At 58.4% G+C, this 115,343-nt stretch carries 102 protein-coding genes and 1 pseudogene (1 of these 103 running past the window's edge); 52 read left to right on the top strand and 51 right to left on the bottom strand.

All coding sequences use genetic code 11. From position 1 onward, the window contains the following. Positions 1-277 precede the first annotated feature (277 nt). Complete coding sequence (gmhB, locus tag ABLU50_RS04180; RefSeq protein ID WP_004204479.1) at positions 278-844, bottom strand: D-glycero-beta-D-manno-heptose 1,7-bisphosphate 7-phosphatase; 567 nt, start codon at positions 842-844, stop codon at positions 278-280. 188 nt (positions 845-1,032) lie between these two features. On the opposite strand from gmhB, the gene metN reads away from it, so the two are divergent. The 7 genes and pseudogenes from metN to ABLU50_RS04215 form a co-directional block, all read left to right on the top strand. Further along, positions 1,033-2,064, top strand: a complete 1,032-nt coding sequence (metN, locus tag ABLU50_RS04185; RefSeq protein ID WP_002889450.1) for a methionine ABC transporter ATP-binding protein MetN — start codon at positions 1,033-1,035, stop codon at positions 2,062-2,064. After that, on the top strand, positions 2,057-2,710 hold the full coding sequence (locus ABLU50_RS04190) for a methionine ABC transporter permease MetI (protein WP_004204478.1): 654 nt from the start codon (positions 2,057-2,059) through the stop codon (positions 2,708-2,710). Before metN ends, ABLU50_RS04190 begins: the two co-directional genes overlap by 8 nt. A gap of 43 nt (positions 2,711-2,753) precedes the next feature. Then, positions 2,754-3,569, top strand: a complete 816-nt coding sequence (gene metQ, locus ABLU50_RS04195; RefSeq protein WP_002889445.1) for a methionine ABC transporter substrate-binding lipoprotein MetQ — start codon at positions 2,754-2,756, stop codon at positions 3,567-3,569. Between the two features lie 107 nt (positions 3,570-3,676). Next, positions 3,677-4,084 carry an Rcs stress response system protein RcsF gene (gene rcsF, locus ABLU50_RS04200; RefSeq protein WP_004204477.1) on the top strand — a complete coding sequence of 136 codons (408 nt, stop codon included), beginning with the start codon at positions 3,677-3,679 and terminating at the stop codon, positions 4,082-4,084. Beyond that, positions 4,081-4,788, top strand: a complete 708-nt coding sequence (gene tsaA / locus ABLU50_RS04205; protein WP_017900660.1) for a tRNA (N6-threonylcarbamoyladenosine(37)-N6)-methyltransferase TrmO — start codon at positions 4,081-4,083, stop codon at positions 4,786-4,788. Before rcsF ends, tsaA begins: the two co-directional genes overlap by 4 nt. A gap of 112 nt (positions 4,789-4,900) precedes the next feature. Continuing rightward, complete coding sequence (gene proS / locus ABLU50_RS04210; protein ID WP_004204474.1) at positions 4,901-6,619, top strand: proline--tRNA ligase; 1,719 nt, start codon at positions 4,901-4,903, stop codon at positions 6,617-6,619. Positions 6,620-6,677: 58 nt separating this feature from the next. Continuing rightward, a pseudogene (locus tag ABLU50_RS04215) lies at positions 6,678-6,971 on the top strand (hypothetical protein); the annotation flags it as partial. Positions 6,972-7,161: 190 nt separating this feature from the next. Here the strand turns inward: ABLU50_RS04215 and nlpE are convergent. Genes nlpE through ABLU50_RS04230 form a run of 3 tightly spaced genes read right to left on the bottom strand, consistent with a single transcriptional unit; the run spans position 7,162 to position 8,858 of the window. Next, positions 7,162-7,860: an envelope stress response activation lipoprotein NlpE gene (gene nlpE, locus ABLU50_RS04220; RefSeq protein WP_004204471.1), complete on the bottom strand. Its 699-nt coding sequence runs from the start codon at positions 7,858-7,860 to the stop codon at positions 7,162-7,164. 42 nt (positions 7,861-7,902) lie between these two features. After that, positions 7,903-8,316: an alternative ribosome rescue aminoacyl-tRNA hydrolase ArfB gene (gene arfB / locus ABLU50_RS04225; protein ID WP_004204468.1), complete on the bottom strand. Its 414-nt coding sequence runs from the start codon at positions 8,314-8,316 to the stop codon at positions 7,903-7,905. Continuing rightward, the gene (locus ABLU50_RS04230) at positions 8,313-8,858 is read right to left on the bottom strand and encodes a YaeQ family protein (RefSeq protein ID WP_004204466.1); all 546 of its coding nucleotides are present in this window, start codon (positions 8,856-8,858) and stop codon (positions 8,313-8,315) included. Before ABLU50_RS04230 ends, arfB begins: the two co-directional genes overlap by 4 nt. 196 nt (positions 8,859-9,054) lie before the next feature. Here ABLU50_RS04230 and ABLU50_RS04235 point away from each other — a divergent pair, with 196 nt between their 5' ends. Together ABLU50_RS04235 and rof are read left to right on the top strand one after the other, a co-directional pair. Continuing rightward, complete coding sequence (locus ABLU50_RS04235; protein WP_002889429.1) at positions 9,055-9,255, top strand: YaeP family protein; 201 nt, start codon at positions 9,055-9,057, stop codon at positions 9,253-9,255. Further along, the gene (gene rof, locus ABLU50_RS04240; RefSeq protein ID WP_002889424.1) at positions 9,242-9,502 is read left to right on the top strand and encodes a Rho-binding antiterminator; all 261 of its coding nucleotides are present in this window, start codon (positions 9,242-9,244) and stop codon (positions 9,500-9,502) included. Before ABLU50_RS04235 ends, rof begins: the two co-directional genes overlap by 14 nt. Before the next feature lie 12 nt (positions 9,503-9,514). Here the strand turns inward: rof and tilS are convergent, their stop codons facing one another. From tilS to rpsB, 20 genes are all read right to left on the bottom strand, one after another. Beyond that, positions 9,515-10,828, bottom strand: a complete 1,314-nt coding sequence (gene tilS, locus ABLU50_RS04245; RefSeq protein WP_087833087.1) for a tRNA lysidine(34) synthetase TilS — start codon at positions 10,826-10,828, stop codon at positions 9,515-9,517. A 53-nt stretch (positions 10,829-10,881) separates the two neighbouring features. Further along, positions 10,882-11,271: a VOC family protein gene (locus ABLU50_RS04250; RefSeq protein WP_004204463.1), complete on the bottom strand. Its 390-nt coding sequence runs from the start codon at positions 11,269-11,271 to the stop codon at positions 10,882-10,884. Between the two features lie 46 nt (positions 11,272-11,317). Beyond that, the gene (locus ABLU50_RS04255) at positions 11,318-13,471 is read right to left on the bottom strand and encodes a lysine decarboxylase LdcC (RefSeq protein ID WP_004204462.1); all 2,154 of its coding nucleotides are present in this window, start codon (positions 13,469-13,471) and stop codon (positions 11,318-11,320) included. A 113-nt stretch (positions 13,472-13,584) separates the two neighbouring features. Continuing rightward, positions 13,585-14,544 (bottom strand): acetyl-CoA carboxylase carboxyl transferase subunit alpha, encoded by a 960-nt coding sequence (gene accA / locus ABLU50_RS04260; protein WP_004204460.1) that lies wholly within the window; start codon positions 14,542-14,544, stop codon positions 13,585-13,587. Positions 14,545-14,556: 12 nt separating this feature from the next. Next, positions 14,557-18,039, bottom strand: a complete 3,483-nt coding sequence (dnaE, locus tag ABLU50_RS04265; RefSeq protein ID WP_017900653.1) for a DNA polymerase III subunit alpha — start codon at positions 18,037-18,039, stop codon at positions 14,557-14,559. Between the two features lie 17 nt (positions 18,040-18,056). Then, positions 18,057-18,656 carry a ribonuclease HII gene (rnhB, locus tag ABLU50_RS04270; RefSeq protein ID WP_087833088.1) on the bottom strand — a complete coding sequence of 200 codons (600 nt, stop codon included), beginning with the start codon at positions 18,654-18,656 and terminating at the stop codon, positions 18,057-18,059. After that, positions 18,653-19,804 carry a lipid-A-disaccharide synthase gene (gene lpxB, locus ABLU50_RS04275; protein ID WP_060656803.1) on the bottom strand — a complete coding sequence of 384 codons (1,152 nt, stop codon included), beginning with the start codon at positions 19,802-19,804 and terminating at the stop codon, positions 18,653-18,655. Before lpxB ends, rnhB begins: the two co-directional genes overlap by 4 nt. Then, on the bottom strand, positions 19,804-20,592 hold the full coding sequence (gene lpxA, locus ABLU50_RS04280; protein WP_004204455.1) for an acyl-ACP--UDP-N-acetylglucosamine O-acyltransferase: 789 nt from the start codon (positions 20,590-20,592) through the stop codon (positions 19,804-19,806). The genes lpxB and lpxA overlap by 1 nt, the downstream gene beginning before the upstream one ends. Before the next feature lie 3 nt (positions 20,593-20,595). Continuing rightward, complete coding sequence (gene fabZ / locus ABLU50_RS04285) at positions 20,596-21,051, bottom strand: 3-hydroxyacyl-ACP dehydratase FabZ (RefSeq protein WP_004145858.1); 456 nt, start codon at positions 21,049-21,051, stop codon at positions 20,596-20,598. A 105-nt stretch (positions 21,052-21,156) separates the two neighbouring features. After that, on the bottom strand, positions 21,157-22,182 hold the full coding sequence (gene lpxD / locus ABLU50_RS04290) for a UDP-3-O-(3-hydroxymyristoyl)glucosamine N-acyltransferase (RefSeq protein ID WP_004204453.1): 1,026 nt from the start codon (positions 22,180-22,182) through the stop codon (positions 21,157-21,159). 3 nt (positions 22,183-22,185) lie between these two features. Next, entirely contained in the window at positions 22,186-22,671 is a 486-nt protein-coding gene (gene skp, locus ABLU50_RS04295) for a molecular chaperone Skp (protein WP_002889325.1), read from the bottom strand. 121 nt (positions 22,672-22,792) lie between these two features. Continuing rightward, a complete protein-coding gene (gene bamA, locus ABLU50_RS04300) occupies positions 22,793-25,222 on the bottom strand; it encodes an outer membrane protein assembly factor BamA (RefSeq protein WP_004204452.1) in 2,430 nt (809 codons plus the stop codon). A 31-nt stretch (positions 25,223-25,253) separates the two neighbouring features. Beyond that, positions 25,254-26,606 carry a sigma E protease regulator RseP gene (rseP, locus tag ABLU50_RS04305; protein WP_004204451.1) on the bottom strand — a complete coding sequence of 451 codons (1,353 nt, stop codon included), beginning with the start codon at positions 26,604-26,606 and terminating at the stop codon, positions 25,254-25,256. Between the two features lie 11 nt (positions 26,607-26,617). After that, entirely contained in the window at positions 26,618-27,475 is an 858-nt protein-coding gene (cdsA, locus tag ABLU50_RS04310) for a phosphatidate cytidylyltransferase (RefSeq protein WP_004204449.1), read from the bottom strand. A gap of 12 nt (positions 27,476-27,487) precedes the next feature. After that, positions 27,488-28,246: a (2E,6E)-farnesyl-diphosphate-specific ditrans,polycis-undecaprenyl-diphosphate synthase gene (gene ispU, locus ABLU50_RS04315; protein WP_002889316.1), complete on the bottom strand. Its 759-nt coding sequence runs from the start codon at positions 28,244-28,246 to the stop codon at positions 27,488-27,490. 237 nt (positions 28,247-28,483) lie between these two features. Continuing rightward, on the bottom strand, positions 28,484-29,686 hold the full coding sequence (ispC, locus tag ABLU50_RS04320) for a 1-deoxy-D-xylulose-5-phosphate reductoisomerase (RefSeq protein ID WP_023319771.1): 1,203 nt from the start codon (positions 29,684-29,686) through the stop codon (positions 28,484-28,486). Between the two features lie 228 nt (positions 29,687-29,914). Beyond that, positions 29,915-30,472 (bottom strand): ribosome recycling factor, encoded by a 558-nt coding sequence (gene frr / locus ABLU50_RS04325; RefSeq protein WP_002889308.1) that lies wholly within the window; start codon positions 30,470-30,472, stop codon positions 29,915-29,917. Positions 30,473-30,622: 150 nt separating this feature from the next. After that, positions 30,623-31,348, bottom strand: a complete 726-nt coding sequence (gene pyrH / locus ABLU50_RS04330; RefSeq protein ID WP_002889306.1) for a UMP kinase — start codon at positions 31,346-31,348, stop codon at positions 30,623-30,625. A gap of 147 nt (positions 31,349-31,495) precedes the next feature. Continuing rightward, the gene (gene tsf, locus ABLU50_RS04335) at positions 31,496-32,347 is read right to left on the bottom strand and encodes a translation elongation factor Ts (protein ID WP_004151930.1); all 852 of its coding nucleotides are present in this window, start codon (positions 32,345-32,347) and stop codon (positions 31,496-31,498) included. A 119-nt stretch (positions 32,348-32,466) separates the two neighbouring features. Further along, positions 32,467-33,192, bottom strand: a complete 726-nt coding sequence (rpsB, locus tag ABLU50_RS04340) for a 30S ribosomal protein S2 (RefSeq protein WP_004204447.1) — start codon at positions 33,190-33,192, stop codon at positions 32,467-32,469. A 321-nt stretch (positions 33,193-33,513) separates the two neighbouring features. Between rpsB and map the strand changes: the two genes are divergently transcribed. The 4 genes from map (at position 33,514) to ABLU50_RS04360 (ending at position 38,378) form a co-directional block, all read left to right on the top strand. Then, positions 33,514-34,308, top strand: a complete 795-nt coding sequence (map, locus tag ABLU50_RS04345; RefSeq protein WP_004204446.1) for a type I methionyl aminopeptidase — start codon at positions 33,514-33,516, stop codon at positions 34,306-34,308. Between the two features lie 57 nt (positions 34,309-34,365). Then, complete coding sequence (glnD, locus tag ABLU50_RS04350) at positions 34,366-37,029, top strand: bifunctional uridylyltransferase/uridylyl-removing protein GlnD (protein WP_017900651.1); 2,664 nt, start codon at positions 34,366-34,368, stop codon at positions 37,027-37,029. A gap of 30 nt (positions 37,030-37,059) precedes the next feature. Continuing rightward, entirely contained in the window at positions 37,060-37,884 is an 825-nt protein-coding gene (dapD, locus tag ABLU50_RS04355; RefSeq protein ID WP_002889295.1) for a 2,3,4,5-tetrahydropyridine-2,6-dicarboxylate N-succinyltransferase, read from the top strand. Between the two features lie 107 nt (positions 37,885-37,991). Beyond that, entirely contained in the window at positions 37,992-38,378 is a 387-nt protein-coding gene (locus tag ABLU50_RS04360) for a DUF3461 family protein (RefSeq protein ID WP_002889292.1), read from the top strand. Positions 38,379-38,498: 120 nt separating this feature from the next. Here ABLU50_RS04360 and cdaR read toward each other — a convergent pair whose 3' ends face one another. The 3 genes from cdaR to dgt all read right to left on the bottom strand — a co-directional run bounded on the left by cdaR (position 38,499) and on the right by dgt (position 42,891). Further along, positions 38,499-39,656: a DNA-binding transcriptional regulator CdaR gene (cdaR, locus tag ABLU50_RS04365; RefSeq protein ID WP_004204443.1), complete on the bottom strand. Its 1,158-nt coding sequence runs from the start codon at positions 39,654-39,656 to the stop codon at positions 38,499-38,501. Positions 39,657-39,823: 167 nt separating this feature from the next. Further along, a complete protein-coding gene (gene degP / locus ABLU50_RS04370) occupies positions 39,824-41,257 on the bottom strand; it encodes a serine endoprotease DegP (RefSeq protein ID WP_004145870.1) in 1,434 nt (477 codons plus the stop codon). A 134-nt stretch (positions 41,258-41,391) separates the two neighbouring features. Then, a complete protein-coding gene (dgt, locus tag ABLU50_RS04375) occupies positions 41,392-42,891 on the bottom strand; it encodes a dGTPase (protein ID WP_323084014.1) in 1,500 nt (499 codons plus the stop codon). Between the two features lie 83 nt (positions 42,892-42,974). Here dgt and mtnN point away from each other — a divergent pair, with 83 nt between their 5' ends. Genes mtnN through ABLU50_RS04390 form a run of 3 tightly spaced genes read left to right on the top strand, consistent with a single transcriptional unit; the run spans position 42,975 to position 45,129 of the window. Continuing rightward, complete coding sequence (mtnN, locus tag ABLU50_RS04380; RefSeq protein ID WP_004204440.1) at positions 42,975-43,673, top strand: 5'-methylthioadenosine/S-adenosylhomocysteine nucleosidase; 699 nt, start codon at positions 42,975-42,977, stop codon at positions 43,671-43,673. Next, positions 43,666-44,466 (top strand): vitamin B12 ABC transporter substrate-binding protein BtuF, encoded by an 801-nt coding sequence (btuF, locus tag ABLU50_RS04385; RefSeq protein WP_004204438.1) that lies wholly within the window; start codon positions 43,666-43,668, stop codon positions 44,464-44,466. Before mtnN ends, btuF begins: the two co-directional genes overlap by 8 nt. A 36-nt stretch (positions 44,467-44,502) precedes the next feature. Continuing rightward, positions 44,503-45,129 (top strand): TRIC cation channel family protein, encoded by a 627-nt coding sequence (locus ABLU50_RS04390; RefSeq protein ID WP_004204437.1) that lies wholly within the window; start codon positions 44,503-44,505, stop codon positions 45,127-45,129. An 81-nt stretch (positions 45,130-45,210) separates the two neighbouring features. On the opposite strand, the gene erpA is transcribed toward ABLU50_RS04390, so the two are convergent. After that, a complete protein-coding gene (gene erpA / locus ABLU50_RS04395; protein ID WP_002889275.1) occupies positions 45,211-45,555 on the bottom strand; it encodes an iron-sulfur cluster insertion protein ErpA in 345 nt (114 codons plus the stop codon). A gap of 81 nt (positions 45,556-45,636) precedes the next feature. Then, entirely contained in the window at positions 45,637-47,055 is a 1,419-nt protein-coding gene (gene clcA / locus ABLU50_RS04400) for a H(+)/Cl(-) exchange transporter ClcA (protein ID WP_004204436.1), read from the bottom strand. A 180-nt stretch (positions 47,056-47,235) separates the two neighbouring features. Between clcA and hemL the strand changes: the two genes are divergently transcribed. Then, entirely contained in the window at positions 47,236-48,516 is a 1,281-nt protein-coding gene (gene hemL / locus ABLU50_RS04405; protein ID WP_004204435.1) for a glutamate-1-semialdehyde 2,1-aminomutase, read from the top strand. Positions 48,517-48,690: 174 nt separating this feature from the next. Here hemL and fhuB read toward each other — a convergent pair whose 3' ends face one another. The 5 genes from fhuB to mrcB all read right to left on the bottom strand — a co-directional run bounded on the left by fhuB (position 48,691) and on the right by mrcB (position 57,400). After that, positions 48,691-50,673 (bottom strand): Fe(3+)-hydroxamate ABC transporter permease FhuB, encoded by a 1,983-nt coding sequence (gene fhuB, locus ABLU50_RS04410; protein ID WP_004204433.1) that lies wholly within the window; start codon positions 50,671-50,673, stop codon positions 48,691-48,693. Beyond that, entirely contained in the window at positions 50,670-51,560 is an 891-nt protein-coding gene (gene fhuD, locus ABLU50_RS04415) for a Fe(3+)-hydroxamate ABC transporter substrate-binding protein FhuD (protein ID WP_087833089.1), read from the bottom strand. The genes fhuB and fhuD overlap by 4 nt, the downstream gene beginning before the upstream one ends. After that, complete coding sequence (gene fhuC, locus ABLU50_RS04420) at positions 51,560-52,357, bottom strand: Fe3+-hydroxamate ABC transporter ATP-binding protein FhuC (RefSeq protein ID WP_057213484.1); 798 nt, start codon at positions 52,355-52,357, stop codon at positions 51,560-51,562. Before fhuC ends, fhuD begins: the two co-directional genes overlap by 1 nt. A gap of 45 nt (positions 52,358-52,402) precedes the next feature. Further along, a complete protein-coding gene (fhuA, locus tag ABLU50_RS04425) occupies positions 52,403-54,610 on the bottom strand; it encodes a ferrichrome porin FhuA (RefSeq protein ID WP_004204430.1) in 2,208 nt (735 codons plus the stop codon). A 234-nt stretch (positions 54,611-54,844) separates the two neighbouring features. Then, positions 54,845-57,400 carry a bifunctional glycosyl transferase/transpeptidase gene (gene mrcB, locus ABLU50_RS04430; protein ID WP_087833090.1) on the bottom strand — a complete coding sequence of 852 codons (2,556 nt, stop codon included), beginning with the start codon at positions 57,398-57,400 and terminating at the stop codon, positions 54,845-54,847. A gap of 587 nt (positions 57,401-57,987) precedes the next feature. Here mrcB and gspS point away from each other — a divergent pair. Continuing rightward, positions 57,988-58,362 carry a type II secretion system pilot lipoprotein GspS gene (gene gspS / locus ABLU50_RS04435; protein WP_023319765.1) on the top strand — a complete coding sequence of 125 codons (375 nt, stop codon included), beginning with the start codon at positions 57,988-57,990 and terminating at the stop codon, positions 58,360-58,362. Positions 58,363-58,401: 39 nt separating this feature from the next. On the opposite strand, the gene gspB is transcribed toward gspS, so the two are convergent. Beyond that, positions 58,402-58,959, bottom strand: a complete 558-nt coding sequence (gspB, locus tag ABLU50_RS04440; RefSeq protein WP_048323025.1) for a type II secretion system assembly factor GspB — start codon at positions 58,957-58,959, stop codon at positions 58,402-58,404. 60 nt (positions 58,960-59,019) lie between these two features. Continuing rightward, a complete protein-coding gene (gene pulA, locus ABLU50_RS04445) occupies positions 59,020-62,310 on the bottom strand; it encodes a pullulanase-type alpha-1,6-glucosidase (RefSeq protein WP_049093663.1) in 3,291 nt (1,096 codons plus the stop codon). Positions 62,311-62,494: 184 nt separating this feature from the next. On the opposite strand from pulA, the gene ABLU50_RS04450 reads away from it, so the two are divergent. From ABLU50_RS04450 to ABLU50_RS04515, 14 genes are read left to right on the top strand one after another with little or no spacing between them, the layout of a single operon-like run. Next, a complete protein-coding gene (locus ABLU50_RS04450; protein WP_032426032.1) occupies positions 62,495-62,632 on the top strand; it encodes a hypothetical protein in 138 nt (45 codons plus the stop codon). After that, positions 62,617-63,459 (top strand): type II secretion system protein GspC, encoded by an 843-nt coding sequence (gspC, locus tag ABLU50_RS04455; RefSeq protein WP_023319762.1) that lies wholly within the window; start codon positions 62,617-62,619, stop codon positions 63,457-63,459. Before ABLU50_RS04450 ends, gspC begins: the two co-directional genes overlap by 16 nt. A gap of 9 nt (positions 63,460-63,468) precedes the next feature. After that, positions 63,469-65,442 carry a GspD family T2SS secretin variant PulD gene (pulD, locus tag ABLU50_RS04460; RefSeq protein WP_004204420.1) on the top strand — a complete coding sequence of 658 codons (1,974 nt, stop codon included), beginning with the start codon at positions 63,469-63,471 and terminating at the stop codon, positions 65,440-65,442. Beyond that, positions 65,439-66,932: a type II secretion system ATPase GspE gene (gspE, locus tag ABLU50_RS04465; RefSeq protein ID WP_017901153.1), complete on the top strand. Its 1,494-nt coding sequence runs from the start codon at positions 65,439-65,441 to the stop codon at positions 66,930-66,932. Before pulD ends, gspE begins: the two co-directional genes overlap by 4 nt. 1 nt (position 66,933) lies before the next feature. Then, positions 66,934-68,148, top strand: a complete 1,215-nt coding sequence (gene gspF / locus ABLU50_RS04470) for a type II secretion system inner membrane protein GspF (protein ID WP_004204418.1) — start codon at positions 66,934-66,936, stop codon at positions 68,146-68,148. Between the two features lie 20 nt (positions 68,149-68,168). Next, the gene (gene gspG / locus ABLU50_RS04475; RefSeq protein ID WP_004204417.1) at positions 68,169-68,591 is read left to right on the top strand and encodes a type II secretion system major pseudopilin GspG; all 423 of its coding nucleotides are present in this window, start codon (positions 68,169-68,171) and stop codon (positions 68,589-68,591) included. Then, complete coding sequence (gene gspH, locus ABLU50_RS04480; protein ID WP_004204416.1) at positions 68,591-69,106, top strand: type II secretion system minor pseudopilin GspH; 516 nt, start codon at positions 68,591-68,593, stop codon at positions 69,104-69,106. The genes gspG and gspH overlap by 1 nt, the downstream gene beginning before the upstream one ends. Further along, positions 69,103-69,468 (top strand): type II secretion system minor pseudopilin GspI, encoded by a 366-nt coding sequence (gene gspI, locus ABLU50_RS04485; RefSeq protein ID WP_087833092.1) that lies wholly within the window; start codon positions 69,103-69,105, stop codon positions 69,466-69,468. The genes gspH and gspI overlap by 4 nt, the downstream gene beginning before the upstream one ends. Then, on the top strand, positions 69,465-70,061 hold the full coding sequence (gene gspJ, locus ABLU50_RS04490; protein ID WP_032426022.1) for a type II secretion system minor pseudopilin GspJ: 597 nt from the start codon (positions 69,465-69,467) through the stop codon (positions 70,059-70,061). The genes gspI and gspJ overlap by 4 nt, the downstream gene beginning before the upstream one ends. Continuing rightward, the gene (gene gspK, locus ABLU50_RS04495; protein WP_004204412.1) at positions 70,058-71,038 is read left to right on the top strand and encodes a type II secretion system minor pseudopilin GspK; all 981 of its coding nucleotides are present in this window, start codon (positions 70,058-70,060) and stop codon (positions 71,036-71,038) included. The genes gspJ and gspK overlap by 4 nt, the downstream gene beginning before the upstream one ends. Next, on the top strand, positions 71,031-72,227 hold the full coding sequence (gene gspL / locus ABLU50_RS04500) for a type II secretion system protein GspL (RefSeq protein WP_087833093.1): 1,197 nt from the start codon (positions 71,031-71,033) through the stop codon (positions 72,225-72,227). The genes gspK and gspL overlap by 8 nt, the downstream gene beginning before the upstream one ends. Beyond that, positions 72,220-72,705, top strand: coding sequence for a type II secretion system protein M (locus tag ABLU50_RS04505; protein WP_004204409.1), 486 nt, complete (start codon positions 72,220-72,222; stop codon positions 72,703-72,705). The genes gspL and ABLU50_RS04505 overlap by 8 nt, the downstream gene beginning before the upstream one ends. Beyond that, entirely contained in the window at positions 72,695-73,423 is a 729-nt protein-coding gene (locus ABLU50_RS04510; protein ID WP_087833094.1) for a type II secretion system protein N, read from the top strand. The genes ABLU50_RS04505 and ABLU50_RS04510 overlap by 11 nt, the downstream gene beginning before the upstream one ends. A gap of 14 nt (positions 73,424-73,437) precedes the next feature. Continuing rightward, positions 73,438-74,238, top strand: coding sequence for an A24 family peptidase (locus ABLU50_RS04515; RefSeq protein ID WP_049093658.1), 801 nt, complete (start codon positions 73,438-73,440; stop codon positions 74,236-74,238). A gap of 47 nt (positions 74,239-74,285) precedes the next feature. On the opposite strand, the gene hrpB is transcribed toward ABLU50_RS04515, so the two are convergent. Next, the gene (gene hrpB, locus ABLU50_RS04520; protein WP_087833095.1) at positions 74,286-76,715 is read right to left on the bottom strand and encodes an ATP-dependent helicase HrpB; all 2,430 of its coding nucleotides are present in this window, start codon (positions 76,713-76,715) and stop codon (positions 74,286-74,288) included. A 72-nt stretch (positions 76,716-76,787) separates the two neighbouring features. Here hrpB and thpR point away from each other — a divergent pair, with 72 nt between their 5' ends. From thpR to panD, 9 genes are all read left to right on the top strand, one after another. After that, positions 76,788-77,324 (top strand): RNA 2',3'-cyclic phosphodiesterase, encoded by a 537-nt coding sequence (thpR, locus tag ABLU50_RS04525; protein ID WP_004204405.1) that lies wholly within the window; start codon positions 76,788-76,790, stop codon positions 77,322-77,324. Then, positions 77,324-78,040 (top strand): DNA/RNA nuclease SfsA, encoded by a 717-nt coding sequence (gene sfsA, locus ABLU50_RS04530; protein WP_087833096.1) that lies wholly within the window; start codon positions 77,324-77,326, stop codon positions 78,038-78,040. The genes thpR and sfsA overlap by 1 nt, the downstream gene beginning before the upstream one ends. Positions 78,041-78,202: 162 nt before the next feature. Next, positions 78,203-78,658, top strand: coding sequence for an RNA polymerase-binding protein DksA (dksA, locus tag ABLU50_RS04535; protein ID WP_002888845.1), 456 nt, complete (start codon positions 78,203-78,205; stop codon positions 78,656-78,658). 59 nt (positions 78,659-78,717) lie between these two features. After that, positions 78,718-79,599, top strand: a complete 882-nt coding sequence (gluQRS, locus tag ABLU50_RS04540; RefSeq protein WP_004204403.1) for a tRNA glutamyl-Q(34) synthetase GluQRS — start codon at positions 78,718-78,720, stop codon at positions 79,597-79,599. 62 nt (positions 79,600-79,661) lie between these two features. Further along, complete coding sequence (gene pcnB / locus ABLU50_RS04545) at positions 79,662-81,056, top strand: polynucleotide adenylyltransferase PcnB (RefSeq protein ID WP_071592560.1); 1,395 nt, start codon at positions 79,662-79,664, stop codon at positions 81,054-81,056. Continuing rightward, complete coding sequence (gene folK, locus ABLU50_RS04550; protein ID WP_023319748.1) at positions 81,053-81,532, top strand: 2-amino-4-hydroxy-6-hydroxymethyldihydropteridine diphosphokinase; 480 nt, start codon at positions 81,053-81,055, stop codon at positions 81,530-81,532. Before pcnB ends, folK begins: the two co-directional genes overlap by 4 nt. Positions 81,533-81,651: 119 nt before the next feature. Continuing rightward, positions 81,652-82,443 (top strand): 3-methyl-2-oxobutanoate hydroxymethyltransferase, encoded by a 792-nt coding sequence (gene panB / locus ABLU50_RS04555; protein ID WP_004204400.1) that lies wholly within the window; start codon positions 81,652-81,654, stop codon positions 82,441-82,443. A gap of 11 nt (positions 82,444-82,454) precedes the next feature. Beyond that, the gene (gene panC, locus ABLU50_RS04560; RefSeq protein ID WP_004204399.1) at positions 82,455-83,309 is read left to right on the top strand and encodes a pantoate--beta-alanine ligase; all 855 of its coding nucleotides are present in this window, start codon (positions 82,455-82,457) and stop codon (positions 83,307-83,309) included. Positions 83,310-83,402: 93 nt separating this feature from the next. Beyond that, positions 83,403-83,783 (top strand): aspartate 1-decarboxylase, encoded by a 381-nt coding sequence (gene panD, locus ABLU50_RS04565; protein ID WP_004204397.1) that lies wholly within the window; start codon positions 83,403-83,405, stop codon positions 83,781-83,783. 36 nt (positions 83,784-83,819) lie between these two features. On the opposite strand, the gene ABLU50_RS04570 is transcribed toward panD, so the two are convergent. The 4 genes from ABLU50_RS04570 to ABLU50_RS04585 form a co-directional block, all read right to left on the bottom strand. Further along, the gene (locus ABLU50_RS04570; RefSeq protein ID WP_064178513.1) at positions 83,820-85,073 is read right to left on the bottom strand and encodes a polysaccharide deacetylase family protein; all 1,254 of its coding nucleotides are present in this window, start codon (positions 85,071-85,073) and stop codon (positions 83,820-83,822) included. A gap of 58 nt (positions 85,074-85,131) precedes the next feature. Then, positions 85,132-85,572 (bottom strand): PTS sugar transporter subunit IIA, encoded by a 441-nt coding sequence (locus ABLU50_RS04575; RefSeq protein ID WP_004204391.1) that lies wholly within the window; start codon positions 85,570-85,572, stop codon positions 85,132-85,134. Positions 85,573-85,694: 122 nt separating this feature from the next. Continuing rightward, positions 85,695-86,465 (bottom strand): ABC transporter permease, encoded by a 771-nt coding sequence (locus ABLU50_RS04580; RefSeq protein WP_004204389.1) that lies wholly within the window; start codon positions 86,463-86,465, stop codon positions 85,695-85,697. Next, positions 86,462-87,388, bottom strand: coding sequence for an ABC transporter ATP-binding protein (locus tag ABLU50_RS04585; protein ID WP_004204387.1), 927 nt, complete (start codon positions 87,386-87,388; stop codon positions 86,462-86,464). The genes ABLU50_RS04580 and ABLU50_RS04585 overlap by 4 nt, the downstream gene beginning before the upstream one ends. A 178-nt stretch (positions 87,389-87,566) precedes the next feature. Here ABLU50_RS04585 and can point away from each other — a divergent pair, with 178 nt between their 5' ends. Beyond that, positions 87,567-88,229 (top strand): carbonate dehydratase, encoded by a 663-nt coding sequence (gene can, locus ABLU50_RS04590; RefSeq protein ID WP_004204385.1) that lies wholly within the window; start codon positions 87,567-87,569, stop codon positions 88,227-88,229. A gap of 55 nt (positions 88,230-88,284) precedes the next feature. Here the strand turns inward: can and hpt are convergent, their stop codons facing one another. Both hpt and ABLU50_RS04600 read right to left on the bottom strand, forming a co-directional pair. Continuing rightward, positions 88,285-88,821 carry a hypoxanthine phosphoribosyltransferase gene (hpt, locus tag ABLU50_RS04595; RefSeq protein ID WP_004204384.1) on the bottom strand — a complete coding sequence of 179 codons (537 nt, stop codon included), beginning with the start codon at positions 88,819-88,821 and terminating at the stop codon, positions 88,285-88,287. A gap of 4 nt (positions 88,822-88,825) precedes the next feature. Next, complete coding sequence (locus ABLU50_RS04600) at positions 88,826-88,945, bottom strand: hypothetical protein (RefSeq protein ID WP_032426021.1); 120 nt, start codon at positions 88,943-88,945, stop codon at positions 88,826-88,828. Between the two features lie 79 nt (positions 88,946-89,024). On the opposite strand from ABLU50_RS04600, the gene ABLU50_RS04605 reads away from it, so the two are divergent. Continuing rightward, positions 89,025-91,415 carry a glucose/quinate/shikimate family membrane-bound PQQ-dependent dehydrogenase gene (locus ABLU50_RS04605; RefSeq protein ID WP_023319745.1) on the top strand — a complete coding sequence of 797 codons (2,391 nt, stop codon included), beginning with the start codon at positions 89,025-89,027 and terminating at the stop codon, positions 91,413-91,415. Between the two features lie 75 nt (positions 91,416-91,490). On the opposite strand, the gene cueO is transcribed toward ABLU50_RS04605, so the two are convergent. Then, positions 91,491-93,092 carry a multicopper oxidase CueO gene (cueO, locus tag ABLU50_RS04610; RefSeq protein ID WP_087833097.1) on the bottom strand — a complete coding sequence of 534 codons (1,602 nt, stop codon included), beginning with the start codon at positions 93,090-93,092 and terminating at the stop codon, positions 91,491-91,493. A gap of 145 nt (positions 93,093-93,237) precedes the next feature. Between cueO and ABLU50_RS04615 the strand changes: the two genes are divergently transcribed. The 5 genes from ABLU50_RS04615 (at position 93,238) to speD (ending at position 97,996) form a co-directional block, all read left to right on the top strand. Then, entirely contained in the window at positions 93,238-93,585 is a 348-nt protein-coding gene (locus ABLU50_RS04615) for a YacC family pilotin-like protein (RefSeq protein WP_004204381.1), read from the top strand. A 245-nt stretch (positions 93,586-93,830) separates the two neighbouring features. Then, a complete protein-coding gene (locus ABLU50_RS04620; protein ID WP_087833098.1) occupies positions 93,831-94,241 on the top strand; it encodes a hypothetical protein in 411 nt (136 codons plus the stop codon). Between the two features lie 674 nt (positions 94,242-94,915). Beyond that, complete coding sequence (locus ABLU50_RS04625; RefSeq protein ID WP_348864593.1) at positions 94,916-96,169, top strand: FKBP-type peptidyl-prolyl cis-trans isomerase N-terminal domain-containing protein; 1,254 nt, start codon at positions 94,916-94,918, stop codon at positions 96,167-96,169. A gap of 147 nt (positions 96,170-96,316) precedes the next feature. Then, positions 96,317-97,177, top strand: a complete 861-nt coding sequence (gene speE / locus ABLU50_RS04630) for a polyamine aminopropyltransferase (RefSeq protein ID WP_032455562.1) — start codon at positions 96,317-96,319, stop codon at positions 97,175-97,177. A 24-nt stretch (positions 97,178-97,201) separates the two neighbouring features. After that, positions 97,202-97,996 carry an adenosylmethionine decarboxylase gene (gene speD / locus ABLU50_RS04635; protein ID WP_023319740.1) on the top strand — a complete coding sequence of 265 codons (795 nt, stop codon included), beginning with the start codon at positions 97,202-97,204 and terminating at the stop codon, positions 97,994-97,996. Between the two features lie 156 nt (positions 97,997-98,152). Here speD and yacL read toward each other — a convergent pair whose 3' ends face one another. Together yacL and acnB are read right to left on the bottom strand one after the other, a co-directional pair. Next, complete coding sequence (gene yacL, locus ABLU50_RS04640; protein ID WP_023319739.1) at positions 98,153-98,515, bottom strand: protein YacL; 363 nt, start codon at positions 98,513-98,515, stop codon at positions 98,153-98,155. 187 nt (positions 98,516-98,702) lie between these two features. Then, positions 98,703-101,300, bottom strand: coding sequence for a bifunctional aconitate hydratase 2/2-methylisocitrate dehydratase (gene acnB / locus ABLU50_RS04645; RefSeq protein WP_017901168.1), 2,598 nt, complete (start codon positions 101,298-101,300; stop codon positions 98,703-98,705). Positions 101,301-101,731: 431 nt separating this feature from the next. Here acnB and ABLU50_RS04650 point away from each other — a divergent pair, with 431 nt between their 5' ends. Beyond that, the gene (locus ABLU50_RS04650; RefSeq protein WP_087833100.1) at positions 101,732-103,369 is read left to right on the top strand and encodes a DUF3300 domain-containing protein; all 1,638 of its coding nucleotides are present in this window, start codon (positions 101,732-101,734) and stop codon (positions 103,367-103,369) included. An 11-nt stretch (positions 103,370-103,380) separates the two neighbouring features. Continuing rightward, positions 103,381-104,187 (top strand): DUF2950 family protein, encoded by an 807-nt coding sequence (locus ABLU50_RS04655; RefSeq protein WP_017901170.1) that lies wholly within the window; start codon positions 103,381-103,383, stop codon positions 104,185-104,187. Positions 104,188-104,230: 43 nt separating this feature from the next. Here the strand turns inward: ABLU50_RS04655 and ABLU50_RS04660 are convergent, their stop codons facing one another. The 5 genes from ABLU50_RS04660 to pdhR all read right to left on the bottom strand — a co-directional run bounded on the left by ABLU50_RS04660 (position 104,231) and on the right by pdhR (position 111,804). Beyond that, the gene (locus ABLU50_RS04660) at positions 104,231-104,515 is read right to left on the bottom strand and encodes a hypothetical protein (protein ID WP_004204367.1); all 285 of its coding nucleotides are present in this window, start codon (positions 104,513-104,515) and stop codon (positions 104,231-104,233) included. A gap of 164 nt (positions 104,516-104,679) precedes the next feature. Further along, positions 104,680-106,104, bottom strand: a complete 1,425-nt coding sequence (gene lpdA / locus ABLU50_RS04665) for a dihydrolipoyl dehydrogenase (protein WP_002888731.1) — start codon at positions 106,102-106,104, stop codon at positions 104,680-104,682. A 206-nt stretch (positions 106,105-106,310) separates the two neighbouring features. Continuing rightward, the gene (gene aceF, locus ABLU50_RS04670) at positions 106,311-108,209 is read right to left on the bottom strand and encodes a pyruvate dehydrogenase complex dihydrolipoyllysine-residue acetyltransferase (protein WP_053810760.1); all 1,899 of its coding nucleotides are present in this window, start codon (positions 108,207-108,209) and stop codon (positions 106,311-106,313) included. A 14-nt stretch (positions 108,210-108,223) separates the two neighbouring features. Next, entirely contained in the window at positions 108,224-110,887 is a 2,664-nt protein-coding gene (gene aceE, locus ABLU50_RS04675) for a pyruvate dehydrogenase (acetyl-transferring), homodimeric type (protein ID WP_004204365.1), read from the bottom strand. Between the two features lie 137 nt (positions 110,888-111,024). Then, on the bottom strand, positions 111,025-111,804 hold the full coding sequence (gene pdhR, locus ABLU50_RS04680; RefSeq protein ID WP_002888699.1) for a pyruvate dehydrogenase complex transcriptional repressor PdhR: 780 nt from the start codon (positions 111,802-111,804) through the stop codon (positions 111,025-111,027). Between the two features lie 644 nt (positions 111,805-112,448). Between pdhR and aroP the strand changes: the two genes are divergently transcribed. Both aroP and ABLU50_RS04690 read left to right on the top strand, forming a co-directional pair. Further along, complete coding sequence (gene aroP, locus ABLU50_RS04685; RefSeq protein ID WP_017901172.1) at positions 112,449-113,819, top strand: aromatic amino acid transporter AroP; 1,371 nt, start codon at positions 112,449-112,451, stop codon at positions 113,817-113,819. A 185-nt stretch (positions 113,820-114,004) separates the two neighbouring features. Further along, positions 114,005-115,343, top strand: partial view of an MFS transporter gene (locus tag ABLU50_RS04690; RefSeq protein WP_017901173.1) — the 5' portion only. Its footprint extends 68 nt past the window's final position; only the first 1,339 of its 1,407 coding nucleotides appear in the window; it begins with the start codon at positions 114,005-114,007; the stop codon falls past the right edge of the window.

The following is a 115,343-nucleotide window of genomic DNA, read 5'->3' on the forward strand; positions in this document are numbered from 1 at the left end:
TCCATGTCACTTTGAGTGCCCACACAGATTGTCTGATAAATTGTTAAAGAGCAGTTGCGACGCGCTTTAGCGCTCTGTCGCGAGGTGGCGTATATTACGCTTTCCTCTTTCAGAGTCAACCCGTTTTTCAGGATTTTTCTCTTCAACCGAACCGGCTGTTTGTGTGAAGTGATTCACATCCGCCGTGTCGATGGAGGCGCATTATAGGGAGCCCGCCGGGAATGACAAGCGGAAAAATACAATTTTATTTCAACCGCTCATCTTTTATACGTAACGCTTATTTTTGCTGCTTTTTAATCGCCGCCGGCAGCTCTGTCAGGCTATTTAGCACCCAGTCCGCGGCTTTTTCCGCTTCTTCAGTAACAGGCTTACCGGTACGCACCAGCACTTTAGTACCGACATCAGCGGCCGCTGCAGCCTGCATATCTTCCAGTTTGTCCCCAACCATATAGGAAGCGGCCATATCGATATGCAGATAATCGCGGGCGGAGATCAGCATCCCCGGATGCGGTTTACGGCAATCACAGGTCTGACGGTACTCCTCAACCGCACCCTGCGGGTGATGCGGGCAATAATAGATACCGTCCAGATCGACGCCACGGTCTGCCAGGGACCAGTCCATCCATTCGGTCAGCGTTTCAAACTGGGCTTCGGTAAATTTACCGCGAGCAATACCGGACTGGTTAGTGACCAGCACCAGCGCGTAGCCCATCTCTTTTAGTTCGCGCATTGCGTCAATGACGCCATCGATAAATTCAAAATTGTCGATTTCGTGGACGTAGCCATGATCGACATTAATAGTGCCGTCACGGTCGAGAAAAATTGCGGGTACTGACTTTGCCACCGGTTTGCTCCTGAAAAAGGCTAGTGCCGTTAGTATCGCATGTTTCCGCATGCAAGAAAGTGCTCATTATAAAGAGTCAGATTGATTTAGACGTCTGGATGCCTTAACATCCATTTCATTGCCAGGCATCGCCTGGATACGGCAGAAGAAAATGCCACGGCAAACGGCTAAACGATAATAAATAACTGATGATTAAACTTTCCAATATCACCAAAGTGTTCCAGCAGGGGAATCGCAGCATTCAGGCGCTGAATAACGTCAGCCTGCATGTCCCTGCCGGACAGATTTACGGCGTCATCGGTGCCTCCGGCGCCGGTAAAAGTACGCTGATTCGCTGTGTTAACCTGCTGGAGCGCCCGACCGAGGGCAGCGTACAGGTTGACGGTCAGGAGCTGACTGCGCTGTCGGAAAAAGAGCTAACCCGCGCTCGCCGTCAGATTGGCATGATTTTCCAGCATTTTAACCTGCTGGCATCCCGCACCGTTTTCGGCAACGTGGCGTTACCTCTGGAGCTGGATAACACGCCACAGGCAGAAATCAAACGCCGCGTGACGGAGCTGCTGGATCTTGTCGGCCTGGGTGATAAGCACGACAGCTATCCGGCTAATCTCTCCGGCGGTCAGAAACAGCGTGTCGCCATTGCCCGCGCGCTGGCCAGTAACCCCAAGGTACTGCTGTGCGATGAAGCCACCAGCGCCCTGGATCCGGCCACCACCCGTTCCATTCTCGAACTGCTGAAAGACATTAACCGTCGTCTGGGACTGACCATCCTGCTGATCACCCACGAAATGGATGTGGTGAAACGCATTTGCGACTGCGTGGCAGTGATTAGCAACGGCCAGTTGATTGAGCAGGACACGGTGAGCGAAGTCTTCTCCCATCCGAAGACGCCGCTGGCCCAGCAGTTTATTCAGTCGACCCTGCACCTGGATATTCCGGATGACTACCAGGCGCGCCTGAAACCTACCGCTACAGCGGATAGCGTACCAATGCTGCGCATGGAATTTACCGGCCACTCCGTCGATGCGCCGCTGCTTTCTGAAACCGCGCGTCGCTTCAACGTGAATAACAACATTATTAGCGCGCAGATGGATTATGCCGGCGGGGTGAAGTTCGGCATCATGCTGACTGAAATGCACGGTACACAGGAAGACACTCAGGCGGCTATCGCCTGGCTGCAGGAACATCATGTAAAAGTAGAGGTATTGGGTTATGTCTGAGGCAATGATGTGGCTGCTGTTGCGCGGCGTATGGGAAACGCTGGCAATGACCTTTGTCTCCGGCTTCTTCGGTTTTGTCCTTGGTCTGCCGGTGGGCGTGCTGCTGTACGTGACCCGTCCGGGGCAAATCGTCGCCAATGCTAAACTGTACCGGACGCTGTCGGCGCTGGTGAACATTTTCCGCTCCATCCCGTTCATTATCCTGTTGGTCTGGATGATCCCGTTTACCCGCGTGATCGTCGGCACCTCAATCGGCCTGCAGGCGGCGATCGTGCCGTTGACAGTGGGCGCCGCGCCGTTTATCGCTCGCATGGTGGAGAACGCGCTGCTGGAGATCCCGACAGGCCTTATTGAAGCCTCCCGGGCAATGGGCGCTACGCCGCTGCAGATCGTGCGTAAGGTTCTGCTGCCTGAAGCGCTGCCGGGTCTGGTCAACGCCGCCACTATCACTCTTATCACCCTGGTGGGCTATTCCGCCATGGGCGGCGCGGTGGGCGCCGGCGGTTTGGGGCAGATTGGTTATCAGTATGGCTATATCGGCTACAACGCCACCGTGATGAATACCGTACTGGTATTGCTGGTTATTCTGGTTTATTTAATTCAATTCTCTGGCGATCGCATCGTCCGGGCTGTGACTCATAAATAACGTTATTGGCAGACAACACTCATTCTTACAGGAAGGAAATAACATGGCCTTTAATTTCAAAACCTTTGCGGCAGTTGGTGCGTTAATCGGTTCTCTGGCGCTGGTGGGTTGCGGTCAGGATGAAAAAGATCCGAATCATATTAAAGTCGGCGTTATCGTCGGGGCGGAGCAGCAGGTCGCTGAAGTCGCGCAGAAAGTGGCAAAAGAGAAGTATGGCCTTGACGTTGAGCTGGTGACCTTCAACGATTACGTTCTGCCGAACGAAGCGCTGAGCAAAGGTGATATCGACGTCAACGCCTTCCAGCATAAACCGTACCTCGACCAGCAGATTAAAGACCGCGGCTACAAGCTGGTGGCTGTCGGCAACACCTTCGTCTACCCGATCGCGGGTTACTCGAAGAAAATCAAATCGCTGGACGAACTGCAGCCGGGCTCGCAGATCGCCGTCCCTAACGATCCGACCAACCTCGGTCGTTCTCTGCTGCTGCTGCAGCAGGTGGGCCTGATCAAACTGAAAGACGGCGTTGGCCTACTGCCGACCTCACTGGATATCGTCGAGAACCCGAAAAACCTGAAGATTGTTGAACTGGAAGCGCCGCAGCTGCCGCGTTCTCTCGACGACGCGCAGATTGCGCTGGCCGTTATCAACACCACTTACGCCAGCCAGATTGGCCTGACCCCGGCGAAAGACGGCATCTTTGTTGAAGGGAAAGAGTCGCCGTACGTGAACCTGATCGTGGCGCGTGAAGACAATAAAGATGCTGAGAATGTGAAAAAATTCGTTCAGGCTTACCAGAGCGATGAAGTTTACGAAGCAGCAAACAAGATCTTTAACGGCGGCGCAGTGAAAGGCTGGTAATCTTTTCTCACCGTAATATCATTCAGGACGGGCTTCACGCCCGTCTTGTCATTTATGCAAGCACCTGATTCAATAACGCCCTGTTTTTTATTCATTGAGGAAATATTATGCGTGCTTTACCGGTCTGTTTGATAGCACTCATGTTAAGCGGTTGTTCCATGCTAAGCAGATCTCCCGTCGAGCCTGTTCAAAGCACTGCAACTCCTCCGGTTAAATCGGAGCCGACCAAACCACGCGCAACCCGTCCGGCGCCGGTACGTATTTATACCGATGCGTCAGAGCTGGTAGGTAAACCGTTCCGCGATCTGGGTGAAGTGTCTGGCGAGTCCTGCCAGGCTTCGAATCAGGATTCTCCGCCGAATATCCCTACCGCCCGCAAGCGCCTGCAGATTAATGCCGCACGAATGAAAGCCAATGCTGTCCTGCTGCACCGCTGCGAAGTGACCAGCGGTACCCCAGGCTGCTACCGTCAGGCGGTTTGTCTGGGCTCGGCGCTTAACGTCTCGGCGCAATGAGTGCATTTCAGTTCGCGCAGATAGGCGTTATCCGCTCGCCGTATAAAGAGAAGTTTGCCGTGCCTCGCCAGCCGGGTCTGGTCAAGCACGGCGGTGGAGAACTCCATCTGATCGCGCCCTACAACCAGGCCGACGCCGTGCGTGGTCTGGAAAGCTTCAGCCATCTGTGGATCTTGTTTGTGTTTCATCAGACCATGGAAGGCGGCTGGCGTCCGACGGTGCGCCCTCCCCGTCTCGGGGGCAACGCGCGTATGGGCGTCTTCGCCACCCGCTCCACGTTTCGCCCCAATCCCATTGGCATGTCGCTGGTTGAGCTGAAGGGCGTTCGCTGTCAGAAAGAGCAGGTGATACTGGAGCTCGGCAGCCTCGATCTCGTCGACGGTACGCCGGTGGTCGACATCAAACCCTATCTGCCGTTTGCCGAAGCGCTGCCGAACGCGCACGCCAGCTACGCGCAACAGGCACCGCAGGCGGATCAGGTCGTCAGTTTTACCGCCGAGGTCGAAACGCAGCTTTTGCATCTGGAGAAGCGTTATCCGCATCTGAAGGCGTTTATCCGAGAGGTGCTGGCGCAGGATCCGCGTCCGGCCTACCGTAAGGAAGAAGAGGCAGGTAAAAATTACGCCGTCTGGCTGCTGGATTTCAACGTCCGCTGGCGGGTGACTGCCGCCGGTTTTGAAGTCTTTGCCCTCGAAGCGCGCTAATTTTATTTTCCTCTCTTTTGGCATCTTTGCCACACTGGTAAACTAAACCACTTTTTTTGTTTCAGGCTGGGCAACCAGCCTGTTCCGCTCGTTTAACTGGAACCGTTACAACATGCGTACTAGCCAATATCTGCTCTCCACTCTGAAGGAGACACCTGCCGACGCCGAGGTAATCAGCCACCAGCTGATGCTGCGCGCCGGGATGATCCGCAAGCTGGCCTCCGGGTTATACACCTGGCTGCCGACCGGCGTGCGCGTCCTGAAAAAAGTCGAAAACATCGTGCGTGAAGAGATGAACAACGCCGGTGCGATCGAGGTGTTAATGCCGGTCGTTCAGCCATCTGAACTATGGCAGGAGAGCGGTCGCTGGGAGCAGTACGGCCCGGAACTGCTGCGCATTGCCGATCGTGGCGATCGTCCGTTCGTCCTCGGTCCAACCCACGAAGAGGTCATCACCGACCTGATCCGCAACGAGCTGAACTCCTATAAGCAGCTGCCGCTGAACTTCTATCAGATCCAGACCAAATTCCGCGACGAAGTGCGTCCGCGTTTCGGCGTGATGCGCTCCCGCGAATTCCTGATGAAAGATGCGTACTCTTTCCATACGTCGCAGGAATCGCTGCAGGAAACCTACGATGCGATGTACGCCGCTTACAGTAAAATCTTCAGCCGCATGGGGCTGGACTTCCGCGCGGTACAGGCTGATACCGGCTCTATCGGCGGCAGCGCCTCTCATGAATTCCAGGTGCTGGCGCAGAGCGGCGAAGACGATGTGATCTTCTCCGACAGCTCCGACTACGCGGCAAACATCGAGTTTGCGGAAGCCGTTGCGCCGAAAACGCCGCGCGCGGCCGCCACCCAGGAGATGACCCTGGTCGACACGCCGAACGCCAAAACCATCGCCGAGCTGGTTGAGCAGTTCAACCTGCCGATCGAAAAAACCGTGAAAACCCTGCTGGTGAAAGCGGTTGAAGATAGCGCTTCCCCGCTGGTTGCCCTGCTGGTGCGCGGCGATCACGAGCTGAACGAAGTGAAAGCCGAAAAACTGCCGCAGGTCGCCAGCCCGCTGACCTTCGCCACCGAAGAAGAGATCCGCGCCCTGGTGAAAGCCGGTCCGGGCTCTCTGGGTCCGGTGAACCTGCCGGTGCCGGTGATTATCGACCGTACTGTGGCGGTGATGAGCGATTTCGCCGCCGGCGCCAACATCGATGGCAAACACTACTTCGGCATCAACTGGGACCGCGATGTCGCCACGCCGGAAGTCGCGGACATCCGTAACGTCGTCGCCGGCGATCCGAGCCCGGACGGCAAAGGTACCCTGCTTATCAAGCGCGGTATCGAAGTGGGTCATATCTTCCAGCTGGGGACGAAGTACTCCGAGGCGATGAAAGCCGCGGTCCAGGGCGAAGATGGCCGCAACCAGATCCTGACGATGGGTTGCTATGGTATCGGGGTCACTCGCGTAGTGGCGGCGGCGATTGAGCAGAACTTTGACGATCGCGGTATCGTCTGGCCGGATGCGATTGCGCCGTTCCAGGTGGCGATCCTGCCGATGAACATGCACAAATCTTACCGTGTGCAGGAGCTGGCGGAGAAACTGTACGCCGAGCTGAGCGCCCAGGGTATTGAAGTGCTGATGGACGATCGTAAAGAGCGTCCGGGCGTGATGTTCGCCGATATGGAGCTGATCGGTATCCCGCACACCATCGTGCTGGGCGATCGTAACCTCGACAATGACGATATCGAATACAAGTATCGTCGCAACGGTGAGAAGCAGCTGATTAAGACCGGGGATATTGTGGAATATCTGGTTAAAGCGATAAAAGGCTAATCACCCAACCAGGGCCCTGAACGGATGTCAGGGCCTTTTTTTTACAAGGACTGTACCCATGACTGCACCTCTTCTCAGCAGCGGGCTGCTGACCTCCGCCCTGCTCCTGCCTACCGCCTGCACTGTAGACGTCGGCCGCAGCACCCCTTCCGCATCCGCGACCGATGGCCGCTCACCGCCATGGGCTGTCCCCCTCCAGCGTCAAAGCTCGATTGCCGGCAGCGGACTGCGCGAAATCGCCGAAAGCGACCTACGTTCCGGCGACCTGCTCTTCTTCTCCAGCCTCGGCGTCACTTCGTTTGGGATCCGCGCCTTCAGCCCCTCTTCCGTGAGCCACGTCGCGCTGTATCTGGTGAACAATCCGAAGGCCGGTGCGGAGTAAAAGAACGATTTGCCCTTTCCCACCCGTCATGAGGCTCATGATTCGTGCGCTATGGTTGGTGGAAAAGGGGGGGGACGGTAAAACCACCATAACCGAAGTCCGCTGGCCGGCTACCGCTGAGGCGTATCTCCTGCCCGTTTCCCGGGCAGGAGCCGGACAATCAGTGTCCGCAGTCTTTCCCTGGAATAAATTTGCCGGCCTGATCCGTCATCAGCGTTTTCATCATTTCGCCGGTATCCGGGTTCGCCTCGAGGGTAAAGTGCCCTTCCACCACCAGCAGAACCGGACGTGAATCATTGCCGCGGGCAGCGGCATAATCCCGCTCAAGCTGGGCATTGTTCGCCACCGCGACGCGTTTACCGGTCGCGCAATCAGTAAAGGTTGCCGCATCGGCCATATAGAAGTACATGCCACGCATCGCCATCGGGGTGGTCGGCAGGCTGGCCTTCACCGGCTCCAGGGTATAGTTGAGAGGAGACTGAATGGGACTCCCGTTGCGGTCGAGCATCTCCAGTTTGTCGCCCTTCGCGCGAAAGTACGATTTTTCGCCCTTGCTGTTGGTCAGTACCAGCTTGTCCGCCGTACGCGCCCAGGTGCCGTAAGAGGCAAAGGAAGATGGTTCACGACCAGCGCCCTGGTAGTGCTCATTCATCACCCAGGTACCGTCTTTTTCCAGGAACAGCGAGGTGTCGATGCCTTCGCAATCCGCGCAGGGCAGCACTCCACGCCAGCTTTGCTGCATCGGTTTGAGCTCTTCCATCGCTGCCGGCTGAACCGTGTCATTTTCGGCGCGATGGTTACAACCAAACAGCGCGAACAGCGAACAGGCCGCTATCACGGAGAATATGATTTTCTTCACTCTACTTTCCTTATGATCCATTCCACCCGTTCGCCGACGCCTTCACTGGCGAACTTTTCCACGCAGCGCCTTGACTGAGGACTTTTGCGCCTTAGAAGCAAGGCGTCGCTCTTTGGATGCCCGAGTCGGTCGCGTCTCCCGGCGACTTTTTTGCACTGCGGTTAATTCTTTGATAAGGGCCACCAGCCGGGCGATCGCCGCTTCGCGGTTCATCTCCTGACTGCGATATTCCTGAGCCTTAATGATAACCACACCGTCAGCAGAAATTAAGTGATGGCTGGCGGCGAGCAGGCGCTCTTTGTAAAACGCCGGCAGGCTCGAGGCTTTAATATCGAAGCGCAGATGGATCGCGGTCGACGCTTTGTTCACGTGCTGGCCCCCGGCCCCCTGGGCGCGAATACCTTCCAGCGTGATCTCGTTATCAGCAATGGCCACACTGCGGCTGATAGTAATCATGCCGGCGCTTGCCAGGCGGTAAGCTGAATTTCCAGATTATTCTGAGCATCGGATAACCAGATGCTCCCCTCCTGCAACGTGGCCTGCAGCGTCATCGTGCGGTCGGCAAAAGCGCTAAGCTGCGCCAGCTGGGCATCATCAAGATACCAGATGGTCAGCTTCGGGTACGCCGCAAGCTTGTTCTGATTTTGCTGCCACCAGATTTCAGCCGCCCGGCTGTTATAGGCGAACAACGCCACCGCCTGCGCCCGCGAGCAGGCTTTCTTGATACGTTTCTCGTCCGGCAGCCCCAGCTCGATCCACAGATCAACCCCGAGATGATCGTTAAGCAGCCACAGCTCCGGCTCGTCGTCTGACGAGAGGCCGCGCGTAAACTGCAGCCGTTCATCGGCATATTTGATCCACGCCAGCAGGCGCAGCATCATGCGCTCCTGGGTTTCCGACGGGTGCTGCGCCAGCGTCAGGTTAGCATCCAGAAACTGGTTGCGATCCAGATCGGCTACATTCACCGCGGCTTTATATATCGTCGCTTTCAGCGCCATGAATAAACTCCTGAAAAAAATGGCGTACATTGTAGCGAAACTGGCGGCAAAAGGCTGTCAGCAATCGCAGCAACCTGTTTCATCCTGCTGAAATTGCTTAAATGACTATGATATAGTTCCCTTGCTAAACAGAGTTTATCTTCGTAGGCTTAAACTTGCATCCCACGGTTGAGTCAGAACGCTGACAGGAGGGCATGTGGACCACTATTGTGAGTTAATACGCAAGCGGTATGCGGAAATAGCCAGCGGAGACTTAGGGTATATCCCGGATGCGCTGGGTTGCGTGTTGAAAGTATTGAATGAGATTGCGGCGGATGAGGCCCTTTCGGAGTCAGTCAGGGAAAAGGCCGCTTATGCGGCAGCAAACTTACTGGTGAGCGATTATGTCAATGAATGATACTTATCAACCCATTAACTGCGATGATTACGACAACCTGGAGCTGGCCTGCCAGCATCACCTGGTGCTGACGCTGGCGCTGAAGGATGGCGAACAGCTGCAGGCGAAGGCCAGCGATCTAATCTCGCGTAAAAATATCGAGTATCTGGTGGTCGAACTCGCCGGCAACGTCCGCGAGCTGCGCCTGGATAAAATCGCCAGCTTCAGTCACCCGGAAATCGGCACCGTGGTGGTGAGCGAATCCTGAATCAAAACGGGCTTAACCGCCCGTTTTCCTCCATGTCAGACTGATCCCTTCCCCGTCTTTGACTTCACCTTCGTGGGTCACAAACAGATTGTCCGCTGCGGCAATCGGCGTTTCACCGTAAAACAGCAGCGGCGTGGTGTCTCGTCGCCACGGAGCAACGCCCAGCTCCTGCCAGATCTTCTTTAGCTTACGGCCGCCATGACGCCCGACGATATGCAGATTGCCGCTGGCGCGAAAGCGGACGGTGACCGGCTCATCCGCCGAGGGCGGGCGCAGCCTGCCGCCCGGCTGCAGCATCAGCTCGCCGAGACCGTCCGCCAGCCGCAGCGGCTGGCGCCAGTCGGGCCAGTGCTGGACGCTATCCGCCTGCCCGGGTACATATCTCACCCAGTACAAGCGCTGCTGAAAACGACGGACGGTAAATTCCCCCAACCGCAGGCAGGGGCTGGCATCTTCCCGCGCCAGCGCCACCTCGTGCCAGAGGCGCTCCGGCACCTCGCGGGCCGGCATCGGCGCCCGCTGCCCGGCGAGCCAGCGACGCAGCAGCGCCGCGCGGCGGGGAGAACTCATCGACGTCAGTGGCGCGATAGCCAGCGACCCGTCTTCGGCCACCAGCGACGCGAGCTCCGCCGCCAGTATCTCGTCCAGCAGTTGCTCCTGCTCGGCGCACAGGCTGGCGCTGCGGGCGACGGCCTCGCTAAAGTGCGGCCAGCGCTCGCGCAGCAGCGGGATCACCCGCAGGCGCAGAAAGTTGCGGTCATAGGTATCGTCCTGATTACTCTCATCTTCAATCCACGACAACTGATGGGCGAGCGCCCACTGGCGTAGCGATTCGCGGGTTTCATTGAGGAGAGGACGCAGTAGTCGGCTCTCGGCAAAGGCAGAGGATGGCGCCATCGCCGACAGACCAGTAGGACCGCTGCCGCGTTTTAACGCCAGCAACAGCGTTTCGCACTGGTCATCCTGGTGCTGGGCGGTCACTAACACCTCGCCGGCATTGAGCGTATCCTGAAAGGCCTGATAGCGCGCCGCACGGGCATGGGCCTCGACGCCCAGGCCGCCCCGGGCTAACGTCACGCGATGCACCACCAACGGCACCTGCCACTGCTGGCAAATCTGCCGACAGTGCGCCACCCAGTCGTCTGCGTGGGCGCTAAGGCCGTGGTGAACATGTACCGCCCGCAGCGTCAGCGAGGGATCCTGTTCCCGCAGCAGCACCAGCTGATGCAGAAGAACCGTCGAGTCCAGACCGCCGCTGAAGGCCACCAGCAGCTGGCGATGGGGATGAAGCGTATGCGCAATGTCAGCCGTCATAACCACAAACATACCGAGAAGTGATGGCCCGGCACGTTACCGGGCCAGGGTCGCGCTGGCAAGGTTTACTGCTGATATATTTCCAGCGGCAGGTCGTCCGGATCGCTAAAGAAGGTAAAACGTTTACCGGTAAAGGGATCGACGCGAATCGCTTCGCACTCCACGCCATGCGCAGTCAAATGCGCTACCGCCGCGTCGATATCATCCACGCTAAAGGCCAGATGACGCAGCCCGCAGGCTTCCGGACGACTGGGGCGGGCCGGCGGAAACGGGAACGAGAACAGCTCAATCACATACTCGCCGTTGAGCGCCAGATCGCCTTTCCAGGAGTCACGCTCGGCGCGATAAAACTCGCTTTGCAGCGTAAACCCCAGAGTATCGCAATAGAACGCTTTACTGCGGGCGTAGTCGGTCGCAATGATGGCAATATGGTGAACCCGTTTCAAACCCAGCATGGTCAAACTCCTTCTGTTAAGCCAGCCACGTTACTCGTGCGCGCCGTTAACGCGCAAGCCTTTCGTCATTTTTTAAGACTCGTACCCGATAAACGCCGTCCTCATCGCGCTTCGCGCCGTGAATATCGGTCTCAAACCCCGGGTAATGACGTCCTATGGAGCAGAGCATCAGCAGGAAGTCGAGCACCGCCCGGCTCTCCTCCGTGATCATCTCTCCTGGCATCAGCAGCGGTACCCCCGGCGGATAAGGGAGGATCATGTTGGCCGAAATCCGGCCCACCAGGTTCTCCAGTTCAATGGTTTCCACCTCACCTTTAATCTGGCGCTGCCAGGCATGATGCGGCGTCATTTTCATTTCCGGCAGGACGTCAAAGGCGCTGAGCATCAGCTGCGGCAGCTGGTGCTGGCGGATCAAGCGGTGGATCCCCTGCGCCAGATCCTGGATCCGCATATTGCGGTAGAAGTCGGGATCTTCGGCGTACAGATCCGGCAGCATATTCTTCACCCGCAGATTGAGATCGTAGGCACGCTTAAATTCGGTCAGGCCGCGCAGCAGCCCCATCGCCCGGGTTTTATCGATACCGATGCTAAAGAGGAACAGCAGGTTGTAGGGGCCTGTTTTCTCCACCACCACGCCCCGCTCGTCGAGGAACTTCGCCACCAGCGCCGCCGGGATCCCCTCTTCATCCATATTCCCTTGCTCGTCCATGCCCGGCGTCAGAATGGTGACCTTCACCGGATCGAGATACATATGATCCGCATCGGCATCTTTGAAACCGTGCCAGTCTTCGCCCGGCGCTACCGGCCAGCACTCGGCTTTATCCACCGCTTCCGGCTGCCAGATATCAAAGAACCAGCCGTCCGACTCTTCGCGCAGTCGCTGCACCTCTTTACGGAAGTCCAGCGCCCGCTCAATGGAGCGCTGGATCAGGCGCTTACCGGAGTTACCGCGCAGCATCGCCGCCGCGGTCTCAATCGACGCGACGATGGGGTAGCTCGGCGATGTAGAGGTATGCATCATAAAGGCTTCATTAAAGGTCTCTTCATCATAGTTGCCCTTAATGTGGATCAACGAGGCCTGCGACAGCGCGGCCAGCATCTTATGCGTCGACTGCGTCTCGAAGATGACTTTACCGGGGATCCGCTCACCGCTCATGCCGCTTTTCCCCTGATATATCGGATGGAAATGGGTATACGGCACCCAGGCAGAATCGAAATGGATCGACGGGACGTCGAGCGTCTCTTTAAGCCAGGTGGTGTTGTAGAGCAGGCCATCGTAGGTGGAGTTGGTGATCACCGCATGCACGGGCCACTGCGCCCCGCCCGTGTCGCGCACTTTCTGCTGAATACTGTCGCGGGTAAACTCGCGCCGGGGGATACCGCCGAGGATCCCCAGCGCGTTGCGGGTCGGCTTCAGCCACAGGGGAACCACATCGCTCATCATCAGCAGGTGGGCCAGCGATTTGTGACAGTTACGGTCAATCAGCAGCGTGCTGCCGGCGGGCGCCGAGTACATGCCGACAATTTTATTGGACGTTGAGGTACCGTTGGTCACCATATAGCTTTGCTCGGCGCCAAAGGCGCGAGCGATATACTCCTCCGCCTCCAGATGCGGGCCGGTATGATCCAGCAGGGAGCCCAGCTCGGTGACCGAAATCGAGACATCCGCCTTCAGCGTATTCCCGCCAAAAAAGTCATAGAACAGGCAGCCCACTGGGCTTTTCTGATAGGCGCTGCCTCCCATATGACCCGGCGTACAAAAGGTATATTTACCCTCCTGCACATAGTTAAACAGCGCGCGGGTAAACGGCGGGGTGATATTGTCCAGGTACTCGCGGGTATACTGCCCGATGCGGGTGGCGATCTCTTCGGAGAGTCCCAGCGCATATTCGAAGAACCACAGCGTCATGCGCAGATCCTGACTGCTGACGTCCATCGTCGAGTGGGCGTTAATAAAGGCGTACAGAGGCAGATATTCATTGAGCTGATTGATATCGCTGCACAGATCGACGCTGTACTCATCCCAGTCGAAGATCACGCCGCAGATGCGCGGGTTGTGCTCGATAAACTGCAGCAGGTCGGCGCTGTTTTGCGGCCAGATAGTCTGGAAGCCCTGGCGCTGCAGCGCCGCTTCCAGTTCTTTGATCGGCTCGTCTTTGTGATAGACGCCGTGAGGCCCCATGATGGCGATGATATTCACGCTTTCCTCCTGGTATTCACCTAAGTCCAGCATCATAGCAATCCCCTGGGCGCATCGCACATAAAAAAAGGGCCGGAAAATCCGGCCCTTAGTCTTTTTCGCTAGCGGAATACTTAGGCGTAACCGTAGCTCATCAGACGTTGATAGCGGCGGTTAAGCAGCTCTTCTTCGCTGAGCAGATCGAGATCGGCCAGGTCTGCCAGCAGCTGCGCTTTCAGGTTTGCCGCCATCGCTTCCGGGTTGCGGTGGGCGCCGCCCAGCGGTTCCGGAACGATAGAATCGATCAGCTTCAGCTCTTTCAGACGCGGGGCGATAATACCCATCGCTTCAGCAGCCAGCGGCGCTTTATCCGCACTCTTCCACAGAATGGAGGCACAGCCTTCCGGCGAAATCACCGAATAGGTGCTGTACTGCAGCATGTTGACCTTGTCGCCCACGCCGATAGCCAGCGCGCCGCCGGAGCCGCCTTCGCCGATCACGGTGCAGATCACCGGCACGCTCAGACGCGACATTTCACGTAGATTGCGAGCGATCGCTTCCGACTGGCCGCGCTCTTCCGCGCCAACGCCCGGGTAGGCGCCCGGGGTGTCGATGAAGGTGATGATCGGCATTTTAAACCGCTCAGCCATCTCCATCAGGCGCAGCGCTTTGCGGTAGCCTTCCGGGGCCGGCATACCAAAGTTGCGACGAATTTTTTCTTTGGTTTCGCGACCTTTCTGATGGCCAATGATCATCACCGGACGACCATCAAGACGCGCGATACCGCCGACAATCGCTTTATCGTCAGCGTAGGCACGGTCACCGGCCAGTTCGTCAAACTCGTCGAACGCCAGGCGGACATAATCCAGGGTGTAAGGACGGCGCGGGTGGCGCGCCAGTTGCGCAACCTGCCATGCACCGAGATCGGAGAAGATTTTGCGCGTCAGCTCTACGCTTTTCTCGCGCAGACGATGCACTTCTTCGTCGATGTTAATATCCAGTTTCTCATCCTGACGGCTTACCGCAGTCAGGGAATCGATTTTCGCTTCCAGCTCTGCAATCGGCTGTTCAAAATCTAGGAAATTCAGACTCATAGTATTCCTGTATTAGTCAAACTCCAGTTCCACCTGCTCCGAGCCGATAAGGCCACGCAGATCGTTGAGTAAACGATCGCTCGGAGAGACGCGCCATGTTGCGCCGAAACGCAACCGCGCGCGTGCATCCGCCCTCTGATAGTAGAGGTGCACTGGAATGGTTCCCGAACGGTGGGGTTCCAGAGACTGACGGAGTCGGTTTAAAAGCTGGTCATCAATTTGCCTGTCCGTCAGCGAGATAGCAAGCCCGCGAGCATATTTTTCCCGGGCTTCGTCAATGTCCATGACTTCACGGGCGGTCATTTTAAGCCCCCCGCTAAAGTCATCAAAGCTGACCTGTCCGCTGACGATAAGTATGCGGTCTTTTTCCAGCAACTGCTGATATTTATCCAGCGCGTCGGTGAATAACATCACTTCCAGCCGCCCGGAACGGTCATCCAGGGTACAGATGCCGATACGATTGCCGCGCTTGGTGACCATTACCCGCGCCGCAATCACCAGCCCCGCCGCCGTGGTCACTTTTCCACGATCGGTCGGATGCATGTCTTTGAGCCTCACGCCGCCGACGTAGCGCTCAATCTCTTTCAGATACTGGTTAATCGGGTGCCCGGTCAGGTACAGCCCCAGGGTCTCCCTTTCACCATCCAGCACCACCTGCTCAGGCCACGGCTGGCAGCTGGCGTAGGACTGTTCAATCTGCTCAGGCTCTTCCGCCAGTACGCCGAACATATCAGCCTGGCCGATGGCCTCGGCTTTGGCGTGCTGGTCGGCGGCTTTCAGCGCATCGCCCAGCGAATTCATCAGCGCCGCACGGTGCGGACCGAGACGATCGAACGCCCCGGACATAATCAGCTTTTCCAGCACGCGACGGTTGAGCTTTTTAATATCGGTCCGCGCGCAGAGGTCGAACAGCTCGCGGAAATAACCGCCGTTGTTGCGCGCCTCAATGATCGCTTCGATCGGCCCTTCGCCGACGCCCTTGATGGCGCCGATACCGTAGACGATCTCGCCGTCGTCGTTGACGTGGAAATGGTACAGGCCGGAGTTAATATCCGGCGGCAAAATTTTCAGCCCCATCCGCCAGCACTCGTCCACCAGGCCAACGACCTTCTCGGTGTTATCCATATCGGCGGTCATTACCGCCGCCATAAACTCAGCCGGATAGTGCGCCTTAAGCCATAGCGTCTGGTAAGAAACCAGCGCGTACGCGGCGGAGTGCGATTTGTTAAACCCGTAACCGGCGAATTTCTCCACCAGGTCAAAGATTTTCATCGCCAGTTCGCCGTCAATGCCGTTTTTCTTCGCCCCATCCTCAAAGATAGAACGCTGCTTGGCCATCTCCTCCGGCTTTTTCTTACCCATCGCGCGACGCAGCATATCCGCGCCGCCGAGGGTATACCCGGACAGCACCTGGGCAATCTGCATGACCTGTTCCTGATACAGGATGATGCCGTAGGTCGGCTCCAGCACCGGTTTCAGGCTTTCATGCTGCCACTGCACGTCCGGATACGAGATCTCTTCTCGGCCGTGCTTACGGTCGATAAAGTTATCTACCATCCCCGACTGCAGCGGGCCCGGGCGGAACAGGGCCACCAGAGCGATCATATCTTCGAAGCAGTCCGGCTGCAGGCGTTTAATCAGATCTTTCATGCCGCGCGATTCAAGCTGGAAGACCGCAGTGGTTTCCGAGCGCTGCAGCATGTCGAAGCTTTTCTTGTCATCCAGCGGGATGGCGGCGATATCCAGCGGCCCTTCGCCGTTCTTCTCACGGCGCTTATTAATCATCTCCAGCGCCCAGTTAATGATAGTGAGCGTACGCAGACCGAGGAAGTCGAATTTCACCAGCCCGGCGTATTCCACGTCGTTCTTGTCAAACTGGGTAACCGGATGCAGCCCCTGCTCATCGCAATACAGCGGGGCGAAGTCGGTGATTTTGGTCGGTGCGATAACCACGCCGCCCGCATGCTTACCGGCGTTTCGCGTCACCCCTTCCAGCTTACGCGCCATGTCGATCAGCGCTTTCACTTCTTCGTCCGCCTCGTAGATCTCCGGCAGCTGCGGCTCGGCCTCGAAGGCTTTCGCCAGCGTCATGCCCGGATCGGGCGGCACCAGCTTGGAGATGCGGTCGACAAAGCCGTACGGGTGACCCAGCACGCGGCCCACGTCGCGGATGACCGCTTTCGCCGCCATGGTACCGAAGGTGATGATCTGCGATACCGCGTCGCGGCCATACATATCCGCCACGTGCTCGATAACCTGGTCGCGTTTCTCCATGCAGAAGTCGACGTCAAAGTCGGGCATTGAGACTCGTTCCGGGTTGAGGAAACGTTCGAACAGCAGGTCGAACTCCAGCGGGTCGAGATCGGTGATCTTCAGCGCGTAGGCCACCAGCGAACCGGCGCCGGAACCGCGGCCCGGGCCGACCGGCACACCGTTATCCTTCGACCACTGGATAAACTCCATCACGATCAGGAAGTAGCCGGGGAAGCCCATCTGGTTGATCACCTGCAGCTCGATATCCAGACGCTCGTCGTATTCCGGCCGGCGCTTCGCGCGCACTTCCGGATCCGGGAAGAGGAATTCCAGCCGCTCCTCCAGACCCTCTTTCGATTTCATCACCAGGAAATCTTCCGTGGTCATATCGCCGGTCGGGAACTGCGGCAGGAAATATTCGCCAAGCCGCACGGTGACGTTACAGCGCTTGGCAATTTCAACGCTGTTTGCCAGCGCTTCCGGAATATCGGCGAACAGCTCGCACATCTCTTCCTCGCTGCGCATATATTGCTGCGGCGAGTAGTTGCGCGGCCGTTTCGGGTCGTCGAGGGTGAAGCCGTCGTGAATAGCGACGCGGATTTCATGGGCGTCAAAATCGCCTGTATCGAGGAAGCGGACATCGTTGGTCGCCACCACTGGCAGACCACGCGCTTCCGCCAGCGCCACGGCGGCATGAAGATAACTCTCTTCATCCTGACGACCGGTGCGGATCAGCTCCAGAAAATAGCGATCCGGGAAATGCTCTTCATAGAAGGCGACGCACTGCTCAACCAGCGGCATGTTGCCGCGGATCAGGCTGACGCCGACGTCGCCTTTACGGCCGCCGGAGAGCAGAATCAGCCCTTCCTGATGTTCCACCAGCCAGTCGCGATCGATCCACGGCCCCAGGGCGCCGTAGCCACGCTGATAGGCGCGGGAAATCAGCAGAGTCAGGTTCTGGTAGCCGGTGTTATTCGCCGCCAGCACGGTCAGCTCGGTAAATTCGTCGCCGAGCAGGTCGCACTGCACGTGGAAATCGGCGCCGACGATCGGCTTAATCCCCGCGCCGTGTCCCGTCCCGTAGAACTTCACCAGCCCGCAGAGGTTGGTGAAATCGGTGATCGCCAGCGCTGGCATGCCAAGCGAGGCCGCCTTCTTGACCAGCGGCCCGGTCTTTGCCAGCCCATCGATCATGGAATAGTCGCTGTGCACCCGCAGGTGTACGAAACGTGGTTCAGCCATCTTTAGATCCCGGTGACTTAGTTGGACGCCAGGCCCAGGGCACGCTTCACCGGGCCAAAACTGCGCCGGTGATGCTCTGTTGCGCCGTGTTCCTGCAGCTTCTGCAGGTGAACAGCGGTGGGATAGCCTTTATGCTGGGCAAATCCGTAGTGGGGAAATGCGAGGTCCAGCGTGGCCATTTCGGCGTCACGAGTGACTTTTGCCAGAATAGACGCTGCGCTGATTTCTGCCACCCGGCTGTCGCCTTTGACTACTGCCAGGGAGGGCATCGGTAGCGATGGGCTGCGGTTGCCATCGATCAGAACAAACTCGGGTACAATGCTCAGGCCGGCGACGGCGCGCTGCATCGCCAGCATAGTGGCATGCAGGATATTCAGCTCATCGATTTCGTGCGGCTCGGCGCGTCCCAGGCTCCAGCACAGCGCTTTCTCTTTAATCTCATCGAACAGCGCCAGACGACGCTTCTCGCTGAGTTTTTTGGAATCATTCAGACCCACAATCGGCTTCGCCGGATCGAGGATCACCGCCGCGGTCACCACCGCGCCAACCAGGGGGCCACGCCCGACCTCATCGACGCCGGCAACCAGATGGGTATGCGGATAGACGAACTCCATCATTGTTTTGCTAACTCCAGTACGGCATCCGCCGCCTGCTCATCGGCGTTGCAGCGGATCTGCTGATGCAGCGCGCGGAATGTCTCATGCATCTCATGGCTGGTTTTGCCATCGGCCAGCAGCGGCTGAAGAGCGGCAGCCAGCGCCTGAGGCTCGCACTCATCCTGCAGCAGCTCTTTAACCAGCTCGCGCCCGGCAAGCAGGTTCGGCAACGAGACGTAGTCGGTTTTAACCAACCGCTTCGCCAGCCAGAAGGTGAACGGCTTCATGCGATAGCCAACCACCATCGGGCATTTCGCCAGCATACACTCCAGCGCCGCCGTCCCGGAGGCCAGCAGCGCGGCGTCGCTGGCGATCATCGCATCGCGCGCCTGACCGTCCAGCATATGGACGATCATATCCGGCGCCGTCTCAGCTTTAATTCGCTCAAACTGCTCCCGCCGTTTGGCATTAACCAGCGGCACCACCACCTGCAGATCGGGATAGCTAGCCCGCAGAAGCTGAGCGGCTTTCAGAAAGTCCGCGCTGAGCATTTCGACTTCTGCGCCGCGGCTACCTGGCAACAGCGCCAGGCAACGCACGTCGTGCGGGATCCCTAACCGATCGCGCGCGGCGCCTTTGTCAGGATCCAGCGGCATCGCATCCGCCATGGTATGGCCGATAAAACGGCAGGGAACGTTAAATTTGTCATAAAACGCTTTTTCGAAAGGCAGAAAAGCCAGCACCAGATCGGTGGATCTGCCGATTTTGAAAACGCGTTTTTGTCGCCAGGCCCAGACCGACGGGCTGACGTAGTGAATGGTTTTGATGCCCTGCTTTTTCAGATTCCCTTCGAGGGTAATATTGAAATCAGGGGCGTCGATGCCGACGAAGACGTCGGGACGCAGCTCGCCGAAGCGGCGGGTCAAATCGGCGCGAATATGGAGTAAGCGACGCAGGCGACCGAGCACTTCAACAATACCCATCACCGCCAGCTCTTCCATTTCGTACCAGGCTTCACACCCTTCCGCCTGCATCAGCGGTCCCGCCACGCCGACAAAGCGCGCATTCGGGATGCGTGCTTTGAGGGCGCGGATGAGGCCGGCGCCAAGAATATCGCCGGAGGTTTCTCCGGCGACCAGGGCAATCGTCAGGGGACGCTGTTCAGTCATTAACGAATCAAGCCGCGGGTAGAGCGGGCGAAGAAATCGACAAACGGCTGGACTTCAGGATGCTGAGTCGCCAGTTCGGCGATCTCCGGCTTGGCTTCTTCCAGCGTCTTGCCGCTGCGGTACAGCAGTTTATACGCGTTGCGGATCGCGGTAATCGCTTCCCGGCTGAAGCCGCGGCGTTTCAGGCCTTCGATATTGACGCCGAATGGCGTCGCATGGTTGCCCTGGGCAATCACGAACGGCGGAACGTCCTGCGCCACGCCGGAGCAGCCGCCAACCATAACATGTGAGCCAATGACGCAGAACTGATGCACCGCGGTCATGCCGCCGATAATGACATAATCATCCAGCGAAACATGGCCCGCGAGCGTCGCGTTATTGGCCAGGATGCAGCGATCGCCAAGCGTACAATCGTGCGCCACGTGGGCGTTGATCATCAGCAGGTTATCGTTGCCCACCTTTGTTAATCCACCGCCCTGTACTGTGCCGCGATGAATGGTGACGCTTTCGCGAATGCGGTTGCGATCGCCAATTTCCACCCGGGTCGGTTCGCCAGCATATTTCAGATCCTGGTTAACTTCGCCGATGGAAGCGAACTGATAGATCTCATTGTCACGGCCGATTTTGGTGTGGCCATTAACGACAACGTGAGACTTCAGTACGGTGCCTTCGCCGATTTCGACGTTGGCGCCAACAATACAAAACGGACCAATGTGGACGTTAGCGCCAATCACGGCGCCTTCTTCTACAATGGCGGTAGGATGAACAAAAGCGGTTTTATCAATCACGTATCAGGCCTCCCGGCTACGCGCACACATCATCGTCGCTTCGCAAACCACTTTACCGTCAACCAGCGCAACGCCTTTGAAACGGGTCAGGCCGCGGCGGGTTTTCTCGAAAGTGACTTCCATAATCATCTGATCGCCTGGTACTACCGGGCGTTTGAAACGTGCTTCATCGATGCCCGCGAAGTAATACAGCTCGCCTGGTTCCAGTTTTCCAACGCTTTTGAATGCCAGAATCCCGGTGGCCTGCGCCATTGCTTCCAGAATCAGGACGCCCGGCAAAATCGGCTTACCAGGGAAATGCCCCTGGAAAAACGGCTCGTTTACAGAAACATTTTTTACTGCGCGCAGAAAACGACCTTCTTCAAAATCCAGCACGCGATCTACCAGCAGGAACGGGTAACGGTGAGGCAGAAGTTCCAGAATCTCTTCAATGTGCAGAGTATGAGTGTCAGTAGTCAAAATACTCTTCCTGTCTAAATGTACTAAAAGGCAATAATAACACGGCCTGCGGCAATCTTTTAGCGAATGCAACAGGCCGGAAATGTCATGTGACCAAATGATGAATTAGTCTTGTTGATTAACCTTGCGCTCAATCGCTTTCAGGCGCTTGCTCATCTCGTCAATATTCATCACCAGCGCAGCGGTTTTACGCCACGCCTTGTTCGGCTGCAGCGGAATACCGGAGGAGTATACGCCAGGTTCGCTGATAGGACGCATCACCATCCCCATCCCCGTGACGGTGACCTTATCGCAGATTTCCATATGGCCGTTAATCACGCTGGCGCCGCCAATCATGCAGTAGCGGCCGATTTTCAGGCTGCCTGCCATGATAACGCCGCCGGCAACCGCGGTATTGTCGCCAATCACCACGTTATGCGCAATCTGGCACTGGTTATCAATGATAACCCCGTTGCCAATCACGGTATCGTCCAGCGCGCCGCGGTCAATTGTGGTGCAGGCGCCGATCTCCACGCGATCGCCAATAATGACGCGACCCAGCTGCGGGATCTTCACCCAGTTGCCGCGATCGTTGGCGTAGCCGAAGCCATCCGCGCCGATCACCGTGCTGGACTGGATCAGGCAATTCTCGCCGATCTCAATCTCATGGTAAACGGTCACATTGGCCCACAGACGCGAGCCGGCGCCTATTTTCGTATTTTTCCCAACGAAGCAGCCTGCGCCGATGACCACGTTATCACCCAGCACTACCCCGGATTCGATAACGGCGTTGGCGCCGATGGCAACGTTGCTACCCAGCTTCGCCGTCGGATCGATAACCGCGCTCGGCGCGATATCCTGTGCCGGCTGCGGCGTGGTATCCAGAATTTGAGCCATGCGCGCATAGGTCAGGTAGGGATTACGCACTACCAGCGCGGCGCTATGGGCAAAAGGCAAATCATCCTGCGTCATCACAACGGCAGAAGCCTGGCAAGCGGCCAGGTGCTCACGGTACTTAGGGTTGACCATGAAAGTGATTTGGCCCGTTTTCGCGCTCTGCATGGACGCAACGCCGGTGATGACGATATCGCCATCACCGTGTAATTCTGCATCCAACTGCTGCGCGAGATCAGCCAGTCGAATTGAAGGCATTACTTATTTAACCTGTTTCAGCACATCAGCGGTGATGTCTTTTACATCGCTGCTGTTGTATGCAACGGCATTCGCGTCAACCACCAGATCGATGCTCTGATCTTTCGCTACGCTCTGTACGGCAGTCTGGATACGGGTCACCAGTTTGCCACGCTCTTCGTTGGAACGACGAGCGCGATCCTGTTCAAACGCCTGCGCTTTCTGGGAGAAGGTCTGGCGCTGAGCCATCACGTCTTTTTCCAGTTTGGTACGATCGGCGCCCGGCTTCATGGACTGCAGACGCTGCATTTTAGACTGCAGGTCGCCTTCCATACGCTGCAGTTCGCTAGCGCGGCCTTTGAACTCGTTTTCCAGCGTGTTGGAAACGCCAGTTTTCTGGGCAACCTGTTGGAACAGGCTGTTCATGTTCACCAGGGCAATTTTATCTGCCGCCTGAGCGGAAGTTACCATTGCCAAACCCAGACCTGCAGCTAATAACCACTTTTTCACAATAAACTCCTTACCATCCCATGAGTACCCAGGGGTACCGTTATTTGCGTGGCGAGGCGATAAACGCGTTATCGCCTACGGTCAGCGCTATACTGCACTTGCATTCCGTTGCCGCCAACAATTACCAGGTTTTACCAATGTTAAACTGGAACTGTTCGGCTTTGTCTCCATCGTACTTTTTGAACGGTTGGGCGTAGGAGAAGACCAACGGCCCCAACGGCGACATCCACTGCACGGCAATACCCGCAGACATACGGATGTTGCTCGGATCGCTGTAATCCGGATATCCAGCGTACGCGTTCGAATCCCAGTGAGTATCCCATACGGTACCCATATCCCAGAAGAAGGAAGTCCGGACCGAGTTCGCATATTTGTCACTAATAAACGGCGTCGGGGTAATCAGCTCCAGGCTGGCCACCGCCATGGCGTTACCGCCCACCGCATCATCGGATTTACACGGTGCGGATTCGGTGCTCTTACAGTCGTTGGTATAGCCGCTGTCGCCATCATGACGGCTGCTCGACGGGAAGTACACCGCCTTCGGACCAATGGTGTTCGACTGGAAGCCACGCACGGTGCTGGAGCCACCTGCATAGAAGTTCTCATAGAACGGCATCTCTTTGCCGCCGATACCATCGCCATAGCCAAAGCGGGTACGACCCAGCACCACCCATTCATGATCGTTGTCGATCGGCACATAGGTGGCGGTATCCAACGTCGCTTTGTAGTATTCGTTGTCCGAACCCGGAATGGTCACTTTACCGTTCAGGTTGACGCGCGAACCTTCGGTTGGGAAGAAGCCGCGGTCAAGCTTGTTATAGGTCCAACCGTAGTTGAAGGTGAAGTCATTCGCACTGAACGAGTTCCGGTCGTTGGTGTTGTCCGGATACTGGCCCATCGAGTTCAGGTAACGCCACATCGCCACCTGCGGCTGCATATTGGACAGGGAGTTATGCACATACCCGACGCCCGCGCGCAGCGTGTTGTATTCGTTGACCGGGAAGCCCAGCGTGACGTCTGTACCATAGCTTTTGTTGGTATAGTCAGACAGATCCGCATCGTTCGCGTCAAAGTCATTATAGAAGATACGACCGCCGAGGCTCACACCGTCTACGGTGAAGTACGGGTTGGTCACCGACAGCTCGGTATAGGTCTGGTAGTCGTTTTTGGTGCCGTTGATCCCGACAGCATAGCCAGTACCTAACCAGTTATCCTGCTGAACGCCCGCCTGGAAGCTGACGCCGCTCTCGGTACCGTAACCGATACCGAAGTTGAAGCTACCGGTGTTACGCTCTTTCACCTTGTAGACTACGTCGACCTGGTCCGGGCTGCCTGGTACGCGCTGGGTATCGGTATCGACCGTTTCGAAGAAGCCTAAACGGTTGAGACGGTCTTTACCCTGATCGACGAGGTCGCTGCCCAGCCACGCGCCTTCCATCTGGCGCATTTCGCGGCGCAGAACGGCGTCTTTGGAGGTGTCATTGCCTTCGAAGCGAATTTTACGCACGTAATAGCGGTTGCCCGCGTCGACGTTGACGTGCAGCTTAACGGTTTTATCGCTGTCGTTGATCTCCGGCTGCGACTGTACGCGCGGGTAGGCGTAACCATAACGACCCAACAGTTTCTTGATGTCGTTTTCCATCTTGGTCACTTTCGCGCCGTTATACAGTTCACCCGGCTCGACTTTGGTCAGCGCTTCGATTTCCGCGGAATGGCCGGCGAGGTTGCCCGTCACCTGTACCCCGGAAAACTTGTACTGATCGCCTTCGGTGATGTTGACGGTGATATAGATCCCTTTCTTATCCGGCGTCAGGCTGACCTGGGTAGAATCAATGTTGAAACGGGCATAGCCGCGATCCAGGTAGTAGCTGCGCAGGGTTTCAAGGTCGCCCGCCAGTTTCTGCTTCTGGTATTTACGGTCGCCGACCACGTTCCACCACGGCACTTCATCGCGCAGCTGGAAGTGGGAGATCAGCTCATCAGTCGAAAACGCATGGTTGCCGACGATGTTGATCTGCTGAATTTTAGCGGAGACGCCTTCCTGGAAGACCAGTTTCAGGTCGACACGGTTACGCGGCAGCGGGGTAACGACCGCTTTGACGCTGGCGCTGTATTTACCGACGCTGTAGTAGAAATCCTCGAGGCCCTTCTCGATATCCGCGATGGTCGTGCGGTCAAGCGACTCGCCCACCCGAACGCCAGAGGCCTCAAGGTTCTGCTTGAGCATGTCATCTTTCACCGACTTGTTGCCGGAGAAGGTGATGCTGGCGATCGTCGGACGCTCTTTCACCTGCACCAGCAGGGTATCACCATCGCGCAGGACGCGGACGTCCTCGAAGTTGCCAGTGGCAAACAGCGCGCGAATAGTGTTACTGATATCATCGTCGGTCACCGTATCGCCAGGACGCACTGGCATACTGAGGAGGGCCGCACCAACAGCGACACGCTGCAAGCCTTCGAAATGAATGTCCTTCACCACGAACCCTTCAGCACCGTATACAGTCGCGCTGCTAAACAGCAGCGACGCTATGAGCAACTTTTTCATCGCCATCGTTATTATGCGTTCTTCCTAACAAACTCTCTTATAACCGAGAGAAATCATTGAAAAGTGCAAGCCCCATTAACAGCACCAGCAGTATTGAGCCAATGCGATAACTAAAGTCTTGAACTCGCTCGGATACCGGCCCGCCCTTCAGCTTTTCAATCGCCAAAAACAGCAGATGTCCCCCATCCAGTACGGGTAGTGGGAACAGGTTGATGATTCCGAGGTTCACGCTAATCAGCGCAAGGAACATCAGATAATAAATCAACCCAAACTCCGCTGACATTCCAGCCCCCTGAGCGATAGAGATCGGCCCACTGAGGTTGTTCAGTTTGACATCACCGGTTATCAATTTACCCAGCATCCTGACCGTCAGTGACATCAGCTGCCAGGTTTTATCCGTGGCTTCAGCGATGGCGGCAAACGGTCCGTACTGACGTACTGTCTTGTATTCTTCAGGCAGCGGGATGACCTTTGGCACCACCCCTGCGAACCCTTCTGCCTTACCTTTCACCGTTTTTGCATCCGGCGTCAGGGTTAACGGCAGCGCACTCCCCTGCCGTTCAATCTCCAGCGCCAGCGCTTTGCCCGGATTATCGCGCACCAGATTAACAAACGTCATCCACTGCGTTAACGGTTGACCATCGACTTTAACGATCCGGTCGCCCGCTTGCAAACCTGCTTTCTGCGCTGCCGAGCCCGCCTGGACCTCCGCCAGCACTGTATCAATCTGCGCGCTGCGCGGCTGGATCCCCAGCGACGTGACGGGATCTTGCTTGTCTGGCTCAAACGCCCAGTGCCGCAGATCGACGATTTTATCCTGGCGCTGATTAGTCCCGAAAGGGGCGACGGTAAGTATTGTTTGCGGGTTGCCGATTTTGGCCACCAGCTGCAGACGCACCGCATCCCAATCAGGCGTTTCGATACCATCTATCGCTTTAAGTTCCGTTCCTTTTGCAATTTGTGCTTGCGCGGCAACCGAATTGGGCGTTATTTCACCCACTACCGGACGGACCCCAGGAACGCCGATGATGAAGACCAGCCAGTAGGCAAAGATAGCGAAAAGGAAGTTAGCGATGGGACCGGCGGCAATCACCGCCGCGCGCTGGCCGACGGTTTTATTATTGAACGCGTAGTGGCGCATCTCCGGCGCCACCGCTTCAACACGCTCATCCAGCATCTTGACGTAGCCGCCCAGCGGGATTAGGGCAATGACGAACTCCGTACCCTGCTTATCCATCCGCCGCCACAGCGCTTTGCCGAAGCCGATAGAAAAACGCTCAACCCGGATACCGCAGCGACGCGCTACCCAAAAATGGCCAAACTCATGCACCGTAATCAGTACGCCAAGCGCAATGATAAAAGCTGCCAGATTCCAGAGCACGCTCAGCATATCACCTTCCGTCAAATCGTCCTGAAGACCAACAGTAGCAGACAGGCGAAGACCGGCACCGCCGCCGTCAGGCTGTCGATACGATCGAGAATACCGCCGTGTCCGGGAATCAAGTGCCCGCTGTCCTTAATGCCGGCCTCGCGCTTAAACATACTTTCCGTCAGATCGCCCAGCACCGAAGCCAGGGCGGCTACTACCGAACAGACCAGCAGCACCGTTGGCGTAACGTCAAGATGGGCCCACACCCCGTAGGCCCAGGAGATCACCGCCGCGGTCAGCAAACCGCCAAAAAAGCCCTGCCAGGTTTTTCCCGGCGAAACCTTCGGCGCCAGCTTATGCTTGCCAAACATTTTGCCAAACATATAGGCGCCGGAATCCGCGCCCCAGACCAGAATCATCACGTACAGGAGCCACAGCGCACCGCTGTAATGGTTATCGGTATAGTGCCAGGCGCGTAGCGCCAGCATGCCCCAGAAAAACGGGACAATGGTCAGGATACCGAAGATGAGGCGCAGCACTTTAGAGTGACGCCAGAATGCCGCCGACGCCGGGTAAGATAGCACCAGCAGCAGCGCGACGATCCACCAGACGAAAGAGGCCCACAGCGAGCCTTCAACCATCGGTTGATGAACGTCATAATGGTATTCCGGCAGCAGAAACAGCATCGCCGCCAACAGAAGGCCGCACAACACCGCCAGCCAGACCCGCTGCGACGTCGAGGTGAAACCACTCAGTTGCCCCCACTCCCATGCGGCGAGCATACAGACCACCAGGGTCACGATAGCAAACCCCATAGGCGGCAATAAAAACAGCGCCGCAATGACGACGGGGATTAAGACGAAAGCAGATATCAGGCGATACTTCAGCAAAAGTGACCCCCATCAGGCATGACTGCCACCCGGCTCAGTGCCGCCGAAACGACGCTCTCGATTAACAAAGGCATGGAGTGCACCTTCAAAGTCCTGTTCAGCAAAATCGGGCCAAAGAACATCCGTAAAGTAAAGTTCGGCATAGGCAATTTGCCAAATCAGAAAATTACTTATTCGGTGCTCTCCCCCGGTCCTAATAACTAAATCTACGGGAGCCAGTTCATGCATGCAGACCTGCTGACTCAGCATGTCTTCCGTGATCTGCTCAGGCAGCAGCGTCCCGTCCTGTACCTGTTTCGCCAGCAAACGAACGCCCTGGGTAATATCCCAGCGACCGCCGTAATTGGCCGCAATATTCAGCGTTAAGCCGGTATTGTTCGCGGTCAGCGCTTCCGCTTTGCGGATACGCTCCTGCAGGCGCGCATTGAAGCGCGTGGTGTCGCCAATAATCCGCAAACGCACATTGTGTCGGTGCAGGCTTTTGACTTCGCTATCCAGCGCCCAGACGAACAGCTCCATCAGCGCACTGACTTCCTGAGCCGGACGGTTCCAGTTTTCGCTGCTGAACGCGTATAACGTTAACGCCTCAATCCCATTATTCGCCGCGAAAGAGACCGCGCGACGCACGGATTTCGCACCGGCCTTGTGCCCGAAAGCGCGAATTTTACCTTGCCGTTTCGCCCAACGGCCGTTGCCATCCATAATAATGGCGACATGACGGCAGCCATGTGTGGGCGATATTTCGCTGACAGTTTGATTAGCAGACAACATCACGCGTTTTAAGTCCATAATAAGGATTAACTAGCCACCAAACAGAGGCCACCGGGCCGCGCTGGATACGCATTTTTATCCGGTGCCGGGGCTGCAGCCAATCGCAGAGAACAACCAAAAGCTTTACGCAAAAAAGCCGTGTTTTGCCACGGCCACCGTAATCTTTAACAACAAAATGCAACGATCGGGTGGCGCAGACTATATCACTGAAGCTTTGCGCCCACAAATATCACCGCGTTACGCCTGGGTGACCAACCGTTTCAGCTGTTGATGAGCAACCGCGCGGGCCTCAGCGTCGATAACCAGAACGTCATCAATGCTTTGCGGCTCCTGCAGGTTCATCTTATCCAGCACAATCTGGTTAACCGCCGCAATATCGGTAAAGCGGATATCGCCATGCAGAAACGCGGCAACCGACTCTTCATTGGCCGCATTCAGCGTGGTGGTCGCCGCCTGGCCGACGTCAAACGCCTCCATCGCCAGCTTCAGGCACGGATACCGCGTATAGTCTGGCGCGGAGAAGCTCAGATTGCTCAGCTGGCAGAAGTCCAGCGGCTTAGCGCCGGAGTTAAGCCGTTGCGGCCAGCCCATGGTATGGGCGATCGGCGTGCGCATATCCGGCTCCCCAAGCTGCGCCAGCACACTGCCGTCCTGATAGCGAACCATCGAGTGGATCACCGACTGCGGATGGATAAGAACCTCCATCTGCCGGGCCGAGGCGTTAAACAGCCAACGCGCTTCAATATATTCCAGGCCTTTGTTCATCATCGTAGCGGAGTCAACGGAGATCTTGCGTCCCATCGACCAGTTAGGATGACGGCAGGCCTGATCCGGCGTCATCGCCGCCAGTTCAGCTATCGCTGTCTCACGGAAAGGCCCGCCCGAGCCGGTCAGCAGGATGGATGAAACGCCATTCTGCGCCAGGTCAGCGTATCCCAGATGCTGCTGAATTGTCTCCGGCATACTCTGAAAAATCGCGTTATGTTCGCTATCGACCGGCAGCAATCGCGCCCCCGACCGTTGAACCGCCTCCATGAACAAGCGACCGCAGGTCACCAGCGACTCTTTATTCGCTAACAACACCGTTTTCCCGGCGCGGATCGCCGCCAGCGTCGGCACCAGCCCCGCCGCGCCGACGATAGCCGCCATCACCTGATCGACCTCCTCCAGCGCTGCGACCTCTGCCGCCGCCTGCTGGCCGCTCAGCACCTCGGTACGGCAGCCATGTTCCTGCAGACGGGTGCGCAATCGTTCAGCGCTTTGCGCATCGTCCATCACGGCGTAACGGGGGGTAAATTCAAGGCATTGTTCAACCATACGGTCAACGTTTTTCCCCGCGACCAGCGCGGCGACGGAAAAGCGACCGGGATTATGGCGCACCACGTCCAGCGTGCTACAGCCAATGGAGCCGGTCGAACCGAGAACGGTTAATTGCTTCATGAGACGTCCAGAAGAGTGGAAACAGAATAAAAAGCAAAACGCCGCCAGCAAGCCCCTACGCAGCAATTATCAGGGATAAGACGGCGGCATTAGGCCTTCAACTTAGCGCTAAAGGCTACAAGGCCAGCGGTCGCAACGCAATCCCGAGAATTGAGCGTACAGTCTTCTGTACGGCGTTTCGGATTTTACTCAGACCAGACGCTGTCAGGCCCGAGTAAGGGCAGAGCATCAGAACTGCATCAGTTCTGCTTCTTTGTCTGCCAGCGCCGCGTCAACTTTCTTGATGGCGGCGTCAGTCATTTTCTGCACGTCGTCCTGAGAACGGCGATCGTCATCCTCGCTGATCTCTTTCTCTTTCAGCAGCGCTTTGACTTTGTCGTTGGCGTCGCGGCGAACGTTACGTACGGCAACGCGTGCCTGCTCAGCTTCACCACGCACGATCTTGGTCAGATCTTTACGACGCTCTTCGGTCAGCGGCGGCAACGGAACACGAATATCGCTGCCGGCAGAGCTTGGGTTCAGACCGAGGTCGGACGCCATGATCGCTTTTTCAACGGCCGCGGACATAGAACGGTCAAAGACGTTGATTTTCAGGGTACGGGAGTCTTCGACGGTGACGCTGGCCAGCTGGCGCAGCGGGGTCGGCGTACCGTAGTATTCAACAACAATCCCGTCCAGCAGGCTCGGAGAAGCACGACCCGTGCGAATTTTGCTGATTTGGTTTTTGAATGCTTCGACGCATTTTTCCATGCGGATTTCAGCATCTTTTCTGATATCGCTAATCACGTTACGAATCCTTGAAAGCTTGTCTCAGTCAGACCAGACGGGGCACCCGTCGGAAAATGAGCTAAGTATAGTCAGATTTAATGAAAATCACCGGGTAATATCCCCGCGAAAGTAAAGCGGAATATTACCCGGATTTGGCGCTGACGGGAATTATTCCGTGATCAATGTGCCTTCTTTTTCGCCCATCACCACGCGACGCAGGGCGCCAGGTTTGTTCATGTTGAAGACGCGAATCGGCAATTTATGGTCACGCGCCAGGGTGAAGGCCGCGAGATCCATCACTTTCAGCTCTTTTTCCAGCACTTCGCTGTAGGTCAGCTGATCGTACATCGTGGCGGAAGGATCTTTGGCCGGATCAGCGGTGAATACGCCGTCAACCTTGGTGGCTTTCAGCACCACATCGGCTTCAATTTCAATACCGCGCAGGCAGGCTGCGGAATCGGTGGTAAAGAACGGGTTGCCGGTACCCGCGGAAAGGATCACCACGCGGTTGTTGCGCAGCAGGCTGATCGCCTCTGCCCAGCTGTAGTTGTCGCACACACCGTTCAGCGGAATGGCGGACATCAGACGAGCGTTCACATAGGCGCGGTGGAGCGCATCGCGCATCGCGAGGCCATTCATAACCGTTGCCAGCATGCCCATGTGGTCGCCCACAACGCGGTTCATACCCGCTTTCGCCAGACCAGCACCACGGAACAGGTTACCGCCACCAATTACTACGCCAACCTGAATACCCAGCTCAACCAGCTCTTTGATCTCCTGAGCCATGCGGTCAAGTATGCTTGCATCAATACCGAAGCCTTCTGAGCCCTGCAGCGCTTCGCCACTTAATTTCAGCAGAATACGTTTGTAGACGGGTTTTGCATTGGTAGCCATGTTTCTTTCCTGAGACTGTCAACGAATGAGATGTGAGAATTCCGGCGACATTGTATGTCGCATTTCAGCGCGGTCACTATAAGCAGTTGGCTGAATTTACAAAATGGGCGCAAAAAGAAGCCGCCCTCAGGCGGCTCCTTGTAAAAATTAAGACTGCTTGGACATCGCAGCAACTTCTGCTGCAAAGTCAGTCTCAACTTTCTCGATGCCTTCGCCCACTTCAAAGCGGATGAAGCCAGTCACGTCAGCATTGTGCTCTTTCAGCAGCTGACCAACAGATTTGCTCGGCTCCATGACGAAAGGCTGACCAGTCAGAGAAACTTCGCCGGTGAATTTCTTCATGCGGCCTTCAACCATTTTCTCTGCGATTTCTTTCGGCTTACCGGACTGCATCGCGATGTCCAGCTGAACCTGGTACTCTTTCTCTACCACTTCAGCAGACACGTCTTCCGGCTTAACGAATTCCGGCTTGCTTGCAGCAACGTGCATTGCCAGCTGCTTAACCAGCTCTTCGTCAGCGCCTTTAGCGGCAACCAGAACGCCGATGCGCGCACCGTGCTGGTAGCTGCCCAGAACGTCGCCTTCCAGAACAGCGATACGACGGATGTTGATGTTCTCACCGATTTTAGCAACCAGGGCAACACGTTCTTCTTCGAACTGCGCTTTCAGAACTTCAACGTCAGAGATTTTACCCGCAACAGCGGCGTCCAGTACTTTGTCAGCAAATGCCTGGAAACCACCATCTTTAGCAACGAAGTCAGTCTGGCAGTTAACTTCCAGAATGTAACCGTAGTTGCCTTCGATTTTGGTTTTGATCACGCCGTCAGCAGCCACGTTGCCTGCTTTCTTCGCCGCTTTGATCGCGCCGGATTTACGCATGTTTTCGATTGCCAGCTCGATGTCGCCATTCGCTTCAGTCAGCGCTTTTTTGCAATCCATCATGCCTGCGCCAGTACGTTCGCGCAGCTCTTTTACCAGGGAAGCGGTAATTTCAGCCATTCTTAAATCCTCGGGAGATGTGGATACTGCCCGGCCAACGGCCAAACAGCGTAAATTGAAAAAAGGGGCCGATAATGGGCCCCTATTCATACACGGTACTAATAAGGGCTTAAACCTTATTATTCAGCTTCTACGAAGCTTTCTTCCGCCTGAGAAGCCAGGTCCTGAGAGCGACCTTCACGAACGGTAGCAGCAACAGCGCCCAGGTACAGGCTTACTGCGCGGATTGCATCGTCGTTACCCGGGATAACGAAGTCTACGCCGTCCGGATCAGAGTTGGTATCAACGATAGCAAATACCGGGATGCCCAGGTTGTTTGCTTCTTTGATAGCGATGTGCTCGTGGTCAGCGTCGATTACGAACAGTGCGTCAGGCAGGCCGCCCATGTCTTTGATACCGCCCAGGCTGTTTTCCAGCTTGTCCAGCTCACGAGTACGCATCAGCGCTTCTTTCTTGGTCAGCTTGTCGAAAGTACCGTCCTGGGACTGAGTTTCCAGGTCTTTCAGACGTTTGATGGACTGACGAACGGTTTTCCAGTTAGTCAGCATACCGCCCAGCCAGCGATGGTTCACGAAGAACTGGTCGCAGCTCAGAGCAGCGTCTTTTACCGCTTCGCTTGCAGCGCGCTTAGTACCAACGAAAAGGATTTTACCTTTACGAGCAGCGATCTTGTTCAGTTCAGCCAGAGCGTCGTTGAACATCGGTACGGTTTTCTCAAGGTTGATGATGTGAACTTTGTTACGCGCACCGAAGATGAACGGCTTCATTTTCGGGTTCCAGTAACGGGTCTGGTGACCGAAGTGAACACCAGCCTTGAGCATGTCGCGCATGGAAACAGTTGCCATGTTTAAAACCTCTATAGATTAAATTGGGGTTATGCCTCCACGTATCCCATATTACCGACCCCAAAGGGCACCCCGGAATATGTGCCGATACGTGTGTGTTGTTACACAAAGTGAGATTTGTCGCTCCCGTCCATCCTGTGTATCTGAGATGGATCGGAAGTCCGGCGCGCTTTATACCACAAAATCCACCCAGACACCAACTCTTGTTGACGTCACGTGCTGTTAATGATTCTCAGTTTGGCACCAGCCTGCCCGGACTGTTACCATTGACAGGACTTACTCTATTATTGTCGAAAATATCGACACTGCTGGACATACTCCATGGCTATCTCTATTAAGACATCTGAAGATATTGAAAAAATGCGCGTTGCCGGTCGCCTGGCCGCTGAAGTGCTGGAAATGATCGAACCCTGGGTTAAGCCGGGCGTCAGCACTGGCGAACTGGACCGTATCTGTAACGACTATATCGTTAACGAGCAGAAGGCCATTTCCGCCTGTCTCGGCTATCACGGCTATCCGAAATCCGTCTGCATTTCGGTCAACGAAGTGGTCTGTCACGGTATCCCTGACGACGGCAAACTGCTGAAAGATGGCGATATCGTGAATATCGACGTGACCGTCATTAAAGATGATTTCCATGGCGATACCTCCAAAATGTTTATCGTCGGCAAACCGACGATTCTCGGCGAGCGCCTGTGCCGCATCACTCAGGAAAGCCTGTACCTGGCGCTGAAGATGGTTAAGCCGGGCATCAATCTGCGCACCATCGGCGCGGCGATCCAGAAATATGTGGAAGCGGAAGGATTCTCCGTGGTTCGCGAATACTGCGGTCATGGCATCGGCCGCGGCTTCCATGAAGAGCCGCAGGTGCTGCACTACGACTCGCCGGAAACCAACGTCGTGCTCAAACCAGGCATGACCTTTACCATCGAGCCGATGGTCAACGCCGGTAAAAAAGAGATCCGCAGCATGAAAGACGGCTGGACGGTGAAAACTAAAGACCGGAGCTTGTCTGCGCAGTATGAGCATACTATTGTGGTGACAGACAACGGCTGCGAAATTCTGACGCTACGTAAGGATGACACCATCCCGGCGATAATCTCGCACGATGAATGATGAAAAGCCGGCGCCCGCCGGCTTTTTTATTAGATAGTTTTTTCTTATGGTGACGCGATGAGCAACTCATTACCTGACACAGCCTCCCCTCTTCTGCCCATCCCGCCGGAACATCCGGTGAGCTGGCCGCAGGGCGATCTGAACTGTGCTGCAATAAAGGCGCACATCGATACCTTTCAGCACTGGCTGGGCGAGGCGTTTGACGCCGGTATCGCCGCGGAGCTGCTCATTGCGGCGCGCACCGAATTTATCGACCAGCTGCTGCAGCGGTTGTGGATCGCCAGTGGATTCGAATCCGTCTGCGACCTGGCGCTGGTGGCCGTCGGCGGCTACGGTCGCGGCGAGCTGCATCCGCTTTCTGACGTCGATCTGCTGATCCTCAGCCGCAAAAAGCTGCCGGACGACCAGGCGCAAAAGGTCGGCGAACTGCTGACGCTGCTGTGGGACGTCAAACTGGAGGTAGGCCATAGCGTACGCACTCTCGAAGAGTGTCTGCTGGAAGGGCTTTCAGATCTCACCGTCGCCACGAACTTAATCGAATCGCGCCTGCTGATCGGCGACGTCGCGCTGTTCCTTGAGCTGCAAAAACATATTTTTAGCGACGGCTTCTGGCCATCAGAAAAGTTCTTCGCCGCCAAGGTCGAAGAGCAGAACGTCCGTCATCAGCGTTATCACGGCACCAGCTATAACCTCGAGCCGGACGTGAAAAGCAGCCCCGGCGGCCTGCGCGATATCCATACGCTACAGTGGGTGGCTCGCCGCCATTTCGGCGCCACCTCAATGGATGAGATGGTCGGCTTCGGCTTTCTGACCGAAGCCGAGCGCAATGAGCTCAACGAGTGTCTGCATCAACTGTGGCGTATCCGCTTCGCGCTGCATCTCGAACTCACTCGCTATGACAACCGCCTGCTTTTCGACCGCCAGCTCAGCGTCGCCCGCCGGCTCGGCTATGAAGGCGACGGCAACCAGCCGATTGAGCATATGATGAAGGACTTCTTCCGCGTCACCCGCCGGGTGAGCGAGCTGAACCAGATGCTGCTGCAGCTGTTTGAAGAGGCCATCCTTGCGCTGACCGAGGATGAAAAACCGCGCCCGATCGATGATGACTTCCAGCTGCGCGGCACGCTGATCGATCTGCGTGACGATACGCTGTTTATTCGCGAGCCGCAGGCCATTCTGCGCATGTTTTATATTATGGTGCGCAACAGCACCATCACCGGCATCTACTCCACGACGTTGCGCCATCTGCGCCACGCCCGCCGCCATCTGACCCAGCCGCTGTGCTATATCCCGGAGGCACGCACACTCTTTCTCAGCATGCTGCGCCATCAGGGGGCAGTGAGTCGCGGACTGCTGCCGATGCATCGTCACAGCGTGCTGTGGGCCTATATGCCGCAGTGGTCTCATATCGTCGGCCAGATGCAGTTCGACCTGTTTCACGCCTACACCGTCGATGAACACACCATCCGCGTGATGCTCAAGCTGGAGAGTTTTGCTAAAGAAGAGACTCGTAGCCGCCACCCGCTGTGCGTGGAGCTATGGCCGCGCTTAACGCACCCGGAGCTGATTTTAATCGCTGCCCTGTTCCACGATATCGCCAAAGGGCGCGGCGGCGACCACTCGATCCTCGGCGCACAGGATGTGCTGAAGTTTGCCGAGCTGCACGGGCTGAACTCCCGGGAAACGCAGCTGGTCGCCTGGCTGGTGCGTCACCACTTGCTGATGTCGGTCACCGCCCAGCGGCGCGATATTCAGGATCCGGAGGTGATTAAGCAGTTCGCCGAGGAGGTGCAAACGGAAAATCGCCTGCGCTATCTGGTGTGTCTGACCGTCGCCGATATCTGCGCCACCAACGAAACCCTGTGGAACAGCTGGAAGCAGAGCCTGCTGCGCGAACTCTATTTCGCCACTGAAAAACAGCTGCGTCGCGGCATGCAAAGCACCCCGGACATGCGCGAACGCGTGCGTCACCATCAATTGCAGGCGCTGGCCCTGCTGCGGATGGACAATATTAATGAAGAGGCGCTGCATCAGATCTGGAACCGCTGCCGCGCCAACTATTTCGTGCGACATACGCCGACGCAGCTCGCCTGGCACGCCCGCAACCTGCTGCGCCACGATCTGAATAAGCCGATGATCCTCCTGAGCTCGCAGGCCACCCGCGGCGGAACGGAGATTTTTATCTGGAGCCCGGATCGCCCTTACCTGTTCGCCGCGGTGTGTGGCGAACTGGACCGTCGCAACCTCAGCGTCCACGATGCGCAGATCTTCACCACCCGCGACGGCATGGCGATGGATACCTTTATTGTCCTCGAACCCGACGGCAGTCCGCTGTCCGCCGATCGCCACGAAGCGATCCGCCAGGGTCTGGAGCAGACCATCACACAGCGCAGTTGGGAACCCCCGGCGCCCCGTCGTCAGGCGGCAAAACTGCGTCATTTCTCGGTGGACACCGAGGTAAATTTCCTGCCGACCCATACCGATCGGAAATCGTTTCTCGAGCTGATAGCCCTTGACCAGCCCGGGCTGCTCGCCCGTGTCGGTCAGGTATTCGCCGACCTCGGAATTTCGCTTCACGGGGCGCGAATTACGACAATTGGTGAGCGAGTAGAAGATTTATTTATAATCGCTACCGCCGACCGGCGTGCCCTTAATAATGAGCTGCAACAAGAAGTGCAACAACGGTTGACAGCGGCCCTCAATCCAAACGATAAAGGGTGACGTATTTTTTTTAGTGAATGGAAAGAAACAATGCAGCAGTTACAGAACGTTATTGAGTCCGCTTTCGAGCGTCGCGCCGACATCACGCCGGCTAATGTGGATACCGTGACCCGCGAAGCGGTTAACCAGGTTATCGCCCTTCTGGATTCCGGCGCGCTGCGCGTCGCTGAGAAGATCGACGGTCAGTGGGTGACGCATCAGTGGCTGAAGAAGGCGGTACTGCTCTCTTTCCGTATTAACGATAACCAGGTTATCGATGGTGCGGAAAGCCGCTACTTCGATAAAGTCCCGATGAAATTCGCTGACTATGACGAAGCGCGTTTCCAGAAAGAAGGTTTCCGCGTGGTGCCGCCGGCAGCGGTTCGTCAGGGCGCGTTCATCGCCCGCAACACCGTGCTGATGCCGTCCTATGTGAACATCGGCGCCTACGTTGACGAAGGCACCATGGTTGACACCTGGGCCACCGTCGGCTCCTGCGCGCAGATCGGTAAAAACGTTCACCTGTCCGGCGGCGTCGGCATTGGTGGCGTACTGGAACCGCTGCAGGCGAACCCGACCATCATCGAAGATAACTGCTTCATCGGCGCGCGCTCTGAAGTGGTTGAAGGGGTGATTGTCGAAGAAGGCTCCGTGATCTCCATGGGCGTTTACCTCGGTCAGAGCACCAAAATCTACGATCGCGAAACCGGCGAAGTCTTCTACGGCCGCGTACCGGCTGGCTCGGTAGTGGTATCAGGCAACCTGCCGTCGAAAGATGGTAAATACAGCCTGTACTGCGCGGTGATCGTGAAGAAAGTCGATGCCAAAACCCGCGGCAAGGTCGGCATTAACGAACTGCTGCGCACCATCGACTAAAGCAAATAAAAAGCGGGAGATATCCCGCTTTTTTTATATTTGATGCTGGCGAAAATGGATTTTTTCGTTAATTATTCAATGGTTATGATGCTATCAAAGGTACCGTTATGTACGATAATCTGAAAAGTCTTGGCATTACCAACCCTGATGAGATCGATCGCTATAGCCTGCGGCAGGAAGCTAACAATGACATTCTGAAAATTTACTTTCAGAAAGACAAAGGCGAATTCTTCGCCAAGAGCGTGAAGTTCAAATATCCGCGTCAACGCAAAACCGTCGTCGCCGACGGCGTCGGCCAGGGCTACAAAGAGGTCCAGGAGATCAGCCCGAACCTGCGCTACGTTATCGATGAGCTGGATCAGATCTGCCAGCGCGATCGCACTGAAATCGATCTCAAGCGTAAAATCCTCGACGATTTACGCCATCTGGAAAGTGTGGTCACCAATAAGATCAGCGAAATCGAAGCCGATCTGGAAAAGCTCACCCGTAAGTAAGCGCATCCCCGGCGGCGCGTCGCCTGACCGGGCTGGCGGTATCAAGCCGCTACCGACAGCATGCATCGTCCAAGGCCGGGTATGGCGAGTCGCTACCCGGCATTTTTTTACCTCCACGCCTTAGCGTTGTTCATCCAGCTGCAGCGCAATATACAGCAGCAGCCGGTCGTCAAAGCTGCCAAGATCCAGCCCCGTCAGCTCCGAGATACGATTCAAACGGTACTCCAGGGTATTGCGATGAATAAACAGCGCCTTTGACGTCGCCAGCGGCTGCACGTTATGGCGAAACCACGCCTGCAGCGTCCGCCGCAGCAGCCCGTTGTTGTCCATCGCCTTGAGACGCGCCAGCGGACGGGCCAGCTCATTGGCCTGCCAGCCGCCGCGCAGGCTGTCAAGCAGCACCGGCAGCATCAGATCCTGATAGAAGTAGCAGCGGCTCTCCGGCATCCGCTGCTTGCCCACCATCATCGTCGTGCGTGCGGTACGGTAAGAGCGGGCGATACTCCCGGGACCGGTGAAGAAATTGCCCAGCGCCACGCGGAAGCGGAGCTGCCCATTCTCTTTCATCCTGGCGATAAGCTGCTCGACGCGCCGGACGTGATCGTCTGCGTCCCAGCGGCCAAAGCTGTTCAGCGCCGGTTTCAACACCACCATTTCCGTGAGCGAGACAATGGCCACCAGATTATTGCGATCGGGGGTGGTCAGCGCGTTCTGCAACTGCTGTAGCTCCGCCATCGCGCTGTCCACGCCGAGCTGGCCGCTGTCCACCTCAATCATCGCCACCACGCGCGGCTGATTCAGATCAATTCCTAAACGCTGCGCCCATTCGTTCAGCGCCGGGGTATGCTCTTCCGCCTGAATCAGGTTCATCACCAGCTCTTCGCGCAGACGGCTGTCCTGCGCCAGGAGATGCATCAGTCGCGACTGCTCCAGCATCATCTCAGCCGTCATGCACACCAGCTCGCCATATTTTCGCAGCGACTCCGGCTCGCCGGTCAGGCCGATCACCCCGACGATCTCCCCCTCCAGGCGCAGCGGCAGGTTGATCCCTTGACGCACTCCGTGGAGATGGCGAGCGACCGCATCGTCGATATCCACCACCCGCCCCTGGGAAAGCACCAGTAGCGCGCCTTCGTGCAATTCACCAATCCTTTCCCGATCGCCGCTGCCGATAATCCGCCCGCGGGCATCCATCACGTTGATATTGGTATCGATGATGCGCATCGTCCGCGCCACAATATCCTGCGCCATTTTGGTATCAAGATGCCAGCCAGCCATGTAATCCTCCCCTTTGCAGGGCACCAGCATAAAAGAGTCGTTGCTCTGCTGCATTGTGCATATGCCCGAAGCCCGGGTGAGATATGTGGAGTTGTGGAAGCGGTCACAGAACGAAAAAAAGCCCCTGCCCTCGGCGAGGGAAGGGGCTGGAGAGCGAGCGCTGACTGTTACTGCAACAGCAGATAGATAGAGGCGTCGCCGCGCTGAATATTCAGCGCCAGCACGGACGGTTTGGCGTCGAAGATTTTCCGCAGATCGGCGATGTTTTTCACCGGCTGCTGGTTCGCCCCGACGATGACGTCGCCTTTCTTGAGGCCAATCTGCGCCGCCGGGGTACCGGCTTTCACATTATTGACCACCACACCTTTGTCCTGACCCTTGTTGCTCATTTCCGCCCCTTCAATCCCGTTGAAGATGGTGCTGGAGTCAACCTGGGTCTGGTTGCTCTGCTGCAGTTCGACGGTCACGGTCACCGGTTTGCCGTCGCGCAGCAGACCAAGCTCAACTTTGCTGCCGATAGGCATGGTGCCGACCTGGGCACGCAGCGCGGCGAAGCTGCTGATCGCCTTCCCGTTGAGAGAGGTGATCACGTCGCCGGCTTTAATGCCCGCTTTCGCGGCCGCCGAACCCGGCATCACCTGGCTGACAAAGGCGCCGCGCTGAGCGTCGACTTTCATCGCTTTCGCCAGCTCAGAGTTCAGTTCGGTCCCCATGATGCCGAGCTCGCCGCGTTTCACCTGGCCATATTTCACCATCTGCTCGGTCAGGTTTTTCACCATGTTGCTTGGGATAGCAAAACCGATACCGATGTTGCCGCCGTCCGGCGCCAGAATGGCGGTATTGATGCCGATCAGCTCGCCGTTGAGGTTCACCAGGGCGCCGCCGGAGTTCCCGCGGTTAATCGCCGCATCGGTCTGGATAAAGTTTTCGTAGTTTTCCACGTTCAGGCCGCTACGACCCAGCGCGGAAACAATCCCGGAGGTCACGGTTTCGCCCAGACCGAACGGGTTACCGATAGCCACGGTGTAGTCGCCAACGCGCAGCGCGTCAGAGTCGGCGAGCTTAATCGCCGTCAGGTTTTTCGGATCCTGAATCTGAATCAGCGCGATATCAGAGCGCGGATCTTTGCCAACGACTTTGGCATCAAACTTACGGCCATCGCTCAGTTGAACCTTAATTGTGGTGGCGTTGTCCACGACGTGGTTGTTGGTCACCACATACCCCTTGGCGGCATCAATGATGACGCCGGAGCCCAGCGCCATAAATTTCTGCTGCTGGCCGCCGTCAGGCTGACCGCCCTGTCCGCCGCCCTGGCAAAACGGCGAACTCTGGAAAGGAGAACCGTCCTGGCAGAACGGCGAATTATCGCCAAAGAACTGCTGGAAGTTACGTGGCATCCGTGGGGTATTAACGGTGGTGCTACCTTCAACGTTAATGCTCACCACCGACGGCATCACCTTCTCCAGCATCGGGGCCAGGCTTGGCATCTGCTGTGCATTAGTGGCCGAAGATGCCGTTTCTGCCGCGCTCGCAGAGAGCGGGGACAACGCCAGACCTAAACTCAGAGCCAGTGCACTCATTGCTAACGTGGTTTTTTTCATCAGTTTCAATCTCAATATCAGAAAACGAAAGTTGCTGTGTACGTGACTATCAGAGTCATTTTATAGCGCTAAGTTCCGGAATTAAGTTTCTGGAAAAAGTAAAAATTTATTGTCCATCTTTACAAAACTCCAGCTTATTCCACCGCCATTAGCCGCCGATATTCATCCCACGCATACAAATCCGTCATCCCGCTGATATAATCCTGAATCAGACGGCAGCGATAATAGTATTCCATCAGCGCAAATTCAGGCGCCGTGCGCGCCAGCTTATTTACCGCTTCCACATAGGCCAGCCGGTGGCGGGTTGATAGTTTCTGATACAGCCGGGAGGCAATGGGTAAACGCCGTACCCGCTCCTGCGCCACTAATTCGCTGAAATCCTCGAGCGATAATTTCAGCAGCGGCTGATAGATATCGAGCAGGCCACTGATCACCCGGTAGCCCTGCAATTCCAGCTGCTCGACATCCGGATGGCTAAACACCTGTTTCATCGCCACATTTTTATAAAGCTCCAGCAGCTGACTGCAATCGCTGTCGTCCTCAAGCAGCGCATGATTAAAGTCGCCCGTAAAGATGGCCGGCAGGTTGTCAATAAATCGGCGCGCCGCGTAGGGCACCAGCTTATTCAGCGTGTTCACCCGCAAATACATAAAAAACTGATCTTCCGCGCTCTGTTTCAGGGAATTGGCTCGTGATTTCTCCCAGGCATTTTCCACTACCTGCGAGAATAACGATCCTTTTTCATGGCAGCCCCAGGCGTCGTAAAGATGCTGATAAAGCTGCTCAGCGCTGAAAATACGTTTTTCCACCGCGTCCTCGAGATCCGCGACGCAATATGAGATGTCATCCGCGGCTTCCATAATCCAGGTTAATGGGAACCGATTGTAAGGCGCCAGATCCAGTTCTTTACGCAGGCGCGCCACATACTCCTCTTCGGCTAAATAGTAGCCAGGCTTTTTCATTAAATAGCTGTGGCTGGCTGGCGTCGCCTCGGACCACCACGCCGGCCGAGTATATTTCAGAATACAGCCGACCTGCGCCCAGGTCAGATTCATGCGCATCAGCGTATGGACCAGACGAATGCCCTGGGCGTTGCCCTCAAAGCTGCAGAGATCCTGGCGCACTTTGCGGCGCAGCGCGTTAAGCGACGTTTCCCCTTCATGCAAGCGTAATGCCTGCACTTCACAGCGATCGTCGGTCAGCGGCTGCCCGAGCGCATCGCCGGGCGCCAGACGCTGGCGGAACCAGTCGTTAATCGCCGCCTCGCCAAAATGGCCAAACGGGGGATTGCCGATATCGTGCATCAGGCAGGCCATCTCCACCACGCTCTCGAATGGCCCGGTCAGCTCTTCCAGCAGCCTCAGCTCTTTCAGCCGGCTCAGCACCTCTTTGGCGATATAGCGTCCCACCTGCTGCACCTCCAGCGAGTGGGTCAGGCGGGTACGCACCGCCGCGTTGCGCTCCAGCGGGAAGACCTGAGTTTTTTGCTGTAAGCGACGGATTGCCGGCGAGTTGACGATCCGTCCCCGATCGCTTTCGAAGATCCGCAGGATGTCGCGCTCCGTCTCGACACGCGGCGGCGAACGGAAGCGTCGACGCCAGTTTATCTTGTTGCGAAAATCAATCTTTGCCATAGCCTCTCCCGCGCGAGCAATACGCTTCCCCTTAAGCGCATGATAGACTATGCAACTAAACCTGACACATCGCGAGTAAATCTATGAAAATTGGCATTATTGGCGCTATGGAAGAGGAAGTTACCCTTCTGCGCGACAAAATCGAAAACCGCCAGACTATCACTATTGGCGGGAGCGAAATCTATACCGGCCAACTTCACGGCGTTGACGTCGCGCTGCTGAAGTCTGGTATCGGGAAAGTGGCGGCGGCGATGGGCGCGACCCTGCTGCTGGAGCGCTGCCAGCCTGACGTGATCATTAATACCGGCTCTGCCGGCGGCCTGGCGCCGACGCTGAAGGTCGGCGATATCGTCGTCTCCGATGAAGCGCGCTACCACGACGCCGACGTCACCGCCTTCGGCTATGAGTACGGCCAGTTGCCTGGCTGTCCGGCCGGCTTTAAAGCGGACGAAAAACTGGTGGCCGCGGCGGAGAGCTGCATTAACGCGTTAGATCTCAATGCCGTTCGCGGCCTAATCGTCAGCGGTGATGCCTTCATTAACGGCTCTGTCGGTCTGGCGAAGATCCGCCATAATTTCCCGCAGGCGATCGCTGTGGAAATGGAAGCGACCGCCATCGCTCACGTCTGCCATAACTTTAAGGTTCCTTTCGTGGTGGTTCGCGCCATCTCCGATGTGGCCGACCAGCAGTCCCACCTCAGCTTTGAGGAGTTCCTTGCGGTCGCCGCCAGACAGTCCACCCTGATGGTGGAGAATCTGGTACAGAACCTGGCACGTGGCTAAGTCGCTCTCCTTCGCGCTTGCCGCGCTGCTGTTACTCGCCCCGGCGTGGCTGCTGGCCGCGCCGCGGGTGATCACCCTCTCCCCCGCCAATACCGAACTGGCCTTTGCCGCCGGGATCACGCCGGTCGGCGTCAGCAGTTATTCCGATTATCCGCCGCAGGCCAAAACGATTGAGCAGGTTGCCAGCTGGCAGGGAATGAACCTGGAGCGCATCGTAGCGCTCAAGCCAGACCTGGTGCTGGCCTGGCGCGGGGGTAATGCCGAACGTCAGGTTAACCAGCTGCAGTCGCTGGGGATCCACGTCCTCTGGGTGCAGACTTCGACCATCGAAGAGATCATCGCCACCCTGCGTCAGCTGGCGCAGTGGAGTCCACAGCCGGAAAAAGCACAGCAGGCAGCGCAGGCGATGCAGCAGGAATACGATGCGCTGAAAGCGCGCTATGCCAGCGCGCCGAAGAAACGCGTCTTCCTGCAGTTCGGTTCCGCACCGCTATTCACCAGCGGCCCCGGCTCAATTCAGGATCAGGTGCTGAGGCTGTGCGGCGGCGAGAATATCTTTGCCGCCAGCCGCGTTCCCTGGCCGCAGGTGAGCCGCGAACAGGTGCTGGCCCGTCAGCCGCAGGCGATTGTGGTGACCGGCGACGCCAGCCGCATCGCCGAAGCGCAGCGCTTTTGGCAACATCAGCTCACCATTTCGTTGATTGCGTTACACAGCGACTGGTTTGAACGCGCAAGCCCACGTATTATCCTCGCCGCCAAACAACTTTGTGCGGCGCTCGACCAGGTAAAATAACCATCCGGCATACCGGATGTTCAGTGGGAATCAACGATGCTTGTCTATTGGCTGGATATTATTGGCACAGCTGTCTTCGCGATCTCCGGCGTTCTGCTGGCGGGGAAATTGCGTATGGACCCATTCGGCGTGCTGGTGTTAGGCGTGGTGACGGCGGTGGGCGGCGGTACCATCCGCGATATGGCGCTGGCGAATGGCCCGGTATTCTGGGTCAAAGATCCCACCGATCTGGTGGTGGCGATGGTCACCAGCATGCTGACCATCCTGTTGGTCCGCCAGCCGCGCCGGCTGCCGAAATGGATCCTGCCCGTTCTTGATGCCGTCGGTCTGGCGGTGTTTGTCGGCATCGGGGTGAATAAAGCGTTTCTCGCCGGCAGCGGCCCGCTGGTCGCGGTGTGCATGGGCGTGGTGACCGGCGTTGGCGGCGGGATAATCCGCGACGTGCTGGCGCGCGAAATTCCTATGATTCTGCGCACCGAGATCTACGCCACCGCCTGTATTGTGGGCGGCATTGTCCACGCCACCGCGCACGACACCTTTCATCTCCCGCTGGAGAATTCGGCGATGATGGGGATGGTGGTGACCCTGGTGATTCGTCTGGCGGCGATCCGCTGGCACCTGAAGCTGCCGACGTTTGCGCTGGACGATAACGGACGGTCATAAAAGCAAAACGGTAACCTGAGGTTACCGTTTTTAACGTTGGCGCCCTCTCGCAGAAGGGGAAGACGCCCGGTCGCACTCGCTTTACACGCTGAACGAGGATCCACAGCCGCAGGTGCTTTTCGCGTTCGGGTTGGTCACGATAAAGCGCGAACCTTCCAGCCCTTCGGTATAGTCGACAGAGCCGCCGACCAGATACTGCAGGCTCATCGGGTCAACCACCAGGCCGACACCCTGTTTCTCAATGGTCATATCCCCTTCGTTCACCTGATCGTCGAAGGTGAAGCCATACTGGAAACCGCTGCAACCGCCGCCGGTAATATACACGCGCAGTTTCAGGTTCGGATTATCTTCATCCGCAATCAGGTGTTTTACTTTATTGGCTGCGGCTTCGGTAAACTCCAGCGGCAACGCTACGTCATCACTCATTTTTTGCTCCCATTGATACTTCCGGCCGGTTAAAGAATAACCGGGCCTTTTGAGCCATTATCTAATACCCTGGTAAATCGTTCAAGTATTCTCCCGGGGCGCCTGCTGCGCTTTTGCCGCCTGCTCGGCCTCCTGCTTCGCCAGAGTACGTTGCAGAATGGTCGAATACAAAGGCTTACCGCCGAGGAATTGCGCCAGTAGTGTTGCGCCAAGGCAGGTAATAATCATTGGCAAAATGAGCTGATAGTTATCGGTCATCTCCAGCACCAGCACAATCCCGGTCAGCGGCGCGCGCACCGAGGCGGCGAGCAGCGCGCCCATGCCGGCGATAGCGAAGGTGCCGGCATCGAGATGGTAGGACGGAAACAGCGGAATAGCCGCCATGCCGAACGCCGTGCCCAGCAGCGTGCCGAGCGCCAGCATCGGGGCGAAGATGCCCCCCGGCGCGCCGGAGGAGAAGCAGATCAGCGTGGTCACCACGCGAGCAATAAAGATAAACAGCAGCAAACCGACGGAGAAGTTACCGGCGGCGGCGATGGGGATCAGGTTAAAGCCACCGCCCACCGCGGAGGGCTGCATCAGCCCCAGCAGACCGCAAAGCCCGCCGATGATCCCGCCCATTAACACCCATTTTTTGATGTTGCCGCCGTGAATGCGCTGGAACAGATCCTGGGTGCGCAGCACCAGAAAATTAAACAGCGGGCCGAAGCAGCCAAACAGCATCCCCAGCACCAGGTACAGCCACAGCGTATTCACCGGGGCATTGCTCAGCTTGCCCACCTCTATAATTGCCGCCTCGCCGTTAAAAATGCGAAACACAATGCTCGACATGATCACGCCGGTAAATACCGCTTTAATGGAGATCAGGTTGTAGCGGAACTGCGGGCGCATCTCTTCGATGATAAACAGGATACCAGCCAGCGGCGCGTTAAAAGCCGCTGAGAGACCCGATGCCGCGCCGGTCGCCAGCAGCGTGTGCCGCGCTTCCGGACTGCGCATGCGGAAAATATCCAGCACCATGCGCCCAATGTTGCCGCCAAGCTGCACCATCGGCCCTTCGCGTCCCAGCACCATTCCGGCGCCCAGGGTCCCCATGCCGCCGATGAATTTTACCGGCAGCACGCGCCACCAGCGCACCGGCCGCAGCTCCTCCAGCGCCCCTTCGATCTCAGGGATCCCCGATCCGCCAGCCTCCGGCGCAAAGCGGCGCACGAGGAAATAGCCGACCATCGCCAGCAGCGCCGACAAGATAAACGCCAGCGGCCAGACCAGATACCAGTGGTCCGCTACCTGCGCCAGCGCGCCGATCCGCTGGTTCTGCACCCAGTTCACGCTCTTTTCAAACGCCACGCCCACCAGCCCGGCCAGCGTGCCGACCACCGCCGCCATAAACAGCACCGCCAGCGGCGTTTTATCGCGCTGAATTAAGCGGCGCACCGCATCGCCGCGACGCACCCGCACGAACTGATGTGCTTCAAAAGAGGGAGTTTCTGCTTTCATGCCGTTATCAATTATTGGTAATACAAATGAAGAGAGAGGCATTTTAGCCGCCCCGGCGCGCTGCGTCGTCAAAAAAATGCCCTTGCGGCACATTGTTTCAATTGGGCAAAACTTTCATAACCATCCTGGAATAACTTAGAATAGCCGATAAAACATTTTTCACGAACCAGGACCCTGGCCATGAGCAAATCTGAAAATCTGTACCATACTGCGCGCGAACTGATCCCCGGCGGCGTTAACTCGCCGGTGCGCGCCTTTACCGGCGTCGGCGGCACCCCGCTGTTTATCGAACGCGCGGATGGCGCTTACCTCTATGACGTGGATGGAAAGGCCTATATCGATTATGTCGGCTCGTGGGGTCCGATGGTGCTGGGCCACAACCATCCGGCGATCCGCAACGCGGTGATCGAGGCGGCGTCACGCGGCCTGAGCTTTGGCGCGCCGACCGAAATGGAAGTGAAAATGGCGGCGCTGGTGACCGAGCTGGTACCGACCATGGATATGGTGCGAATGGTGAACTCCGGTACCGAAGCCACCATGAGCGCGATTCGCCTGGCGCGCGGCTTCACCGGCCGCGACAAGATCATCAAGTTCGAAGGCTGCTACCACGGCCATGCCGACTGCCTGCTGGTGAAAGCCGGTTCCGGCGCGCTGACCCTCGGCCAGCCGAACTCGCCGGGCGTGCCGGCTGATTTCGCCAAACATACCCTGACCTGCACCTATAACGACCTCGCCTCGGTGCGCGCGGCGTTCGAGCAATATCCACAGGATATCGCCTGCATCATCGTCGAACCGGTCGCCGGGAATATGAACTGTATTCCGCCGCAGCCGGAGTTCCTGCCGGGCCTGCGCGCGCTGTGCGACGAATTTGGCGCCCTGCTGATCATCGACGAAGTGATGACCGGCTTCCGCGTGGCGCTGGCGGGCGCGCAGGCTTATTACGGCGTGGAGCCGGATCTGACCTGTCTCGGGAAAATCATCGGCGGCGGGATGCCGGTAGGCGCTTTCGGCGGCCGTCGCGAGGTGATGGACGCTCTGGCCCCCACCGGCCCGGTTTATCAGGCCGGTACCCTCTCCGGTAACCCGATCGCCATGGCCGCCGGCTTCGCCTGCTTAAGCGAAGTGGCGCAGCCGGGCGTGCATGAAACCCTCACCGAGCTGACCAACCAGCTGGCGCAAGGTCTGCTTGATGCGGCGCGTGACGCCGGGATCCCGCTGGTGGTCAATAACGTCGGCGGCATGTTCGGCATCTTCTTTACCGATGCCGAAACTGTCACCTGCTATCAGGATGTGGTGAAGTGCGATGTCGAACGCTTCAAGCGCTTCTTCCATCTGATGCTGGAGGAAGGCGTGTACCTGGCGCCGTCAGCATTTGAGGCTGGCTTTATGTCCGTGGCCCACAGCGAAGAAGATATCGACAATACCATCGACGCCGCGCGTCGGGTGTTTGCCAAACTGTAAGCTCCCTGCATGCCGGGTGGCGCTCCGCTTACCCGGCCTACCAAACCCGCAATGGCACGGACCGTAGGTCGGGTAAGGCGTTAGCCGCTACCCAACAAAAAAACGGCACCGTGCGGTAGCCCGGATAAAGCGCAACGCGCCGCTATCCGGGATCTTTCGCGCTAACGCCACGCGTTAGCGGCTCTGCTTTCTCAGCAAATAGATAAAGTATGGCGCGCCGATAAAGGTTGATAACAGCCCCGCCGGGATCTGGTAGGGAAACATGATCATTCGTCCGCACCAGTCGGCGAAGACCAGCAGCAGCCCGCCAGTCAGCCCGGAGATCACCATATGCGGCAGCGTGCGCCGGAAGCCCATCATCCGTGCGATATGCGGCGCCATCAGCCCGACGAAGCTCAGCGGGCCGATGGTCAGCGTCGCCGCCGCCGTCAGGCAGGCCGCCAGCAGCAGCAGAACAATCCGCGATGAGGTCAGCGCCATGCCCACCGCTCGCGCCGCCTCCCCGCCCAGCGGCAGGATGGTCAGCCAGCGGCGACAGAGCGGCGCCAGCGCCAGCAGGAGCAGCATCACCGCGCCGCTGCGGACCACCCTCTCCGGCGTCGCGCTGTAGGTCGACCCTGAGATCCACGTCAGGATCTGCGCCATGCGCGGATCGCCGCTGGCCTGCAGCATCATCAGCAGCATGGTGAAGGCGGTACTGAGCGCCATCCCCGCCAGCAGCATCCGATGCGGCGAAAAGCCGCCGCGCCCGGCGGCCAGCATAATGATCAGCAAGGTGCCGGCCGCGCCAAGGCTCCCGGCCGGCAGCAGCCAGCCAAAGGCGTCGCCAGGGACGAAGAACAGCATCAGCACCACGCCAAAGGCGGCGCCGGAGCTGATGCCCAGCACTTCCGGACTGGCCATCGGGTTGCCGGTCAGGCGCTGGATAATACAGCCGGCGACCGCCAGCATCACCCCGGCGAACAGCGCCGACAGCACTCGCGGCCAGCGCCAGGGCAGCAGTTGCTCCAGCAGATCGCCGTGAGCCCACAGCCAGCCGTGGGCATCGCGACCAAAGGCCAGCGCCACGCTCACCGCCAGCAGCAGCAACGCGACGCCCCCGAGAACAAACCCTTGCACGTGATAGCGCTCAGGCTGCACGTTATCGCCGCCGTTCATCACCGGGGCGCTGATGCTGCGCAGCCGCGGCAGCAGCCACAGCAGCAGCGGCGCGCCAATCAGGGCGGTGACCGAGCCGGTGGAGACTTCCCGCCATACCCTGCTCAGCCAGAGGATCACCTGATCTGAAAGCCACAGGAGCAGCGCGCCGATCAGCGCCGCCAGCAGCAGCCGCGCCAGCAGCCGACGAGCGCCGAGCATTTTCGCCAGCAGCGGCGCGAACAGGCCGATAAAGCCGATAATCCCGACCGCGTTGACCAGCAGCGCGCTCATTACGATCGCCAGCGTCAGGGCGCCGAGGCGCGCCAGAGACAGCGCCAGCCCAAGGTTGCGCGCCACTCCGTCATCGAGCCCCATCAGGGTCAGCGGACGCAGCAGCAGCAGCGTGAGTACTGCGCCGCCCAGCAGCTGCGGCCACAGGCGCTGCGCCACGCTCCAGTCGGTTTGCGTCAGCGTCCCGGTGCTCCACAGGAACATGCTCTGCAGCTGGTCGTGATGGAAAATCACCATCAGCTGGTTAAGCGCCCCGCAGTATAGGCTGACCACCAGGCCCGCCAGGATCAGCGTTACCGGCGACAGGCGCTTGCCCCAGGAGACGCCAAACACCAGCGCTCCCACCAGACAGGCTCCGGCCAGCGCGGCAAACTGCGACGCCAGCACGCCGGGGATGGCCCACAGCGTAGTGACCGTGATCCCCAGCTGCGCGCCGGTGGCGACGCCAAGGGTGGTTGGCTCCGCCAGCGGATTGCGCAGCACCTGCTGGAACAGTACGCCGACCAGTCCCAGCCCGGCCCCCACCAGCAGTGAAACGGCCACCCGCGGCAGCAGGCTGTAATGAAACAGCATCTGGGCAATCCGATCGCTATCCGGCTGCCACAGCGCCTGCCGCCATTGCGCATAGGGCAAGGCGACATTGAGATTGACGATGCTCAACGCGAAGGCGGCAACCAGCAGCCCGGCCAGCAGGATAATGGCTAACGGTGAAATACGCCTATTCATGCCGGACTCCCCTGGGCCTCGGCCAGCACGCGGGCAAAATGCATCGCCGACAGCGTCGCGCCATAGAACCACACCGCCGGAACGCGCTGGAAGCGCCCCGCGCGCACGAACGGCATCGCCTGCCACAGCGGGGTCGCCAGCAGTTGGGTCATCTCCCGCTCGTTACCATGATCGAAACAGATCACATCGGCCTCGTTAAATTCCGCCAGCCGGTCGATGCCAACGCTGACGCTGCCCCAGAACGCCGCTTCGCCCCGCCAGGCGTTTTTGATGCCAAAGCGATCGAGCACTTCCTGGAACAGGCAGTTTTCGCCAAAAACCAGTACATGGCGCGGATCGAGCAGGGAGATCATCAACAGCGGACGGTCGCCGCGCCCGGCAAAACGCGGCTTCAGGCTCGCCAGCAGCGCCTCAAACTCCGCCAGGTGGCGCTGAGCCTGTTGTGTTTTGCCCAGCAGGTCAGCCATCTCCAGCAGCGAGCGCTGAGCCATCGCCAGCGGACGTTTGCCATCGCTGAAGGTAAATCCGCGGCCGGGGGCGATACGCGCCAGCTTCTCCGGCGACGGGCCATAGCCTGCCGACCAGACGATAAATGACGGTTTCATCTGCGTCAGGAGTTCAAGATTGGGTTCGGTACGCAAACCGACATCGATCACCGAGTCGGGCAGCGCGGGTTCGTTCACCCACAGGCGATAGTTGGGGATATCGGCCACGCCGTAAGGCGTGACGCCCAGCGCCAGCAGCAGCTCCGCCGGCAGCCACTCCAGGGCGACCACGCGCTGCGGGTCAACGTTCGCCGCCTGCGCGCCGCGCATCTGCCACAGCAGCGGCGAGAGCGCCATCGCGGTCAGCAGGCGGCGTCGGGTTATCTGAGTCGGGGTCATCATCAATAGACAAAGCTTACCGGCGCCGCGCCGGCCGGGTGCGGAAGGATCCCCATCGGGATGCCGTAGATTTGTTCCAGGGTGTCGCTGCGCATCAGCTCCGCCGGCGTCCCCTGGGCGATCATTTCTCCGCCGCGCAGGGCCACCAGATAGTCGCAGTAGCGGGCCGCCATATTAATGTCGTGCAGGACGGCGATCACCGTCAGGCCGCGGTGCTGGCTGAGACGATGCACCAGCGCGAGGACATCAACCTGATGGGCGATATCCAGCGCCGAGGTGGGTTCATCGAGCAGCAGACAGCGGCTGTCCTGCGCCACCAGCATGGCGATCCACGCCCGCTGGCGTTCGCCGCCGGAGAGGCTGTCCACCAGGCGATGGGCGAGCGGCTTCAGCCCCACCAGCGCAATCGCCTCTTCCACTTTCTCGCGGTCCGCCGCGCCAAAGCGACCCAGCGCGCCGTGCCACGGGTAGCGGCCGATGGCCACCAGCTCACGCACCGTCATACCCTCGGCCGGCGGCAGCTGCTGCGGCAGATAGGCCACTTTGCGGGCAAAGGCTTTGCTGCCCCAGCTCTCCAGCGGCTGGCCGTCCAGCAGCACATCGCCTGCGGAAGGCGGCTGATGACGGCCAAGCATTTTCAGTAACGTCGACTTGCCGGAGCCATTATGACCGATCAGGCCTGTGACTTTTCCAGCCGGGAAGGTGAGCGAGAGCGGATGGAGCAACGTGCGGCCAGGCACACGGAAAGTGACGCGATCCAACGCGAAGGTGGTTTCTGCGTGCGGAGTCTGTTCCTGCATAGCGATAACCTGATAAAGGGCGCGGCGAACCGCGCCCGTAGGTGGTTAGAAACGGAAGGTGGCGGTGGCGACGACCTGACGTCCGGCCCCCCAGTAGCAAGCGTATTCGCTGTAGCAACTGGAGACATATTCGCGGTCGAACAGGTTGTTGACGTTGACGCCGACCGACGACCCCGGCAGGCCAAAGCGCGCCAGATCGTATTTCACCGTCGCATCCATCAGCGCATAACCGGCCACACTAAAGGAATCATTTTTCTTACCGGTGCTGGTGTCATTTTTGTAGTAGCTGACCGTTGAACCGATATAGCGCGCCCCGGCCCCAATCGTCAGACCGCTGAGCGCGGTTTCGTGGAAGGTATAATCCGCCCACAGGGAGGCCATATTACGCGGCACTTCCGCCGGACGTTTGCCGTTGAACACCGTATCGTGAGTGTATTCCGCATCGGTATAGCTGTAGGCTGCGGTCAGGTTGATATTGGCGTTAACTGCCGCTTTCGCCTCCAGCTCAAGGCCGCGGGAGCGGATCTCGCCGGTCTGGATGCTGAACGCCTGGTTAGCCGGATCCGCCGTCAGGTTCTTGTCTTTGGTCAGCTGATAGACCGCCGCGGTGACCACCACCGGCATATCTTTCGGCACATATTTCACGCCGGCTTCATACTGCTTACCGCGCGACGGATCGAACGGCTTGCCGCTGCTACTGGAGCCCGATACCGGTTCAAACGATTCGCTGTAGCTGAAGTACGGAGAGATACCGTTATCGAACAGGTAGTTGATGCCGCCGCGCCAGCTGAACTGCTGGTCGTGGTTCTCCGCCAGGCTGTTGGTGGCGCGGGTTAACGTTGAGGTGGTGGCGTAGTCGTAACGACCGCCCAGGGTCATGACCCACTTATCCCACTCCATCTGATCCTGCGCGTACAGGCCGGTCTGTTCCATCCGGTTGAGCACCGCGTACGGGAAGGTAACCTGAATATTCGGGTTGCCGTACTGCGGATTATTCATGCTGATAGGATCCGCCGTCCCGTAGTCGGCATCCACATCATTACGCATCCGCGAGTAGTCCACGCCGGTCAGCAGCGTATGGCTGACCGCGCCGGTGGCGAAATCAGACTGCAGCTGGGTATCGACGGTAAAGGTGTTCAGGTGCTCGTCGGAGCGCACATAGGCGCGATTCATGTAGCCCGGCGCGACATAGCCATTGCCGTACACCGAGCGATACAGGGTATCGACCTCGGCATAGCGCAGGTTCTGCCGCACGGTAAAGGTGTCATCGAACTGATGGGAGAAGCTGTAGCCCACCATCTTCTGGCGGCGGGAGATTTTATTATCCGCTTCGCCTTCATTGAAATCGGTTGGCAGCTTGTGCGCCTTACCATTGGCGTCGTAATACGGCACCACGGTGCCTTCACGCGGCAGCCAGCCGTAGTAGCCCGCATCCGGGTCATTCTGGAAGTTGCTCAGGAATGTGAAGTCGGTTTTATCGTCCGGACGCCAGCTAAAGGAGGGCGCCACCGCGTAGCGGGTCGATTTCGCCATCTGCTGCTGGGCATCCTGGCTGCGGCCCAGGCCGGTCAGGCGGTAAGACCAGACGCCGGCATCATCAATGGCGTCGCTGAAGTCAAACCCGGTCTGCCACAGATTGTCGGTGCCCATCTTAAACTGCACTTCTTTCAGCGGCTCGGTGGTCGGGCGTTTGCTGACCATGCTGACGATACCGCCCGGGTTGCTGTTGCCGTACAGCACCGAAGTTGGCCCGCGCATCACTTCCACGCGCTCCAGGAAGTAAGGATCCATGGAGACTTCAGAGTAGTTATTCCCCTGCAGCTTCATGCCGTCCAGATACTGGTTGGTGTTGACGGTCGTCGAGGTGGTGAAGCCGCGAATGGTGACCACGTCATAGGTGGTCGAACTGCCGCGGGTGGAGAAGACGCTTGGCGTATAGGAGAGCGCCTCTTTTACCGTCGTCGGCTGGCGCATCTCCATCTCCTGGCGCGTCACCACCGACACAGACTGCGGCGTTTTTTCAATCGGGGTATCGGTTTTCGTCGCCGTGGCGGAGCGTTTCGCCGCGATGGTCGGCGCCGGTCCCCAGGCGCTTTCCTGGGCGGCCGGAGCGGCAACGACGGTGATGGTTTCTTCTTGCTTCGGTTGTTCTGCTGCCTGTGCGTAGACAGACATGCCGCTAACCGCCGTGGCTACTACAGCTGCGACTTTACGCAGCGAGTGATTTGGCTGAGCAGTTTTTGGACGCGCCATGGGTATATCTCTGATGAAAGTGAATGATAACGTAAACGAGAATTATTATTATGACGGGCGATATAATAGGCGAAACGTCGAAGGCAAGGCAAGCGATATGCCTGTCGCTGCGGGTTGAAGGCTGAATTAATAACCAGATAGTTATTATGGAGTTAAAGAGCCGTTAACTTTTTTACAGGCATAAAAAAACCCCTTAATACTTTCGTCTTAAGGGGTCTGGTCTTAGGGCTTAAATCAGTTACTGCCGAACATATCCTTGATCCAGCCCGCGACGCCGTCGCTCTTCTCCTGCTGCTTCGGCGGCTGTTGCTGCGGTTGTTGTTGCTGCTGAGGCTGCTGCTGCCCGGACTGATTGAACGGGTTGTTCGCTTCCTGCTGCTGCAACTGCTGCTGCTGCATCATCTCGCCCTGGCGGCACAGCGCATCCGGCTGCGTCGTCCACACCGGCAGCGAACGCATCCCGCCGCTGCAGACGAAGTTGCCGTTGCTGTCCACGCCCATGTCGACCACATCTTCCGGCGGCGTCAGCACCAGCGGCGTTGGCGTCTGGTTCGCCAGATAACGCTGATAAATCGACATCGCACCGCTGGCACCGTACAGTTTGGTTGGCTGGTTATTGTCGCGACCCACCCAGGTGATGGTCACCTGGCTACCGTCGATCCCGGCAAACCAGGTATCGACGTTATTGTTGGTGGTCCCGGTTTTCCCCGCCAGATGGAGGCCCGGATACTTCGCCCCCAGCTGACGCCCCGTCCCGCGCTGCACTACCTGCTGCATGGTCCACAGCGTCATGTAGGCCGCCTGGGCAGGCACCGCGCGCTCCGCCTGCGGGTAGCTCTGATACAGCACCGTGCCATCTTCCGCAATCACTGACCGCAGGGCGGAGAGTGGTGCACGGTTGCCGCCGCTGGCGATGGTCTGGAAGGCCTGGGCCACTTCAATCGGCGTCAGGTTCAGCGCACCAAGCAGCATCGCCGGCACGGCGTTGAGCTGACTCTTCGGCGCCCCCAGTTTGGTCCAGGTATCGACCACCGCCGGCAAGCCCAGCGCCATCCCGAGGTTAACCGTCGGCACGTTCATCGAACGAGTCAGGGCATCTACCAGCATCACCTGGCCGCTGAAGCGACGATCGTCGTTCTGCGGCGACCAGGTCTGGCCATTGGACAGGCGAATGGTCACTGGCGCATCGGCGATCCACGTATTCAGGCGATACTGATTCGGCTGGCTCAGCGCGGTCAGATAGGTCGCCGGCTTGGCCAGAGAACCAATCGACCGGCGGGCCTGCATCGCGCGGTTGTAGCCCGCGAACTGCGGCTCCGCGCCGCCGACCATCGCCCGCACTTCACCGGTAAAGCGGTCCACCACCACCATGGCGGTTTCCAGATCTGCCAGCTTGCGCTGTTTCTTCAGTACCGGGATCCCTTCAGTAGCCGCTTTTTCCGCGGCATCCTGCGCCACCGAGTCGAAGGTAGTGAAGATCTTCACGCCGGAGAGATCTTTTACTTTATCGCCCAGCTTCGCCTGCAGCTCCTGACGCACCATCTGCATGAACGCCGGCTGTGGTGAAATCACCCCGCCGCGCGGCTGCACGCCCAGCGGACGCGCGCTCAGCATGTCGTACAGCTCCTGGTCGATGACCTGCTGCTGCTGCAGCAGACGCAGCACCAGATTGCGTCGCTCAAGGGCCAGCTTCGGGTTGCGCCACGGGTTATACACCGAGGCCCCTTTCACCATCCCCACCAGCAGCGCCTGCTGGTCGAGGCTCAGCTCTTCCACCGGACGGCCAAAGTAGTACAGGCTGGCCAGCGGGAAGCCGCGAATTTCGTTATCGCCGCTCTGACCGAGGTACACCTCGTTCATGTACAGCTCAAGGATGCGATCCTTGCTGTAGCGGGCGTCGACGATCAGCGCCATGTACGCTTCGTTGGCTTTACGCCAGTAGGAGCGCTCGCTGGAGAGGAACAGGTTTTTCACCAACTGCTGGGTCAGGGTACTTGCCCCTTGCACCGTCCGGCCTGCCGTCAGGTTCGCCAGCACCGCACGGCCGATGGAATAGAGGCTGATGCCATCGTGCTCGTAGAAGTGGCGGTCTTCGGTCGCCAGCAGTGTATCCACCAGCAGGTCAGGGAAGCCGCTGCGCTTCACGAACAGACGCTGCTCGCCGTTCGGCGACTGCAGCATGGTAATAAGCCGCGGATCGAGGCGGAAGAACCCGAACTGGCGGTTGTTATCCATATTCTCGATGGTTTCCAGATGGTCGCCGTCGAAGGTCAGACGCGCGCGCACCTGCCCTTCTTTACTGTCCGGGAAATCGAACGGACGGCGGATCATCTCGATGCTGTTGGCCTGCACCGTATATTCGCCGGGACGCGTCATCGCGCTAACCTGACGATACTGGGTGGCGTTCAGCAGACGCACCATCTCGTTTTTGCTGATCTGCATGTCCGGCTCAAGGTTCACCATCCGGCCATAGACCGCAGCCGGCAGCTCCCAAACTTTACCGTCGATGCGGCTGCGGATTTTCTGGTCGAGGTAGACGCCATAGGCGGCAATCAGCACCGCGAAGACAATCCCCAGCTTGACCAGCAGCCACAGCCAGCTGCGCTTACGACGAGGCTTGCCACCTTTGCCTTTGGCTTTTCTCGGCACCGGTTTCTCATCCTCATAATCATCGTCATCATACTCGTCGTCGTAGTCCTCTTCCCGGACCCGGCGACGGGTGACTTTCTGTTTTGTCGGACGTGAGGGTCTTCCCTTACGTCCGATAGGCTCGCGGTCATCTCCCGCCATGCTTTTTCTCCGCAACGTTCAGGCGCAAAGGCCTGATTCTCAATACTTCCTCCGTTCAGAGGAAGAAGAAATCTCTCAAATTAACGTTCAGGCTGCTCATCCTCGGGACGACAACCTGCTGGCGGGCAGAACGCGCCGCCCACCTTTCAAAGGGTTGCTTTGCTTCGCTTCACATGATACTAACAATAGAAATTCACCATAAAATCAATGTGTTAAACGCATCACTGGCAGAATAAGTCAGAACATAGCACGTAATGTTCAGGGCATACAGGATAGCACTAAAATGCGACATTCTTAACCAGCATTTTACCTCGTGCTTACGTAACAAGATGGGAAAGAGTATGTTTTTTAATAACATAAAAAATGACGCTCGCCCTGATGCCAAATGCGGCGGCATCGCCTCAGACTGAAAATATATTTCCTGGACGACAGCATTTATTATTGAGAGAAGTAAAGGGGATGAATCGAGTTTCTGCCAATAAAAATGAGAGGCTGTTAACATTTATGTAGAATAATATTTTATGATGACACCAGGGAAATATTTGTTAAACTAGCGGCCAGTGATTCATTATTTTGATTACTCTACTATGCGCATTCCACTTATATTCCCGCTTTGCGTGGTGGCCTTACTCTCTGGCTGCCAACAGAAACCCGCCTCAACGCTCAGTCCGGCCATCAGTAGCCAGGCACAGCTCGAGCAGCTCTCGTCCGTGGCGGCAGGAACGCGCTATCTCAAGAATAAATGTAATCGTAGCGATCTGCCCGCCGATGAAACTATTTATCGGGCGGTGGTGAATGTCGGCAAAGCGCGCGGATGGGGAAATATTGACCCGGCAACGTTAAGTCAAAATAGCGACCGGCTTTACCAACAGCTTTTACAGGACAGCACCCCGGAAGCCACACAGTGCAGTCAATTTAATCGCCAGCTTGCTCCCTTTATTGCCAGCCTACGCGGCGACTAAGCAAAATATCTTCAACGCGCATTGAATTGCGCTTGCTCCTTATTCGCCTTTCGGCTCCTCGTCAATTTTCCCGCCGGGCCAGTCCTCCAGCGCCGCGAGGGTAAAGGTCGTGCCATTGAAGCTAAAGATCGTCACATCCTGCTGGATCTGCTCCACCACCAGATTGGGCAGCGGGGAATCGCCCTCGGTCCACGCTTTGCCGTTTAACACAATGCTGCGCTTTTCCGCTAACGAGGCGTAGACATGGGCGCTGTAGCGCAGAGGCGGCAGCGTATCGCTGTCCACCACCGGCGCGGCGGGCGCGCTGGCTTTTGCCGCCGGCGGCGGCGTCTTTGGCGCGGCCTCTCCGGCAGCGGTTAACGGTAGAAGCGCCGCATGCGCCACCGGCAAGGGCAGCGTTTGCGGCGGTGCCGGGTGACGCCACTGCTCGCCGCCAAACCAGCCGAGCGCGATAAATAATCCGGCGTATAGCGGGATAATCCAGCCAGGGATCTGCACCATCCGGCCGCGGACCACCGGCGCGTCCGCCAGTGCGGTGGGCGGCTGATGCGCCACCAGCGGGGGGATCCCTCTTTCACTGTCATCACGAACAATCACAACGGTCTCCTGTTCCCTCATGATAACGAGAAGGCGCCCTTACGGGCGCCCCACGTCACCTTATTTACTGCTCACCGGCAGGCCGGCGCCCTGCGATTCGCCCTGCGGCAATTCGAGGACGGCAACCGACCAGGCCGGCAGCGTGACTGAGCCGTCAGCGGCAACCTGCACGCCGCTGGCCAGCGACCGGTCGCCCGCCGCCTGCTGAATAGCGCTCAGCTGGAGCGATGTGCCGGCGAAATCCTGCAGCGTCCGACTTTCCGGGGCAGCGTTGATCGCCACCACGATGCCGTCGACGCGGCTGTCCAGGCTGGCGCCAGCCTGCATCCCGTCATCGATGGTCATCACCAGCAGACCAGTCTGCTGATCGGCGCCGGTATTGCGGAAGTCCACGCGCTGCATCACCGTCGCGCCGTCGCCGAGGGTAAACAGCGGCGACGATTTACGCAGCGCGGTCAGCTCCTGATAAAACGCGGTCATCTGCTTGAGCTCGGCTTCGCCCGGGGTGGCCACCCAGTCCTTCACGCGGGCGATGATGTCATAGTTGCTGCCATCATCGCTGCTGCGCGGCATACCGACGTTGTAGTTGTTGTCCTGCAGGGAGTAGTCCACGCGGTTAAACCAGTCGCCGGAATCATACGAGTCGCGGGTAAAGGATTTAGAGCGCAGCAGCTCTGAGCCCTGCTGGTCAAAGGCGATCCCCTGGCCGAGCATCACCGTCGCCAGCGACACCGCCTGCATCCGGACGCGGGTATCGAGATCTGCCTCCTGAGCGGCTTTATAGCTGATCATGTCCCACAGCGTCTGGTTATCGTGTTTTGACACATAGTTCACGACTTCCGTCGGATCAGCCGCGTAGCCGCCTGGCGCGCCGTTATAGTCAATCTCGCTGCCTCTCTTCACCGCGCCGTCTTTGTCGATCAGCACGAAGTCCGCAAGGTTACCGGCCATGCCGAGACGGGTCAGATCGGCGAGGTGACGCGCCTGATCGTCGGTCAGGGTGGTCAGCTCATTCGGCAGAACGCCGGCCCCGCTGCCCACGCCCTGGTTCTGGCGCAATGCATCACCGGAGTCGAACGGCCCGCCGCCGCGCACGGCGTCGCGCAGACGATCGGAGAACGTGCCGATCCCGGTGCCTTTGAGATTGATTTGCGAGGCAATTTCAAAGCGATCGCTCTGGTTGGAATCCCAGCCTTCGCCAAAGAAGTAGATATCCGGGTTCAGCGCTTTAATGCGTTCCCAGGCCGAGAGGATCTGCGCTTTCGGGTGGTAGCCCATCAGGTCGAAGCGGAAGCCATCGATCTTATAATCGGTGGTCCATACCGCCAGTGAATCGGCGATAAGCTTGGCGAACATCCGGTGCTCTGGCGCCGAGTCGGAGCAACAGGTAGCCGATTCCACGCTGCCGGTAGTTTCGTTCAGACGCTGATAGTACCAGGGGACGATCTTATCCAGTACCGAAGTGCGGTCGGTCGGGCCGGCGGCGTTGGTGTGGTTGTACACCACGTCCATAATGACGTTCATTCCCAGATCCTGCTTGATCGCCTGAATCATGGTGCGGAACTCTTTAATGCGCGCCGTGCCTTCCGGATCGGTGGCGTAGGATCCTTCCGGTACCGTGTAGTGGAACGGATCGTAGCCCCAGTTATAGGAGTCGGTCTGCGCCACCAGCGTATTCAACGCCTGCACCTGCGGGTTATCCTTGCTGTCGTTCTGCTTCAGCTGAGTCAGCACCTCTTCAACCGTCGAACCGCTGTCGCAATAGCCCGCGAACTCGCTGCTCTTCACCGCGCTGTTGACCTCGCACAGGCGACTGAACGGCTGCTGAATATCAGCGACTTTGTCGCTGAACTCATTGACCGTCGCCAGATCGAAGACCGGCAGCAGCTCAATATGGGTCACGCCCGAGGCCGACAGCTGTTTCAGATGCTGGACCATATTGCTCTCCTGGGCGGTGAGCGCCAGATACTTACCGCGCAGCTCCGCAGGAACGGTTTGATCCCAGGCGGAGAGATCGCGAATATGCGATTCGTGGATCGTCATTTTCGCCAGGTCGGCTTTGGTTTTCTGCGCGTGCGGCATCGTCAGCCCGTCCCAGCCTTCCGGCTTCAGCGCGCTGTCGTTCAGATCGACCACCTGGCTGTACTCCGAGTTGGTCGACAAACTATGGGCGTAGGGATCGGTCACTTCGTACTGCTCGACTTTACGCGACTGCGGGTGGTAGACCGTCATCGCGTAGCGGTAGAACGCGCCTTTCAGGTCGCTCCCTCCCTGCCAGGACCAGGCGCCGGAGGCGCTGTCGCGGGTCATCGGGTGACTGGCTATCACTTTCTTGTCCGCGCTATAGATCACCAGCTCGACCTGCTGCGCCGTGGGCGCCCAGACGCGGAAGGTCACGCCGCTATCGGTTAGCTGGGCGCCATAGCTCAGCGCCTCGGCGGCGGCGGCATAGGTATCGTCCAGTACGCCGGCGGTCTGCACCTGGGTGGCGGAGCTCAGGATCCCGTCGCTTTCGGCGGATATCGCCACCGTCTCGCCCTGCAGCAATTCATCGACGTTAACGTCATCCGGCAGCTTAAAGGCAGGATAGCTAGCGAGATGCGGGAAGCGCATGCTCACCTGCTGGCTGACGGTGGTGGGGGTCAGCTTGACATATTTATCGGTAAATTCGCCGTTACTGTCGGCAGCCACCTTACTGCTGTGGCTGTAATAGAGGCGCACAATGGGTTTATTTTCCCCGCCCGGCCACAGCAGAGTGGTCTTATCGACCCAGTGCGCATCGGCCAGCGCCACGCCAAAGGCGGCGCGGAAGGCGTCGGCGCGGGAGTCATAGACCGCGCTGTTGCCGGCGATGACCGATACCGTCCGATCGGTGAAATCGCTGAAAGAGACGCGCAGGTCGCTGTCGATAAGCTTATTGGTGCCATCGCGAACGATAACGTTGATACATCCGCTCTCTTTGGTCAACGGGATCACCCAGTAAGGGCCATATTTGTCGCTGCCGGTCGGCGTGGTGCTGACATCATTCCAGTCCGCCACCGGCGCGCTCAGCGCATCGCAGGTTTCATTATTCCACAGATAGAGGTTTTTGCTGGCATAGTCGGCCGGCGTGCTGCTGGTGATGCCGGCGATATCGACGAGATGAATGACAGCCTGGTTGGCAGAGGCCTGTACCGCTTCGCCAGGGACGGCAACGTCCGGTAAACGGACGACGACATCCTGCGGGTCGGGCGTGCCGGGATTACCTGGGTCGCCAGGTGAGCCAGAGGAAGAGGAGGAAGAGCTGTTATCACAGCCACTCAATAATACTAACGATCCAATAAATAGGGCATGACAGGTATATCTGAGCATTCGATAGTCCCTAATATGCTTATTAAATTATAAAAGGTAAGAAAGGATGAATATCTTTACAGCGCGCTAATTAGATATTTTTGCTTTCCCAGGCGCAATCATCCCCCACAAATGAGAGGGGGGCGTAGGAAGCCGGGGGAGTAAATGAATAAAGGGAATGACGACCGCAAACCGCAAACTGATTATGATTCGCCACGCTTATCGCCACTCTCCGGCAATAATTCATTCAAAAGCCAATAATCACCTACCTGTTTCGGTAGGGTATTACGCCAGCGTGCAGAAAAATAAATTAGCAAAGGAATTAAAATGCCAGTTTCTGTGATGGGGTTAACAAATATAAATAAAGGGATAATTAAATTATTACCCCAAATTGTGACGCTCATCATATTAATAACCGCCATTCCGCAGCTGGCGAAATTAACCTGGCGGGTGGTATTCCCTGTCAGTTCTGAGGATATTTCCGCCCTGCCGTTAACCGCACCTCCGGCAGCGGAACCGGAATTAAAAAACGTGCGGCCCGCATTTACCCTGTTTGGCCTGGCGGCTAAAAACCCCCCCGCGCCAGCGGCGGCCACCAGCCTCAATCAGGTGCCGGTTTCCAGCCTGAAGCTACGTCTGGCCGGGCTGCTCGCCAGCAGCAACCCGGCGCGATCCATCGCGATTATTGAAAAGGGAAATCAGCAGGTTAGCCTTAGCGTCGGCGATACCACCCCGGGGTACGATGCGCAGATCGCTGCCATCCTGCCAGACCGGATCATCGTCAACTATCAGGGGCGCCAGGAGGCCATTTTATTATTTAACGATACCCGCGCGCCGTCGTCATCGCCCGCCGCCGCGCCCCGTCCGCCCCTGATGAAGCGACTCCGCGAGCAGCCGCAAAATATCCTCACGTATTTAACGATTTCGCCGGTACTCAGCGGCGACAAACTGCAGGGCTATCGACTTAACCCAGGCAAAGACCCCTCGCTGTTTCGCCAGGCCGGCCTACAGGCAAATGATTTGGCGATTGCCTTAAATGGCATCGATTTACGCGATCAGGAACAAGCGCAACAGGCGCTGCAGAATTTGGCCGACATGACCGAAATAACGCTAACCGTTGAGCGGGAAGGCCAACGACACGATATTGCTTTCGCCCTGGGGGATGAATAATTGCCAACCATGAAACGCCTGCGAAAAATGCTGCCTGCGCTGCTGATATTAACCCCGCTGCTATTTTCCCCGGCCGCCGCGGAGGAATTTTCCGCCAGTTTTAAAGGCACCGATATCCAGGAATTTATCAATACCGTCAGCAAAAACCTGAATAAAACGGTGATTATCGATCCCAGCGTACGCGGTACTATCACCGTGCGCAGTTACGATATGCTCAATGAAGAGCAATATTATCAATTCTTCCTCAGCGTGCTGGATGTATACGGCTTCGCCGTGATTAATATGAATAACGGCGTGCTGAAGGTGGTCCGCGCTAAAGATGCCAAGACCTCGGCCGTTCCGGTCGCCAGCGAGGCCGCGCCGGGCGAAGGCGATGAGGTCGTCACCCGGGTGGTGCCCCTGACCAACGTCGCCGCCCGCGATCTCGCGCCGCTGCTCCGCCAGCTGAACGATAACGCTGGCGCCGGCAGCGTGGTCCATTATGAACCCTCCAACGTCCTGCTGATGACCGGCCGCGCGGCGGTGATCAAACGCCTGCTGACTATTGTCGAACGCGTCGACAACGCCGGGGATCGCAGCGTGGTGACCGTGCCTCTCTCCTGGGCCTCCGCCGCGGAGGTGGTCAAACTGGTTACCGAACTCAATAAAGACACCAGCAAATCGGCGCTGCCGGGATCGATGGTGGCGAACGTGGTGGCCGATGAGCGTACCAACTCGGTGCTGGTGAGCGGCGAGCCAAACTCGCGCCAACGCATTATCGCCATGATCAAACAGCTCGACCGCCAGCAGGCGGTGCAGGGCAACACCAAAGTGATCTACCTGAAGTACGCCAAAGCCGCCGATCTGGTGGAGGTCCTGACCGGGATCAGCAGCTCGTTGCAGAACGATAAGCAAAGCGCCAAACCGGTGGCCGCGATCGATAAAAATATCATTATCAAAGCCCACGGCCAGACCAACGCCCTGATCGTCACCGCCGCGCCGGACGTGATGAACGATCTGGAGCGAGTGATCGCCCAGCTGGATATCCGCCGCCCGCAGGTGCTGGTGGAGGCGATTATCGCCGAAGTGCAGGATGCCGACGGCCTCAATCTCGGTATCCAGTGGGCCAATAAAAACGCCGGCATGACCCAGTTCACCAACAGCGGTTTGCCGATATCCAGCGTCATCGCCGGCGCCAACCAGTACAACAAAGACGGCACCATCAGCAGCTCGCTGGCCAGCGCCCTCGGCTCGTTTAACGGTATCGCCGCCGGTTTCTATCAGGGGAACTGGGCGATGCTGCTGACCGCCCTCTCCAGCAGTACCAAGAACGATATTCTGGCCACCCCCAGCATCGTCACCCTCGACAATATGCAAGCCACCTTCAACGTCGGCCAGGAAGTCCCGGTGTTAACCGGCTCGCAAACCACCTCCGGCGACAACATCTTTAATACCGTCGAGCGCAAAACCGTGGGCATTAAGCTGAAGGTGAAGCCGCAGATTAACGAAGGCGATGCCGTGCTGCTGGAGATTGAGCAGGAAGTATCGAGCGTCGCCGATTCGGCCTCCAGCACCAGCAGCGATCTCGGAGCGACCTTTAATACCCGGACGGTGAATAACGCCGTGCTGGTCGGCAGCGGCGAAACGGTGGTGGTTGGCGGGCTGCTGGATAAAAGCGTCACCGATACCGCCGACAAAGTGCCGCTGCTCGGCGACATCCCGGTGATCGGCGCGCTGTTCCGCTCCGACAGCAAGAAAGTGTCGAAGCGCAACCTGATGCTGTTTATCCGCCCGACCATTATTCGCGACCGCGATGAGTACCGCCAGGCCTCTTCCGGCCAGTACACCGCCTTCAACGATGCGCAAACCAAACAGCGGGGCAAAGAGAGCAGCGAAGCATCGCTCAGCAACGATCTGTTGCACATCTACCCGCAGCAGGAGACCCAGGCCTTCCGCCAGGTCAGCGCCGCCATTGACGCTTTTAACCTCGGAGGCCGCCTATGACGCCAGCCGCCGAACGCCGTCCGCTGCTGCCCTTCGCCTGGGCCCGCGCGCACCATCTGGTGCTGCTGAGCGACGGCGAACGCTGCGAAGCGCTGTGCCGCGCGGACACCGCCGCCCGGGCGCTGCTGGAAGCGCGCCGCCTGGCTGACGGGCCGATGAGCGTCAGCCGTCTGGCGCCGGACGCGTTCGAGAAAGCGCTGGTGCTCAGCTATCAGCGCGACTCGGCGGAAGCGCACCGGATGATGGCCGACATCGGCAATGAGCTTGACCTCTATACCCTCGCCGAAGAGCTGCCGGATACCGACGATCTGCTCGACAGCGAGGACGATGCGCCGATTATCCGTCTGATCAACGCCATGCTCACCGAGGCCATCAAAGAGAAAGCCTCCGATATCCATATCGAAACCTATGAGCGCCATCTGCAGATCCGCTTTCGCGTCGACGGCGTGCTGCGGGAAATTCTCCGCCCGCAGCGGCGGCTGGCCGCGCTGTTAATTTCGCGTATCAAGGTGATGGCGAGCCTGGACATTGCGGAAAAACGGGTTCCCCAGGATGGCCGTATGGCGCTGCGCATCGGCGGGCGGGCAATAGACGTGCGCGTCTCCACCCTGCCCTCCAGCCATGGGGAACGCGTGGTGCTGCGCCTGCTGGACAAAAACAGCGTCAACCTGGATCTGCTGACGCTGGGCATGCCCCCCGCCCTGCTCGACCAGGTCGACGCGCTGATCGCCCGGCCACACGGCATCATTCTGGTCACCGGGCCGACCGGATCCGGGAAAAGCACGACGCTCTACGCCGCCCTCAGCCGCCTCGACGCCCGGGAGCGCAACATCATGACCATTGAAGATCCGGTGGAGTATGAGCTGGAGGGCATCGGCCAGACTCAGGTCAACGCCAAAGTCGAGATGACTTTCGCCCGCGGCCTGCGCGCCATCCTGCGCCAGGATCCGGACGTGGTGCTGGTGGGCGAAATCCGCGATGGCGAAACCGCGCAGATCGCCGTCCAGGCCTCGCTGACCGGACACCTGGTGCTGTCGACCCTGCACACCAACAGCGCGCTGGGCGCTATTTCCCGTCTGCAGGATATGGGCGTGGAGCCTTTTTTACTCTCCACGTCGCTGCTGGCGGTGATGTCGCAGCGGCTGGTGCGCCAACTGTGCCCGCACTGCCGTCAGCCCACGCAGGCGGATGCCGATACCGCCCGGCAGATGGCGGTCCCGACCGGCACGCCGCTGTGGCGGCCAAAAGGCTGCGCCCGGTGTAATTTCACCGGCTATCGCGGACGCACCGGCATTCACGAGCTGCTGCCGATCGACGACCGCGTCCGCGCCGCCATCCACCGCGGCGAAAATGAGATCACCCTGATCCAGCAGCTGGGGCCGGCCTGGCAGACCCTGCGCCATGCCGGGCGCGATAAAGCGCTGGCGGGGATCACCAGCTGGGAGGAGGTGATGCGGGTCACCGAACAGCAAACGGCGGATAGCGTCTGAGATGGCCCTGTTCCGCTATCAGGCGCTGGACGCGCAGGGCAAAACCCGCCGCGGCGTTCAACAGGCCGACTCCGCCCGCCACGCCCGCCAGCTGCTGCGGGACAAAGGCTGGCTGGCGCTGGAAGTGGCCGCCGCCGACCCGGCGAGCCGGCTGTGGCGCGGCGGACTCCTTACCCGGCGCACCAGCGCCGGTGATTTAGCCCTGCTCACTCGCCAGCTGGCCACCCTGGTCGCCGCCGGCATTCCGCTGGAGAAAGCGCTCGATGCCGTCGCCCAGCAGTGCGAAAAGGCGCCGCTGAGAACGTTAATGGCCGGGGTGCGGAGCAAAGTGCTCGAAGGCCATTCGCTGGCGGAGGCGATGCGCGGCTATCCCGCCTGCTTCGACGGCCTGTTCTGCGCCATGGTGGCGGCTGGCGAAACCTCCGGCCATCTCGACGGCGTGCTGAATCGGCTGGCGGACTATACCGAGCAGCGCCAGCAGCTTCGCGCCCGCCTGCTGCAGGCGATGATCTACCCCATCGTGCTGACGCTGGTCGCCATCAGCGTGATCGCCATTCTGCTCTCCACCGTGGTGCCGAAAGTCGTCGAGCAGTTTGTCCATCTTAAACAGGCTCTGCCCTTCTCTACCCGGCTGCTGATGAGCCTGAGCGACATGGTGCGCAGCGCGGGCCCCTGGCTGGTGCTGCTGTCGTTACTGGCGCTGCTGGGGTTGCGCTATCTGCTGCGCCAGCCTGCCCGGCGGCTCGCCTGGGACCGGGCGCTTCTGCGCCTGCCGGTCATCGGCCGCGTGACGCGCAGCGTCAACAGCGCGCGCTACGCCCGCACCTTAAGCATTCTCAACGCCAGCGCGGTGCCGCTGCTGCTGTCGATGCGCATCAGCGCGGGCGTTCTCAGCAATGCCTGGGCGCGCAGCCAGCTGGAGACCGCCAGCGAGTCGGTGCGCGAAGGCGTCAGCCTGCATCGCGCGCTGGAGGCCACGGCGCTGTTTCCGCCGATGATGCGCTACATGATCGCCAGCGGCGAACAGAGCGGTGAGCTGACCGCCATGCTGGAGCGCGCGGCGGAGAACCAGGACCGGGAACTGAGCGCGCAGATCCAGATGTCCCTCAGCCTGTTTGAACCCCTGCTGGTGGTCACCATGGCCGGCATGGTGCTGTTTATCGTGCTGGCCATCCTGCAGCCGATCCTGCAACTGAATACCCTTATGAGTATGTGACTGTATTAATGGAGAAAACTATGCAACGGCAACGCGGCTTCACGTTACTGGAAATTATGGTGGTGATCGTCATTCTCGGCATCCTCGCCAGCCTGGTGGTACCTAACCTGATGGGCAACAAGGAGAAAGCGGACCGCCAGAAGGTGGTCAGCGATCTGGTGGCGCTCGAGGGGGCGCTGGACATGTATAAGCTGGACAACAGCCGCTACCCGAATACCGAACAGGGTCTGCAGGCGCTGGTGACCGCCCCGGCAGTCGAGCCGCATGCCCGCAACTACCCGGAAGGCGGCTATATCCGCCGCCTGCCGCAGGACCCATGGGGAAATGAGTATCAGCTGTTAAGCCCCGGTCAGCATGGCGCCATCGACGTCTTCAGCGTCGGCCCGGACGGGATGCCCGACACCAATGACGACATCGGCAACTGGACCCTCGGGAAGAAATAGTGTCTCAGCGCGGTTTCACCCTCCTGGAAATGATGCTGGTCCTGCTGCTGATCGGCGTCAGCGCCAGCATGGTGCTGCTGGCGTTTCCCTCCGCCCGCACCCAGGAGGCCACGCAGATCCTGGCGCGCTTTCAGGCGCAGCTGGATTTTGTCCGCGAGCGCGGGCAGCAAACCGGCCAGCTCTTCGGGATCGTTATCCACCCTGACCGCTGGCAGTTTATGCGCCTGCAGCCTGCCGACGAAGGTGCCCCGGCGGCGGCTGACGACCGCTGGGGCAACGCGCAGTGGCTGCCGCTGCAGGCCGGGCGCGCCACCACGGCGGAAACCCTCCCGCGTGCCAGGCTGACGCTGCGCTTTCCCAACGGCCAGGCGTGGACGCCGGGCGAGCAGCCCGACGTGATCATCTTTCCCGGTGGCGAAGTGACCCCGTTTCAGCTGCGGATTGACGCCGCGACGGGCATCAACATCGACGCCCAGGGCGACAGTCAGCCGCTGGCGGCGCGGGAGCAGCCATGAAACGCGAGAGCGGAATGACGCTTATCGAAGTGATGGTCGCGCTGGTGATTTTCACCCTCGCCGGCCTGGCGGTGATGCAATCCACCCTGCAGCAGACGCGGCAGCTCGGGCGTATGGAAGAGAAAATCCTCGCCAGCTGGCTGGCGGATAATCAGCTGGTGCAGCTGCGGCTGGAGAAACGCTGGCCTGCCCTCAGCTGGTCTGAAACCACCGTGGAGGCCGCCGGGACGCGCTGGTTCGTCCGCTGGCAGGGGGTGGAAACCGCGCTGCCGCAGCTGCGGGCGCTGGACGTGGAGGTCCGGCGGCAAAAAAGCGATCCCGCGCCGCTGGCGACTCTGCGCACCTGGGTGACGCCGCCATGATAACGAAAATGCGCGGTTTCACCCTGATTGAAACGCTGCTGGCGCTGGCTATCCTCGCCGTCCTCAGCGCCGCCGCCGTGATGGTGCTGCAGAACGTCATCCGCGCCGATGGCCTCACCCGCGAGAAGAGCCAGCAGATCGCCGCCCTCCAGCGCGCTTTTCGCCAGATAGCCGACGATGTCACGCACATCATTCCCCGTCGCGCCAGAAACAGCGACACGCTTTTCTTTGCCGGACGTTTTCAGTTGCAGAGCGATGACTGGGGGCTGGCCTTCAGCCGCAGCGGCTGGCCGAATCCGCTGGGGATCCTCCCGCGCTCGGAGATCCAGAACGTCAGCTACCGCCTGCGCCAGCAGCAGCTTGAACGGCTGAGCTTCGATCAGCAGGATCCGCTGACCGGCAGCCAGCCGACGGTCCGGGTGCTGCTGCGCGGGGTGACGGCGTTTCGCCTGCGGTTTTATGCCGACGGGCGCTGGCAGGAGACCTGGGACCGCCCTCAGACGCTGCCGCAGGGGCTGGAGATCACCCTGATCCTGGCGAACAGCGGGGAGATAACCCGCCTGTTTTTACTTACCCCGGGGGGCGGCCAGTGAAAAATCGGCAACGCGGCGTCGCGCTCCTGATGGTGCTGTTCATCCTCGCCCTGATGATGATCCTCGCCAGCGCCATGACCGAACGCACCTCGGTCATGTATCAACACACCGCCGTGACCCTCGATAATCTGCAGGCCAGATGGTACGCCCTGGCGGCGGAAAACATGGCCGCTGCGCTGCTGCAACGCGACGCGCTGGACTCGCCCAGTCAAACGAACCTGGCGCAAACCTGGGCGCAGGAGGGACGCCGCTTTACCCTCGACGATGGCGAAATCCTCGCCACGATCCGCGACGGGCACGCCTGCTTTAACCTCAATGCCATCAACCATCGCGCGGATGAGACCAGCGGCGAAACGCCCTACCCGACCGACGTCTTCGTCCGGCTGCTGGCGCTGCTCGGCGAATCACCGCTGCGCGCCAGCCAGATCGCCGCCGCCCTCGGCGACTGGACGGACAGCGACGGCCAGCCGCGACTGAACGGGGCGGAGGACGAGGTTTATATGGCGCAAACCCCGGGCTATCTCGCCGCCAACCAGCCGATGCAGGACGTCAGCGAGCTGCGCCTGCTGGCCGGTATGGACGCCGCGCTCTATCAGCGCCTGCTCCCCTTCGTCTGCGTCCAGCCGGATGACGCGCTGCAGGTCAATGTCAACACCCTGCGGCCCTCACAGGCCGCCCTGCTGGTGGCCCTCTTTCCCGGCGATCTGACGCTGCAGGAGGCGCAACAGCTGTTGCACAACCGCCCGCGAACCGGGTGGAGCAGCGTCGCCGCGTTTCTCGCGCAGCCTACGCTGCAGAAAACCGATACCACGCTCGCCCGCCCCTGGCTGACGGTGCGCAGCACACGCTTTATCGCCGCCTTCACCGTGGTGACCGGCAACCTTCGCTTTCAGCTGCACAGCGTCCTGCAACAGGAGGGGCGCGCCTTTACCGTCGTCCAGCGGCGATACGGACTTTCTATGGTGGTTGATGAATAAGTTTAACGCTTCCCCCCAGGCCATGCTGATCGTGCGCTTCGCCCCCGGGCAGGTGCCGCTGCACTGGCAACTCTTCGCCCCCGGCGATCCGCATCACGAAGCCAGCGGCCGGTGGCCGGCTGACGACGCCAGCCCTTTCCCGGCGCTGGCGGCGCATTATCCGGCCTGGGTGCTGATCCCGGCCAGCGACTGCGCGTTTCACCCCCTCAGCCTGCCGGCGGGCCTGCGTAAACCGCCGCTGCAGGTGGCCCCGTTCCTGTTGGAAGAGCAGCTGGCCGACGATGTGGAAGCCACCCATTTTGCCCTGCTCCACCGCCAGCAGGCCCAGTGCGAGATCGTCGCCGTGCAGCGGCAAAAAATGCGCGACTGGCTGGCGCGCTGCGAGTCGCTCTCCCTACGGCCCCTGGCGTTGACGCCCGATGTGCTGGCCCTGCCCTGGCAACCGCCGGCGTGGAGCGCGGTCCAGGTGGACGAGCAGTGGCTGATCCGCCACCAGCCATGGAGCGGCATGGCGGCGGAAAGTTCCTGGCTGGCGGAGCTGCTGCAGGACGAGGCGGAAGAGCACGTCATCGACAGCTATTCGCCGCCGCCCGGGGCGCCGGGAGCGTGGCGCGCGCAGCCTGCGCAGACGCTGCTCTCCCTCGCTGCAAATCATCCGGCGGCGCAGAAGCTCAGTCTGCTGCAGGGAGAGTTTGCCATCCGCCGTCGGCAGCCTGCGCAGGGGAGCTGGCGTCCGGCGCGGTATGCCGCGCTGGCCCTGGCGCTGCTGGCGGCGGTGAACAGCGTACTGGATCATCGCGATCTGGCGCGCCAGGCCGAGGCGGCCCAGCAGGCCAGCCGGGCCTACTATCATCGCTGGTTTCCTACGGAGAAAAAGGTGATTAACCCGCGACTGCAGATGCAGCAGCATCTGCAAACCCTCGCCCGTCAGGCGCAGCATGCCCCCCTCGTCGACCGCCTCAGCGCGTTGCAGAACATCATCAGCGAAACGCCGGGGATCCGCCTGCGGGCGCTGAGCTGGGATGCCGCGGCCAACCGTCTGCAGCTGGATATCGCCGCGGCCTCTTCCCTGGCGCTGGAGCAGTTCACCCAGCGGGCGCAGCCGCGGTTTCGCGTCCGGCCAGGCGACATGAGCACGAAACCGGATGGCATTGAAGGACAACTGACGCTGGAGGAAAACGATGGCTAATCTGTTTATCTGGTGGCGGCAGCGCACGCCGTCGGAGCAGCGCCTGCTGCTCGGACTCGCGGGACTGCTGGTGGTGTGCGCCCTCTGGTACGGGCTGTGGCAGCCCTGGCGAGCCCGCGAGGCGCAGTGGCGGCAAACCCTGGTGAAAGAACAGGCCAGCCTGCGCTGGATGACGCAGCAGGGTCCGCGCCTGCAGCAGCTCAGCCAGCAGCCCGCGCCGGCGGCAAAAGAGGCGCTCACCGCGCTGGTGATGCGCGAGGCGGCGAGCCACGGGCTGGAAGTCGTTCGTCTGCAGCCGCAGGGAAAACGTCTTCAGGTCACCCTTCAGCCCTGCGCCTTTCAGGCGCTGATGGACTGGCTGGACGCCCCGGCGATGCGCGGCGTCAACGCGGTCTCGCTATCCGTAACCGCACAGCCGTCGCGGCCGGGCTGGGTCACGGTCAACCATCTGCTGCTGGAGCGCGACGATGAAAGCTAACGGGTTCGCGGTGGCGCTGCTGCTGGCGCTCTATCTGCTGTGGTTGACCGCCACCGCCCCGGCGCGCCTGTTAGTCCCGATGCTGCCGCCCGAGGTACAGGTGGCCAACCTCAGCGGCAGCATCTGGCGCGGCGCGGCACAGTCAGTCTCCTGGCGCGGGGAACGGCTTGAGCGGCTGACGTGGTCGCTCACCCTGGCTGGCTGGCAGATCGCGCTCAGCGATCCCCGCGGCGTGGAGGGTCAGGCCCGGCTGTGGGGGATCCGCGATCTGCGCCTGCAGGAGGGGCGGCTCACCGCCCCAGCCAGCCTGCTCGGTCGCTGGCTAACGCCGACCATGCCCGTCAGCGCCGAAGGAGAGGTCACTTTCAGCCTGGCCGAAGCGCACTTCAGCGAGGGGCGCTGTCAGCAAATCACCGCCGGACGCGCGCAGTGGCGTCAGGCCAGGCTGCACTCTCCGGTCGGTAGCCTCGAGTTAGCCCAGGTCAGTGGCACCTTAAGCTGTACGGCGACCGGCGCCGTGGCGCTGGCCATCCGCCAGGATTCTCATCAGCTGAGCCTCAGCGGCGAGGGCACCCTGTCGCCCGATGGCCGCTATCTGTTTCACGGTACGCTACAGCCCAGGCAGGGGATACCGCCCCTGCTGGCGCTGCTGGTCACCCGCCCGATGGCCAAAAACGACCCGGGCCCGACGCCGTGGCAGCTGCAGGGAAAATGGTGATTAAAGGAGCAAAAATGACGACATTAGCCGCATTATCGCTGCATTTCCCTCTTATCTGGTATGGCTTTCTGCTGCTGTTCGGCCTGGCGCTGGGCAGCTTTTACAACGTGGTGATCTACCGTCTGCCGCGCATGCTGGCCCAGACCGCGGACGACGAGCCGCTAACCCTCAGCACGCCGGGCTCATCCTGTCCGCAGTGTCGCCAGCCGATCGCCTGGCGGGACAATATTCCGCTGCTCAGCTTCCTCTGGCTAGGCCGTCGCGCCCGCTGCTGTCAGGCGCGCATCTCGTGGAGCTATCCGCTGACCGAGCTGACCACCGGCCTGCTGTTTATCCTCGCCGGGGCGCTGCTCGCACCGGGACTGGCGCTGGCGGGCGGCCTGGTGCTGCTCTCCTTTCTGCTGATACTGGCGCGGATTGATGCCCGGACCCAGCTGCTGCCCGATCGCCTGACCCTGCCCCTGCTGTGGGCCGGACTGCTGTTTAATCTTAACGAGGTGTACATTGCGCTGCCGGACGCGGTCGCCGGGGCGATGGCTGGTTATCTGGCGCTGTGGTCGGTCTATTGGCTGTTCCGCCTGCTGACCGGCAAAGAGGCTCTGGGCTATGGCGATTTTAAGCTGCTGGCGGCGCTGGGCGCCTGGTGCGGCTGGCAGGCTCTGCCGCAGGTGCTGTTGTTCGCCTCGGCCAGCGGGCTGATGTGGACCCTGCTGCAGCGCCTGTGGACCCGGCAGTCGCTGCAGCAGCCGCTGGCCTTCGGCCCCTGGCTGGCGCTGGCGGGAGGGGGCGTTTTTCTCTGGCAGCAGATGGTCTAGCGTGAGTGGTTCGACTGGCCGGGCAGAATGCCGCCCGGCGCCTGGGGCTACGAATATTTTTTGCTGCGCCGGGTCGGGGCGGCGTTGGCCGGATCGTCCGGCCAGACGTGTTTCGGATAGCGTCCCTTCATCTCTTTCTGTACCTCACGGTAGCTCCCCTGCCAGAAGGCGCTGAGATCGCGAGTGATCTGCAACGGACGCTGAGCGGGCGACAGCAGCTCCAGCACCAGTGGCACTCGCCCCTCGGCGATAACCGGCGTCGTGGCCTCGCCGAACATCTCCTGCATACGCACCGCCAGCGCCGGCGGGTTCTCCGCATGGTAACGGATAGCCAGACGGCTGCCGGTCGGCACGGTATAGTGCGTCGGCAGCTCGCGATCCAGCTTCTGGCGCAGCGGCCACGGCAGCCAGTCCTGGAGCGCCTGCCGCAGATCCAGCGCCTTCAGCGCCCGCAGCGAGTGAACGCCGTTCATCTGCGGCAGCAGCCATGCCTCCAGCGAGGCCAGCAGCGAAGCGTCATCCACCGCGGGCCACGCCTCTTCCGGCAGCCATTGCGCCGCACACTGCAGCCGCAGCCGCAGCTGCTCGGCCTCTGGCGTCCAGTTGAGCACACCGAGGCCTTTCTCACGAATCCCGTTGAGCATCGCCTGATGCAGCTCCGCCTCAGAGGGCTTCGCCAGCGGCTGGGTCTTAATCACCAGCTGGCCCGTCACCGTCCGCCGCCAGGCTTTCAGCGTCCCCTGCGCTTCATCCCACTCCACCGTGTCGGAACGCTGCGCCAGCTCGGGACGGGCGGCGATCAGCTCGCCGATATCCACCGGCAGAGCCAGCAGCATGCGGGCATCCGGTGAGGCGCTGCCCTGCAGCAGCAGCGGAGCGATCAGCCACTCATGGCGGCCCAGCGCGTCGTCGGCGTCCAGCATCGCGCCCATACCGTTCGCCAGCTGATAGCGTCCCTCCTGACCGCGGCGGCGGGCGATGCGGTCGGCGAAGGCCGACGCCAGGAGCGCAGCCATTCGTCCCGCATCGGGCTGGCCGCTGCGGCAGGCCAGACGCTTCATCAGCTGCTGCGCGCGCTGCTGCCAGTTGGCCTGCTGACGGGAAAAGACGGCGCCCAAATCCACCAGCCCGCCGCGCGGCGGCTCCTCAAGGATCGCCGCCAGCCTGGCCGCCGTCGCCACTTCGTCATCGGTCTGCGCAGCGGCCAGCATCGCCGCCAGCCGGGGCTCGTTGCCGAGGGTGGCCATTTTGCGGCCAAACGCCGACAGCCGCTCGCCGTCCAGCGCCGAGAGCGCCTCCAGCAGGCGGCGCGCGGCAGCCAGGTTCACCGCCGGCGGCTGATCCAGCCAGGCCAGCGAGGCCGGATCGTGGCAACCCCACTGCAGCAGCTCCAGCAACAGCGCCGACAGATCGCTGTGCAGGATCTCCGGTTCGCTCTGCGCCGCCGCTCGTTCGGCCTGTTCTTTGCCGAGCAAATGCAGGCAGATCCCCGGGGAGAGACGACCGGCGCGTCCGGCGCGCTGGGTCATCGATGCCTGGCTGATGCGCTGCGTCACCAGCCGGATCAGGCCGGTGCGCGGGTCAAAGCGGGCAACACGCTCCTGGGCGGTGTCGACCACCAGGCGGATGCCCTCGATGGTTAAACTGGTCTCGGCAATGTTGGTGGCCAGCACCACTTTGCGCTTCCCGGCCGGCGCCGGGAGGATCGCTTTGCGCTGCTCGCTTAGGGGCAAAGCGCCATACAGCGGGCAGAGGATGACATCCTCCGCCACGCGCTCCGTCAGCTGGTCTAGAACGCGCTGGATCTCGCCGACGCCGGGCAGAAACAGCAGCATCGATCCCTGTTCATGCCGCAGGAGCTCCGCCGCCGCTAACGCCACCGCCTCATCAAAACGCTGGTGCGCGGAGAGCGGGCTGAAGCGACGCTCCACCGGATAAGCGCGCCCCTCCGAGACCACCACCGGCGCCTCAGGCAGCAGACTCTGCAGGCGATCGTTATCGAGGGTCGCCGACATGATGAGCAGTTTGAGATCGTCACGTAACCCTTGCTGGACATCAAGCAGCAGTGCCAGCGCCAGATCCGCCTGCAGGCTGCGCTCGTGAAACTCATCGAGGATCACCAGCCCCACGCCCGTCAGCTCGGGATCGCGCTGGATCATGCGCGTCAGGATCCCCTCCGTGACCACCTCCAGGCGGGTCTGTGGCCCGACGCAGGTTTCGGCACGCATGCGGTAACCCACGGTCTCCCCTGGCTTTTCGCCGAGCAGTTCAGCCAGCCGCTGCGCGACATTGCGCGCCGCCAGACGCCTCGGCTCCAGCAGGATAATGCGTCCCGCGATGTTACCCTCAGCGAGGATCTGCAGCGGCAGCCAGGTCGACTTCCCGGCACCGGTCGGCGCGTTGAGCAAAACCTGCGGCGCATGCTGCAGGGCGGATAACAGTTCTGGGAGGACGGCGGCAACCGGCAATGAGGACACAAAAGGCTCCGGGGGTTAACATTCAGGGGCTCGCATTGTAGCATCCCCCTAATTCATTACCGAGTCTCTATCATGTCTGAGCCGAAAAGGCTGTTTTTTGCGATTGAACTGCCGCCTGCCGTCCGCAAACAGATTGTCCAGTGGCGGGCAACGCACTTCCCTGAGGATGCCGGCAGGCCCGTCGCGGCGGATAACCTTCATCTGACGCTGGCGTTTCTCGGCGAGGTAAGCGCGGAAAAACAGCGGGCGCTGTCTGCCCTCGCCGGCCGCCTCCAGCAGCCGGGCTTTACCCTGACGCTGGACGATGCCGGACAGTGGCTGCGTTCGCGGGTGGTCTGGCTCGGGACCCGTCAGCCACCGCGCGGCCTGCTGCAGCTTGCCAGTATGCTGCGCGCTCAGGCGGCGCGCAGCGGCTGCTATCAGAGTCCGCAGCCGTTTCATCCGCACATTACCCTGTGGCGCGATGCCCGTCAGGCGGTGCCGATCCCGCCGCCCGGCTTTCGCTGGACGTTTCCGGTGAACGAGTTCGTGCTCTATGAATCCAGCTTTAGCCGCGGGCGCACGCGCTACACGGCGCTGGAACATTATCCGTTTGATAAGGAAAATTGATGCAGTTTGATCCGCCGTTGCAACCCGCCATTTTGCTTAAACGTTACAAACGTTTTCTTGCCGACGTGGTGACCCCCGATGGCCGCGAATTGACGCTCCACTGCCCAAATACCGGTGCCATGACCGGCTGCGCCGTCCCGGGCGACACCGTCTGGTATTCCACTTCTGACAATGCGAAGCGCAAATATGCCCATACCTGGGAATTAACTGAAACGCAGCAGGGTGCCGTTATTTGCGTCAACACGCTGCGCGCGAATACGCTGGCGAAAGAAGCAATTTCCTCTGGAATAATCCCTGAACTTTCCGGCTATAACCAGCTGAAAAGCGAAGTGAAATATGGCGCTGAGAATAGCCGTATCGATATTATGTTACAGGCAGATGATCGCCAAAACTGCTATATTGAAGTGAAATCGGTTACGTTGGCGGAGAAAGAATACGGTTATTTTCCTGATGCGGTGACTATGCGCGGACAGAAGCACCTGCGGGAGCTGATGGCCGTCGCGGCAAATGGCGACCGCGCGGTGATTTTATTTGCCGTCCTGCATTCGGCAATTGACCGTTTCTCTCCCGCGCATCATATTGATGCCAGATACGCACAGCTGTTAACAGAAGCCCGCGACAAGGGGGTGGAAATTCTCGCCTGGAAAGCGGAACTTTCTACGACGAGGATGACTCTGAATAAGCCGATCGCCGTGGTGTTAAACCCCGGTAAATAAGTGGCTAAATAGTGTTCGGGTCGCAAGCGCGAATACGCTTTTCTTCACAGGGTTGTCAAGTGTAACGTTTAGATAATTGCTATCCGGAAAAGCATCTGCTATTTATAGCGGCCTGATTTTCCCCCACATGGGGATCGATAGTGCGTGTTAAGGAGAAGCAACATGCAAGAAGGGCAAAACCGTAAAACATCGTCCCTGAGTATTCTCGCCATCGCTGGGGTGGAGCCGTACCAAGAGAAACCGGGCGAAGAGTATATGAACGAAGCCCAGCTGGCGCACTTCAAGCGTATTCTTGAAGCATGGCGTAATCAACTCAGGGATGAAGTGGATCGCACCGTATCGCACATGCAGGATGAAGCTGCTAACTTCCCGGACCCGGTAGACCGTGCCGCCCAGGAAGAAGAGTTCAGCCTGGAGCTGCGTAACCGCGACCGCGAACGTAAACTGATCAAAAAGATCGAGAAAACGCTGAAAAAAGTTGAAGACGAAGACTTCGGCTACTGCGAATCCTGCGGCGTGGAGATCGGCATTCGCCGTCTGGAAGCGCGTCCGACAGCGGATCTGTGCATTGACTGCAAAACCCTGGCGGAAATTCGCGAAAAACAGATGGCGGGCTAATCCCCTGCTGCCTCACTCTCTGGCGGGAGTCTCTCCCGCCTGGTTCTGTTGTCCGTACCATGACTGACTCACGCTATATAGGGCGCTTTGCTCCCTCCCCCTCCGGCGAACTCCACTTCGGCTCTCTGATCGCCGCGCTCGGCAGCTACCTGCAGGCCCGCGCGAACCAGGGTATCTGGCGCGTTCGTATTGAAGATATCGACCCGCCGCGCGAAGTCCCCGGGGCCGCCGACACCATCCTGCGCCAGCTCGACCACTACGGTCTGCACTGGGACGGCGAGGTGCTCTGGCAGTCGCAACGGCACGAAGCCTACCGCGAGGCGCTGGCCTGGCTGAGCGAGCAAGGGCTGAGCTACTACTGCACCTGCACCCGCGCGCGGATCCACGCCGTAGGCGGGATCTATGATGGTCACTGCCGCGACCTTGGGCTGGGCGCGGAAAACGCCGCGCTGCGTCTGCGCCAGACCCGTCCGGTTCTGCAGTTCACCGACCGCCTGCGCGGCACGCTGGTCGCCAACGAGCCGCTGGCGCGAGAAGATTTTATTATCCACCGTCGCGACGGACTGTTTGCCTACAACCTGGCGGTGGTGGTCGATGACCACTTTCAGGGGATCACCGAGATCGTCCGCGGCGCCGATCTGATTGAGCCGACGGTGCGGCAGATTTCGCTGTATCAGCATTTTGGCTGGCAGGCGCCGGACTACCTCCATCTGCCGCTGGCCCTCAATGCCGACGGCAATAAGCTCTCTAAACAAAACCACGCGCCGGCGCTGCCGGAAGGCGATCCGCGCCCCGAAATCGTCCGGGCGCTCCGCTTTCTGAATCAGGAGATCGCCGGGGAGTGGCAGGCCCTGAGCATCGATGATTTACTCGCCCAGGCCGTCGCCAACTGGCAGCCGGCGAAAATCGAGCATTCTCAAATGGCTCCCGCTGAGCTATGATTAGCCGCTATTTTTACACTGTACAGTTGATCTGAAGTCCGTCTGACACTACGAGGTGCACCATTTTTACCCGAGTCGCTAATTTTTGCCGTAAGGTGCTAAGCCGTGAGGAGCGCGAGGCAGAAGCCGCCGTCGAACCAACGCCTATGACGGTGATCCCGCGTGAGCAGCATGCTATTTCCCGCAAAGATATCAGTGAAAACGCCCTCAAGGTCATGTACCGCCTCAACAAGGCGGGCTACGAGTCCTGGCTGGTCGGCGGCGGCGTCCGCGACCTGCTGCTTGGCAAAAAGCCAAAAGATTTTGACGTCACGACCAACGCCACGCCGGATCAGGTGCGTAAGCTGTTCCGCAACTGCCGTCTGGTCGGGCGCCGTTTCCGCCTCGCGCACGTCATGTTCGGGCCGGAAATCATTGAGGTCGCTACCTTCCGTGGCCATCACGAAGGACACACTACCGATCGCGTCACCTCCCAGCGGGGCCAGAACGGCATGCTGCTGCGTGATAACATCTTCGGCTCGATCGAAGAGGACGCCCAGCGTCGCGACTTCACCATCAACAGCCTCTATTACAGCGTGGCGGACTTTACCGTTCGCGACTACGTCGGCGGCATGAAGGATCTGCAGGACGGCGTGATCCGCCTGATCGGCAATCCGGAAACCCGCTATCGCGAGGATCCGGTACGCATGCTGCGCGCGGTGCGCTTCGCCGCCAAGCTGGATATGACCATCAGTCCGGAAACGGCCGAACCGCTGCCACGGCTGGCCGCCCTGCTCCATGACGTGCCGCCGGCGCGCCTGTTCGAAGAAGTGCTCAAGCTGCTGCAGGCCGGGCATGGCTATCAGACCTACCTGCTGCTGCGGGAATACAACCTGTTCCAGCCGCTGTTCCCGACCATCACCCGCTACTTTACCGAGCGCGGCGATAGCCCGATGGAGCGGATCATCAACCAGGTGCTGAAGAACACCGATACCCGCATTCGTAACGACATGCGCGTCAATCCGGCCTTCCTGTTCGCAGTGATGTTCTGGTATCCGCTGCTGGAGACAGCGCAGAAAATCGCCCAGGAGAGCGGTCTGGCGTACTATGACGCCTTCGCCCTGGCGATGAACGACGTACTGGACGAAGCCTGCCGTACGCTGGCGATCCCTAAGCGCATCACCACCCTGATCCGCGATATCTGGCAGCTGCAGCTGCGCATGTCCCGTCGCCAGGGCAAACGCGCCTGGAAGCTGATGGAGCATCCGAAATTCCGCGCCGCCTACGATCTGCTGGAGCTACGCGCTGGCGCTGAAAACAACGGCGAACTGCAGCGTCTGACCAAATGGTGGGGCGAATTCCAGGTCGCCGCGCCGCCGGCGCAAAAAGATATGCTCAACGACCTCGGGGACGATCCGGCGCCGCGCCGTCGCCACCGCCGTCCGCGCAAGCGCGCGCCACGCCAGGGTAACGCATGACCCTGGCCTATATCGCCCTCGGCAGTAACCTCGCTTCGCCACTGGCGCAGGTGCAGGCGGCGATCCACGCCCTGGGCGAAATACCGCACAGCCGCGTGGTGAACGTCTCTTCGTTCTACCGCACGCCGCCGCTGGGCCCGCAGGATCAGCCAGACTATCTCAACGCCGCCGTCGCGCTGGAAACCACGCTGTCCCCTGAGGCGCTGCTCGATCACACCCAGCGCATTGAGCTGCAGCAGGGTCGGGTGCGCAAAGCCGAACGCTGGGGGCCGCGCACCCTCGATCTCGACATTATGCTGTTTGGCGATGCGGTCATTAACAGCGAGCGCCTGACCGTTCCGCACTACGATATGAGAAACCGCGGCTTTATGCTCTGGCCGCTGTTCGAGATCGCCCCGGACCTCCACTTTCCTGACGGCATGGCGCTGCGCGCCGTGCTGGATGATCTCGGCGCGGCAAAGCCCGCTATCTGGTAATTCCCTCTCCTTTTTTAGCATTTGCGGCGATCGTCGTAATCGGTTGCCCAAAATCATTGCCCCTCTGAATGCTGCTGTTAGAATGCCGGTTAATATGACTTTCATCATCAGGAAATGTTATGAAACCGACCACCATTGCCCTGCTGCAGAAATGCAAACAGGAAAAGAAGCGCTTTGCCACCATTACCGCCTACGACCATAGCTTCGCGAAGCTGTTCGCCGATGAAGGCATTAATGTGCTGCTGGTGGGCGACTCGCTGGGAATGACGGTGCAGGGTCACGACTCCACCCTGCCGGTCACCGTAGAAGATATCGCCTATCACACCCGCGCCGTCCGCCGCGGCGCGCCGAACAGCCTGCTGCTCGCCGACCTGCCGTTTATGGCCTACGCCACGCCGGAGCAGGCCTTCGAAAATGCCGCCGTCGTGATGCGCGCTGGCGCCAATATGGTCAAACTCGAAGGCGGCGCCTGGCTGGCCGAGACCGTGAAGATGCTGGCGGAACGCGCGGTGCCGGTTTGCGGCCATCTCGGCCTGACGCCGCAGTCGGTGAACGTCTTCGGTGGCTATAAAGTGCAGGGACGCGGCGATGCGGCGCAGACCCTGTTTGAAGACGCGTTAGCGCTGGAAGCGGCAGGCGCGCAACTGCTGGTGCTGGAGTGCGTCCCGGTCGCCCTGGCGAAACGCATCACCGAAGCCCTGACCATTCCGGTGATCGGCATCGGCGCGGGCAACGTCACCGATGGGCAGATCCTGGTGATGCATGACGCTTTCGGCATTACTGGCGGCCACATTCCGAAATTTGCCAAGAATTTCCTTGCCGAGGCGGGCGACATCCGCGCCGCGGTGCGGCAGTATATTGCCGAAGTCGAATCCGGGGTCTATCCGGGCGAAGAACACAGTTTCCATTAAGGAGTCTTGTTGTGCTGATTATAGAATCCGTGCTGCTGCTGCGTCAGCATATCCGCCGTCTGCGTCAGGAAGGCAAGCGTATCGCGCTGGTCCCGACGATGGGCAACCTGCATGATGGTCATATGAAGCTGGTTGATGAAGCCAAAGCCAGCGCGGACGTGGTGGTGGTCAGTATTTTCGTCAATCCGATGCAGTTTGACCGCGCCGATGACCTGGCGCGCTACCCGCGCACCCTACAGGATGATTGTGAAAAGCTGAACAAGCGTCATGTCGATTTTGTCTTCGCGCCGACGCCGGCGGAAGTCTACCCGCAGGGCACCGAAGGCCAGACCTACGTCGACGTCCCCGGCCTGTCCACCATGCTGGAAGGCGCCAGCCGCCCGGGCCATTTCCGCGGCGTATCGACCATCGTCAGTAAGCTGTTCAACCTGGTTCAGCCTGACGTCGCCTGCTTTGGCGAGAAAGACTTCCAGCAGCTGGCGCTGATCCGCAAGATGGTTGCCGACATGGGCTACGATATCGATATTATCGGCGTGCCGATCGTCCGCGCGAAGGATGGCCTGGCGCTAAGCTCGCGTAACGGCTACCTGACCGCCGACCAGCGCAAAATCGCTCCCGGCCTGTATAAAGTGCTGAGCGCGGTGGCGGAAAAACTGGCCGCCGGCGACCGTCAGCTCGACGAGATCATCGCTATCGCCGAACAGGAGCTGAACGAGAAAGGTTTCCGCGCCGACGACATTCAGATCCGCGATGCCGACACCCTGCTTGAACTGACCGATGCCAGCCAGCGCGCGGTGATCCTGATGGCCGCCTGGCTCGGTCAGGCCCGCCTGATCGACAACCAGATCGTCACGCTCGGTCAGTAGACAGCGGGTAAAAATCGGGCAATACTTGCCCGGGTTTTTCTCAGGGCGGACGTCGTGTCCGCTCTGCTACATTAAGGTTGAAGGGTAGAAGTTATGATGCGTAATATGCTGCAGGGCAAGCTCCACCGCGTAAAAGTGACGCAGGCTGACCTGCACTATGAAGGTTCCTGCGCCATTGACCAGGACTTCCTGGATGCGGCCGGTATTCTGGAGAATGAAACCATTCACCTCTGGAACGTCACCAACGGCAACCGTTTCTCCACCTACGCCATTGCCGCCGAACGGGGCTCCAGAATCATCTCCGTTAACGGCGCCGCCGCGCATTGCGCCAGCGTCGGCGATATCCTGATCATCGCCAGCTTCGTCACCATGTCTGACGAAGAGGCGCGCCGCTGGCAGCCCAACATCGCCTACTTCGAAGGCGACAACGAAATGAAGCGCCAGGCAAAAGCGATTCCGGTGCAGGTCGCCTGATGACCACGGCGCCGCGCTCAGGCGCAGCGCCGAAGTTTACCCCTGCGGCTGGTTACTGATCAGCCGCGACATCGTCTCCAGCGAATCCGTGCGTAAGATATATAACCGCTTTAGCAGAAACGGATTGTCCCCCGGCTTCACCTTCCCACGCACCGTCGTCACCGCCATATGAAACCCGGCGTCATTCGCCGCCTGCACCGCCGTGGCGTTATAGCCGCCGAAGGGATAGGAAAGGTAGAGCACATGTGGATTAAACTGGCTCAGCGCCCGGCGCGAGCGGGCAAAATCAAACAGAATATTATGGTAGTTGCGGCTGAATAAGATCGGCCGCCGGCTGGCGTCCACCCGGTGGAGAAAGTGGGTATGCGACTGAATGTCAAAGACGTCCTGGATCTGCCGGAGCTCAGAAATGCTCATGAACTGCAGCGATTTCGGATCCCATTGCTGCGGATGACGCTTAATACGCGATGAAATAATAAAGGCGGTGGCGTGGAAGCCATACTGTTTCAGCACCGGATAGGCGTAGCGATTTACCGATTTCAAGCCGTCATCGAAGGTGATGGCGACTGCCCGCGCCGGAAGGTTGATTTTATTGCGCACGTAGCCTTCCAGCTGATAGAGGGTCAACGTGGTATAACCCTGATCCCGCAGCCAGGTCATCTGGTTATTAAAGGCGCGTACCGAGGTGGTGGTCGAGGTATGGCGGAAACGGGTGTTCTCTTCGTCACGCAGAATATGGTGATAGGTCAGCACGGGGATCCCGTTATCCTCCTGCGCATCCAGACTGCTGACCCACGCCAGCCGGTCGCCAATGCGGATTTGAAACCAGGTCTGATTGAGCCGGTCCTTCAGCTTGCTGAGGATCGGATAGCGCAGATTATTGGCCAGCGTGCCGAACGGCGCGCTGCTCACTGAGGGAGCGTCATAGAGCGGCGTATCTTTCCAGGTGAGTAAATTCTGATTACTCAGCGGCTTATTGAGATCCCCAAGACGGTCCTCCACCCGCTGCTTACCCTGCACTGGCTCCAGATGGCCCTTGTCAATAAACCCGGTGCCGAAGCCGAAGCGAAACTCATAGTAATCAGCCGCCGTCGGGACAACCGCGAGGATTTGCCCGGCACGCACATTGCCGACGCTGACCACATGGTTCCCCACCTGCGCCCAGATAACCGCGTCTTCGGTGGTTTGCATATAGCGCACAGGCTCGCCCTGCTGGCTAAGCAGACTGGCGGAGGCGCTGAGTGAGGTCAGTAAAAGAAGCAGAGTAAAAAATCGGGCAAGCATGCGCATCGAACCGGTAAACCATCAACGGCGGTTATTGTAACAAAAGCGGCATCTGTCCCGCTGCTTAATTTCCAAAGGTATCATGACGCAACCGGAACGGGGGATTCTTCTGCTGCTGATGCCACAGGCTGCTCACCATCGGACCGCCCGCGCTGACGATAGCCTGGCGAAACGCCTCGCTGCTTAACGTATTCCGCAGCAGATACATTCGCTCAAGTAATGAATAGCTGACGCCGGAGATCACTTCGCAGTGGGTATGTTTGTGGCTCATCAGCGCTGCGGCCCGATAAGGCGCCGCGCCGGTTCTGTCGGTAAGGAAAATGACCCCGTCCCCGGAGTCGGTGGCATGCAGCGCATCGCACATCATCCGGCTCAACATATTGCTGCTGAGATTGCGCCAGTAATTGACCGCCCGGCACTGGGCCAGTGGACCAAATTTTTGTTCAAGACGATCCAGCATCTCCTGCGCCAGCTCATCGTGGCAGGTAATGACCCAACCAAGCATGCTTCCCTCCTTAGCCAGCCAACAATGTAGCAAGGGGAAGATGGCGTATCGGTGATGGCGGTCAAAGATAAGCGGTTAGCGCTTCGCGTATTGGCGTCCGGAAGCGCTAACCGTGATGAGTATCAGCTACGCAGGCCGCGGCCGCGCTGGATTAACGACCAGCAGAGGAGATAGAAGGCGACGATGAAGACCACCAGCACCGCAAAGGTGGTCACCAGCGGCACATCGTTGATACCGAGGAAGCCGAAGCGGAAACCGCTGATCATGTAGACGATGGGGTTCAGATGCGACAGCCCCTGCCAGAACGGCGGCAGCAGGGTCAGCGAGTAGAACACCCCGCCGAGATAGGTCAGCGGCGTCAGCACAAAGGTCGGGATCAGGCTGATGTCATCGAAGGTCTTGGCAAACACCGCGTTCAGCAGCCCGGCCAGCGAGAACAGCACCGCGGTAAGGAGCAGCGTCAGGGCGACAAACAGCCAGGAGTGAACCTGGAACGGCACAAAGAACAGCGACACCGCGGTCACCAGGATGCCCACGCACAGCCCGCGCGCCACCCCGCCGCCCACGTAGCCGGCGATAATCACGTGCGTCGGCACCGGCGCCACCAGCAGCTCCTCAATGTTGCGCTGAAACTTGGCGCTGAAGAACGACGAGGCGACGTTGGCGTAAGCGTTGGTGATCACCGCCATCATGATCAGGCCCGGCACGATAAACTGCATATAGGTAAAGCCATGCATCTCGCCGATGCGCGAGCCGATCAGGTTGCCGAAAATCACGAAGTACAGGGTCATGGTGATCACCGGCGGCACCAGCGTCTGCACCCAGATGCGCATAAAACGGTGGATCTCTTTGGTCCAGATGCTTTTCAGCGCGACCCAATAAAGCTGCATCATGCTGACTCTCCTTTTCGCTCATGCACCAGGGTGACAAACAGCTCTTCCAGACGGTTGGCTTTGTTACGCATACTCAGTACCTGCACCCCCTGGGCGCTCAGCTGCGCAAAGACGCTGTTAATCCCCTGCTCGCGCAGGACCTCCACTTCCAGCGTCGAGGTATCGACCAGCTGATACTGGTAGCCCTCGAGCTTCGGCACCGGGCTTTTTGGCGCGAGGTCGAGAATAAAGGTCTCTGACTTCAGCTTCGACAGCAGCGCTTTCATCGAGGTATTTTCCACTAGGGTACCGTGCTGGATGATGCCGATGTTGCGGCACAGCATTTCGGCCTCTTCGAGATAGTGGGTGGTCAGAATAATGGTGGTTCCGCGATCGTTGAGATCCTTGAGGAAACCCCACATCGAGCGGCGGAGTTCGATATCGACGCCGGCGGTCGGCTCGTCGAGGATCAGCAGCTTCGGCTCATGCATCAACGCGCGAGCGATCATCAGGCGGCGCTTCATCCCGCCGGAGAGCATCCGCGCGCGTTCACTGCGTTTTTCCCACAAATCGAGCTGTTTTAAGTACTTTTCGCTGCGGGCGATGGCTTCTTTACGCTCAACGCCGTAGTAGCCCGCCTGGTTAACGACGATCTGCTGCACGGTCTCGAACGGGTTAAAGTTAAACTCCTGCGGCACCAGGCCAAGCTGGCGCTTGGCGTTGACGACATCTTTCTCCAGATCGTAGCCAAAGACATTGACCTGACCGGAGGTTTTGTTCACCAGCGAGCTGATGATGCCGATCGTCGTGGATTTTCCCGCCCCGTTCGGGCCCAGCAGGGCATAGAAATCCCCCGCTTCAACCTGCAGGTCGATTCCCCGCAGTGCCTGAACCCCGCCGGGGTAGGTTTTTTTGAGCTGTTTTAATTCCAGAGCAATGGTCATTAAATATCTCTTCTCGTGTCATGACACGTCATTAACCCGCCTGACTGACGTTTGCGCTGTACTCGTGCGGCCAGCGCATCTGCAGCCTGAAGTATCACGGGTTAAGATGGTTTTAAAAAAGGTGAGCTTACCCTATATTAGCGCAACGCACTTACTTGGTTACAGGCCGATAACGTCCATGAATGATATAGATACACTCATCAGCAACAATGCACTATGGTCAAAAATGCTGGTGGAAGAGGACCCCGGCTTTTTTGAGAAACTGTCGCAAACGCAGAAACCGCGCTTCCTGTGGATTGGCTGTTCTGACAGCCGCGTTCCCGCTGAGCGACTCACCGGCCTGGAGCCAGGCGAACTGTTTGTGCATCGTAACGTGGCGAATCTGGTGATCCACACCGACCTCAACTGCCTGTCGGTGGTGCAGTATGCCGTCGATGTCCTTGAAGTTGAGCACATCATTATCTGCGGCCACTACGGCTGCGGCGGCGTGCAGGCGGCGGTGGAGAACCCAGAGCTGGGGCTCATCGACAACTGGCTGCTGCATATCCGCGATATCTGGTTTAAACACAGCTCGCTGCTGGGGGAAATGCCGGAGGAGCGCCGTCTGGATACCCTTTGTGAACTGAACGTGATGGAGCAGGTATACAACCTGGGACATTCGACAATTATGCAATCGGCGTGGAAGCGCGGACAGAAAGTCACCATCCACGGCTGGGCTTACGGGATTCACGACGGACTGCTGCGCGATCTGGATGTCACCGCCGTGAGCCGGGAAACCCTCGAACAGCGCTATCGCCACGGGATCTCCAACCTCAAGATCAAGCACATCAACCACAAATAGCCTTCAGACTTAGCCACTCAGGCGCGAGCGGCGCGCGCCTGAGTGGAATATCCCCTTACTCGTCCAGCAGGGTGACTTTGCCGATATACGGCAGATGGCGGTAGCGCTGAGCGTAGTCGATACCGTAGCCCACCACGAACTCGTCCGGAATGGCGAAACCGACGAACTCAACCGGGACATTCACTTCACGGCGGCTTGGTTTATCCAGCAGCGTACAAATGGCCAGCGACTTCGGCTCGCGCAGACTGAGGATCTCACGCACTTTAGACAGGGTATTGCCGGAGTCGATGATGTCTTCCACGATCAGTACGTCTTTACCACGGATGTCTTCGTCCAGATCTTTGAGGATTTTCACATCACGGGTGGTGGACATGCCGCTGCCGTAGCTCGAGGCGGTCATAAAATCGACTTCATGCGGCACCTGCACTTCACGGCACAGGTCGGCCATGAACATAAACGAGCCGCGCAGCAGCCCCACCAGCACCATTTCGCTGCCGCTGTCCTGATAATGTTCGTTGATTTGACGACCCAGTTCCGCGATGCGCGCTTTGATCTCGGATTCCGGGATCATCACTTCTACAGTATGTTTCATAAGACTAACCATTTGATTCTAAATATAAATCATCAAAGCCGCTGCTTTCGCCCCGACGATGACCGGCAAGCCATCCAGTATACCAGCAAAAAGAAATCTGCGGTGCAGGGATTAATAAAGCCATATTTGTGATTCCGATCACACTTGTTAAATCCTATAATTAATTGCAGTTAAAAAATTAACAAACACATGAGTAACTTTCTATGGCTGAAACAAAGTCTCAACAATCAAGGCTCCTGGTGACGCTGACTGCGCTATTTGCAGCGTTCTGCGGCCTCTATCTTTTAATCGGCGGAGCATGGCTGGTCGTGCTTGGCGGCTCCTGGTACTACCCCATCGCCGGTCTGGTGATGCTGGGCGTGACCGTGATGCTGCTGCGCGGCAAGCGCGCTGCGCTGTGGCTGTACGCCGCGCTGCTGCTGGCGACCATGATCTGGGGCGTCTGGGAAGTCGGCTTCGACTTCTGGGCGCTGACGCCGCGTAGCGACATCCTCGTCTTCTTTGGTATCTGGCTAATCCTGCCTTTTGTCTGGCGTCGTCTGCCGGTGCCTTCCGCTGGCGCCGTAGGCGCGCTGGTCGTCGCCCTGCTGATCAGCGGCGGCATGCTGACCTGGGCTGGTTTTAACGACCCGCAGGAGATCAACGGCACCCTGAGCGCCGACGCCACCCCGGCCGCGCCGATCTCCAACGTTGCCGACGGCGACTGGCCGGCCTATGGCCGCAACCAGGAAGGTCAGCGCTTCTCCCCGCTGAAGCAGATTAATGCCGACAACGTGAAGAACCTGAAGGAAGCCTGGGTGTTCCGCACCGGCGACCTGAAACAGCCGAACGATCCGGGTGAAATCACTAACGAAGTGACACCGATTAAAGTCGGCGACACGCTCTTCCTGTGTACCGCCCATCAGCGCCTGTTCGCGCTTGACGCCGCCACCGGTAAAGAGAAGTGGCATTTTGACCCGCAACTGAACGCCGACCCGTCATTCCAGCACGTCACCTGCCGCGGTGTCTCGTATCACGAAGCGAAAGCGGATAACGCCCCTGCTGACGTCGTGGCCGACTGTCCGCGCCGCATTATCCTGCCGGTGAACGATGGTCGCCTGTTCGCAGTAAACGCCGACAACGGTAAGCTGTGCGAAACCTTTGCCAACAAAGGTATTCTCAACCTGCAGACCAACATGCCAGTGACCACGCCGGGCATGTATGAACCCACTTCCCCGCCGATTATCACCGATAAGACCATCGTGATTGCCGGCGCAGTTACCGATAACTTCTCTACCCGTGAGCCGTCAGGCGTGATCCGCGGTTTTGATGTGAATACCGGGAAACTGCTGTGGGCCTTCGATCCAGGCGCGAAAGATCCGAACGCCATCCCAAGCGATGAGCATCACTTCACGCTCAACTCACCGAACTCCTGGGCGCCTGCCGCCTACGACGCCAAACTGGATCTGGTCTATCTGCCGATGGGCGTGACCACTCCGGATATCTGGGGCGGCAACCGCACGCCGGAGCAAGAGCGCTATGCCAGCTCGATTGTCGCGCTGAACGCCACCACCGGTAAACTGGCCTGGAGCTACCAGACCGTCCACCACGACCTGTGGGATATGGACATGCCTTCTCAGCCGACGCTGGCTGACATTGAAGTCAATGGCAAAACCGTGCCGGTCATCTATGCTCCGGCGAAAACCGGCAACATCTTCGTGCTGGATCGTCGTAACGGCGAGCTGGTGGTCCCGGCCCCGGAAAAACCGGTCCCGCAGGGCGCCGCCAAAGGCGATTATGTGGCCAAAACCCAGCCCTTCTCCGATCTGAGCTTCCGTCCGAAGAAAGATCTGACCGGCGCGGACATGTGGGGCGCCACCATGTTCGACCAGCTGGTGTGCCGCGTGATTTTCCACCAGATGCGCTATGAAGGTATCTTTACCCCGCCGTCTGAGCAGGGCACCCTCGTCTTCCCGGGTAACCTGGGGATGTTTGAATGGGGCGGTATCTCCGTCGATCCGAACCGTCAGGTGGCTATCGCCAACCCAATGGCGCTGCCGTTCGTCTCTAAACTGATCCCACGCGGCCCGGGCAACCCAATGGAACCGCCGAAAGATGCGAAAGGCTCAGGCACCGAGTCCGGCGTGCAGCCGCAGTACGGTGTCCCTTACGGCGTCACCCTGAACCCGTTCCTGTCGCCGTTCGGCCTGCCGTGCAAACAGCCGGCATGGGGCTATATCTCCGCGCTGGATCTAAAAACCAACGAAGTGGTATGGAAAAAACGTATCGGTACTCCGCAGGATAGCCTGCCGTTCCCGATGCCGGTGAAACTGCCGTTCACCATGGGTATGCCGATGCTGGGTGGGCCGATCTCCACGGCGGGTAACGTCCTGTTCATCGGCGCGACCGCGGATAACTACCTGCGCGCGTACAATATGAGCAATGGTGAGAAACTGTGGGAAGCCCGTCTGCCAGCCGGCGGCCAGGCGACTCCGATGACTTACGAAGTGAATGGCAAACAGTATGTTGTCATCTCTGCCGGCGGTCACGGCTCGTTCGGTACAAAAATGGGCGATTATATCGTCGCCTATGCGCTCCCGGATGAGGCGAAATAAAACGCAAAACGGCAACGAAAGTTGCCGTTTTTTTTGTCTTTATCCCCTATTTCCACGCGCCAGGGCTATACCGCCCTAAACCGTGAATCCCATCATCATCCCGGTGTCTTCATGTTCCAGCAGGTGGCAGTGGGCCATATAGGCAAACTCCTTCGGCGCCGGATGATCAAACTTCACTAATACTTCACTCACGTCCCCTTCCACACGAACGGTGTCTTTCCAGCCGCTACGATGCGCCGCTGGCGGCTTGCCGTTTTCGCTAAGGATGCGGAACTGGGTGCCGTGAATGTGGAACGGATGTAGCATCATGTCGCCCTTGCCGGAGATGACCCAGCGTTCATACTCTCCTCTGGCGGCGGCAAACATCGGCACATTCATGTCGAAGGCTTTGCCGTTGATGCGGTTGGCGTTATGGAAATCAAACCCCTTAGCCGACGACATACCATGATTCATGCCGGACCCGTGGTTCATGTTGCTCATGTCGCCGTGGTGCATACTCCCCATGTCGCCCATCCCGCCGTGCCCCATCATGCCGTGATCCATTCCGGCCATCGCCTGATCGCCATATTTCTCCATCAGCGCCTGCATGCCCATCCTGTCAAGCATCGGATCCATCGACAGCTGGAGCTGACGCTGCGTCAGCCCCGTCAGGGACGGTAGCGCCGGCAGAGCGGCCAGGGTATCCAGCAGCTTACCTGAGGCAGGAATAACCAGCGGCTGGACGCGCAGTACCGGCTGTGGTTTATCGAAAGGCGCAATGGCCATGCCCATCTGGCTCACCGGCAGGGTCACCAGATCAAAAGGTTTACCGTCGCTGGTGTCCACCAGCACCTCAAAACGCTCCCCCATCAAGACCGGCAGTTCATTGACCTTCACCGGCTCCGCCAGCAGACCGCCGTCGCTGGCCACCACGTACAGCGGGCGCTTATCACTGGTCGCAAAATTGAGGGAACGGGCATTACAGCCGTTCAGCAAGCGCAGACGTAGCCAGCCGCGCGGGGCGGCATGTTCAGGATAGAGAGCGCCATTGGTCAACAGCGTATCGCCAAACCAGCCGACGGCGGCGCTCATGACATCCAGCTGATAATCAATTTCGCCAGCGGCGGTAAACTTCTTGTCCTGTACGATAACCGGTACATCATCGATTCCCCACTGCTTCGGCAACAGCAGGCGTCCGCTCTCTTCATCCTCGATCAGCACCAGCCCCGCCAGCCCCATCGCCACCTGCCGACCGGTGGTCCCGTGCTGATGGGGGTGAAACCAGCAGGTGGCCGCCCGTTGCGTTGGCGTGAAGCTCACCGTCCGAGTGGAGCCCGGGGCGATAACCCCCTGCGGTCCCCCGTCGACCTCGCCCGGTACCTCCAGACCATGCCAGTGCAGCGTGGTCTCTTCTGCCAGCTGGTTAGTAATGTCCACCGTGATGGTCTTCCCCTGCGTCAGCTGCAGCGCGGGCCCCAGCAGCGAGCCGTTATACCCCCAGGTGGTGGCGTTCATCGCGCCAAACTGCGTTTTGCCCGCCTGGATGGACAGCGCGATACGGTTGCGCGCATCGGCCGTCAACAGCGACGGTACCGGCAGGGCCGGGCGACTGGCTGCAAAGACCGCACGGCTCCAAAGCGGTAACGCGCTGGCCATGCTGACTGCGGCGGTCAGTTTGAGGAAGTCTCGACGTTGCATATTCACATCCTTTTATTCTGCGGGCGAATATTTGAGCTTAAACCCTACCGTAACGGGAAGGTCAAGCAGAAGAGTGAGAATAAAGATCGGCGCTGTGTAAAGAAGTATGCTAATTTGAAGCGTCGGTGATCTAACGGTAGAAAAAATGAAGACGCTTTTCAGAACAATGGTACTCGGCAGCCTGCTTACTCTCTCCGCCAACAGCTACGCGCTCAGCGAATCCGAAGCGGAAGACATGGCTGATTTAACCGCGGTTTTTGTGTTTCTGAAAAATGACTGTGGCTACCAGAACCTGCCCAACACGCAGATCCGGCGCGCCCTGGTGTTCTTTGCCCAACAGAACCAGTGGGACCTGAGCAACTACGACAGCTACAACATGAAAGCGCTTGGCGAAGACAGCTATCGCGATCTCAGCGGCATTAACCTTCCGACGGCGAAAAAATGTAAAGCGCTGGCCCGCGATTCACTTAGCCTGCTGGCTTACGTCAAATAATTTCCCGCGCGGGCGGCAACGCGCCGCGCTTTTCCCCTCCTCACCCGCCTCTAATATTTACCATTATTATTTTATATAAAATAAACCTTATATATATCGCAATACATCAATCCAATAAATAAATTAAACCCGTACTAACAGCCTTTCCAGAAAAAAACAATAAAATATCCCTAGTGATATATTGCAAAATAAAAAACAGCCTTTTAGAATCCGTTGAAAATATATCTACTTCATGGACTGAAATTGTGAATATCTCGCTGACTCTTCGTATTATTCCACTCGCCGCTATGTTATTAGCCGGCTGTAGCAATACCGCCTCTCGCCAGCAGGTAAAACCGCTCACCACTCCTCTAACGTCACAGCAGCAGGTAGAGCAGGAGCGCGCGGCTAGCGAACAAGCGCGTATTGAATCCTGCCGACAGGCGCTGGACTCGCTAAAAGAGGTTAACCCACAGCAGGCAACCAAACTCAGCAATGACTTCAATGCCTTAGTGCGTGCGGCATCACAATACAACAGCGTGCGCGAGAAAGTGGCGGATCCCACCCGGCTTGGCATTGACTCCATGTATCAGTTTAAATCCATCAAACTATGCGCCGATATCCAGAAAACGCTGATCGATAGCCTGGTACAGCGGGGTGAAAGCAAACAGCCATGAACAGAGCCGCCACGCTGACCCTCAACGCGCCCCTGCTGATGCTCGTCGCGGCGCTGGCGCTTTCAACACCGTTCTTCGCCGGCGCCGCGCCGGCGTTTCTTGACTACGCCCAGCAGCAAACCCAGGCGCATGAAAAAAGCGATACTGCAACCGCAAAGCAAACGTCAGGCGATCGTCAAAATGCGGATAATAAAAAAAAGACGCCTAATACCGCACAATTGCAAAAAAGAATCGCCAGCCAGCAGGCGACCATTGAACAAAAAGATAAAACTATTCAGCAATTAAAAAAACAGCTTGCTAACACTCCGGCCACCGAAACCTCCATCGCAAATGAGCAAGCGGCATTAAATAACAAAATAAAAGAATTACAGGTCGCCTTAACCGCCGCCACCGCGAAAAATGAGGCGTTAATAAAAAAAGAAAGCACAGCCCAGAATACTATTCTGCAGCAAAGTCAGGCCACCGCGCTGCAGCAGATCCAACAATTAACGTCACAACTTCAGCAAGCCGAAGCTGAAAATAAACGGCTCAGCGCCAGCCTCACCGCTCTGAATACGGATAAACAGACGCTCGCTACCCGGTTGGCCGCGATGGAAAAAGCGCAGCAGGCCGCTCCTGACCACGCAAAAGCCCTCGCCGCCGACAAGCAGTCGTTAACCACCCGGCTGGCCGTGATGGAAAAAGAGAAGCAGACCGCTCTCGAGCAGATCAAAGCCCTTAACGCCGATAAGCAGTCGCTGGCTAACCGGCTCGCCGCGGCAGAGAAGACGCAGCAGACCGCCCTCGACCAGGTTAAAACCCTTAACGCCGATAAGCAGTCGCTGACAAACCGGCTCGCCGCGGCAGAGAAGACGCAGCAGACCGCTCTTGATCAGGTCAAAGCCCTTAATGCCGATAAGCAGTCGCTGGTTAACCGGCTCGCCGCGGCAGAAAAGACGCAGCAGACCGCCCTTGATCAGGTCAAAGTCCTTAACGCCGATAAGCAGACGCTGGCTAACCGGCTCGCCGCGACAGAGAAGACGCAGCAGACCGCCCTTGATCAGGTTAAAGCCCTTAACGCCGATAAGCAGTCGCTGGCTAACCGGCTCGCCGCGGTGGAAAAAGCGCCATCGAGCCGCGCCGATGCCGCCGTGGCGGCAAAAGATGAGCCCCCCGAGACGGCGGCCATAGTGGCAGCCTATCGCCTGCAGGCGGACAAAGATAATGCCCAGCTACGGATGAAAGAGGATGAAATCCAGCTGCTGCGGACACAGCTGGCGACCCAGCCCAGAAATAGCTCCGGCAAAACCGCCGCCAAACTTAGCGCACCAGGTGAACAGCAGGCTTACGCCATCGGCGCCTCGATGGGTACAGAGGCGCTTAATGTCCTCACTACCCGTCGTACTCAGGGAATTAACGTCGACGCCGACCTGGTGCTGCAGGGCATCGAGGATGCCTTCAGCGGCCAACTTCGCCTGGAAGAACAGGAGCGTAATCAAGCGTTGTTTGATATTTCCCAGCAGGTTTTCCAGAACCTGAATAAAATCGAGCAGAAAAACATCAGTGCCGGTAAGAAATACCAACAGGCGTTTGCGCGCAAAAAAGATGTCGTCTTTAAAGAGGGCGTCTACAGCCGTATCGATTACCCGGGCAAAGGAAAAATTAGCGGCAACGACCTGGTGACTGTGGTGATCAAAGAGATGCTGACGGACGGGACGGTGATCAATGATATGGAGGCGAAAGATCAGGCGCTCACCCAGAAACTGGATGCTTATCCCCCGGTATTTCGCGGCCCGCTAAAGCGCCTGCAGAACCACGGCTCCGTGACGCTGGTCGTCCCGCCCGACAAAGCCTATGGCAGTAAAGGGTTGCCACCAAAGATCCCCCCAGGCGCCACCATGGTCTATTCCGTGCGGATAGTGGATAGCCAACCCGCGCCGACAAAATAGTCCCGTCCCCCCACCGCCCTCTCCGGGCGGTGCTGTTATTCCTGCCGCATTGCTGCAATAACCGCCGTGCATCCTCATCTATAGTTGTCTATGATGTTGCACTCGTTTTACGGGTGTAACAGATGTTAACGAAGGAGGAGCCTCACCGTGGCCGATAATCCACTGTGGCATGAAACGCTGCATGACCATTTTGGTCAGTACTTTAGCGTTGATAACGTGCTGTACCACGAAAAAACCGATCATCAGGATCTGATCATCTTTGACAACCGCGCCTTTGGCCGGGTAATGGCGCTGGATGGCGTCGTGCAGACCACCGAACGCGATGAGTTTATCTATCACGAAATGATGACCCACGTGCCGCTGTTGGCTCACGGCAACGCGAAGCATGTCCTGATCATCGGCGGCGGCGATGGCGCGATGCTGCGCGAAGTCTCTCGTCACCGCAGCATCGAAAGTATCACCATGGTGGAAATCGACGCCGGAGTGGTCTCATTCTGCCGCCAATACCTGCCCAACCATAGCGCCGGCGCCTATGACGATCCGCGCTTTACGCTGGTGATTGATGATGGCGTCAATTTTGTTAACCAGACGACGCAAACGTTTGACGTGATCATTTCGGACTGTACCGATCCTATCGGCCCGGGGGAAAGCCTCTTCACCTCGGCTTTTTATGAAGGCTGCAAACGCTGCCTGAAGCCGGGAGGAATTTTCGTTGCACAGAACGGCGTCTGCTTCTTGCAGCAGGACGAAGCGGTGGGCAGTCATCGTAAGCTGAGCCACTATTTTCGCGACGTCAGCTTCTACCAGGCGGCAATTCCGACCTATTACGGCGGGATCATGACCTTTGCCTGGGCGAGCGACAACGAGGCGCTGCGCCATCTTTCCAGCGAAATCATTCAGGCGCGCTTTCACAAAGCCAACCTGACCTGCCGTTACTACAATCCGGCAATCCATACGGCGGCCTTCGCCTTACCACAATATCTGCATGATGCTCTGTCCGCACCGTGAAGCGAAATAAGGGGGTGAACTAAATTGAAAAAATTGAAGCTGCACGGCTTTAACAACCTGACCAAAAGCCTGAGTTTTTGTATCTACGATATCTGTTACGCCAAAACGGCAGAAGAGCGCGACGGCTACATCGCCTATATCGACGAACTCTATAACGCCAATCGCCTGACAGAGATCCTGACCGAAACCTGCTCTATTATTGGCGCTAATATCCTGAATATCGCCCGCCAGGATTATGAACCCCAGGGCGCCAGCGTGACCATTCTGGTTAGCGAAGAGCCCGTCGACCCGCGGCTTATCGACCAGACCGAACACCCCGGCCCGCTACCTGAAACCGTGGTCGCCCATCTCGATAAAAGCCATATCTGCGTGCATACCTATCCGGAGAGCCACCCGGAAGGCGGTCTGTGCACCTTCCGCGCCGATATCGAAGTCTCTACCTGCGGGGTTATTTCACCGCTCAAAGCGCTGAATTATCTGATCCACCAGCTGGAATCGGACATTGTAACCATTGACTACCGCGTGCGCGGCTTTACCCGCGACATCAATGGGATGAAGCATTTTATCGATCATGAAATCAACTCAATTCAGAACTTTATGTCTGACGATATGAAGTCGCTGTATGACATGGTCGACGTCAACGTTTACCAGGAAAATATCTTCCATACCAAAATGTTGCTCAAGGAGTTTGACCTTAAGCACTACATGTTCCATACCCGACCGGAAGAGTTGACCGCTGAAGAGCGCAAGGTCATTACCGACCTGCTGTGGAAAGAGATGCGCGAGATTTACTACGGCCGCAATATTCCTGCCGTGTAATGCCTCAAATGCCCGGCGGCGCTTGTGCTTGCCGGGCCTGGGTTCTGCGCCGGCTGGTAGCCGGGGCAAGGTACTCGTCGCGACCCGGGGATGTGCCCTGCGCACGCGACGCTTAGCAAGGCTACGCTTTTCCGCAGCCCGGCGCAAAATAAGTCATCAACGCTGCTGCATAAACTCACGATAGGCGGCAACTACCTGCAGGAAATCCTCAATGCCGCACAGAGAGAGGCTTTCTTCATCGTAGTAGCTCATCCCCTCCTCGATTTCGTCGCCGGAAAATTCCAGCTGATTGGCGCGGATCATCACCTCTTCACCATCCAGCCACAGCGTATATTCATGTCCGGCACGCTGCCAGGAACGTTCACTGCCTTTCACGGTGCGCGCAGCCTGCTCCACTTCGTCAAGCAGAGCAAGATTGTCTTTCACCTCCTCGTTGAACCAGTGGCCAATCGCCTCGTGATCCATCGACATTCGCACCTTTACCACTCCGGTAATATCGCGCAGAAATTCGTAGTCCATAGTCTTTTCCTCTGCAAGGGCAATGCGTCACCGCTGCACTGTACCCATGGAGTAATTATCGCAGCAGACCGAAAGAAAAAAAGCGTAACAGGCAGGAGGTTTAGAAATAAAAATGCCCGGTGATGCAATGTTCACCGGGCATTGAGGAGTTTGTAGCCAAACGGTCAGCTGGGCTGACCGAATGGTTTTACACCGCGGTCTGGAAGATCACGCCGTCAGCTTTTTCAGTGTACTGATCCAGCTGGTTGAAGTTCAGATAGCGATAGGTATCTTCCGCTGTCTTATCCACCTGCGCCACGAAGGTCTGGTACTCTTCCGGCGTCGGCAATTTACCGAGCAGAGAAGCTACCGCCGCCAGCTCGGCAGAGGCCAGATAGACGTTAGCGCCGGTACCTAAACGGTTCGGGAAGTTACGGGTAGAGGTGGAAACCACCGTCGCGCCGTCGGCCACGCGCGCCTGGTTACCCATACACAGGGAACAGCCAGGGATTTCGATACGCGCTCCGCTCTTACCAAATACGCTGTAGTAACCTTCTTCGGTCAGCTGCGCGGCGTCCATACGGGTTGGCGGCGCCACCCACAGGCGAGTCGGCAGTTGGCCTTTGTGGCTGTCCAGCAACTTACCGGCGGCACGGAAGTGGCCGATGTTGGTCATGCAGGAGCCGATGAACACTTCGTCGATCTTCTCGCCCTGCACATCAGACAGCAGGCGGGCATCGTCCGGATCGTTCGGCGCGCACAGGATCGGCTCTTTGATATCCGCCAAATCGATGTCGATTACTGCCGCGTATTCCGCGTCAGCATCGGCTTCCAGCAGCTGTGGATCCGCCAGCCATTTTTCCATACCCTGAATACGACGCTCCAGAGTGCGGCGATCGCCGTAGCCTTCGGCAATCATCCACTTCAGCAGGACGATGTTGGAGTTCAGATACTCAACGATCGGCTCTTTGTTCAGCTTGATGGTGCAACCTGCAGCAGAACGTTCAGCAGAGGCATCGGTCAGCTCGAACGCCTGCTCCACTTTCAGATCCGGCAGGCCTTCAATCTCAAGGATGCGGCCAGAGAAGATGTTTTTCTTACCTTTCTTCTCAACGGTCAGCAGGCCCTGCTTGATGGCGTACAGCGGGATAGCGTGAACCAGGTCGCGCAGCGTAATCCCCGGCTGCATTTTACCTTTGAAACGCACCAGCACCGATTCCGGCATATCCAGCGGCATCACGCCGGTCGCGGCGGCGAAGGCCACCAGACCAGAGCCCGCCGGGAAGGAGATCCCGATGGGGAAACGGGTATGGGAGTCGCCGCCGGTACCCACGGTATCCGGCAGCAGCATGCGGTTCAGCCAGGAGTGGATAACGCCATCGCCCGGACGCAGTGAGACGCCGCCGCGGTTCATAATGAAGTCCGGCAGAGTATGGTGCGTGGTGACGTCAACCGGCTTCGGATAGGCTGCGGTGTGGCAGAAGGACTGCATCACCAGGTCAGCGGAGAAGCCCAGGCACGCCAGGTCTTTCAGTTCATCACGGGTCATTGGACCGGTGGTGTCCTGAGAACCGACGGAGGTCATTTTCGGCTCGCAGTAGGCGCCCGGACGGATACCGGCAACGCCGCAGGCGCGGCCAACCATTTTCTGCGCCAGAGAGAAGCCGCGGGTGCTTTCCGCCACGTCTTTCGCCTGACGGAAGACATCGCTGTGCGGCAGACCCAGCGCTTCGCGCGCTTTGGTAGTCAAACCGCGACCAATGATCAGCGGGATACGGCCGCCGGCGCGCACTTCATCGATCAGCACATCGGTTTTCAGCTCGAAGCTGGCCAGCAGTTCGTTGGTTTCGTGGTTACGCACTTCGCCTTTGAACGGGTAAACGTCAATCACGTCGCCCATGTTCAGGTTTGACACATCCACTTCGATAGGCAGCGCGCCTGCATCTTCCATGGTGTTGAAGAAGATTGGCGCGATTTTGCCGCCCAGGCACAGGCCGCCGCCACGCTTGTTCGGCACGTTCGGGATATCGTCGCCCATAAACCACAGCACCGAGTTGGTGGCCGATTTACGTGAAGAGCCGGTCCCGACCACGTCGCCAACGTAGGCCAGCGGGTAGCCTTTCTGCTGCAGGGCTTCGATCTGTTTGATCGGGCCAACCACGCCCGGCTGATCCGGTTCAATGCCTTCGCGGGCGTTTTTCAGCATCGCCAGGGCGTGCAGCGGGATATCCGGTCGCGACCAGGCATCCGGCGCCGGAGACAGGTCATCGGTGTTCGTTTCGCCAGTCACCTTGAAAACGGTAACGGTGATTTTTTCTGCCAGCTGCGGGCGGTTCAGGAACCACTCAGCGTCGGCCCAGGATTGCATGACCTGTTTTGCGTGCTCGTTACCTGCTTTCGCTTTCTCTTCCACGTCGTAGAAGTTATCGAACATCAGCAGGGTATGGGAGAGCGCTTTCGCGGCGATCGGCGCCAGTTTCGCGTCGTCCAGGGCATCGATCAGCGGGTGGATATTGTAACCGCCCTGCATGGTGCCCAGCAGTTCAACGGCTTTTTCAGGGGTAACCAGGGGGGAGGACGCTTCGCCTTTGGCGATCGCGGCAAGGAATCCAGCTTTAACATAGGCGGCTTCGTCAACGCCCGGCGGTACACGATTAATCAGCAGGTCTAACAGGAATTCTTCTTCGCCCGCAGGCGGGTTTTTCAGCAGTTCTACCAGCGCGGCCATTTGGGTTGCATCTAAGGGTTTGGCAACAATCCCCATGGCGGCACGCTCAGCTACGTGCTTACGGTATTCTTCTAGCACGACGGTTCTCCTCGCTTCTCATTGTCATAATGCGGCCTACACGTCTTCAATCAATCTGCTTCGGTATTGGCAGTTTGCCGCCTTGACGCATCTTGAAGGATTTAGTGGCTGGGCGATTTTCTTCACGCTCCTGTGAGACAGCAGTTTGTAGGGTAAATGCCCGATACCGCGTCGGCAGCATAGCAGGATTTTTGAAAGGTGTTAATCTGTTTACAAAAAAGCAACATTAAAATTTAGCTGAATCGTTAAGGGCAGGATATTGCAGGCTTTCTGTTCAAATCCCGCGACAAAAATTCCTTTCCACGTACAACGCCATGGGCCGATCCCAACAATCATCAATAAAAAGCCATACCGCTTACTTATACTCAGCAAACGCGCCGTTTTCGCCGATACTTTAGCGAGATGGGTAACTTTTTGGGTCAGGAGCTTCTATGTCACTGCCGTTCAAACCCCATATTATCGCCCTGCTCTGTAGCGCTGGTTTACTCGCGGCGGCGGGAACACTCTATGTGCAAAGCCGTACTCCAGAGACGGTCACTGAGCCGACGGCGCAGGCTGCGTCGGCCCCCACTCCAGCCACACAGCCAGTCGCCGCGCAGCCGGTAGCCACCACCTACACCCAGGCGCAGATTGATCAGTGGGTTGCCCCCATCGCGCTCTATCCGGACAGTCTGCTGTCGCAGGTGCTGATGGCCTCCACCTACCCGGACAACGTCATGCAGGCGGTGCAGTGGTCGCAGGATAACCCCTCCATGAAAGGGGATGCCGCCGTTCAGGCTGTTGCCAGCCAGCCGTGGGATCCCAGCGTTAAATCGCTTGTCGCTTTCCCGGCCCTGCTGGCGATGATGGGCGAGAATCCGCCCTGGGTGGAAAATCTCGGTAATGCGTTTTTGGCCCAGCCGCATGATGTGATGGACTCGGTGCAGCGTCTGCGTGCCATCGCCCAGCAGACAGGGACGCTGAAATCTACGCCGCAGCAAAAAGTGATTGTCGCCGCAGCGGCGCCTGCGCCGGCCTCCACCTCGAAAAGCAGCACGGTAACAACGTCAACGACCAGCGCGGCGGCGCCCGCACCGACGCAGGTCATAAAAATAGAACCGACCGATCCACAGGTGGTCTATGTTCCCAACTACAACCCCTCCACCGTCTATGGTACCTGGCCGAACAGCGCCTATCCTCCGGTCTATCTGCCGCCGCCTCCCGGGGAGCAGTTTACCGATAGCTTCGTCAAAGGCTTCGGTTACAGCCTGGGCGTGGCGACCACCTGGGCGCTGTTCAGCAGCATCGACTGGGATGATGATGATGACCACCACCATCACGATGACGACTACCACCGCGGCGATTACTCGCATAACGGCGATAACATCAATATCAATGTGAATAACTTTAACCGCATTACCGGACAAAACCTGCCGGGCGACCGCGTAAACTGGCAGCACAACCCCGCCTATCGCGGTCACGTGCCATACCCCGATAATACCGTCGCCCAGCGCTTTCATCAGACCAACGTATCCGGCGGACTGAGCGCGACCCAGCATGCGCCGGTCGATCGTGAGGCGCAGCGCCAGGCGGCGATGACCCAGCTTCAGCAGCGCAGCGCGCCGACCGCCACAGCGGGCAACCTGGCGGCAAACACCGCCTCGCGCGATGCCCAGCGTCAGGCGGCCTCGGCGCAGTTGAAACAAGCCACCCAGCGCAGCAACTACCGCGGTTACGACAGCGAGCCGACATCGACCCAGCAGCGTCGAGACGCGGCGAAAGCGCAGTTGAAAAACCCGACGCCGCAGCAACAGCAGCGTAGGGAAACCATTAAGAACCGCGAGCAGAATACTACACCGCAGCAGCAACAGCGCCGGCAGCAGCTCCAGTCTGCCACGCCAGCCCAGCGTCAGCAGACGGTCAGTCATCTGCGCGCCAGCGCCCTTAGCGGCAACGAAAGCCGCGCCCCCTCCTGGCAAGCGCAGCAGGAACGGGGACGGCAGAGTCGTCAGTTTTCCAGCGTAAACCGCGAGCAGCGCGACGGCGCCAGAGAGCGTCTTTCTGAACACCATGAACTACGCCGCCGCTGAGGATGAGCAGAATGAGAAACCCATTACCAATTGCCCTGTTCACGTTAATGCTGTCGCCGCTTGCCGCCTTCGCCCAGCAGCAGTATGCCACCCCCGAGCAGGCCGCAAGCGCGCTGGCCGAGGCGATCGGCCAGCAAAATGATGCGGCGCTGAGTGAAGTGCTTGGCGATAACTGGCAGCATTTTTTACCCCCCGACGGGATCGACCCCACTGCCGTCGACCGCTTCCAGCGCGACTGGCAGGTGAAACATGTGATTGTGCAGCAGGGTGAAAAAGCCTGGCTCGACGTCGGTAGCGAAGCATGGCGGCTGCCAGTCCCCATCGTCAAAGCATCCCAGGGCTGGCGCTTTGATATGGCCGCTGGTGAAGAAGAGATCCTCACCCGCGCTATCGGCCGTAATGAACTTTCGGCGATAGCCGCCATGCATGCCTACGTTGACGCCCAGCAGGATTACTATCAACTGAACCACCGCTGGGCGCAGAAAATCATCAGTAGCGAAGGCAAAAAAGATGGTCTGTACTGGCCCACCTCGCCGGGCGAAGCGCCAAGTCCGCTTGGGCCAGCCTTTAGCCCGACGGTTCCCGGCAGCGGCTACCATGGCTACCGCTTCCGCATTATCACCGGTAGAGATGAGCAGAGCGTCGCCTTGCTGGCGTGGCCGGTGGCGTGGGGGGAAACCGGCGTGATGAGCTTTATGATCGATCAGCACGATACCGTTTATCAGGCCAATCTCGGTGAAGAGAGCGCGGCAAAGGCCCAGGCGATAACGCGCTTTGCCCCCGACGCTGACGCCGGCTGGCAGGTGGTCAACCCATAAAAAACGCCCGGTTACGTACACGCAACCGGGCGTTTTCATTCACTTAGCCCTGGTGGGGCATCAGCGACGGATCGCCGGCAAAGGCTGGTTTTGTACTGGACAATGCCGATTCGTCAGCGCTGATGCTGCCGGAATTCGCCGCCCATACTCCTTCACTGGTCTTGGTCACTTGCTGATGCTGAGCATTCAGATCCTGGCCCATCGCCGCAATATGGGTCGTTTCCGTACCACCGCTGTTATCCGCCCACGGAATCGTGGCGTCAGCCGCGCAGGCGACACCGGATAAGCACGCTGCTGCGACCAGCGCTGTGGTTAAAAAGCGTTTCATCACACACCTCATTGATATCGTTAACTGCCTATAAGTTTACATAGTGACTATTTACAAAGTATGTATGAGGTGTAGCGGTTTATGAATAGCGACATAGTTCTAAACATCAGGCATAAAAAAAGCGGCTCCGGGAGCCGCTTATGCTTTTTGCCTGAAAGAAAAAGTTACTTTTTCTTCGCTTTGGCGTTCGGCAGGTCGGTGATGCTGCCTTCGAAAACTTCTGCCGCCAGGCCAACAGACTCGTGCAGAGTCGGGTGAGCGTGGATGGTCAGCGCGATGTCTTCAGCGTCACAGCCCATCTCGATAGCCAGGCCGATCTCACCCAGCAGCTCGCCGCCGTTGGTGCCGACAATCGCGCCGCCGATAACACGGTGGGTCTCTTTGTCGAAGATCAGTTTGGTCATACCGTCTGCGCAATCGGAAGCGATAGCACGGCCGGAAGCAGCCCACGGGAAGGTGGCGGTTTCGTAGCTGATGCCTTTCTCTTTCGCTTCTTTCTCGGTCAGACCCACCCATGCCACTTCTGGCTCGGTGTAGGCGATCGATGGGATCACTTTCGGATCGAAGTAGTGCTTCAGGCCGGAGATAACTTCTGCGGCAACGTGACCTTCGTGGACGCCTTTGTGCGCCAGCATCGGCTGACCGACGATATCGCCGATAGCAAAGATGTGCGGCACGTTGGTGCGCATTTGTTTGTCAACGCGGATGAAGCCACGATCGTCAACTTCCACGCCCGCTTTGCCTGCGTCGAGGTTTTTACCGTTCGGTACGCGGCCGATAGCCACCAGCACGGCGTCGTAACGCTGTGCTTCCGCCGGCGCTTTTTTGCCTTCCATGGAAACATAAATACCGTCTTCTTTTGCTTCAACGGCAGTCACTTTGGTTTCCAGCATCAGGTTGAATTTCTTGCTGATGCGTTTGGTGAAGACTTTCACCACATCTTTATCGGCAGCCGGGATGACCTGGTCGAACATTTCAACCACGTCGATCTCTGAACCCAGCGCATGGTATACGGTACCCATTTCCAGACCGATGATACCGCCGCCCATGACCAGCATGCGTTTCGGTACAGATTTCAGCTCCAGGGCGTCGGTGGAGTCCCATACGCGCGGATCTTCATGCGGAATAAATGGCAGTTGAATCGGACGGGAGCCCGCCGCGATGATGGCGTTGTCGAAGTTGATCACGGTTTTGCCGTTTTCGCCTTCCACTTCCAGGGTGTTAGCGCCGGTGAATTTACCCAGACCGTTAACCACCTTCACTTTACGCCCTTTGGCCATGCCAGCCAGACCACCGGTCAGCTGAGTGATGACTTTTTCTTTCCAGGTGCGGATCTTGTCAATGTCAGTTTTCGGTTCGCCGAAAACGATGCCGTGTTCGGCCAGCGCTTTCGCTTCTTCGATAACTTTTGCCACGTGCAGCAGCGCTTTAGAAGGGATACAACCCACGTTCAGGCACACCCCACCGAGGGTGCTGTAACGTTCTACGATGACGGTTTCCAGACCTAAATCAGCGCAACGGAAGGCTGCAGAGTAGCCTGCAGGACCTGCCCCAAGTACCACGACCTGAGTTTTGATTTCAGTACTCATCATGACCTCTGTAATTTATATCCGGCGGGTCTGACGCTATTATTTTTACGCCCAAGTCCACCGGGACGTTCTATCCGCGTGTATTTTACAAAATTGTTAACAATTTTTAAACAACAAACGGCAAACGATTTTGTCCTTTGTTGCTGATAATCCCAAACAGCCTGAGGTTATCAGAAAAAAGCCGGCCGTCAGGCCGGCTTTTTCAATTACATCACCAGGCGGCGAATGTCGCTCAGGGTGTTGTTGATGATGGTAATGAAGCGGGCACCATCAGCACCGTCGATGACGCGGTGGTCGAAGGACAGAGAGATCGGCAACATCAGACGAGGCACGAACTCTTTACCATTCCATACCGGCTCCATCGCGGACTTAGACACGCCGAGGATGGCCACTTCCGGCGCATTAACAATCGGCGCGAAGTGGGTGGTACCCAGGCCGCCGATGCTGGAGATGGTGAAGCAACCGCCCTGCATTTCGCCCGCCGTCAGTTTGCCATCGCGCGCTTTCTTCGAGATGGTGGTCAGTTCACGAGACAGCTCGGTGATGCTCTTCTTGTTCACGTCTTTAAAGACCGGAACCACCAGACCGTTCGGGGTATCTACCGCCACACCGATGTTGATGTATTTCTTCAGCGTCAGACGCTGACCATCTTCGGAGAGCGAGCTGTTGAAGCGCGGCATCTGCTCAAGCGCAGCGGCCACGGCTTTCATGATGAAGACAACCGGGGTGAATTTCACGTCCAGTTTACGCTTCTCAGCTTCGGCGTTCTGCTGCTTACGGAACGCTTCCAGATCGGTGATATCGGTTTTATCGAAGTGCGTAACGTGCGGGATCATGACCCAGTTACGGCTCAGGTTGGCACCAGAAATTTTCTGGATACGGCCCAGCTCCACTTCTTCGATTTCGCCGAACTTGCTGAAGTCAACCTTCGGCCATGGCAGCATGCCCGGGATACCGCCGCCAGCGGCAGCCGCCGGTGCGGATTCAGCACGCTTAACAGCGTCTTTCACGTAAGCCTGAACGTCTTCGCGCAGGATACGACCTTTACGGCCGGTGCCTTTCACTTTCGCCAGGTTAACGCCGAACTCGCGCGCCAGGCGGCGAATCAGCGGAGTGGCGTGGACGTAAGCATCGTTTTCAGCGAATTCGGTTTTACCTTCCGCTTTCGCAGCCGGTGCCGCGGCAGGCTTAGCGGCCTGAGCCGGAGCTGCAGCCGGTGCCGGCGCAGCCGCCTGAGCCGGTGCGGCGGCAGGCGCAGCGCCTTCCACTTCAAAGACCATGATCAGGGAGCCGGTTTTGACTTTATCGCCGGTGCTGATTTTGATCTCTTTGACGGTGCCCGCGAACGGCGCCGGCACTTCCATAGATGCTTTGTCGCCTTCGACGGTGATAAGGGACTGCTCAGCAGCCACTTTATCGCCGACTTTTACCATCACTTCGGTCACTTCAACTTCGTCGCCGCCGATGTCCGGTACGTTAACGTCTTTCGCACCGCCAGCCGCAGCTGGAGCAGCCGCCGCCGGAGCAGCGGCCTGAGCAGGTGCGGCAGCAGGCGCAGCGCCCGCCACTTCGAAGATCATGATCAGGGAGCCGGTGGACACTTTATCGCCGGTGTTGATCTTGATCTCTTTCACGGTACCCGCGAACGGCGCCGGCACTTCCATCGAGGCTTTATCGCCTTCGACGGTGATCAGAGACTGCTCAGCCGCAACGGTATCGCCCACTTTCACCAGAATTTCAGTGACTTCAACTTCGTCACCGCCGATGTCCGGCACGTTCACTTCTTTCGCTGCCGCGGCAGCTGCTGGAGCAGCGGCGGCCGGAGCGGCTTCTTTCTTCTCTTCCTGCGCAGGTGCAGCGGCTGCTGCACCCTCGGCGGAATCGAAAATCATAATCAGTTTGCCAGTCTCGGTTTTGTCGCCGACGGAGACTTTAATCTCTTTCACGACGCCAGCCTGCGGAGACGGGACTTCCATAGAGGCTTTATCGCCTTCTACGGTGATCAGCGACTGTTCAGCTTCAACTTTGTCGCCCACTTTGACCAGAATCTCGGTGATTTCAACTTCATCAGCCCCGATGTCCGGTACTTTGATTTCGATAGCCATTATTCTTTTACCTCTTACGCCAGACGCGGGTTAACTTTTTCTGCATCGATGTTGAATTTGGTAATTGCGTCCGCAACCACTTTCTTATCGATTTCACCACGTTTAGCCAGTTCGCCCAGCGCTGCAACGACCACATAGGAAGCATCGACTTCGAAGTGGTGACGCAGGTTTTCACGGCTGTCGGAACGACCGAAGCCATCGGTACCCAGTACGCGGTAATCGTCAGCCGGTACGTAGGTACGAACCTGCTCGGCGAACAGTTTCATATAGTCAGTGGATGCCACTGCCGGAGCGTCGTTCATCACCTGAGCGATGTACGGCACGCGCGGGGTTTCCAGCGGGTGCAGCATGTTCCAGCGTTCGCAATCCTGGCCATCACGCGCCAGTTCGGTGAAGGAGGTGACGCTGTACACGTCAGAGCCCACGCCGTAGTCTTTCGCCAGGATCTGCGCTGCTTCACGGACGTGACGCAGGATAGAACCGGAGCCCAGCAGCTGAACTTTACCTTTGCTACCTTCGATGGTTTCGAGTTTGTAGATACCTTTGCGGATACCTTCCTCGGCGCCTTCCGGCATGGCCGGCATGTGGTAGTTTTCGTTCAGGGTAGTGATGTAGTAGTAAACGTTCTCTTGTTTCTCACCGTACATACGCTCCAGGCCGTCATGCATGATGACCGCCACTTCGTAGGCGTAGGACGGATCGTAAGAGATACAGTTCGGGATAGTCAGAGACTGAATATGGCTGTGGCCATCTTCGTGCTGCAGACCTTCGCCGTTCAGCGTCGTACGACCGGAAGTACCACCAATCAGGAAGCCGCGAGCCTGCTGGTCGCCAGCCTGCCAGCACAGGTCACCGATACGCTGGAACCCGAACATCGAGTAGTAGATGTAGAACGGGATCATCGGCAGGTTGTTGGTGCTGTAAGAGGTCGCCGCAGCCAGCCAGGATGCGCCTGCGCCCAGCTCGTTGATCCCTTCCTGCAGGATCTGACCTTTCTCGTCTTCTTTGTAGTATGCAACCTGCTCACGGTCCTGCGGGGTGTACTGCTGGCCGTTCGGGCTGTAGATACCGATCTGACGGAACAGACCTTCCATACCGAAAGTACGCGCTTCGTCGGCGATGATCGGCACGAGGCGGTCTTTGATGGATTTGTTCTTCAGCATCACGTTCAGGGCACGAACGAACGCGATAGTGGTAGAGATCTCTTTATTCTGCTCTTCCAGCAGCGGGCGGAAATCTTCCAGCGTCGGCAGCTCCAGCTTCTCAGTGAAGTTCGGCTGACGGCTCGGCAGATAGCCGTGCAGTTTCTGACGCTGAGCGTGCAGATAGGTGTGCTCTTCGGAACCTTCCGGGAAGGTGACGTACGGCAGTTTTTCCAGATCGGCATCGGCAACCGGCACGTTGAAACGATCGCGGACGTAGCGAACGCCGTCCATGTTCATTTTCTTAACCTGGTGAGCGATGTTCTTACCTTCAGCAGTGTCACCCATGCCGTAACCTTTAATGGTATGGGCGAGAATAACGGTCGCTTTGCCTTTGGTTTCCTGCGCTTTTTTCAGAGCAGCATAAACTTTCTTCGGATCGTGGCCACCGCGGTTCAGGGCCCAAATCTGCTCGTCAGTCCAGTCGGCAACCAGCGCAGCGGTCTCCGGATATTTACCGAAGAAGTGCTCGCGCACATAAGCGCCGTCTTTGGATTTAAAGGTCTGGTAATCGCCGTCAACGGTTTCTTCCATCAGCTGAATCAGCTTACCGCTGGTGTCTTTACGCAGCAGCTCATCCCAACGACCGCCCCAGATAACCTTGATAACGTTCCAGCCAGCGCCCGCGAAGATGCCTTCCAGTTCGTTAATGATTTTGCCGTTACCGGTGACCGGACCGTCAAGACGCTGCAGGTTACAGTTGATAACGAACACCAGGTTGTCGAGCTTCTCACGGGTCGCGATGGTGATCGCGCCTTTAGATTCCGGCTCGTCCATCTCACCGTCGCCCAGGAACGCGTAAACGGTTTGTTTGGAGGTGTCTTTCAGACCACGGTGTTCCAGATATTTCAGGAATTTAGCCTGATAAATCGCCCCGATTGGGCCCAGGCCCATAGAAACGGTCGGGAACTGCCAGAATTCCGGCATCAGTTTCGGGTGCGGATAAGAGGACAGACCTTTACCGTGAACTTCCTGACGGAAGTTGTTCATCTGCTCTTCAGTCAGACGACCTTCCAGGAACGCACGCGCATAAACGCCCGGAGAGATGTGCCCCTGGAAGTACACCAGGTCGCCGCCATCCTGCTCATTGCGTGCGCGGAAGAAGTGGTTGAAGCACACTTCGTAGAAGGTTGCGGAAGACTGGAAAGAAGCCATGTGGCCGCCCAGTTCGAGATCTTTTTTCGATGCGCGCAGAACGGTCATGATGGCGTTCCAGCGGATCGCAGAACGGATACGACGTTCCAGATCCAGATTACCCGGATATTCCGGCTCATCTTCAACGGCAATAGTGTTGACGTAACCGCCGGTCGATGCGCCAGCAGCCACTTTCACCCCGCCTTTGCGGGCTTCAGAAAGGAGTTGATCAATAAGATACTGAGCGCGCTCAACACCTTCTTCACGGATGACCGATTCGATCGCCTGTAGCCAGTCGCGAGTTTCGATCGGATCCACGTCATTTGGTAAACGTTCTGACATGGGGGGTATTCCTTATCTATCTAATCGTTGATTAATCTGGAACCTGTCCCATTGAACTCTTCGTTCTTCACCTTTGAACAACCAAAAATTCAATAAGACAGGTTCTGCGTTTAGTTGCCGCGCTCTAAAAATGGCGCTTAAGAACCGGAGTTCTCGTCCTTTCGTTGCTGTAAACGACGCAGCGAGCGTTCTCTACGACTCTGCTCACGGCTACGGTCCAGCAAAATTTCCTCAATGAACGCCAGGTGACGGTGCGACGCCTCACGCGCCTGCTCCGGCTCCCCGGCCATTATCGCCTCGAAAATGCGAGTGCGATGGTTGCTGACCAACGGGAGCATTTCCCGGCGGGCATACAGCAATTCAAAGTTCTGACGCACGTTTTGCGCCAGCATCGGCTCCATACACCTTAGCAGATGGAGCAAAACCACATTGTGTGCCGCCTCGGTGACGGCGATTTGGTACTGGACGACGGCGCCGGACTCAGCGTCCAGATCGCCCGACTGCTGAGCCCGCTCAATAGCCTGATGCAGCTCGCGGATACGGTCGCGATCTTCATCATTGCTGCGCAGCGCCGCGTAATAAGCCGCAATGCCTTCCAGCGCGTGACGGGTCTCAAGCAGATCGAATTGGGATTCAGGGTGATCGGACAGCAGCTCGACCAGCGGATCGCTGAAGCTCTGCCACAGGCGGCTCTGAACAAACGTTCCACCTCCCTGACGACGAAGCAACAGGCCCTTGGCTTCGAGGCGTTGAATCGCCTCACGCAGCGAGGGGCGGGAAACGTCGAACTGTTTAGCCAGTTCGCGTTCAGGCGGGAGTTTTTCACCGGGGCGCAAGGTCCCCTCAAGGATCAGAAACTCCAGCTGCTGCTCTATCACATCGGATAATTTTGGTTGGCGGATTTTGCTGTAGGCCATATTCCCTGTCTCTGCCATTAGCCCGGAGTCAATTGGTCTTACCAATTTAAAGTTCGTAGCGCTAAAGTAACAAAGTATTCACCTTCTGTCCATACAGGTTTTGATTGAAATCAGTAAACGACGGACATTTTAACAACCTTACAGAAATAACATTTCAGAAATGTAACCTTGCACAAATGTTACGTTTACTCATAAAGAGGTAGCATTAACTTAATGGAAACGAAAAATTACGCTATCTGAACCGATTCAACGACCCAATAAATGAATATAAAGACAATGCAATTGAATAAATAATCACAAAGAAGCAATGCATCGGAATAATACAGAATGTGTCTATTGATGTCTTTTTAGACACATGGTCATCATCCCTTCATAAAGCAGGTGCATTCAAACGCGCTTACCACTATTCTCCCAGAGACGAAAGGCCTTTTTCTGAATTACCGCACCGCCTTCCGTAAACAAAACAATACAGAAACGGAAGTCGCTAAATACACAAACACAACAATATGTGCGCGCCATCACTCAGGTAAAAAGTGGGCCACTTCGCCCAAATTTTCGCTGGCTATGCTTTCTGGCAGGGACAGCAGTGAAGCAGCAACCTGACGGATGACGTACACAAAAAATAATCACACACGAGGTTTCATATGGAAGGTCAACAGCACGGCGATCGGCTGAAGCGCGGCCTGAAAAACCGCCACATCCAGCTCATCGCGCTGGGCGGGGCTATCGGCACCGGCCTGTTTCTGGGGAGCGCGTCCGTCATTCAGTCCGCCGGCCCGGGTATCATTCTTGGTTACGCGATTGCCGGTTTTATCGCCTTTCTGATCATGCGTCAGCTGGGCGAAATGGTGGTGGAAGAGCCGGTAGCCGGTTCGTTTAGTCACTTTGCTTATAAATACTGGGGCGGCTTTGCCGGCTTCGCCTCCGGCTGGAACTACTGGGTGCTGTATGTCCTGGTGGCCATGGCGGAACTCACTGCCGTCGGCAAATATATCCAGTTCTGGTGGCCGGAAATCCCGACCTGGGCCTCAGCGGCGGTCTTCTTCATCGCCATCAACGCCATTAACCTGACCAACGTGAAAGTGTTCGGGGAAATGGAGTTCTGGTTTGCCATTATCAAAGTGGTCGCCGTTGTGGCGATGATTTTGTTCGGCGGCTGGCTGCTGTTCAGCGGTAACGGCGGCCCGCAGGCGACGGTACGTAACCTCTGGGATCAAGGCGGGTTCCTGCCGCACGGCTTTACCGGGCTGGTAATGATGATGGCGATCATCATGTTCTCCTTCGGCGGTCTGGAGCTGGTGGGTATCACCGCGGCGGAAGCGGATAACCCGGAGCAAAGCATCCCGAAAGCTACTAACCAGGTTATCTACCGTATCCTGATCTTCTATGTTGGCTCGCTGGCGGTCCTGCTCTCGCTTCTGCCGTGGACGCGTGTGACTGCGGACACCAGTCCGTTCGTCCTGATTTTCCATGAGCTTGGCGATACGCTGGTGGCAAACGCCCTCAACGTAGTGGTGCTGACGGCGGCCCTGTCGGTGTATAACAGCTGCGTCTACTGCAACAGCCGTATGCTGTTCGGTCTTGCCCAGCAGGGGAACGCACCGAAAGCGCTGCTCAGCGTCGACAAACGCGGCGTGCCGGTGAATACCATTCTCGTCTCCGCCGTGGTCACCGCCCTGTGTGTGCTGATCAACTACCTGGCGCCGGAATCCGCATTTGGCCTGCTGATGGCGCTGGTAGTCTCCGCCCTGGTGATCAACTGGGCGATGATCAGCCTCGCGCATATCAAATTCCGTCGCGCCAAACAGCAGCAGGGGGTCACCACTCGCTTCCCCGCCCTCTTCTACCCGCTGGGTAACTGGGTGTGCCTGCTGTTTATGGCCGCGGTGCTGGTAATTATGCTGATGACCCCGGGGATGGCGATTTCCGTTTGGCTGATCCCGGTATGGATCGCCGTGCTGGGCGTGGGCTATCTATTTAAACAGAAAGCCGCCGCCACCATAAAAGCACAATAATACATCTCATCAATAATTCTCTTTGCTCTGCGCCCCCTCCCTGAATGACGGGCGCAGAGCATTGTTATCTGCTTCACACTTTCCCCTCCATAGCTTTTTTATCCATATCGTCAACGCGTTCCTGCAACGTAATTCTCTCGATAGCAGCCAATAATTCTCTCCATACTGCAACGGAGAGACCGCACATGGCAGACAATAGACTTTCAATAAAAGAAAAGATTGGTTATGGGATGGGGGATGCCGGATGCAATATCATCTTTGGCGCCATCATGCTGTTTGTTAACTATTTTTATACCGATATTTTCGGTCTGGCGCCGGCGCTGGTGGGCGTACTGCTGCTGTCGGTGCGCGTCATCGATGCGGTGACCGACCCGATCATGGGCGCCCTCGCCGACCGCACCCGCAGTAAATATGGCCGCTTTCGTCCATGGCTGCTGTGGATTGCTTTCCCCTACGCCCTGTTCAGCGTACTGATGTTCACCACTCCTGAGTGGACCTATAACAGCAAAGTCATCTATGCGTTTGTCACCTACTTTCTGCTGTCGATTACCTATACCGCGATTAATATCCCCTACTGCTCGCTGGGAACGGTGATGACCGCCGATCCGAAAGAGCGCGTTGCCTGCCAGTCTTATCGTTTCGTGATGGTGGGTATCGCCACGCTGTTGCTGTCATTAACGCTGCTGCCAATGGCCGACTGGTTCGGCGGCGCCGATAAAGCGAAGGGCTATCAGATGGCGATGACCGTGCTGGCCTTCATCGGCATGTGTATGTTCCTGTTCTGCTTCGCTACCGTACGCGAACGCATCCACCCGGCGGTACAGACCAATGATGAACTGAAAAAAGATCTCAAAGATGTGTGGAAAAATGACCAGTGGGTACGCATCCTGCTGCTCACGCTGTGCAACGTCTGTCCGGGCTTTATCCGCATGGCCGCCACCATGTACTACGTCACCTGGGTAATGGGGCAAAGCACCCATTTTGCCACTCTGTTTATCAGCCTCGGCGTGGTCGGGATGATGATTGGCAGCATGCTGGCAAAAGTCCTCACCGACCGCTGGTGCAAACTGCAGGTCTTCTTCTGGACCAATATCGTGCTGGCGATCTTCTCCTGCGCCTTCTATTTCTTTAATCCGCACGCCACCACGCTGATTATGGTGCTCTACTTCCTGCTCAACATCCTGCATCAGATTCCCTCCCCGCTGCACTGGTCGCTGATGTCCGATGTTGACGACTACGGCGAGTGGAAAACCGGCAAGCGCATCACCGGCATTAGCTTCTCCGGCAATCTGTTCTTCCTCAAAGTCGGCCTGGCGGTCGCCGGGGCGATGGTCGGATTCCTGTTGTCATGGTACGGCTACGACGCTGGCGCCAAAGCGCAAAGCGCCTCCGCCCTCAACGGCATCGTGCTGTTGTTCTCGGTTATCCCCGGCGTCGGCTACCTGATCACCGCCGGCGTGGTGCGCCTGCTGAAAGTTGACCGCACCCTGATGCGCCAGATCCAGAGCGATTTAGAGAAGCGCC

Origin of the sequence: Klebsiella sp. GG_Kp173, assembly GCF_040062415.1 — a bacterium.
Lineage (GTDB): Bacteria > Pseudomonadota > Gammaproteobacteria > Enterobacterales > Enterobacteriaceae > Klebsiella > Klebsiella quasipneumoniae.

What these genes read in the sequence shown, in the direction of transcription:
- thpR (WP_004204405.1), top strand. Translation starts at nt 76,788, where the DNA reads ATGTCTGAGCCGAAAAGGCTGTTTTTTGCGATTGAACTGCCGCCTGCC.
- pulA (WP_049093663.1), bottom strand. Translation starts at nt 62,310, where the DNA reads ATGCTCAGATATACCTGTCATGCCCTATTTATTGGATCGTTAGTATTA.
- yacL (WP_023319739.1), bottom strand. Translation starts at nt 98,515, where the DNA reads ATGGACTACGAATTTCTGCGCGATATTACCGGAGTGGTAAAGGTGCGA.
- cdaR (WP_004204443.1), bottom strand. Translation starts at nt 39,656, where the DNA reads ATGGCTGGCTGGCATCTTGATACCAAAATGGCGCAGGATATTGTGGCG.
- fhuA (WP_004204430.1), bottom strand. Translation starts at nt 54,610, where the DNA reads ATGGCGCGTCCAAAAACTGCTCAGCCAAATCACTCGCTGCGTAAAGTC.
- glnD (WP_017900651.1), top strand. Translation starts at nt 34,366, where the DNA reads ATGAGCAACTCATTACCTGACACAGCCTCCCCTCTTCTGCCCATCCCG.
- ABLU50_RS04450 (WP_032426032.1), top strand. Translation starts at nt 62,495, where the DNA reads ATGATTCGCCACGCTTATCGCCACTCTCCGGCAATAATTCATTCAAAA.
- rcsF (WP_004204477.1), top strand. Translation starts at nt 3,677, where the DNA reads ATGCGTGCTTTACCGGTCTGTTTGATAGCACTCATGTTAAGCGGTTGT.
- lpxD (WP_004204453.1), bottom strand. Translation starts at nt 22,182, where the DNA reads ATGCCTTCAATTCGACTGGCTGATCTCGCGCAGCAGTTGGATGCAGAA.
- panB (WP_004204400.1), top strand. Translation starts at nt 81,652, where the DNA reads ATGAAACCGACCACCATTGCCCTGCTGCAGAAATGCAAACAGGAAAAG.
- tilS (WP_087833087.1), bottom strand. Translation starts at nt 10,828, where the DNA reads ATGTTTGTGGTTATGACGGCTGACATTGCGCATACGCTTCATCCCCAT.
- mtnN (WP_004204440.1), top strand. Translation starts at nt 42,975, where the DNA reads ATGAAAATTGGCATTATTGGCGCTATGGAAGAGGAAGTTACCCTTCTG.
- bamA (WP_004204452.1), bottom strand. Translation starts at nt 25,222, where the DNA reads ATGGCGATGAAAAAGTTGCTCATAGCGTCGCTGCTGTTTAGCAGCGCG.
- accA (WP_004204460.1), bottom strand. Translation starts at nt 14,544, where the DNA reads ATGAGTCTGAATTTCCTAGATTTTGAACAGCCGATTGCAGAGCTGGAA.
- arfB (WP_004204468.1), bottom strand. Translation starts at nt 8,316, where the DNA reads ATGATTACTATCAGCCGCAGTGTGGCCATTGCTGATAACGAGATCACG.
- ABLU50_RS04570 (WP_064178513.1), bottom strand. Translation starts at nt 85,073, where the DNA reads ATGCGCATGCTTGCCCGATTTTTTACTCTGCTTCTTTTACTGACCTCA.
- ABLU50_RS04600 (WP_032426021.1), bottom strand. Translation starts at nt 88,945, where the DNA reads ATGGCTTTATTAATCCCTGCACCGCAGATTTCTTTTTGCTGGTATACT.
- ABLU50_RS04510 (WP_087833094.1), top strand. Translation starts at nt 72,695, where the DNA reads ATGAAAGCTAACGGGTTCGCGGTGGCGCTGCTGCTGGCGCTCTATCTG.
- map (WP_004204446.1), top strand. Translation starts at nt 33,514, where the DNA reads ATGGCTATCTCTATTAAGACATCTGAAGATATTGAAAAAATGCGCGTT.
- gluQRS (WP_004204403.1), top strand. Translation starts at nt 78,718, where the DNA reads ATGACTGACTCACGCTATATAGGGCGCTTTGCTCCCTCCCCCTCCGGC.
- metN (WP_002889450.1), top strand. Translation starts at nt 1,033, where the DNA reads ATGATTAAACTTTCCAATATCACCAAAGTGTTCCAGCAGGGGAATCGC.
- mrcB (WP_087833090.1), bottom strand. Translation starts at nt 57,400, where the DNA reads ATGGCGGGAGATGACCGCGAGCCTATCGGACGTAAGGGAAGACCCTCA.
- gspJ (WP_032426022.1), top strand. Translation starts at nt 69,465, where the DNA reads ATGATAACGAAAATGCGCGGTTTCACCCTGATTGAAACGCTGCTGGCG.
- fhuD (WP_087833089.1), bottom strand. Translation starts at nt 51,560, where the DNA reads ATGATGACCCCGACTCAGATAACCCGACGCCGCCTGCTGACCGCGATG.
- sfsA (WP_087833096.1), top strand. Translation starts at nt 77,324, where the DNA reads ATGCAGTTTGATCCGCCGTTGCAACCCGCCATTTTGCTTAAACGTTAC.
- folK (WP_023319748.1), top strand. Translation starts at nt 81,053, where the DNA reads ATGACCCTGGCCTATATCGCCCTCGGCAGTAACCTCGCTTCGCCACTG.
- aceF (WP_053810760.1), bottom strand. Translation starts at nt 108,209, where the DNA reads ATGGCTATCGAAATCAAAGTACCGGACATCGGGGCTGATGAAGTTGAA.
- degP (WP_004145870.1), bottom strand. Translation starts at nt 41,257, where the DNA reads ATGAAAAAAACCACGTTAGCAATGAGTGCACTGGCTCTGAGTTTAGGT.
- proS (WP_004204474.1), top strand. Translation starts at nt 4,901, where the DNA reads ATGCGTACTAGCCAATATCTGCTCTCCACTCTGAAGGAGACACCTGCC.
- tsf (WP_004151930.1), bottom strand. Translation starts at nt 32,347, where the DNA reads ATGGCTGAAATTACCGCTTCCCTGGTAAAAGAGCTGCGCGAACGTACT.
- hpt (WP_004204384.1), bottom strand. Translation starts at nt 88,821, where the DNA reads ATGAAACATACTGTAGAAGTGATGATCCCGGAATCCGAGATCAAAGCG.
- panD (WP_004204397.1), top strand. Translation starts at nt 83,403, where the DNA reads ATGATGCGTAATATGCTGCAGGGCAAGCTCCACCGCGTAAAAGTGACG.
- ABLU50_RS04660 (WP_004204367.1), bottom strand. Translation starts at nt 104,515, where the DNA reads ATGAAACGCTTTTTAACCACAGCGCTGGTCGCAGCAGCGTGCTTATCC.
- gspS (WP_023319765.1), top strand. Translation starts at nt 57,988, where the DNA reads ATGCGCATTCCACTTATATTCCCGCTTTGCGTGGTGGCCTTACTCTCT.
- ABLU50_RS04190 (WP_004204478.1), top strand. Translation starts at nt 2,057, where the DNA reads ATGTCTGAGGCAATGATGTGGCTGCTGTTGCGCGGCGTATGGGAAACG.
- dksA (WP_002888845.1), top strand. Translation starts at nt 78,203, where the DNA reads ATGCAAGAAGGGCAAAACCGTAAAACATCGTCCCTGAGTATTCTCGCC.
- gspE (WP_017901153.1), top strand. Translation starts at nt 65,439, where the DNA reads ATGACGCCAGCCGCCGAACGCCGTCCGCTGCTGCCCTTCGCCTGGGCC.
- can (WP_004204385.1), top strand. Translation starts at nt 87,567, where the DNA reads ATGAATGATATAGATACACTCATCAGCAACAATGCACTATGGTCAAAA.
- cueO (WP_087833097.1), bottom strand. Translation starts at nt 93,092, where the DNA reads ATGCAACGTCGAGACTTCCTCAAACTGACCGCCGCAGTCAGCATGGCC.
- ABLU50_RS04250 (WP_004204463.1), bottom strand. Translation starts at nt 11,271, where the DNA reads ATGCTGGGTTTGAAACGGGTTCACCATATTGCCATCATTGCGACCGAC.
- fhuB (WP_004204433.1), bottom strand. Translation starts at nt 50,673, where the DNA reads ATGAATAGGCGTATTTCACCGTTAGCCATTATCCTGCTGGCCGGGCTG.
- erpA (WP_002889275.1), bottom strand. Translation starts at nt 45,555, where the DNA reads ATGAGTGATGACGTAGCGTTGCCGCTGGAGTTTACCGAAGCCGCAGCC.
- pyrH (WP_002889306.1), bottom strand. Translation starts at nt 31,348, where the DNA reads ATGGCTACCAATGCAAAACCCGTCTACAAACGTATTCTGCTGAAATTA.
- ABLU50_RS04515 (WP_049093658.1), top strand. Translation starts at nt 73,438, where the DNA reads ATGACGACATTAGCCGCATTATCGCTGCATTTCCCTCTTATCTGGTAT.
- hemL (WP_004204435.1), top strand. Translation starts at nt 47,236, where the DNA reads ATGAGCAAATCTGAAAATCTGTACCATACTGCGCGCGAACTGATCCCC.
- clcA (WP_004204436.1), bottom strand. Translation starts at nt 47,055, where the DNA reads ATGAAAGCAGAAACTCCCTCTTTTGAAGCACATCAGTTCGTGCGGGTG.
- ABLU50_RS04585 (WP_004204387.1), bottom strand. Translation starts at nt 87,388, where the DNA reads ATGACCATTGCTCTGGAATTAAAACAGCTCAAAAAAACCTACCCCGGC.
- ABLU50_RS04505 (WP_004204409.1), top strand. Translation starts at nt 72,220, where the DNA reads ATGGCTAATCTGTTTATCTGGTGGCGGCAGCGCACGCCGTCGGAGCAG.
- rpsB (WP_004204447.1), bottom strand. Translation starts at nt 33,192, where the DNA reads ATGGCAACTGTTTCCATGCGCGACATGCTCAAGGCTGGTGTTCACTTC.
- ABLU50_RS04230 (WP_004204466.1), bottom strand. Translation starts at nt 8,858, where the DNA reads ATGGCGCTGAAAGCGACGATATATAAAGCCGCGGTGAATGTAGCCGAT.
- ABLU50_RS04360 (WP_002889292.1), top strand. Translation starts at nt 37,992, where the DNA reads ATGTACGATAATCTGAAAAGTCTTGGCATTACCAACCCTGATGAGATC.
- ABLU50_RS04575 (WP_004204391.1), bottom strand. Translation starts at nt 85,572, where the DNA reads ATGCTTGGTTGGGTCATTACCTGCCACGATGAGCTGGCGCAGGAGATG.
- ABLU50_RS04655 (WP_017901170.1), top strand. Translation starts at nt 103,381, where the DNA reads ATGAGAAACCCATTACCAATTGCCCTGTTCACGTTAATGCTGTCGCCG.
- pdhR (WP_002888699.1), bottom strand. Translation starts at nt 111,804, where the DNA reads ATGGCCTACAGCAAAATCCGCCAACCAAAATTATCCGATGTGATAGAG.
- dapD (WP_002889295.1), top strand. Translation starts at nt 37,060, where the DNA reads ATGCAGCAGTTACAGAACGTTATTGAGTCCGCTTTCGAGCGTCGCGCC.
- gspF (WP_004204418.1), top strand. Translation starts at nt 66,934, where the DNA reads ATGGCCCTGTTCCGCTATCAGGCGCTGGACGCGCAGGGCAAAACCCGC.
- lpdA (WP_002888731.1), bottom strand. Translation starts at nt 106,104, where the DNA reads ATGAGTACTGAAATCAAAACTCAGGTCGTGGTACTTGGGGCAGGTCCT.
- aroP (WP_017901172.1), top strand. Translation starts at nt 112,449, where the DNA reads ATGGAAGGTCAACAGCACGGCGATCGGCTGAAGCGCGGCCTGAAAAAC.
- dnaE (WP_017900653.1), bottom strand. Translation starts at nt 18,039, where the DNA reads ATGGCTGAACCACGTTTCGTACACCTGCGGGTGCACAGCGACTATTCC.
- ispU (WP_002889316.1), bottom strand. Translation starts at nt 28,246, where the DNA reads ATGTTGTCTGCTAATCAAACTGTCAGCGAAATATCGCCCACACATGGC.
- ABLU50_RS04580 (WP_004204389.1), bottom strand. Translation starts at nt 86,465, where the DNA reads ATGATGCAGCTTTATTGGGTCGCGCTGAAAAGCATCTGGACCAAAGAG.
- aceE (WP_004204365.1), bottom strand. Translation starts at nt 110,887, where the DNA reads ATGTCAGAACGTTTACCAAATGACGTGGATCCGATCGAAACTCGCGAC.
- rnhB (WP_087833088.1), bottom strand. Translation starts at nt 18,656, where the DNA reads ATGATGGAGTTCGTCTATCCGCATACCCATCTGGTTGCCGGCGTCGAT.
- ispC (WP_023319771.1), bottom strand. Translation starts at nt 29,686, where the DNA reads ATGAAGCAATTAACCGTTCTCGGTTCGACCGGCTCCATTGGCTGTAGC.
- pulD (WP_004204420.1), top strand. Translation starts at nt 63,469, where the DNA reads ATGAAACGCCTGCGAAAAATGCTGCCTGCGCTGCTGATATTAACCCCG.
- gspL (WP_087833093.1), top strand. Translation starts at nt 71,031, where the DNA reads ATGAATAAGTTTAACGCTTCCCCCCAGGCCATGCTGATCGTGCGCTTC.
- gspC (WP_023319762.1), top strand. Translation starts at nt 62,617, where the DNA reads ATGCCAGTTTCTGTGATGGGGTTAACAAATATAAATAAAGGGATAATT.
- lpxB (WP_060656803.1), bottom strand. Translation starts at nt 19,804, where the DNA reads ATGACTGAACAGCGTCCCCTGACGATTGCCCTGGTCGCCGGAGAAACC.
- dgt (WP_323084014.1), bottom strand. Translation starts at nt 42,891, where the DNA reads ATGGCAAAGATTGATTTTCGCAACAAGATAAACTGGCGTCGACGCTTC.
- metQ (WP_002889445.1), top strand. Translation starts at nt 2,754, where the DNA reads ATGGCCTTTAATTTCAAAACCTTTGCGGCAGTTGGTGCGTTAATCGGT.
- ABLU50_RS04390 (WP_004204437.1), top strand. Translation starts at nt 44,503, where the DNA reads ATGCTTGTCTATTGGCTGGATATTATTGGCACAGCTGTCTTCGCGATC.
- ABLU50_RS04615 (WP_004204381.1), top strand. Translation starts at nt 93,238, where the DNA reads ATGAAGACGCTTTTCAGAACAATGGTACTCGGCAGCCTGCTTACTCTC.
- ABLU50_RS04650 (WP_087833100.1), top strand. Translation starts at nt 101,732, where the DNA reads ATGTCACTGCCGTTCAAACCCCATATTATCGCCCTGCTCTGTAGCGCT.
- fhuC (WP_057213484.1), bottom strand. Translation starts at nt 52,357, where the DNA reads ATGCAGGAACAGACTCCGCACGCAGAAACCACCTTCGCGTTGGATCGC.
- gspG (WP_004204417.1), top strand. Translation starts at nt 68,169, where the DNA reads ATGCAACGGCAACGCGGCTTCACGTTACTGGAAATTATGGTGGTGATC.
- ABLU50_RS04625 (WP_348864593.1), top strand. Translation starts at nt 94,916, where the DNA reads ATGGAAAAAGAGAAGCAGACCGCTCTCGAGCAGATCAAAGCCCTTAAC.
- rof (WP_002889424.1), top strand. Translation starts at nt 9,242, where the DNA reads ATGTCAATGAATGATACTTATCAACCCATTAACTGCGATGATTACGAC.
- ABLU50_RS04605 (WP_023319745.1), top strand. Translation starts at nt 89,025, where the DNA reads ATGGCTGAAACAAAGTCTCAACAATCAAGGCTCCTGGTGACGCTGACT.
- tsaA (WP_017900660.1), top strand. Translation starts at nt 4,081, where the DNA reads ATGAGTGCATTTCAGTTCGCGCAGATAGGCGTTATCCGCTCGCCGTAT.
- rseP (WP_004204451.1), bottom strand. Translation starts at nt 26,606, where the DNA reads ATGCTGAGCGTGCTCTGGAATCTGGCAGCTTTTATCATTGCGCTTGGC.
- gspI (WP_087833092.1), top strand. Translation starts at nt 69,103, where the DNA reads ATGAAACGCGAGAGCGGAATGACGCTTATCGAAGTGATGGTCGCGCTG.